This is a genomic window from Microlunatus antarcticus, from assembly GCF_014193425.1.
Classification (GTDB): domain Bacteria; phylum Actinomycetota; class Actinomycetes; order Propionibacteriales; family Propionibacteriaceae; genus Microlunatus; species Microlunatus antarcticus.
In genome coordinates this window covers 3,587,939-3,703,281 of the sequence record NZ_JACHZG010000001.1, presented here as the reverse complement: position 1 = coordinate 3,703,281, position 115,343 = coordinate 3,587,939, and the positions used below count along the sequence as shown (strand labels likewise).

The window sequence follows — 115,343 nt, the reverse complement described above, 5'->3', positions numbered from 1 at the left end:
GGCGACCTGGCGCCCGGCGCCTCGGTGTCGGTGCTGCTCTCCGGGACCGTCGCCGCCGGGGCCGACGGCGGCTTCGTCAACCTCGTCCGTGTCCAGAGCGAGACCGAGGACCCCGACCGGGGTAACGACAGCGACCGCCTCAAGGTGCCCGTCGCCACGCTCGCCGACCTGTCGCTCACGGCGACGGCCGACCCGGTGCCGGCCCGCGTCGGTGACGAGCTGACGTTCACCCTGACCACCCGCAACGACGGGCCCTCCGACGCCCGGGGGGTGGTGCTCACCGAGGTGATCCCGGACCGGTTCAAGTTCCTCGGCACCGCGGGCGGCGCGACGTGCGAACGGGCCGGCCAGGACGTCACGTGCGACCTCGGGACCGTGCCCGCCGGCGCCACGGTCGAGACCCGCGTCACCTTGGCGGTCCCGGACGTCGACGGGCTCGGCACGGTGGTCAACGTCGCCCGGCTGCGGAGCGACACCGACGACCCCGACAGCGACGACCTCGAGGCGCGGACCGAGCTCGGCACCCAACGTTCCGCGGACGTGTCGGTCACCACCTCCGGTCCGTCGACCCTCGTCGCCGGGACCCGGGGCACCTGGGACCTGACCATCGGCAACGACGGCCCGTCGACCGCCGAGGACCTCGAGCTGACCGACACGTTGCCCGAGGGTCTGGGCGACCTGCAGGTGGACGCCCCCGAGGACGTCCGCTGCACGGTCGACGGTGCACGGCTGCGCTGCGACCTCGACAAGCTCGGGCCGGACAGCACGCGCGTCGTCCGGTTCCGGGCGCTGCTGGACCGGGCGGCCACCGCGACGGTCCTCGTCGACAGCCCGAGCGTCACCGCGTCGACCCCCGACCCGACCGCGTCCAACGACACGGCGTCGACGAGCAGCGCCGTCACCGCCGTCTCCGACCTGACGCTGGGGGTCACGGGTCCCGCCCGCGTCACCGCCGGCGACCGGTCCACCTGGACGCTCGCCGTCCGGGCCGCCGGCCCCTCGAGGGCCTCGGACTCGCTGGTCAGGGTCGCCCTCCCGCCCGAGGCGGTGGACGTCACCGTGCCGAGCGGCTGCACCCTGACCCAGACCAGCCTGGTCTGCGACCTCGGCGCCCTCGACCCCGACGAGGACGCGGCCGTCGAGATCTCCGCGACGGTTCGCGGGGACGCTCCCGACCAGGCCTCGCTGACGCTGCAGGCCCTCGTGTCGTCGAGCGCGTCCGACCCCGAGCCGGGGGACAACACCGCCTCCGCCGCGACCGCGGTCTCCGGCACGGCCGACCTCGACGTCACCGCGGGCGTCGACCCCGCCTCGCTCGTGGCCGGCGCCGCCGCGACGTACCGGGTCGACGTGGAGAACCACGGTCCCTCGACCGCGGCGGGCGTCCAGCTGCGCCAGGAGCTGCCCGCCGGCCTCGAGGTCGAGGGCGTGCAGGGGCCGGGTGCGTGCACGGTCGCGGGCCAGGTCGTGACGTGCGACCTCGGTACCGTCCCGGCCGGCACCACCGCCCGGGTCCAGGTGTCGGTGCTGGTCCCCGAGAGTGCCACCGGACCGGTCACGAGCACGGCCGAGGTGACCTCCACCACCGACGACCGCGTCGCGGCCAACGACCAGGACAGCGTCACGAGCGACGTCCGTCAGGTGGCCGACCTCGGGGTGACCGCGGCGGCCGAGCCGCGCACGGTGGTCGCGGGCCAGGCCACGACCTACACCCTCGCCGCGGTGAACGCGGGCCCCTCACGCGCGGCGGACGTCGTCCTGACCGACGAGCTGCCCGCGGGCACCGAGGTCCTGGACGCCGGTGGCTGCGTGCTCGACGGGCGGACGTTGACCTGCCCCGTCGGGCCGCTCGAGCGCGGGGAGGACGCGACCGCGCGCGTCGTCGTGCTGTTCCCGGCAAACGCTCCCGCCCGTACGGTGCGCACCGAGGCGGCCGTGACCGGGTCGACCCCGGACCCCGACGCGTCCGACGACCGGTCGTCGGTGGACGTCGAGGTGGTGCAGCAGGCCGCGCTGCGGGTGGACAAGACCGCCACGCCAGGTGCGCTGGTGCCGGGGAACCGGGCGACCTACCACCTGCTGGTCGGCAGCGCGGGTCCGTCGACCGCTCGCGACGTCCGGGTGACCGACGCCGTGCCCGCCCCGCTCGACGTCGTGTCGGCGACCCGGTCGGACGGGACCGCCTGCGAGGTCGAGGGTCGCGACGTGAGCTGCGCCCTCGGCGACCTCGGCCTGGTGCAGGACGTGGTCACGGTCGTCGCCACCCTGCCGGCCGACTACGTGGGTGACGACCTGGTGAACACGGCCGAGGTCGCCTCGGCCACCGACGACCCCGACCGCTCCGACGACCGTGCCCGCGTGTCGACGCCGGTCGTCCCGGAGGCCGACCTGGGCGTCGTGGCGAGGCAGGAACCGACCGAGCCGGTCCCGGGGACCCAGGTGCGCCGGACCCTGACGAGCACCAACCGGGGTCCGTCCGTGGCCCAGCAGGTCCGGATCGAGGAGCTGCTGCCGTACGCGCTGCTGCAGCCCGCGACGGACCCGGGCCCGGGTGGGCGCTGCACCATCGCACCGCAGCCCGACGACGCCGAGCTCGGACCGAACGCCGGTGTGCTCCTCTGCACGTGGGACGAGGTCGGGGTCGGGGAGTCGGTGAGCGTCGTCGTCACGGCCCGCGTCCGCCCCGAGGCGCTCGGCACGCTCGCGAGCACGGCCAGCACGGGCTCGCCCACGCCCGACCCCGAGACGGCCGACAACCGCGCCACCGTGTCGGGCGCGCTGCGGCCGTCGGCCGACCTCGCGGTGAGCAAGCGTGTCGTCGGTACGGCCACGGCGGGCTCGGACGTGAGCTGGGAGGTCGTGGTCGACGACCTCGGGCCGTCCAGCGCCCGGACGGTCGTCCTCGTCGACGACGTGCCCGCCCCCGTCTCCGCCGTCCGGGCGGTCGCGGCCGACGGGCTGCCCTGCGAGGTCGTCGGGCAGCAGGTCACCTGTCGCCGCGACCGCGTCGACCCGGGCAGCCCGCTGACCGTGACGGTGTCGGGCACCCTCGCGGCCGGTGCGACCGGCCCGCTGGTCAACCGCGCGTCCGTGTCCGCGGCGACGCCCGACCCGGAGGCCGGGAACGACGCGGGCTCGGCCGGGGCAGGCGTGCTGGCGGTCGCCGACCTCGGGCTGACGAAGACCATGACGCCGGCGGCGCCGGTGCCGGGGGAGCAGGTCGCGTTCACGCTGACCAGCCGTAACCGCGGTCCGTCGACCGCGACGGGCGTGCACGTCGACGACGTCCTGCCCGGGGTGCTGAAGGACGTCACGGCGGTGCCGTCCGGGGACGGGCGGTGCGTGACGACGCCGCGTGCCGGCAGCGCGGGAGAGCTGCGCTGCACCTGGCCCCAGCTCGCCGTGGGCGCCGCCGCCACCGTCGTCGTGACGGCGAGCGTGGCCCCGGAAGCGCTCGGGAGCCTGGAGAACACCGCCAGCACCGGGTCGGCCGCGACCGACCCGGGCCCGGACGACGACGAGGCCACGGTCTCCGGGACGCTCGTGCCGTCGGCGGGTGCGTCGGTGACCAAGCGCCTCGTCGGCCCGGCCGACCCCGGGGGCCGCGTGACCTGGGCGATCGTGGTCGACGACGCCGGGCCCTCGAGCGCGCGGTCCGTGGTCGTGGTCGACGACGTCCCGGCGACGGTGTCGGACCTCGACGCCACGACGGCCGACCCGACGGCCTGCACGGTCGTGGGGCAGCGCCTGTCCTGCCGGTGGGACCGGGTCGACCCGGGCGCACCCCGGACCGTGACGCTGACCGGCCGGCTGGACGCCACGGCGACGGGCGAGCTGACCAACGCGGCCTCGGTGAGCACCGCCACGGCCGACCCCGACCACGACGACGACACGAGCGTGAGCGTGGCCGAGATCGGGCGCCGCGCCGACCTGCTCGCGAGCGGCGTGCTGTCGCCCGCGGTCCCGGTGCCGGGGCAGCCCGTCACCCTGACCCTGCGGAGCCTGAACCGCGGGCCCTCGGCCGCGCGTGCCGTCGTCGTCGAGGACGTGCTGCCGGTGTCCCTTCTGGGCGCCGTGGCCGCGCCCGGCCCCGGGGGTGACTGCGACCTCCTGCCGCGGGTCGGCACCGGCGGCGTCGTGAGCTGTACCTGGGCGGACCTCGCGGTGGGCGCGACCGCCGAGGTCACCGTCACCGGGAGGGTCGCCGTGGACGCCCTCGGCACGCTGAGCACCGTCGTGACCACCCGCGCGCAGACGCCCGACCCCGTGGTCGCGGACAACGCGGCCGACGTCGCGTCGGAGCTGGTCGCCGCGACCGACGTGTCGCTCGCCAAGCGGCTCGTGGGCGTCGCCGTGGCCGGGCAGCAGGTGACCTGGGAGCTGGTCGTCGACGCCGCTGGGCCGTCGAGCGCCCGTGCGGTGGAGCTGGTCGACGACGTGCCGGACGCCGTGACGGGCGTCCGGGCCTCCACCGCCAGCGGCGAGCCGTGCACCGTCACGGGGCAGCGCGTCCGGTGCGCCTGGGACCGGCTGGACCCCGGTACCACCACCACCGTGACCGTGGTCGGCACCCTGGACGTCGACGCCACGGGCACCCTGAGCAACACGGCCTCGGTCTCCACGGCGACCGCGGACGCCACGGCGGCCGACGACACCAGCGTGGCCTCGGCGGTGGTCGCCGCCGCCCCGGGCACCGGCGCTGGGGACGGCGGGACCTCCGACCCCGACCCGTCGGACGGCACGGACGGCTCGGACGGCCCGGGCCTGGCCGCCACGGGGGCCGAGGTGGGCCTCGGGCTGCTGGTGCTCACCACCGGCCTGCTGGTCGGCGGGGCCGCTCTGCTGCGTGCGGGGCGCGCCGGCGCTGCGGGCGTGGCCCGTCCCCGTCCGGGGAGGCGGTGGCCCCGCGTCCGTCGCTGACCCTGCTCGGTCGAACCGCGACGGCGCGCCGCCGTCGTCAGGTGCCGACGGGGATGATCGGGACGTGCCGAACCGACTGTCGAACGCCACCAGCCCCTACCTGCTGCAGCACGCCGACAACCCCGTCGACTGGCGGGAGTGGGGCGACGAGGCGTTCGCCGAGGCGGAGCGGACCGGTCGGCCGGTCCTCCTCAGCGTCGGCTACGCCGCGTGCCACTGGTGCCACGTCATGGCGCACGAGTCGTTCGAGGACGAGGCGACGGCCGCCCGGATGAACGAACGTTTCGTCAACGTCAAGGTCGACCGCGAGGAACGTCCCGACGTCGACACCGTCTACATGGCGGCGACGCAGGCGCTGACGGGGCAGGGCGGGTGGCCCATGACCGTGTTCCTGACCCCGGACCGGCGGCCGTTCTACGCCGGCACCTACTTCCCGCCCACGGCCCGCCAGGGGATGCCCGCGTTCAGCCAGGTGCTCGACGCCGTGTCGGCGGCCTGGACCGACCGGCGGGAGGAGGTCGTCTCGAGCGCGGCCGGCATCGCGGCCCAGCTCGCCGAGCAGCGGCTGGTCGCCGCGCCCGGAACGGTCACCCCGGCCGACCTCGAGGCCGCCCGGACGACGCTGGCGCGCGACTTCGACCCCACGTACGGGGGCTTCGGCCGGGCGCCCAAGTTCCCGCCGTCGATGGTGCTGGAGGCGCTGCTGCGCGACGGCAGCGAGCAGGCGCTGGAGATGGCCGGGCGCACGTGCACGGCGATGGCGCGCGGTGGGATCTACGACCAGCTCGTGGGCGGTTTCGCGCGCTACAGCGTCGACGCGCACTGGGTGGTGCCGCACTTCGAGAAGATGCTCTACGACAACGCCCTGCTGCTCGGGGTCTACACGCACCTGTGGCGGCGTACGGGTGACCCGCTGGCCCGCCGGGTGGTCGAGGAGACGGTCGCGTGGCTGCTGGCCGAGCTCCGGACGCCGCAGGGCGCGTTCGCCGCGAGCCTCGACGCCGACTCGCTCGACGCCACCGGGCACCTGCACGAGGGCGCCTTCTACGCCTGGACACCGGAGCACCTGAGCGAGGTGCTCGGGCCCGAGGACGGGGCGTGGGCGGCGCGGGTCTTCACCGTGACCACGGCCGGGACCTTCGAGCACGGTGCCTCGACGCTGCAGCGCCCGGGCGTGGGGGAGGACGTTCCCGCACGGCTCGCGGACGTCCGGGCCCGACTCGCCGCGGCGCGGGAGCAGCGGTCGCGCCCCGGCCTGGACGACAAGGTCGTCGCCGCCTGGAACGGCTGGCTGGTCGACTCCCTCGTCGAGGCGGCCCTGGTCCTGGGCCGGTCCGAGTGGCTCGTGGCCGCGCGGACCGCGGCCGACCTGCTGTGGCAGCTCCACTGGCGCGCCGACGAGCAGCGGCTGCTGCGGACCTCCCGGGGCGGCCGGGCCGGTACCGCGGCCGGCATCCTCGAGGACTACAGCGCGGTGGCCGCAGCCTTCGTCCGGCTGGCCGGCGCGACCGGCGACGCGGTCTGGGTGGAGCGCGCCCGCACGCTGCTGGGCGTCGTGGAGGAGCAGTTCGCGGACGGCCGGGGCGGCTGGTTCGACACGGCCGCCGACGCGGAGGAGCTCTACACGCGCCCGCAGGACGTGACCGACAACGCCACCCCGTCCGGGCTCAGCGCGACCCTGCGGGCGCTTGGGCTGATCGCCCGGCTCACGGGGGAGGACGCGTACGCGCGCCGCGCCGCCGAGGGGGCCGCGACGGTCGGGGCCCTGGTCGCGAAGGCGCCGCGCTTCGCCGGCTGGCTGTGGGCCGAGGCGGCGAGCGAGGCGTCGCCGGCGGCGGCGCCGGTCGAGGTGGCCGTGGTCGGACCGGCGGGTCAGGAGCGCGACGCCCTCGTCCGGCTCGCCTGGTCCGAGGCGCCGGCGGGGTCGGTCGTGGTGGTCGGCGACGGCACGTCGGCCGCGGGCTTCGCCCTGCTCGAGGACCGGACGGTGCGCGACGGGCGGGCGACCGCGTACGTCTGCCGGGGGTTCGTGTGCCGCCTCCCGGTCACCGACCTCGACGGGCTGCGCGCTCAGCTGGCGGCGTAGGTGACCAGCGAGATCGCGGTGTAGTGGCAGACGAAGCCGCCGACCGTGCAGGCGTGGAAGATCTCGTGGAAGCCGAACCAGCGCGGTGACGGGTCGGGCCGCTTGCGCCCGTAGACCACCGCGCCGCCGATGTAGAAGACGCCGCCGGCGAGGATCAGCGCCACCACGGCCGGGCCGCCCGTGGAGTAGAAGGCGCCGATCCAGCCGAGCGCCGAGCAGCCCATCAGCAGGTACATGGCGGTGTAGAGCCAGCGGGGTGCGGACAGCCAGAGCGTGCGGAAGAGCAGCCCGCCGAGCGCGGCGGTCCAGACCATCACCAGCAGCGCCACGCGCGAGCCGCCGCTCAGGAGCAGCAGCGCCAGCGGGGTGTACGTCGCGGCGATGAAGACGTAGATGTTCGCGTGGTCGAGCCGGCGCAGGACGGCTTCGGCGCGAGGACCCCAGTAGAAGCGGTGGTAGAGCCCGCTGGTGCCGAAGAGCAGCACCGACGCCGCCAGGAACACGGCCCCGCCGACGACGCCCCGCTCGGTGGGGGCGAGCACGACGAGCACGATGCCGGCGGCGAGCGCCAGCGGCGCCATCGCCGCGTGCAACCAGCCCCGCAGGCGGGGCTTGACCTCACGGGCGACGTCCGCCTGGACCTCGTCGAGAACGCTGGGCACCGCCGGCCTCCTGAGTCGTGCTGCTGCGATCCGAGCCAGGTTAGCCAGGCCCGGCTATACGCTGCGGAGCATGCCCTCCGCAGACCGGTGGCGGGAGTACCTCGACCGCCTCCATCCCTCGGGGCTGCTCTACGCGACCTACGAGCACCGGCTGATCGCCGAGCTCGACCCCGATCGGCTGCCCCGCCACGTCGCCGTGCTCGCCGACGGCAACCGACGCTGGGCACGGACCAACGCCCCCGGCAAGCCGCTGAGCGCGGGCTACCAGGCCGGGGCGCGGCGGCTGCGCGACTTCGTGGAGTGGTGCGACGAGATCGGCATCCCGGTCGTCACCCTGTGGGTCCTGTCGACCGACAACTACAGCCGGGCGAGCGCCGAGGAGATCGGCCCTCTGCTCGAGGTGATCGAGGGCCTCGTCGACGAGCTCGCCGGGACGGGACGCTGGCACGTCCACCCGGTGGGCGCGCTCGACCTGCTGCCGCCCGAGACCGCCGACCACCTGCGCACCGTCGACGTCGACACCTCGCAGATCGACGGGATGATGGTGAACATCGCCGTCTCGTACGGCGGGCGGCACGAGCTGCGCGACGCGGTCCGGTCGCTCCTGGCCGAGGAGGCCCGGCTGGGCACCCCGATCGAGGACCTGGCGAAGAACCTCGACATCGAGCACATCGCTGAGCACCTCTACACGCGCGGCCAGCCCGACCCCGACCTGATCATCCGGACCTCGGGGGAGCAGCGGCTCTCCGGCTTCCTCATGTGGCAGTCCGCGCACAGCGAGTTCTACTTCTGCGAGGCCCTGTGGCCCGACTTCCGCAAGGTCGACTTCATCCGCGCGCTCCGGGCGTACGGGCAGCGCGAGCGTCGCTTCGGGCAGTAGGACGACGCCGGGGGCGTCCGGGACAACAGGGCTGACAACACCGTTGTGACGTCCTGGAGGCATGAGGCTCTCCGACGAGGTCCGTGCCCTGGTCCAGCGCGACGGGGTGGTGGCGCGACGGGACCGTCCGGAGCTGGCCGGCGCGATGGCGCGGCTGGTGCGGGACGGCGAGCTCGTCGCCGTGCTGCCCGGCGTCTACGCGACCGCGGCGACCAGCGGCGAACGGGCGGCGCGCCTCGCCGCCCTCGCGAGGTGGGCGCCGGACGCGGTGCTGGTCGGGCGCACGGCTGCGCAGGTCACGTTCTGGCCGCAGCTTCCCGGGGCGTCGGTGGAGTGCGCCCTGCCGTGGGCGCGGGACCCGCAGCCGGGGTTCACCTTCTCGAAGCGCCGTGTTCCCCCCGAGCTGCTGCTCGAGCGGCAGGGGCTCCGCGCGACGTGCCCGGACCTCACGGCTCTGGACCTGTCCACGGAGCTCGGCGGAGACGCGATCGACCGGCTCCTGCTGACCCGCGCGGGCACGCTGCCGGGTCTGCACGAGGCGCTCCGGCTCTGCCCCTCCCGGGCGGGCAACGTGGACCGACGTGCGGTCCTGCTCGACTCGCGTGACGAGCCGTGGTCAGCCGCCGAGCGACTCTGCCATCGCCTGCTGAGGGGTGCGGGCATCACCGGCTGGAAGGCCAACCTGCCCGTCCACCTCCGTGGGCACCACTACTTCCTCGACGTCGGCTTCCCGGCGCTGAGGCTGGTGATCGAGATCGACGGCCGCCTCCACCAGACCGACCCGGAGCTGTTCGAGAGCGACCGATGGCGCCAGAACGACCTCGTCCTCGAGGGCTGGATGGTGCTGCGCGTCACCTGGCGGATGCTCGAGGACCATCCAGACGTGGTCGTGAAGCTGGTCGAGGAGGCCATCTGCTCAATCCGTAGCCCGAGGTGGCGCTGAGGCATCGGTCGCACGCTCGGACAGCGAGGCGCCCCTCGATCTCGGTGCACGAATTGAGCAGACCTCGTCAGCCTCCTGCCGGGAGGAACCCGGCCAGCGCGGCCGCCAGCTCCCCGGGCGCCTCCTCGGCGACGTGGTGGCCGGCGTCGAGGCCGTGACCGGACACGTCGTCGGCCCAGGCCCGCCAGATCAGCCGCGGGTCGCCGTGCAGGTCCTCGAGGTCGTCGCGCAGCGACCACAGCACGAGGAGCGGCTGCGTGACGCGGAGCCCGGCGGACCGGGCGGCCCGTTCCTCGTCGGCGTCGACGGTCAGCCCGGCGCGGTAGTCCTCGAGCATCCCGCGCACGACGGCCGGGTCCTGCACCGCCGCCCGGCACTCAGCCGCGTTCGCGGCGCCCATCCGGGCCTCGTCGAACGCGTACCAGGCGAGCGGGTCGGCGTTGATCACCCGCTCCGGCTCGTCCGGCTGAGCGAAGAAGAACCAGTGCCACCACGCGGTGGCGAAGCGGGCGTCGCAGCGTTCCAGGTGCTCGACGACCGGGATGCAGTCCAGGAGCGCGACCCGGGTGACGGTGTCGGGGTGGTCGAGGGCCAGCCGGAACGCGACGTAGCTGCCCCGGTCGTGACCGACGACGGCGAAGCGGTCGACGCCGAGGCCGTGCATCGCCGCGCGCAGCCGGCGTGCGTGCGCGGTCTTCGCGTGCGGGGCGTGGTCGGCGGTCGGCGTCGGCTTGCCCGAGCGGCCGTAGCCGGGGAGGTCGGCGCAGACCACCGACAGCCCCGCCTCGACCAGGAGCGGGGCGACGCGGTGCCAGGTCGCCGAGGTACGCGGGTGGCCGTGCACGAGCAGCACGACCGGACGGCCCGGCAGCAGGCGGTGGCGGACGAGGACCGGCACCCCGTCGCCGTCGACCAGCTCCTCGGTGAACCCCTCGAACACGCCCGCCATCCTTCCGCCGCCGTCCGGGTTACGGGGGGAGGTCGATCGGATGAAGGACCGGCGTGGCGGGTCCTGAGCGCTCCCTGAGCGACGTAGCGTCCGAGGTGCGGGCCGTGGGGAAGCGGACCGCCTGGGAGGCGATGCATGCTCCGTCTGCTGACGGGCACGAACCTCGGACCGTACGCGGTCCGCCATCGGTCCCGGCCGACCACGTGACCTGTGGGGCCGGGCGCGGATGGCGTGCGGCCCCCTCGAAGGGAAGACCTGTGTCTCTCGCTTCTGCTCCCGCCCCTGCCGCGGCGGAGCCCGACGGCCGCCTCACGTACGTCATCGACACCTCCGTCCTGCTGAGCGACCCGCACGCCCTGCGCCGCTTCGCCGAGCACGACGTCGTGCTCCCGCTGGTGGTGGTCACCGAGCTCGAGGGGAAGCGCGACCACCCCGAGCTCGGCTTCTTCGCCCGGACGGCCCTGCGTCACCTCGACGACCTGCGGGTCCGCCACGGGCGCCTCGACGCCCCCGTCCCCGCGAACGACGAGGGCGGCACGCTCCACGTCGAGCTCAACCACACCGACCCGCGGGCGCTGCCCGAGGGGTTCCGGCTGGGCGACAACGACTCGCGGATCCTCGCCGTGGCGCTGAACTACTCCGTCGAGGGACGCGACGTCACCCTCGTGTCCAAGGACCTGCCGATGCGGGTCAAGGCGGCGTCGGTCGGGCTGCGGGCCGAGGAGTACCGTGCCGAGCTCGCGGTCAGCTCGGGCTGGACCGGCATGGTCGAGCTGGACGCGACCAGCGCCGAGCTCGACACCCTGTACGAGAGCGGGACGCTCGACCTCGAGGCCGGTCGGGACCTGCCCTGCCACACCGGCGTCGTGCTGCTCGGCGCCAGCTCGACGGCGCTCGCCCGGGTCACGCCGAGCAAGGAGCTCCGCCTGATCAAGGACCGCGACGCCTTCGGGGTTCACGGCCGGTCCGCCGAGCAGCGCGTGGCGCTCGACCTCCTGCTGGACCCGTCGGTCGGCATCGTCTCCCTCGGCGGCCGGGCCGGGACGGGCAAGTCGGCCCTCGCGCTGTGCGCCGGCCTGGAGGCCGTGCTCGAACGGCGCCAGCACTCCAAGGTCGTCGTGTTCCGTCCCCTGTACGCGGTGGGCGGCCAGGAGCTCGGCTACCTGCCGGGCTCCGAGGGCGAGAAGATGGCGCCCTGGGCGCAGGCGGTGTTCGACACCCTCGGCTCGGTGACCTCGAAGGTCGTCATCGAGGAGGTCATGGAACGGGGCCTCCTCGAGGTCCTGCCGCTGACCCACATCCGCGGACGGTCGCTGCACGACGCGTTCGTGATCGTCGACGAGGCCCAGTCGCTCGAGCGCAACGTCCTGCTCACCGTGCTCAGCCGCATCGGGCAGGACTCCCGCGTCGTGCTCACCCACGACGTCGCCCAGCGCGACAACCTCCGCGTCGGTCGCCACGACGGCGTCGCCGCGGTCGTCGAGAAGCTGAAGGGCCACCCGCTCTTCGCCCACGTCACGCTGCACCGTTCCGAGCGGTCGCCCATCGCGGCCCTCGTCACGGACATGCTGGAGGACATCGGCATCTGAGCGTCGCCGCGCCCGCCCGGCCCTCGCCGGGCGGGACGTGCGGCGCTCCCGCCCGTGACCGTGCCGTCACCCTCGCGCGGTGAAGATTTCGTTTTGATAACGGCGCTGTGGCATGGTTCCCCGGTGCGTCGTCTCGTCCGTCATGGTCTCGCTGGAGCAGGGGCCGCCACGTTCGCGGTGGTCGCCGGGGTGACCGCGCTGGCCGGGCCGGCGACGACGACGCTGGCGGCCCCGGCCGTCACGACGGTCCCGCAGTCGGTGGTCGCGCCCCAGGACCCGGCGGTCGACGCGCAGCGCGGCGCCGCCGCCGAGCGCGAGAACCGCGACGCCGAGCGCACCCGCATCGCGACCGCGGTGGTCGCCGCCGCGGAGCAGCGGGAGACCAACCTCGACACCCAGAGCACCGCCATCGACCAGTCGTCGAAGGCGATCAAGAAGGCGAAAGCCAAGGCCGCCGCCGAGGCCAAGGCGAAGGCCGCGGCCGCGGAGAAGAAGCGGCGGGCCGCCATCAAGGCGCAGGGGTACGAGGTCGGCGTCACCGACCCGCGCGAGATGGCCCGGCAGATCCTCGACAACAAGTTCGGCTACGGCTCCGACCAGTTCTCCTGCTTCGACTGGATCATCAAGCACGAGAGCGGCTGGAACGTCCACGCGGAGAACGCGAGCTCCGGGGCGTACGGGCTCCCGCAGTCGCTGCCCGGGTCGAAGATGGCCAGCGTGGCCTCCGACTGGCGCGACAACCCGGCGACCCAGATCATCTGGGGCGCGCAGTACATGAAGAGCCGCTACGGCAGCCCCTGCGGCGCCAAGTCGCACTGGGAGAGTGCCGGCAACTACTGAGGGTCACGGCCGCGCGAGACGTTCGGTCCCTCACGCTCCCAGCCTCAAGCCTCCGCAAGCGGCCCCACGTTCTGGCCGCTGTGGCATCGTTGAAGGATGCGTCGTCTCGTCCGTCACGGCCTCGCCGGGCTCGGAGCGGCGACGTTCGCGGTGGTGGCCGGCGTGACCGCGCTCGGGGCCTCGACGACGCCCACCGTGGCCGCCCCTCCGGTCGCCGCTGCCGCGACCGGTGAGTTCGTGCCGGTCCAGTTCGTGCCCGCGGACCCGGTCGCCGACGCGGAACGTGCGGCGACCGCGGAGCGCGACACCCGCGAGGCCGACCGCGCCCGCATCGCGGCCACCACGGCCCAGGCGGCGTACCAGCGGGCCGTCGGTCTCGGGACCCAGGGTCGGGCGATCGACGAGCGGTCGAGCGAGATCAAGGCCGAGATCAAGGCAGCGAAGGCGAAGGCCGAGGCGGCCGAGGCCGCGGCCGAGGCGGCGGAGAAGAAGGCTCGCGACGCCGCGATCGCGAACGAGGGCTACACCCCGGGCACCACCGACGTCCGCGAGATCGCCCGGCAGATCCTGATGAACAAGTTCAGCTACGGCGAGGACCAGTACGCCTGCTTCAGCTGGATCATCGAGCGCGAGAGCAACTGGGACGTCCACGCGCAGAACGCGAGCTCGGGGGCGTACGGTCTCCCGCAGTCGCTCCCCGGCTCGAAGATGGCGAGCGTTGCGCCCGACTGGCGCGACAACCCCGCGACCCAGATCGTCTGGGGCGCGCAGTACATGAAGAGCCGCTACGGCAGCCCGTGCGACGCCAAGTCGCACTGGGAGAGTGCCGGCAACTACTAAATTGCCTCCGCTTCGCTCCGGCGCTCCGGACGCTCTGACCCTCCGCCTTCCTCCCTCGTTCGCACGACGGAAAAGCGTTGTCGTGCTCTCTCGGTCGTCCAGGCGGAGGCGCGTCCGTCGGCGGGGGCTGGGTCAAGCACTCTGACGCTGCGCGTCAGGCGGGAGACCTCGTCATCGACAGGACGTCGAGGGCCGCGTCGAGCTGCTCCTCGGTGAGCTTGCCGTCGGTGACGAAGCCGCGGTCGATCACGACCTCGCGGATCGTGCGGCCCTCCTTCAGGGCCTGCTTGGCCACCGCGGCAGCGTTCTCGTACCCGATGTAGCGGTTGAGCGGGGTCACGATCGAGGGGCTCGACTCGGCCAGGAAGCGGCAGTGCTCGACGTTGGCGGTGATGCCGTCGACGCAGCGGTCGGCGAAGACGCGGCTGATGTTGGCCAGCAGCCGGATCGACTCGAGGACGTTCCGGGCCATCACGGGGAGCATGACGTTCAGCTCGAAGGCCCCCGCCGCGCCGGAGAACGCGACGGCCGCGTCGTTCCCGATCACCTGGGCGCTGACCTGGGTCATCGCCTCGCAGAGCACCGGGTTGACCTTGCCCGGCATGATCGAGCTGCCCGGCTGCAGGTCCGGCAGGGCGATCTCGCCGAGGCCGGCGCGCGGGCCCGACCCCATCCAGCGGATGTCGTTGGCGATCTTGTTCAGGCTGACCGCGATGGTGCGCAGCACCCCGGACGCCTCGACGAGCGCGTCGCGCGCGCCCTGGGCCTCGAAGTGGTTGCGGGCCTCCGTGAAGGGCAGGCCGGTCTGCTCGGCGACGATCCCGATCACGGCGGTGGCGAACCCGGGAGGCATGTTGATCCCGGTCCCGACGGCCGTGCCGCCCAGGGGCAGCTCGGCGACGCGGGGGACCGCGGCCTCGACCCGCTCGATGCCGTAGCGGACCTGCGCGGCGTAGCCGCCGAACTCCTGCCCGAGCGTCACCGGGGTCGCGTCCATCAGGTGCGTGCGCCCGCTCTTGACCACCTCGGCGAACTCGGCCGACTTGGCCTCGAGCGACGCAGCCAGGTGGGCCAGCGCCGGGACGAGCGTCTGCACGAGGCCCTGCGTCGTGGCGATGTGGATCGCGCTCGGGAACACGTCGTTGCTGGACTGCGACATGTTCACGTCGTCGTTGGGGTGGACGTCCGCGCCCAGCGCCGTGCTCGAGAGCGAGGCGATGACCTCGTTGGCGTTCATGTTGCTCGAGGTGCCCGACCCGGTCTGGAACACGTCGATCGGGAACTCGGCGTCGTGCGTGCCCGACGCGACCTGCGCGGCCGCCGCGGCGATGGCGTCGGCGCGTTCCTGGGGCATGCGTCCGAGCCGTGCGTTCGTCTGTGCCGCAGCGCCCTTGATCATCCCGAGGGCGGCGACCAGCGCCGGCTCGATGGGGGTGCCCGAGATCGGGAAGTTCTCGACGGCCCGCTGGGTCTGCGCCTTCCACAGGGCGTCCCGCGGCACCTGGACCTCGCCCATCGTGTCGTGCTCGGTCCGGAACGGGGTCTGGGCGTCGTCGCTGGCCATGGCGGACATTGTGGCCCACGACCCCGACCTCGTCAGGCGCGTGGGCGGCGGACGGTCTCGACGGCGTAGGTGAAGGTCCGTCCCTCGCGCTGCACCTCGTGCCGTCTCTCCCGCGCCGAGGGGTCGATGCGCGCCAGCGCGGCGAGCAGGGGAGGCGAGGGGGCCTGGCACCAGATCGCGAGGACACCGCCGGGGGCGACGCGGGCGTACGCGTCCCGCAGCCCGGGCTCGGCGTAGAGCGCGTCGTTGGCCGCGTGGATGAGGAAGTCGGGCCCGTTGTCGACGTCCAGCAGGATCGCGTCCCACGGTCCGGGCAGGTCCTTCCGCCGCCCGGCCAGGACGGTCGCGACGTCACCGCTGAACAGGCGTACGCGGGGGTCGGTGGCTGCGCGGGCCAGGGTGGGCGTCCGGCCCTCGTGCGCCCAGGCGACCAGGTCCGCCTCGAGCTCGACGACGTCCACCGCCACCGCGTACGCGCCCCGGTCGGCCTCGTCGAGCACGGCGGCGACGGTGTAGCCGAGCCCGAGACCGCCCACGAGCACGCGTCCGGCACCCCGGGCGAGCCGCCCGAGCTCGCGCTCGCTGCTCGTCTCGGTGCTGTCCATGGCGAACGTCCCGTTGACCACGAGCTCCTCGACGGAGCCCCTCTGACGGAGCACGACCTCGCCCCGTGGGGTGCTCGAACGGGCGAGGGTGGCGAGGTCCTGCACCCCCACATCCTGCCTGAGCGGATTGTCGTCCGAGCGGGTGACAGGCAGTTTCCTGAAGGTGATTCTTAGGTTTCTGCGGTGACAACGATGTTTTCTCGCGGTGCCAGAAGAATTGCTTCTCGCTCCTTCTGTCGACACGCAGAAGAATTTGGTAGATGCCTCAACTGATCGGCCGCAGGCCGGTCCCCGATGCCATCGTTCGGCTCTCTCGGGGGAGATCCCTCGGCGTCCGCAGACGCCGGGTCGCTCACGATCGAAGGCATCCAGATGCGTCGGCTGCTCGCCCCCCTCCTCGCTGTCGCCATGATGGTCGGACTGCTGTCCGCCGCACCGCTGACGGCATCAGCCGCACCGCCCACCGCGGCGTGGTCGGGCTCCGCCGGCGGCGACGTGCTCGGCCTCGGGGTCAACGTCCTCGGTGGGCTGAACCTGGCGGACGCGCGGCTGGCCGTGAGCCAGGTCGACAGCGGCTCGGGCCTCAACCCGCGCTCGGACTCCCGGTCGAGCAACATCGCGGCCGCCGTCGCCGGGCTCGGCCTTGGGGTCGCGTCCAACCGGGTGACCGCGCCGCCGGACCGCGGTCCCGAGACCGGGACCCTCGTCGGCGTGAACTCCGCGGTGGCCAGCGTGGGGGCGATCTCCACGGTGAACGAGGCCCACTGGTCGGGTGACAACAGCTGCGTGACCGACGGGGTCCTCGCGGACGCCCAGGTCCGGACGGCCGGTGTCTCGGTCGACCTCCTCAACCTCCTGGACACGGGCGTGTCCTCCACCCGCGGGCAGACGCGTCTGGTCTCCACCGGCGGCAACGGGCTCAACCGGGGCGTGCAGAGCACCGCCACCGGCAACATCACCGGCGTCTCCGTCCTGAACGGAGGCCTCACCGTCGCCGTGGCCGGCGACTCGACGCTCCGTGCGACGGCCAGCGGCAGCGCCGGCGGGTCCGCCATAACCTACGACCCGGCGACCATCAAGGTGACGACCGGCGGCCGCACCACGACGATCGAACCCGGCGCCTCGATCCCCTTCAGCGTCGGCCTCGCCTCGGTCACGGTGCGCGCCAACACCCCCACCGCCGCGACGAACGCGAACGGTCAGAGCGCGAGCGCCGCGGTGTCGGTCGTCAGCATCGAGATCCGGATCCCGGCCGTGGCGACGGCGACGCTCAACCTGCTCCCGCTGCGCGCCGAGGCCAAGGCGCCGGCCGGCGGGATCGATTGCCCGGCCCCGAAGCCCGCCACGCCCGCCGTCACCGCTCCGGGCGACGGTGCCGTGACGAACGACAGCACCCCGACCTACCGCGGCACCGGCACCCCTGGCGCCACCGTCAACCTCAGCGTCGACAGCGGGACGGCCGTGAACGCCGGGACCGTCGACAACGACGGCAGCTGGAGCTTCACGCAGCCCGCCGCGCTCGCGGAGGGAAGTCACACGGTCTCGATCACACAGACCTTGCTCGGCACGACCTCGGACCGCTCGAACGTGAACACCTTCACGGTCGACTCCGTGGCGCCCGCCGCTCCCGTGCTCGTCGACCCGGCTGACGGGCTGCTGACCCGCGACGACACCCCGACCTTCACCGGGACGGCCGAGGGCGGGTCGACCGTCCGGGTCCTCGTCGACGGCACCTCGATCGGCACGACCACCGCGACCGCCGGCGGCGCCTTCAGCTTCACGCCGAACACCTCGATCCCTGACGGCCCGCACGCCGCGTACGTCCAGGCGACCGACGCCGCGGGCAACACCTCGGTGCGCTCGAACACCAACGCGTTCACGATCGACAGCACGGCTCCCGCCGCGCCCGTCGTCGTCAGCCCGGCCGACGGCAGCATCACCACCGACCCGACGCCGACGATCACCGGCACCGCGGTGCCCGGCGCCGAGGTCGAGATCTTCGTCGACGGCGACTCGATCGGCACGGTCACCGCCAGCAGCTCGGGCGCGTTCAGCAAGGTGGCCCCTGCAGCCCTCGACGACGACGAGCACACCGTCTACGCCACGGCGACCGACGCGGCAGGCAACACCTCTGTCCGGTCGAACACCAACACCTTCACGGTCGACACCGACGCGCCCGACGCTCCCGTGATCGTCGCGCCGGCGGACGGGTCCAGCACCACCGACCCCACGCCCACGATCAGCGGCACCGGTGAGCCCACGGCTCGGGTGCAGGTGAGCATCGACGGCGCCCTGCTGGGCACGGTGACGGTGACGAACGCCGGCAGCTGGACCATCCCGGTCACGACGCCGCTCGCCGAGGGCCTGCACGCCGTGAGCGCGATCCAGACCGACACGGCGGGCAACGTCTCGCCCCCCGACGTGAACAGGTTCACGGTCGACACCGCTGCCCCGCAGGCACCGGTGATCACCGGCCCGGCGGAAGGCGCGACCCTCACGGGCCCGGACGTGACCGTCTCCGGCACCGGTGAAGCGGGTGCACGCGTGGTGGTCACCGACCAGACCGGGAAGACGTACGGTCCGGTCACGGTGACGCCCAGCGGCACCTTCTCGGTCGTGCTGCCCAACCTCGCCGACGGCCCGTACGCGGTCTCGGCGGTGCAGACCGACCCGGCCGGCAACGCCTCCCCGGTGTCGAACACCCGCACCTTCTCCGTCGACTCGTCCGCGCCCGCCGCGCCGGTGATCCAGCAGCCCACGAACGGGTCGGTCACCAAGGTCAGCACGGTCGAGATCTCCGGTACCGGCGAGACGGGCTCGGCCGTCACCGTCACCACGACCGGCGGCCAGACCTTCGGCCCCGTCCCGGTCACGGGCGGCACGTGGACGGTCACCACCCCGGTCCTGCCGGACGGCACCTACACGGTGTCCGCCGTCCAGACCGACGGCGGGGGCAACCCCTCCTCGCAGTCGAACGCGGTCACCTTCACCATCGACACCGCCGCCCCTGCTCCGCCGGCGATCCTCACCCCGGCGAACAACTCGACCACGGGTGACACCACGCCCGACGTCTCCGGCACCGGAGAGATCGGGGCCACGGTGGCGGTCACGATCGACGACACCCCGATCGGCACGGCGGTCGTGAGCGCCGCCGGTACCTGGACCGTCCCCGTGACCGACGCGCTGGGCGGGGGCCCGCACACCGCGGTGGCCGTCCAGACCGACCCGGCCGGCAACGTCTCCGGCCCGGCGTCGTCCCTCTTCACCGTCGACACCGTTGCTCCGGACGCACCCGTGATCACGACACCGGTCGACGGCAGCTCGACGAAGGACACCACGCCGACCATCGCCGGTACCGGCGACGCCGGCTTCACCGTCACGGTCAGCATCGACGGAACCGTCGTCGGGACCGCGCTGGTCGACGGGATCGGGAACTGGACCCTGGAAGCGCCGACCGCGCTCACGCCCCGGTTGCACACCGCCTCCGCGACCCAGACCGACCTGGGTGGCAACGTGTCGCCGGCCGACGACACCACGTTCCGGGTCGACACCGGCGTCCCGGACGCCCCCGTGATCACCGATCCCGGCGAGGGCGACGTCACCAGCAGCACCACGCCGACGATCCTCGGTACGGGTGAGCCGGGTGCCACGGTCAACGTCTCGATCGACGGCGAACCGTTGGGCACCGCTCCGGTCGGCGACAACGGCAGCTGGACCTTCACGCCGTCGACCCCGCTGAGCGAGGAGGAGCACACGGTCTCGGCCACGCAGACCGACCCGGCCGGCAACGTCTCCGTGGCCGACGACGTCACCTTCACGGTCGACGCCACCGCACCGACGGGGACGGTCATCAACACCCCGTTCGAAGGCGCCCGGGTGGACGACGACACCCCGACGATCGCCGGGACCGCAGAGCCGGGAGCTCTCGTCACGGTCTTCGTCGACGGTCAGTCGATCGGCACCGCGCCGGCGGCCGCCGTCGGCGGTGGCTGGACCATCGACGTACCGACCGCTCTGGCTCAGGGGCCGCACTACGCCGCGGCAACCGCGACCGACGTGGCCGGGAACACCTCTGCGCCCACCGCGGACCGCAACTTCGTCGTCGACAGCCGGGCCCCGCTCGCGCCGGTCGTCACCGCTCCGACGGAGGGCCAGCACACCAACCCGACGCCCACGATCCGCGGCACCGCCGAGCGGCTCAGCGAGGTCACGGTCCTGATCGACGGCGGCTCGGTCGGCACCACCACGGCCGGGCCCGACGGCGTCTTTACGCTGCCGCTGACGACGCCGCTGACCTCGGGCAACCGCACGGTCACCGCCACCTCCGCCGATGTCGCCGGCAACGTCTCGCCGTTGAGCGCCCAGGTCCGGTTCGTGGTCGACGTGACCGCGCCGGCAGCTCCGGTGGTCATCCAGCCGGCCAACGGCTCGAGCACCTCCGACACGACTCCAGCCCTGGTCGGCACGGCCGAGGGCAACGCGTCCGTGCAGGTCTTCGTCGACGACGCCCCAGTGGGCATCACCACCGCGGGCGCCGGCGGCGGCTGGTCCGTCACCTCGCCGGTCCTCGGCGACGGCCCCCACACCGTCTACGCGGTGGCGACCGACGAAGCCGGGAACGTCTCGCTCCCGTCCGCCACGAACACCTTCACCGTCGACACGGGGACCCCGGTGACGCCTGTCGTCACGGCCCCGACCGAGGGCCAGACCGTGGCCGACTCCACGCCGACCATCACCGGCACCGGGGAGGTGGGCGACACCGTCACCGTGAGCCTCGACGGGGCCGTCCTGGGCACGGTGCTGATCGCAGGACCGGCCAACACGTGGACCTTCACCCCGACCACCCCGATCCCCGACGGCCCGCACACGGTCGACGCCTTCCAGACCGACCCGGCCGGCAACACCTCTGCTGCGGACTCGGTCGGCTTCACGATCGACACGACCGTTCCGGCCGCACCGGTGATCACTGCGCCCACCCAGGGCGCCACCGTCACCGGGCCGGACGTCACGGTCTCGGGCACCGGTGAGCCCGGCGCCGACGTGCTGGTGACCGACGAGGACGGGACGACGTACGGCCCGGTGAGGGTCGGTCAGAACCGAATCTGGTCGGTGCAGCTGCCGGGCCTCGAGGACGGTGCCCACACGGTGACCGCGATCCAGACCGACCCGGCCGGGAACGTCTCCGGCGCGAGCGCGCCGCGTGACTTCACGGTCGACCCGTCGGCTCCGCTGGCTCCGGTGATCCTGCTGCCCGCGAACGGTTCGACGACCGGCGACGACACCCCGGTGGTCTCGGGCACCGGTGAGGCTGCCGCCACGCTGACCGTCACGATCGACGACGACGAGGTCGGGACGGTGCTCGTCGCCCCGAACGGGACCTGGTCGTTGCCGCTGGTGGACGCGCTGGACGACGGGCCGCACACGGCGACCGCGGTGCAGGTCGACGTGGACGGACAGGCCTCGGCCCAGTCCAACCCGACGACCTTCACCGTGGACACCGGTGCTCCGGCCGCTCCGGTGATCATCGCTCCCGCGAACGGCAGCACGACGAATGACCCGACCCCGACGGTCTCCGGCACCGGCGAAGCGGGCGCGACCGTGACGGTTCGCGTCGACGGCGGCGCCCCGGTCACGACCACCGTGGCCGGGAACCGCGGTTGGAGCGTCGAGATCCCGGCTCCCGGCCTCGGCAACGGCCCGCACACCGCGAGGGCGACACAGACCGACGCTGCGGGCAACGTCTTCGACGCCGCCAGCACGACCTTCACGGTGGACACCGCCGCCGCTCCGCCGGTCATCAGCTCGCCGGTCCAGGGGTCGACCACAGCTGACTCGAGGCCGGTCATCACGGGGACCGGTGAGCCGGGCGCGACCGTCACGGTCAGCCTGGACGGCCTGGTCGCCGGCTCGGCGACGGTTGCCGGCAACGGGAGCTGGACCTACACCCCGGTCTTCCCGCTGTCGGACGGTCCCCACACGGTGAGTGCCGTCCAGACCGACGTGTCCGGGAACGTCTCGGCGCCGAGCACCCCGGTGACCTTCACGGTGAACACCGCCGTGGCGCCGGTACCGGCTCCGGTCGTGACCCAGCCGGCCAACGGGTCGGTCGTCGCCGACCGCACGCCGACCCTGGCGGGCACCACGCAGGGCGGGAACAGCGTCCGGCTGTTCGTGGACGGGGTCTCGGTCGGTACGACGACGGCGGCGCCCAACGGCGCGTTCTCCCTCGTCTCGCCCGAGCTCGTCGACGGCAACCACACGGTGTTCGCCGTGGCGACCAACGCCGCCGGCACGATCTCGCCCGCCTCGAACACCAACACCTTCCGGGTGGACGGCACGATCCCGGTCGCCCCGGTGATCACGGCGCCCACCCAGAACCAGGTGGTCAACGACCCGACGCCGACGATCGCGGGCACCGGTGAGGAGGGGGCCACGATCACGCTCACGATCGGCGGTGCCCCGTTCGGCACGGCGACGGTTGCTGCGGGCGGGGGCTGGACCTTCATCCCGTCCAACGGGCTCGCCGACGGCACGTACACCGTCGCGGCCGTGCAGACCGACGCCGCCGGCAACGCCTCCGGCGCCGACGACGTCACGTTCACCGTCGACACGGCCGCTCCGGCCGCGCCGGTGATCACCGCTCCGACGCAGGGCGCCACCGTCACCGGTCCGAGCGTGACCGTGGCCGGCACCGGTGTCCCGGGCGCGACGGTCGTCGTGACCGACGAGGACGGAGCCACTTACGGTCCCGTCACCGTCGCTCCGGGTGGCGGCTGGACCGTGGTCCTGCCGGGCCTGGAGGACGGCGACCACACGGCCACCGCGGTCCAGACCGACCCGGCCGGCAACGCGTCCGGCCCGAGCACGCCGCGCGACTTCACGGTGGACTCGACCGCTCCGTCCGCGCCGGTGATCCTGCTGCCGGCGAACGGCACGACGACCGGGGACAGCACCCCGGTCGTGTCGGGGACCGGAGAGGCGGGCGACACGCTGACCCTCACGATCGACGACAAGGAGGTCGGAGCCGTGCTCGTGGCGCCGGGTGGGACCTGGTCGCTGCCGCTGACCGTCGCGCTGAAGGACGGTCCGCACACCGCCACCGCCATCCAGGTCGACGTCGACGGGCAGCCGTCGGCGCAGTCGAACCCGACGACCTTCACCGTCGACACGACGGTCGGAGCTCCGGTCATCACGGCTCCCACGGACGGCGGCACGGTCAACACGGCCACGCCGACGATCACGGGCCAGGGCGAGCCGGGTGCGACCGTGACGGTCACCATCGCCGGGCTGCCCCCGTTCACCGCGGTCGTCGGTCCGAACGGCAAGTGGACCGTGACCGGCCCGGCCCTCGGGGACGGGACGTTCACGGTCACGGCGACCCAGACCGACACGCTCGGCAACGTCTCGACGCCCAGCGCCCCGGTGAACTTCACCGTGGACACCTCCGCTGCCGCGCCGGTCATCGTCGCGCCGGCCCAGGGGTCGACCACGTCCGACCGCACGCCGCCCGTCTCGGGTACGGGTGAGCCCGGGGCGACCGTCGCCGTCACGATCGACGGCACGTTCCGCGGCTCGGCCAAGGTCGGGACGAACGGGACGTGGACGTTCACGCCGACGGCTGAGCTGGTCGACGGGCCGCACACGGCGACCGCCACGCAGACCGACGCGGCGGGCAACGTCTCGCAGGTCACCCCGACCCGGAACTTCGTCGTCGACGCCACCGCGCCGACGGTGACGATCACGGTCCCGACGGACAGGCAGCGGTTCCGCGACACCACCCCGACGTTCACGGGGACGGCGACCGTGGGGTCGACGGTGACCCTGTTCCTCGACGGGGACGAGCTCGCCGACGACGTGGCGGTCGACGACGGAGAGATGTGGGCGTACACCCCGACGACCCCGTTGAGCGGTGGAACGCACATGCTCCGCGCGCTGGCCACCGACGTCGCGGGCAACGAGTCGGAGCAGACCGACGAGGTCGACTTCGTGATCGTCGCGCCCCCGGTGATCGTGCAGCCAACGGAGCTGGAGGTGGTCGACCCGACGCCGACCATCAGCGGTACGGGCGTCCCCGGGGCGAACATCCGGGTGACGGCGGTCGAGGACGGGCCGACGACCGACCGCGCGGTCGCGGCCGGTGACCTGATCGGGACCGCGGTGGTGGACGTGAACGGCAACTGGACGTTCGACGTCCCGCCGGCGGAGGCGCTGGACTACGGCACGTACCGCGTGCAGGCCCAGCAGTTCTTCTCCGACGAGGCCCCTGGTGACCCCGACCCGTCGCTCGACCTGTCCAACGTCCGAGCCTTCGTCGTCGCGCCGGCACCGCCAGTGATCACGACTCCGGTGGGCGGCGAGACGGTGGACACGCCGACCGACATCTGCGGGACGGGTCAGGCCGGTTCGACGGTCGTCCTCCGCGACGAGGACGGGACGGTGCTGGGTCAGGCCACGGTCGACCAGGACGGCGAGTTCTGCATCACGGTCACGCTGCCCGACGGTGACCACACCGTCACCGCCACGCAGAGCACGCCGGACCAGCCGGACCAGGTGTCCGACCCGGTCGACTTCACGGTCGACGTGGGCTCGGGCGACGGGAACGGCAACGGCAACGGCAACAACGGCGGGAACGGCAACAACGGGAACGGCAACAACGGCAATGGCAACAACGGGAACGGCAACGGCAACGGGCTCGCCAACACCGGTGGACCGTCCCTGCTGATCGGGCTGGCCGCGCTGCTGCTGCTCGGAGCCGGGTCCGCCACCGTGGTGGTCTCGCGGCGTCGCCGCCGGGGCTGAGCCGCTAGAACCTCCCGGTCGGACGAACCGCCTCGTCCGACCGGGACCGGCCCGGTGACCGAGCTCCCTGCGGAGGGCTCGGTCACCGGGTCACTTGGTCTCGTACGGGAGCATGGTCACGTGGCACGTCCCAAGAAGCCCCAGACGATGGGCGACCTCATCCGGTCGCTCCTCGTCATCATCGTGCCGCTGCTGCTCATCACGGCCTTCTTCACCCGCGACGTCGGCGACCACCCCGTCAAGGAGGTGGACTGGCGCCCGGCCGTCGCCCTGGCCCGGTCCCAGTCGCCGTACCCCGTGCTCGCGCCGGTGAACCTCCCGCCGGGGTGGCGGTCCACCCAGGCGATCTGGGTGAAGGCGGGGGACACCTACCTCAACGGCGAGCCGTCCGCGCGCAACCTGTGGAAGCTCGGCTTCCTCACCAGCGACGACGTCTTCATCGGCCTCAGCCAGGGCGACCTGCAGCCGCAGACCTTCATCGCCGACGAGACCCGCAAGGGCGTGGCCGACGGCCAGAGCGTCGTCGGCGACGATACGTGGGAGCGCCGGGTCAGCCCGGACGGGCGTACGCGCTCGCTGGTCGAGACGACGCCCGAGGTCACCACGATCGTCAGCGGCGACCTGCCCTACGAGGCGCTCGACACCTACGCGGGGATCCTCTCCAGCTCCGGCTAGTCCTGCGGGGCTGGCGCGTCCGTCCGCGCCCGACGTGCGGCGTCGACCCGGGCCCGCGCTCCGTCCAGCCAGCGCTGGCAGATCGCGGCGAGCTCCTCGCCGCGCTCCCACAGCTTGAGCGACTCGTCGAGCGGCACCCCGCCCGACTCGAGGCGTTGCACCACGTTGACGAGCTCGTCGCGGGCCTGCTCGTACGAGAGCTCGGGCTCCGTGGCCTGACCTCCTGGGCTCATGCGGCACTCCTTCCGGGTCGGACGTCGCGCACCTCGACGGCCAGCTGGCCGTCGGCGAGGTACGCCAGCAGGTCGTCGCCCGGGTCGGTGTCGTCCACCGACGTCAGCGCGTGGCCCTCGGGCCCGACGACGATGGCGTAGCCGCGCTCGAGCGTGGCCTTGGGCGACATGGCGCGGACGCGGGCGAGGTGGTGGGCGACGGCGACGGACTCCCGCTCGACCAGCACGCTGACAGCCCGCAGCGCACGGGCCCGGGCGCTGGTCAGCTGGTCCTCGTTCACCGTGAACGTGGCCGTCGGGTCGACCAGCACCGGACGGGACCGCAGCGCGCGCAGCGACTCCTGCTGCCGGGCGATCAGGGCGTCGACGAGGTGGTCCAGCCGGGCGGAGACCTGCGTGATGCGGGTGCGTTCCTCGGCGACGTCGGGGACCACGCGCTTGGCCGCGTCGGTCGGCGTCGAGGCGCGCACGTCGGCGACCAGGTCGAGGATCGGGTTGTCGCTCTCGTGGCCGATGGCGCTGACGACGGGCGTCCGCGCCTTCGCGACCGCGCGGACGAGCCCCTCGTCGGAGAAGGCGAGGAGGTCTTCCAGCGATCCACCGCCGCGGGCGATGACGATCACCTCGACCTCGGGCAGGTCGTCGAGCCGGTCGAGCGCGGCCATGACCTGCTCGGCCGCCTGCGGGCCCTGCACCAGGGTGTGCCGGACCTCGATCCGGACGCCGGGCCAGCGGCGCCGTGCGTTCTCGACCACGTCACGTTCCGCGGCGCTGTCGGCGCCGGTGATGAGCCCGATCGCGCGGGGGAGGAACGGCAGCCGCTTCTTGCGCGCCGCGTCGAACAGGCCCTCGGCCTGGAGCAGCCGCTTGGTCTGCTCGAGCCGGGCGAGGAGCCGGCCCTCGCCGACCGGGGTCAGGGCGTCGCAGTAGAAGGAGAAGCGTCCGGAGGCCTCGTAGTAGGACGGCTTGAGCCGGGCGACCACCGTCGAGCCCTCCGTCAGCGGCCCGGCGGCGTCGAAGGTCGTCGGGGAGACCGAGACCGACACCGAGACCTCCGCCAGCTTGTCGCGCAGGGTCAGGAAGATCGTCCGACCGCTCCGCCGGCTCACCTCGATGAGCTGGGCCTCCACCCAGACCGGGCCGAGCCGCTCGATCCAGCCCTTGACCAGGTGCGCCACGCGCCGCAGGGGCTGCGGGTTCTCGGGGGACGACTCCAGGGCCACGCGCGCAGCCTAACGAGACGCACCGACGAAACCCGGTCCCCGACGCGTGGTCCGGCGACGGGCTGAGCGGCTGCGGCCCGCTCAGTAGACTCGGAGCATGGTTGAGACCCCCGGAGCGAACCCGAGCGCGACCCTCGACCTGCCGCCCGCCGCGCCTGCGCCGGCCGGGGCGAAGCAGGTCGTCGTCGCCGCACCGCGGGGCTACTGCGCCGGAGTCGACCGCGCCGTCGTCACCGTCGAGAAGGCGCTCGAGGCGTACGGGGCCCCGGTCTACGTCCGCAAGCAGATCGTCCACAACCGGCACGTCGTCGAGAACCTGGCCGCTCGCGGCGCGATCTTCGTCGAGGAGCTCGACGAGGTCCCGCCCGGTTCCACCGTCGTGTTCAGCGCCCACGGGGTGTCGCCCGCGGTCAAGGCCGAGGCGGTCGAGCGTGGCCTGCAGGCCATCGACGCGACCTGCCCGCTCGTCACCAAGGTGCACCACGAGGCGCTCCGCTTCGCCCGCGAGGACCGCGAGATCCTCCTCATCGGCCACGCCGGTCACGAGGAGGTCGAGGGCACGACGGGCGAGGCACCTGACCGCATCACCCTCGTCCAGTCGCCCGGCGAGGTCGACGCCCTCGAGGTGCGCGACCCGAGCAAGCTCGCCTGGCTGAGCCAGACCACGTTGAGCGTGGACGAGACGCTCGAGACGGTCGCGCGGCTGAAGGAGAAGTTCCCGCTCCTGCAGGACCCGCCCAGCGACGACATCTGCTACGCCACGACCAACCGTCAGGCGGCGGTCAAGCAGATCGCGGCCCACTCCGACCTCGTGATCGTCGTCGGCTCGGCCAACTCGTCGAACTCGGTCCGCCTCGTCGAGGTCGCGCTCGAGGCGGGCGCGAAGACCTCCTACCGCGTCGACAACGCCTCCGAGGTCGACCTCGCCTGGTTCGACGGCGTGTCCTCGGTCGGCGTCACCAGCGGCGCGTCCGTTCCCGACGACCTCGTCCAGGGCGTCCTGGAGCTGCTCGTCGAGCAGGGCTACCCGGCGGCCCGCGAGGAGCGGCTCACCGAGGAGTCGCTGACCTTCGCGCTCCCGCCCGAGCTGCGCCGCGGCCTCAAGCGCAAGGTCCAGGGCGACTGACCCTCGGGGTGGTTCAGGAACGCTGACCTCTTCGAGGCCTCCTTCGACGGGCTCAGGACACCGCTTCGACAGGCTCAGGGAGCGTTCCTAGGGCTCGTCAGGACGAGCGCGCCTTGCGCTCGTCCTCGACGGCGGCGTCGTCGCCCACCAGCTCCCACAGGTCGGGCTCGGGGCGGACGAGCTCCTCGGCCTCCGGAACGTTCGCGGTGAGCGCCGAGGCCGCGCGGCTCCGCCGCTTGCTCGTCCGGCCGATGAGCGGCTCGACCTGGGTCGCGTCCTCGACGAGCTCCGGGGCCTGGATCTGCCGGGTCGTCGCCTCGAGCTGGGTGAGCCCGGTGAGCTCGGCCTCGGTGACCTTGAGGTCCGAGAACCGGCGAGCCTGGACCAGCACCCGGCTCTCGACCGTCGCGACCGTCTCGTTGTAGGCCTTCACCGAGCCCTGCAGCGCACGGCCCAGCTTGTCGAGGCGGCTGCCCATGACGCCGAGCCGTTCGTGCAGCTCGCGGCCCAGCCGGAACACCTCAGCGGCGCTCTCGGCGAGCGCGGCCTGGCGCCACCCGTACGCGACCGCCCGGAGCAGCCCGATCAGCGTGGTCGGCGTGGCCAGCACCACGTTCCGCTTCGCCGCGTAGTCGTAGAGGTCGGGGACCTGCTCGAGCGCCGCGGCGAAGAAGGCCTCGCTGGGCAGGAACAGCACGACGAACTCGGGCGTCTCGCCGCCCTTCCAGTACTGCTTGGTCGACAGCTGGTCGACGTGGGTCCGGACGTGACGCCCGTAGCGGACCAGGGCCTCCGTACGACGCGCGTCGTCCTCCGCCGACTCGGCCTCGGCCGCCTCGAGGAACGCCGACAGCGGCACCTTCGAGTCGACGAAGACGTGCTTGCCCTCAGCCAGGTTGACCCGCATGTCGGGCCGGAACGTCTTGTCGTCGGTCGTCATCGTGTGCTGCAGCTCGAAGTCGCAGCGGTCGAGCATGCCGGCGATCTCGGCCACCCGCTTGAGCTGCGTCTCGCCCCACGAACCGCGGATCTGCGGCTTGCGCAGCGCGGTCACCAGCGCGGAGGTCTCGCGGCGCAGGGTCTCGCCGGTCTGCCGCACGGTCTGGACCTGCGCGCGCAGGTCGACCGACATCTCGACCCGCTCCTTCTCCACCTCGATCAGCCGACTGCTGAGCAGGCCGAGCTGCTCGCGCACGGGGGCCATCAGCTCGGCCGTGGCCTTGAGCCGGCCCTCGTGGGCCACGTCCGCCGTCGCGCCCTGGCGCGCCAGCGTCTCGTTGCTGACGACCTTGAAGTGGTTGAGCAGCGCCTCGCGGTCGGCCGCGACCTCCTTCGCGCGGGCCACGGCCGCGTCGCGCTGGGCCACCGCGCCCGCCATCTCCGCGGCGACCATCGCCGCCTCGGCCTGGGCGGCCGACGCCTCGCTGCGTGCGTCGGAGACCCCGGCGCGAGCCTCGGCGACGCCGGCCTTGGCCTCGGCCACGTCGGCGCGGGCCTGGCCCAGCTCGGCGCGGGCGTGGGCCGCCTCCGTACGCGCGGTCGCGGCCTCGGTCCGGGCGTGGGCCGCCCCGGCCTGGGCCTCGGACACCTCGGCACGTGCGGCGGCCAGCGCCGCCGCGGCCCGGGCGTCGGTCGTGTCGCGGTCGGCACCGGCCAGACGGCGGCCGACCAGCACCCCGGCCACGACGCCCACGAGCAGCGCCACGACCAGCAGCAAGAGCGAGATCCCGTCCATGGCCACGAGCATGCAGGGGCCCACTGACACAACGCCCACGCCACTCCGTCGGGTGCCCGGGAGCGACCGGTGTCACGTCGGCGGACGCCCGTCTACCGTGGGCGCGTGCCCGAGCCCCGAGACCCCGCCACCGCTCCAGCCGCCGTCCACGTGGCCGACCTGGCCGCCTTCGTCCAGGCCTCGCCGACCTCGTACCACGCGGCGGCGGAGGGGGCCCGCCGGCTGGCGGCGGCCGGGTGGACGCAGCAGGACGAGGCCGAGGCCTGGGACGCGAGCCCGGGCGGGCACTACCTGGTCCGCGACGGGGCGCTCGTGGCCTGGCGCGTGCCCGCCGGCGCCGGACCGCTGACGCCGTTCCGGGTCGTCGGCTCGCACACCGACTCCCCGACGTTCCGGCTCAAGCCCTCTCCGGACCTGTCCGCGTACGGCTGGCACCAGCTCGGCTGGGAGATCTACGGCGGCCCGCTGCTCAACTCCTGGCTCGACCGCGAGCTCGGCCTGGCCGGCCGGCTGGTGCTGCGCGACGGGAGCACGCCGCTGATGCGGACCGGTCCCGTCGTCCGCATCCCGCAGCTGGCCATCCACCTCGACCGCGGGATCGGGGAGAACGGGCTCAAGCTCGACCGGCAGCACCACACCGCACCGGTCTGGGGCGTCGGGACGGCCGGGCCGGGGGTCCTCGACCACGTCGCCGCGCTCGTCGGGGCGCGCGCGGCCGACGTCGAGGCGTTCGACCTCTTCGCCTTCGACACGGCGACGCCGAGCGTGTTCGGCCCGGCGGGGGAGTTCTTCGCCTCCGCCCGGCTCGACAACCTCGCGTCCGTGCACGCGAGCCTGACCGCCCTGCTCGCGGCGGGGGAGAGCGACGAGATCGCGGTCCTGGCCGCCTTCGACCACGAGGAGCTCGGCAGCGAGAGCCGTACGGGGGCCTCCGGGCCGCTGCTCGCCGACGTCCTCGTCCGGACCGGCGCGGCGCTCGGGGCCGGGACCGACGAGCAGCACCGCGCCTGGGCGCGCTCGTTCTGCGTGTCGTCCGACGCGGGCCACGCCGTGCATCCGAACTACCCCGAGCGGCACGACCCGGCCAACCGGCCGCTGCTCAACGGTGGACCGCTGCTCAAGATCAACGCCAACCAGCGCTACGCCAGCGAGGGCGTCGGCATGGCCCGCTGGCGCGCCGCGTGCCGGACGGCGGGGGTCGGGGTGCAGACCTTCGTCTCGAACAACGCCATGCCCTGCGGCTCGACGATCGGCCCGCTCACCGCGACCCGGCTCGGCCTCGCGGTCGTCGACGTCGGCATCCCCACGCTGTCGATGCACTCCGCCCGCGAGCTCACCGGCTCGCGCGACCCGCACGACCTCGCGCGGGCGCTCACCGCGTTCTGGTCGGAGTAGGGCGCCCCGGCCCCGGCGAGCGTCCCTCGTCGGGCGTCCGCGCGCCCCTACGGTGGTCGTTCACGGCCCGCACCCGGGCCACGACCCTCGGAGGACCGACGGTGTCCAGCTCCTACACCCCGCCGACCCGGCCTGACGGGTACTCGACGAGCCCCTCGGGCTCGACCGGCTCGCTCAGCACGAACAACCGCGACGACGACCGCTCCGACCTCGACCGCGACGTCAAGCCCGTCCGGCCCCGCAGTCACGTCCGCGCCGACCTCGGCCTGCTGATCCTGCGGCTCGGCCTCGCGGCGATCATGCTCGCCCACGGCTACCAGAAGCTCTTCCTGCAGGGCGGCGGCAGCTTCACCGCGACGCAGTCCGGTTTCACCCAGATGGGCGTGCCGCTGCCGCAGGTGGCCGGCATCGTGATCATCATCCTCGAGCTGGCCGGCGGTCTCGCCATGGTCTTCGGGCTGCTCACGGTGATCATCGGCATCTGCTACGCGGCGGCCATGGCGGTCGCCATCTGGTTCGTCCACCTGCCCAACGGCTTCTTCGTCTCCGACGGCGGGTACGAGTTCGCCGGGCTCACCGGGATCGTCGCCCTCGTCCTCGCCATCTCGGGCGCCGGCCGGATCTCCCTCGACCGCGCGATCTTCGGGGCCAAGCGCCGCCGTCGCATCCGCGAGGCGCGCGAGGCCGGGGTCGCCTGACCCAGCCGTCCTGAGGCCGCTGACCTACCGACAGCCGCGCACCTCCGACACAACCGCCCAGTCCGCAACCTGGGCGGCTGTGAGGAAGGTGCGCGGCTGTCGTCAGCGGAGGGGGAGGTCGACCCCGCGCTCGCTCTCGGGACGCGGGCCGAAGATCCGCCGGTCGGCCTCCGCGATGGCCAGGTCGTTGATGCTCGCCTCGCGGCGGCGCATCAGCCCGTGCTCGTCGAACTCCCAGTTCTCGTTGCCGTAGCTGCGCCACCACTGCCCGGCGTCGTCACGGCACTCGTAGGCGAAGCGCACCGCGATCCGGTTCCCCGCGTACGCCCACAGCGACTTGCGCAGCGCGTAGTCGTGCTCGCGCTCCCACTTGGCCGTGAGGAACGCGACGATCTCGGCCCGCCCGGAGACGAACTGGTCGCGGTTGCGCCACTGCGAGTCCTCCGTGTACGCCAGCGAGACGCGCTCGGCGTCGCGGCTGTTCCACGCGTCCTCGGCGGCCTGGACCTTCACGGCGGCGGTCTCGGCGTCGAACGGGGGCAGCGGTGGTCGGTCGGCCATGTCTTCGGACCCTAGTCCCAGGGGAGCGTTCCTCGACCCCCGGCCGGCTTCCACGCGGCGCTGGCGCCCGCGGAACCGTATGCTCGTCCGACGTGGCTCTCACCATCGGCATCGTCGGACTGCCCAACGCCGGCAAGTCCACCCTCTTCAACGCGCTGACCCGCAACGACGTCCTCGCCGCGAACTACCCGTTCGCGACGATCGAGCCCAACGTCGGCGTCGTCGGGGTCCCGGACCCCCGCCTCGGGGTGCTGAGCGACCTCTTCTCCTCCGAGCGCACGGTCCCGGCCACGGTCAGCTTCGTCGACATCGCCGGCATCGTCCGCGGCGCCAGCCAGGGCGAGGGGATGGGCAACGCGTTCCTGTCCCACATCCGCGAGGCGGACGCGATCTGCCAGGTGACGCGGGTGTTCGTCGACCCCGACGTCACCCACGTCGAGGGCAAGGTGGAGCCGGACAACGACATCTCCACCATCGACACCGAGCTGATCCTGGCCGACCTCCAGACCATCGAGCGGGCGCTGCCGCGGCTGGAGAAGGAGGCCCGCACCAACAAGGACAAGCTGGCCGTCATCGCCGCGGCCAAGGAGGCGCAGGAGGTCCTCGACTCCGGCCGTACGGTCTTCGCCGCCGGGCTGGACCGCGAGCCGCTGCGCGAGCTGTTCCTGCTGACGGCCAAGCCGTTCCTCTACGTCTTCAACTGCGACTCCGACGAGCTTGCCGACGCCGCGCTGCTGGACCGGCTGCGCGCGATCGTCGCGCCGGCGGAGGCGATCTTCCTCGACGCCAAGATCGAGTCCGAGCTGGTCGAGATGGAGCCGGACGAGGCGCGCGAGCTCCTCGCCGAGATGGGCATGGACGAGCCCGGCCTCGACCACCTCGCCCGCGTCGCGTTCGACACCCTCGGCCTGCAGACCTACCTGACCGCGGGCCCCAAGGAGTCGCGCGCCTGGACGATCGCGAAGGGCGCCACCGCCCCCGAGGCCGCCGGCGTGATCCACACGGACTTCCAGAAGGGCTTCATCAAGGCCGAGATCGTCTCGTACGACGACCTCGTGGCCGCCGGGACGGTCAACAACGCCCGGTCCAAGGGCCAGGTCCGCCTCGAGGGCAAGGACTACGTGATGGTCGACGGCGACGTCGTCGAGTTCCGCTTCAACAACTGATCCTGCCGAACCCACGACACGTAGAGGAGTACAAGGTGTCCCTGGAGTCCGAGGCCCTGTTCCGAGGCCAGGTCTACCGCGTGACCGGCCAGCCGGTCGTCGCGAACCTGGAGTCGAACGCCAGCACGGCGCGCGAGCTCCACCTCGCCGGCTGCCGCACGCTGCGGAAGTACCCGGCGGACGCGCCCGCCCTCGTCCCGCTGACCGACGCCGAGGTGGATGCGGCCTGGATCCGCGCGATCGACGAGGACACGTCCACCGAGACCCTCGCGACCGAGTGGCCGTTCAGCGCCGAGACCGGGTGGTGCCCGATCTGCCTCGTCAAGGTCGTGCCGAGGACCAGCGACGGCGGCTACAAGCATCCCGCTGCCCGCTCGCCGAAGTGGCGTCCGGGAGTCCCGCTGGCCTGCCGGTTCCCCACGGCGCACGGCTCGTACTGCGGGTGCAGCGACGTCTCGACCGACGTCAGGTCGTGACCGACCCGATCGTCAGCCCGCTGGGGTACTCGCACGTCCGTCTGACGGTGACCGACATCCACCGGAGCAAGGCGTTCTACAGCCGGCTCTTCGGGATGCCGCCCGGTCGCGACTTCAGCGACCAGGTCGACGACCCGACCGTCCGGACGGACCCGTGGCGGACGTACGGGGGCTGCTCCTTCACCTTTCACGGGCAGACGCTCGGCCTGCGCCCGGTGGCGTCGCCGGGGGACACCTTCGACCCCGACCGCGTCGGGCTCGACCACCTCAGCCTGCGGGTCGGGTCGGTCGACGAGCTGCACGCCGCCGCCGAGCGGCTGACGGAGGCCGGTATCCCGCACGGGGACGTGACCGACCTGCCCCCGTTCGGGCTCGTGATCCTGTCGCTGCAGGACCCGGACGGCATCAACTTGGAGCTCGCCGCCCCGCGCCCCTGACCCTCAGCACGGCTGGTGCGGGACTACTTCTTCTTGCCCTTCTTCGCCTTGGCGCCCTTCTTGCCCAGCTCGGCCTGGGCGGCGGAGGACTTCCGCGGGTTCTTCTTGCCCTCCTCGGCCGCCTTCGCGTTCGCCTTCTTGGCGGTGTCGCTGCCCTTGCCCTTCTTGTCGGCCACGTCGGCCTCCCTTCGTCACTGCCCTTTACCCGGTCGCCGCCGCTGCGGCGGTTCAGACCCCAGGAACGTCGACGAGACGCGTGCTCGTGGCACCGTGGATCGCGCGGGCGTCTGCCCGCGCATCGTCGCCATCCGAGGTGGAAGACCGCCCATGACCGAAGCGCTTGAAGTCACCGTCCTCCGACCGGCCCCCGGCCTGACCACCGCCGACTTCGTGGCGGCGAACGCCGACATCGACGAGTACCTGAGGCGCCAGCCGGGCTTCGAGTGGCGACGGATCACCGAGACCGAGGACGGGACGGTCGTCGACATCGTCGCGTACGAGTCGAGGGAGCTCGCCCTGGCGGGCGCCGCAGGGATCAGCGGCGAGATGGCGGGGTCAGCCGTGCACGCGGCGATCGACCACGCGACCGTCGAGTGGCGCGTCGTCGACGTCACCCACGTCGTCCGCTGAGGGCTCAGAAGTAGTCGAGGACCCCGCGCACGCGGCCGGCGACGAGGGCGTCCCAGTCCGCGTCCTGTCCGGGGTCGCCGCCCGTGAGCAGGCCGAGCGTGCGCAGGTCGCGGCAGGGCGCCGCGCCGGTCACCAGCAGCGCCAGGGCACGTGGGTCGAGCGTCCGGTCGTCGACCGCGGGGGCGCGGAAGCAGCGGACCGACCCGCCCTCGGCGACCACGGCGTAGCTGCCGTCGACCGTGCCCAGGACGTCGTCGGTGACGGTGAAGCCGGACCGCAGCGCGAGGCCCGGCGCGCAACGAGCCCCGGTGAACGCCGCCTCGACGTCCAGGACCTTGAGCATGTAGAGGTTCTCGTGCCGAGGGGTCCAGTCCGCGGTCGGGATCATCAGCCGCAGCAGGTCGTCGCCGGTGGTCCGCAGCCGCACCGTCGCCGCGACGCTGGCAAAGCTCCCGAGCATGCGGAGCAGAGCCGCGTACGCGTCGCCCCGGACGGCCACCAGGTCGCGCACGAGGAGGTCGGGCTCCCCGACCTTCCCCGAGCCCCGCACCCACGACGCGTAGCCGAGGGGGTTCCCGGCCGCGTCCGAAGCGAGGGTGGTGCCGGTGGTGGCGCCCACGAGCTCCGCGTCGGTCGCGGGGAAGGAGACGCCCGTCCGGGTCAGCGGCCCGTCCAGCCCGGACGCCCAGCCGGCGTAGAGCGCGCGGAGCCGCTCGACGTCCTCGGCCCCGGCCCGTCGCAGCTCCACCACGGGGGCCGGCGGGAGCGCGCTGAGCGCGGAGCTGGGCACGTCGACCCAGCGCATCGTGGCGACGGTCTCGTAGCCCGCGCGGCGGTAGATCCGCGGCGCGGTGGGGAAGAGGGTCGACACGACGGCACCGCGGTCGCGGGCGCCCTCGAGCATCGCCCTCAGCAGCGGTCCGAGCACTCCGGCGCCGCGGGCCTCGGCCGCGACGGTGACGTCGGCGACCCCGGCGAGGGGCAGCACCCGCCCGCCGAACCAGGCGTCGTACTCCCGGTCCGCGGCCTGCGCGACGAGCCGGCCCTCACGGAACACGCCCCACCCGCGCCAGCCCGGCTGCTCCGCCTCGGGCGGCTCGGGGTCGCCCGACGGCACGCCGAACGCCTCCCACCCGAGGCGTTGCGACGCCGTGGCGTCCTCCGGTCCCAGCCGACGCACCTCTTCGCTCACCGGCCCATCCTCCCTACGCTGACCCCGTGGACGACCACCGCATCGGCATCGGGTGGGACATCCACCGCCTCGTGACGGGCCGTCGGCTCGTGCTCGGCGGCGTCGAGGTCCCCGCGCCGGCCGGCTTCGACACCCACTCCGACGGGGACGTGCTGAGCCACGCGGTCGTCGACGCCCTGGCCGGGGCCATGGCGGACGGCGACCTCGGAGTGCACTTCCCCGAGGACGACCCAGACGCCGAGGAGGCGCGCAGCCTCGACTTCGTGGTCGCGTACGCGGCCCGGACCCGGGAGCGGGGCTTCGAGGTCGGCTCGCTCGACAGCTTCGTCGTGCTGGGGACCGTACGGCTCCGGCCGCACGTCGACGCGATGCGGACGAACCTCGCCGGTGCGCTCGGGGTGCCGATCGACCGCGTCTCGGTCAAGGCCCGGTCGGCGGACGGGCTCGGGCCCGAGGGCCGGGGCGAGGCGGCCAGCGCGTCGGTCAGCCTGCTGCTGCGTCCCGTCGTCGGTCGGCCCGAGGGCGGTTGACAGACTGACGCCATGACGAGCTCCGAGACCGGGACCGACCCCGCGCCCGCCCTGCAGGTCCACGGCGAGCTGCTGCCGCGCTTCGAGGAGATCCTGACCCCGGAAGCCCTCGGCTTCGTCGCCACGCTCGCGGAACGCTTCGGCAGCCGTCGCGACGAGCTGCTCCAGGCCCGCGTGGATCGCTACGCCGCCGGACGCCCGGGCGACCACCTCGCCTTCCGCGAGGACACCGCGGCGGTCCGTGACGACCCCGCGTGGCGCGTCGCCCCGCCGGCGCCGGGGCTCGAGGACCGGCGTGCGGAGATGACCGGCCCGACCACGCGCAAGATGGTGGTCAACGCCCTCAACTCGGGCGCGCGGGCCTGGATGGCCGACTTCGAGGACGCCACCGCGCCGACCTGGTTCAACGTCGTCGACGGCCAGCTGAACCTCTACGACGCCATCCGTGGCCAGGTCGACTTCACCGACGAGCGCGGCAAGCGCTACGAGGTCGGCGCCGAGACCCCGACGATCATGGTCCGCCCCCGCGGCTGGCACCTCGACGAGGCGCACCTGACGCTTCGACAGGCTCAGGGAACGGAACGGGCCGTCCCCGGCTCGCTGGTCGACTTCGGCCTCTACCTCTTCCACAACGCGGCCGCCCTGATCGCGAAGGGCGCGGGGCCGTACTTCTACCTCCCCAAGCTGGAGAGCCACCTCGAGGCGCGGCTGTGGAACGACGTCTTCACCGCGGCACAGGAGCTCCTGGGGATCCCGTACGGCACCATCCGCGCCACCTGCCTGATCGAGACCACCCCGGCGGCCTTCGAGATGGAGGAGATCCTCTACGAGCTGCGCGACCACTCGTCCGGGCTCAACGCCGGGCGCTGGGACTACATCTTCTCGATGATCAAGAACTTCGCCGAGGACGCCGACCACGTGCTGCCGGACCGGTCGCAGGTCACCATGACCAGCCCGTTCATGGCCGCGTACGCGGACCTGCTCGTGAAGACCTGCCACGCCCGCGGCGCGCACGCGATCGGCGGCATGGCGGCCTTCGTCCCGAGCCGCAGCAACCCCGACGCGACCACGGCGGCGCTGGCGAAGACGACGGCGGACAAGTCCCGGGAGGCCGGACTCGGCTTCGACGGTTCCTGGGTCGCGCACCCGGCGCTCGTGCAGACCTGCCTGGACGCGTTCGTCGCCGTCCTCGGCGACCGGCCGAACCAGCTCGAGCGTCAGCGTCCGGGCGTCTCGGTGACCCGCAAGGACCTCGTTGACGTCTCGACCACGGGGGGCGAGGTCACGGTCGACGGGCTGCGGACCAACGTCCGGATCAGCCTCGAGTACCTCTCCGCCTGGGTCGGGGGCGCCGGGGCGGTCGCGATCGACAACCTGATGGAGGACGCGGCCACCGTCGAGATCTCCCGGATGCAGGTCTGGCACTGGCTGCACCACCGCGTGCGCACCGCCGACGGGACCGTCGTCACCGAGGAGCTCGTCCGCCGGATCCTGGCCGAGGTCGTCGACACCCTGGCCGCGGACGCCGACGAGCCCGCCCGCGGACGGCTGGACGCCGCCCGGGAGGTGTTCGAGCAGACCTGCCTGGTCGAGGAGTGGCCGCAGTTCTTCACCGGCTACGCCTACGGGCACTTCTTGGTCGAGCAGAGCTTGATCGAGCAGGGTCTGGCCGAGCAGGGCCGCGCGTGAGCGCCGGTGCCGACGGTCGCGCGAGCCTCACCCGCGTCGAGGCCGAGGTCCGCGCCGCGGTCGTGCGGGTGGACGACGTCGAGGTCACGCTCGACCTGACCGACCCGGCCCTGGCGACCTTCACCTCGCGCACCGTGATCCGGTTCGGCAGCAGCGTGGACTCGACGTTCGTCGACTTCGCCGGCGAGGAGCTGGTGTCGGTGGTCCTCAACGGGACGCCGGTCGACCCCACGACCTGGCGGCGCGCCCGGATCCCGTTGCACGGGCTGGAGACCGAGAACGTGCTCGAGGTCGAGGGGGTGATGGCCTACTCCAGCGACGGGGAGGGCCTGCACCGCCACGTCGACCCGGCGGACGGGCGCACGTACCTCTACGCGATGTCGTTCCTGGACGCGGCGCCGCGCTGGTTCGCCTGCTTCGACCAGCCCGACCTCAAGGCCCGCCACACCTTCGTGATCAGCGCGCCGGAGGACTGGACCGTCCTCGGCAACGGCCCCGCGGTCGTGGAGGAGCCGGGCCGCTGGCGGATCGCTCCGCCCCACCCGCTCTCGACCTACTTCACGACCCTGGTGGCGGGGCCGTACGCCTCGGTCCGGGGCGAGCACGACGGCATCCCGCTCGGCCTCCACATCCGCGAGTCGCTGCGCGCCGAGCTCGAGGCGGAGGCGCCCGACATGCTGGCCGTCACCGCCGCGTCCTTCGACTACTTCCACGAGCTCTTCGGCGTCCGCTACCCCTTCGGGGAGTACCACCAGGCCTTCGTCCCCGACTTCAACGCCGGCGCCATGGAGAACCCGGGGTGCGTGACGTTCCGCGATGCGTACGTGCCGCGCGGGCGCGTCACCCGCACCGAGCGCGGCGGGCGTGCGGGGACGATCGCGCACGAGATGGCCCACCAGTGGTTCGGCGACCTCGTGACCATGCGCTGGTGGGACGACCTCTGGCTCAACGAGTCCTTCGCCGAGTACCTCGCGCACCGCTGCGTCAGCGACGCGACCGACTACGCGCTGTGGCCCGAGTTCGGGATCATCCGCAAGGACTGGGGCTCGGTCGCCGACCAGTCGCCGTCGACGCACCCGGTGGCCGGGAACGCGGCGCCGGACGCCGCCGCGGCGCTGCAGAACTTCGACGGCATCTCCTACGCCAAGGGCGCCTCGGTGCTCCGCCAGCTCGCCGCGCACGTCGGCGACGAGGTGTTCCTGAACGGCCTGCGCGACTACATCGGGCGGCACGCGTACGGCAACGCGACGTTCGCGGACCTGCTCGAGGCCTGGACCCGGGCCGGCGCGCATGACCTCCCGGCGTGGGCGGGTGCCTGGCTCAGCACGACCGGGATGGACACCCTCGACGTCGAGCACGACGACGCCGGGGTCCGGGTCGTGGCCTCCGCGCCGGCGGGGGAGCCCTTCGACGGGCTCAGGGAACGTCGTCCGCACACGGTCCAGGTCGGCCTGGTCGACGAGACCGGCGCGCTGACCGTGCTCGACCCGGTCGACGTCGGGGCGGAGCCCTCGGTGGTGGTCCCGGTCGCCGCCCCGGCCGTGCTCGTGACGCCCGACGCGACCGACCTCGCCTGGGCCAAGCTGCGCTTCGGGCCGGACGGCTGGCGGCGCGTGCTGACCGCCCTGCCCGGGCTCGCCGACGACACGGCCGCCGTGCCCGTCTGGAACGCGGTGCGCGACGCCGTCCGGGACGCGTCGCTCGACCCCGCGTACGCGCTGGAGATCGTCGAGGCGGCCCTGCCGTCCGCGCCCGCGGACATCGTCGTGTTCTCGGTGCTCGGCTTCGCGCTCGACCAGCTCGCCGGCGCGTACGCCCCCGTGGCCGAGCGCGCGGACCGCGCGGCCCGGGTCCGTCGGGTGGCCTGGTCGGTTGTGGACGCGGCCGGCCCGGGGACGGACCGGCAGCTGGTCGCCTTCCGTCAGGCGGTCCGTGCCGAGCCCGACGCCGACCGGCTGCGGGCCTGGTACGCCGGGCGCGACCTGCCCGCGGGCGTCGACATGGACGCCGAGCTCGTCTGGTCGGTCGTCGAGCGGTGGAGTGCGCTGCAGACCGGGAACGACCTCCTCGAGGACGCCCTGGCCCGGGACCCCTCCGCCTCCGGGAGGGTGCACGCCGCCAGGGCGCGGGCCCGACGACCCGATCCGGCGGCCAAGGAGGCGGCGTGGCGCCTGCTCGTCGCTCCCTCGTCGCTGGGCGCGTACGAGCTCTACGCGACCGGCGAGGGCTTCTGGGACGCGGGTCAGAGCGAGCTGACGGCCCCGTACGTCGCGCGCTACTTCGCCGAGATCGGGGGGACGGCCGCGTTCCGGGAGGGCTGGGCGCTCGGCCAGGTCGCGACGCAGGCCTTCCCGCGGACGGCGGCGACGCCCGACGCGCTGGTCGCGGCGGACACGGCGCTCGCCGGCGAGCTGGCGGCGCAGGTCCGGCGGGCTGTGACCGACGGCACCGACAAGCTCCGCCGGGCCGTCGAATCTCTTCGGCGCTGGACCTAATCCGCTCGCCGGTTCGGGCGCATCTGGCCTGGTCAGGCGGCAGTTCGGCGAAGGTGCGCCACGCCAAGCGGATAGCCGGGAAAAGCAACCGCAGGAGGTCACAATCATGTTGCTTATCGGCGCGCTGTGTGTCGCTGGCTTGTGCAGGACTTGTCCGCTGGCCTACAAAGGGTGAGTTCGTGCGCGGGGAGTCTCGACGTGCCTTCGCGCTGATCGCGTCGATCGACGCAGATTTTCCTGAGGAGGAAGTAGATGCGAGCAAGAACTCGCTTGCTGGCGGGCGCTGCGGTGACCTCGCTGGCGCTCTTGGCCAGCGCGTGCGGCGGCGGCAACGGCGCAACCACGCCCGGCACGTCCAACAACGCCGGGACGCCCGTCAAGGGCGGCGTCCTGAACATGCTCGGCGTCGGTGACGTCGACTACATGGACCCGAACGTCTCGTACTACTCGGGCGGCTACACGATCCTGCGCCTGTGGAACCGGCAGCTGTTCACGTACCCGGCCGAGGCCGACAAGACCACGACCTCGGCGCCCGACCTGGCCGACGGTCCGGTCTCGACGAGCGCGGACGGCCTCACGGTCACCGTCAAGCTCCGTGACGGCGCGCAGTGGAACACCACCCCGGCGCGTGCGGTCGTGGCGGCCGACGAGATCACCGGTGTCAAGCGCACCTGCAACCCGGTGCAGCCCTTCGGCGGCATCCCGGACTTCAACGACCTGATCGTCGGCTACGCCGACTTCTGCTCGGGGTTCGCCAAGGTCAAGCCGACCGTGGCGGCCATGAAGGAGTACGTCCAGAAGACCGACCTGCCCGGCGTGACGGCTCCCGACGACAAGACGATCGTCTTCAAGCTGACCCACCCGGCGTCGTACTTCCAGGACATGCTGACGCTGCCGGCCCTGAGCCCCGCGCCCGTCGAGTGGCTCGACGCCACGCCGGGCACCGAGTTCGGCAACGACCTCAAGAACCTGATCTCGAACGGTCCGTACTACATCGACGAGTACACGCCGACCAAGACGATCGACCTCAAGCGGAACCCCGCCTGGACCGAGGCGAGCGACCCGATCCGGAAGGCGTACGTCGACCAGGTCAAGGTCACCGAGACCGGGACGCAGGAGAGCATCCAGCAGCAGCTGGAGACGGCGACCGACTCGGCCGACATGGCGTTCGACACCTTCCCGCCGGCCACGCAGGTCCCCGGCCTGGTGGCGCGCAAGGACCCGAACCTCAACATCGGTCCGGGCTCCTCGTCGAACCCGTACCTGGTCTACAACACGGTGTCCGCGAGCAACAACGGTGCGCTCAAGGACGTGGCGTTCCGCCAGGCCCTGTCGACCGGTATCAACCGCGCCAACCTGATCCAGGTGCTCGGCGGGCCGAACCTCAACACGACGCTCACCAACGTGCTCCCGGCCGACATCGTCGGTGGCGAGCAGGGCTTCGACCCCTACCCGTACGACCAGGCCAAGGCGAAGCAGATGATCACGGCCTCCGGTCACGAGGGCGCCACGGTCAAGATCCTCTACCGCAACGCGTCGCAGGGCTCGACCAAGGTGTTCCAGAGCGTGCAGCAGCAGCTGACCGAGCTGGGCCTCAAGGTGGAGGGCGTCGCGGCGCCGAACGCGGACTTCTACACCAAGTACCTGCAGCAGCCGTCGGTGGCCAAGCGGGGCGTGTGGGACATCGCGATCGCGGGCTGGGGTGCTGACTGGTACGGCAACGCCGCCCTGTCGTTCTTCGCCCCGCTGTGGAGCGGGGAGCCGTCGTTCCCGCCGATCGGCAGTAACTACGGCTTCTACGCCAACGACAAGACCAACGCGCTGATCAAGCAGGCCACCGAGGCCAAGACCCAGGACGAGGCGGCGGCCCTGTGGGCGCAGGCCGACCAGCAGGTCATGGCCGACGCGGCGTTCTTCCCGATCACCAACCCGAACACGGCGAACTACAAGGCGACGCAGGTCAACAACGCCGTGTACCTGCCGGCGCTCCAGCAGTTCGACCCGGCCAACGTGTGGCTGTCGTCGGGCAAGCAGGGCGGCTAGTCCTCACCGAGCACCAGATCGACCACCGCTCCCGTCCGGGTCCCCGGGCGGGAGCGGTGCGGTGAGTAGGTTCGCAGGGCCTGACCGCAAGACCAGCACGACCGGCACGGACAGATCGACCGACGGGACGGAGAAGGAGCTATGGCGCTGCTCGAGGTGGAGGACCTCCACGTCTCGTTCAACACCGCGGACGGGGTGGTCAAGGCCGTACGCGGTCTGACGTTCTCGGTCGACAAGGGGCAGACGGTCGGCATCGTCGGCGAGTCCGGCTCCGGCAAGAGCGTGTCGACCCAGACGATCATGGGCCTCACCGCCGGGGCCCGGGTGAGCGGCGAGGCCCGCTTCGAGGGCCGTGACCTGCTGACCATGAACGACCGCGACCTGCGGGCGGTGCGCGGGGCGAAGGTCGGGATGATCTTCCAGGACCCGCTGTCGAGCCTCCACCCGTACTACAAGGTCGGCTGGCAGATCGTCGAGATGGTCCAGGCGCACACGAACGTGTCGAAGGCCGCGGCCAAGAATCGCGCCATCGACCTCCTCCGGCTGGTGGGCATCCCCAAGCCGGAGGCCCGCGTCGACGAGTACCCGCACCAGTTCTCCGGCGGCATGCGCCAGCGCGCGATGATCGCGATGGCGATGGCCCTCAACCCGATCCTGCTCATCGCCGACGAGCCCACCACGGCGCTCGACGTCACCGTGCAGGCCCAGGTGCTCGAGGTCATGGGCCGCCTGCAGGCCGAGTTCGGCACGGCGATCGTCATGATCACCCACGACATGGGCGTGATCGCCGACGTCGCGGACGACGTGGTCGTGATGTATGCGGGCACGGCGATGGAGAAGGCCGAGCGGCGCGAGCTCTTCTACCACAACCACCACCCGTACACCGAGGGCCTGCTGGCCTCGATCCCGCACCCGGGTGACGACCGGCACAAGCGGCTGCTGCCGATCCACGGCACCCCGCCGAGCCTGATCCAGCTGCCGACCGGCTGCCCCTTCAACCCGCGCTGCCCGTACGCCTTCGACCGGTGCCGCACCGAGACGCCGCCGCTGGCGAGCGTGCACGGCCGGCCCGACCACCTCTCCGCCTGCTGGCTCTCCTCCGACGAGTCGGAGCGCCAGGCCGAGCGCGAGCGGGTCCAGGCGGTGCTCGCCGAGCAGACCGAGATCAGCGAGGACGTCGCCCGGAACCTCGCGGGGGTGACCGCGTGAGCACCGTGGCGGCGGCGCCGGACCGCACCACCGGTGGCTCGTCCGACGTCCTGCTCCGCGTCGAGAACGTGGTCAAGGAGTTCCCGGTCGCGTCGAACAAGCTCTTCGGCGGCAGCAAGGAGGCCGTGCACGCGGTCGACGGCGTCAGCTTCGAGCTGCGCAAGGGCGAGACGCTGGGGCTGGTGGGGGAGACGGGCTGTGGCAAGTCCACCCTGGCCCGCTGCATCACCCGGCTCTACTCGATCACCGACGGCACCGTGAACTTCAACGGCCGCGACATCAGCAAGCTCGAGGGCAACCAGCTGCGCGAGGTGCGCCGCGAGGTCCAGATGATCTTCCAGGACCCGTACGGCTCCCTCAACCCGCGCCGCCGCGTCGGCTCGATCATCTCCGACCCGTTCGTCATCCACGGCACGCTCGACGGCGCAGCCCGCAAGAAGCGCGTGCAGGAGCTGATGGAGCTCGTGGGCCTCAACCCCGAGCACTACAACCGCTTCCCGAACGAGTTCTCCGGCGGCCAGCGGCAGCGCATCGGCGTCGCCCGGGCCCTGGCCCTGCAGCCCAAGCTCATCGTCTGCGACGAGCCGGTCTCCGCCCTCGACGTGTCGATCCAGGCGCAGATCATCAACCTGCTGGCCGACCTGCAGGCCGAGCTGGGCCTGACCTACCTCTTCATCGCCCACGACCTCTCGGTCGTGCAGCACGTCAGCGACCGCGTCGCCGTCATGTACCTCGGCAAGATCGCCGAGCTCGCCGACGTCGACGACCTCTACGGCCACCCGAGGCACCCGTACAGCAACGCGCTGCTCTCCGCCGTCCCGGTCGCCGACCCGAACGCGGCGTCGAAGCGCGAGCGGATCGTGCTCATCGGCGACGTCCCGTCCCCGATCAACCCGCCGTCGGGCTGCCACTTCCACACCCGGTGCCCGAAGGCGCAGGAGCTGTGCGTGGCGCAGGACCCGGCGCTCGAGACCAAGTTCGCCGACGCGGCGAGCCACGTGACGGCCTGCCACTTCCCGGTCGCCGACGGGGAGGACCTGACCAAGGCCGAGGCGACGATCGAGCAGGAGGACGCCGCGGACGTCGAGGTCGGGGCGGTGCTCGCCGGCCTCGTCGACGCCCCCGGCTTCAGCAGCCCCGTACGGGAGGAGGAGCGATGAGCGAGGAAACCCTCCGGACGACGGAGGCCGCCGAGGGCCGGCTGGCCGAGTCGGTCGACCGCGGTGCGGTGGCGCTGGACGGGCGGGGCGGCGCAGAAGAGGGCCCCACCCGTATCCAGGGTCGCAGCCCCTGGCAGCTGGCCTGGGAACGTCTGCGTCGCGACAAGATCGCCATGGTCTCGCTCGCGTTCATCGTGCTGATCGTCCTGTTCGCGGTGTTCGCCCCGCTGATAGCGGTGCTCACCGGACACGGGGCCAATCAGCAGTTCAACGACGTCGGGCTCACCCCGGACGGTTTGCCGAGGCCCCCGAGCGGCACGTTCTGGTTCGGCACCGACGACCTGGGGCGCGACATCCTCGTCCGGTGCGCCTACGGGGCGCGGATCTCGTTGCTCGTGGGCGTGGTCGCCACCGCCTTCACCATCGCGGTCGGAGTGGTGCTCGGTCTGATCGCCGGGTACTACGGCAAGATCGCGGACACGATCATCTCGCGGATCATCGACGTCGTCCTGGCGTTCCCGTTCCTGCTCTTCGCCATCGCGCTGGTGTCGATCATCGGGGCGAGCCTGGGTGTCACGATCTTCGTGATCGCGATGTTCAGCTGGGCGTCGGTCGCCCGCATCGTCCGCGGCCAGGTGCTGTCCATCCGCGAGCGGGAGTACATCGAGGCCGCGCGGTCCCTGGGGGCCGGCAGCACCCGGATCATGTTCGTCGATGCGCTGCCCAACGTGCTGGCGCCGATCATCGTCTACGCGACGCTGCTGATCCCGTCGGTGATCGTCACCGAGGCCACGCTGTCCTTCCTGGGCCTCGGTGTCCCGGCCCCGACGGCGACGTGGGGCAACATGATCTCCGAGGCGCAGGCCGGCGGTCTCTACCAGATCGCGCCCTGGTTCCTGGCCTTCCCCAGCCTGCTGCTGCTCCTGCTCACCCTCGCCTTCAACCTGCTCGGCGACGGTGTCCGCGATGCCTTCGACCCGCGGGGCGACCGCATGCTGCAGAAGTAAAGGGAGGAGAAGACCCATGGCCCGCTTCCTCGTCCGCCGCGTTCTGCTCGGCGTTCTCGTTCTTTTTCTGGTTGTCACGCTCGTGTTCGCGTTGTTCTACGTCTACCCCTCGGACGTCGCACGGAACCTCGCCGGACGCCAGGCGACGCCGGAGACGATCGCGCTGATCAAGGCCCGGCTCGGGCTCGACCAGCCGATCTACGTCCAGTACGGCCGCTACATCGTGAACCTGCTGCACGGCAACCTCGGCTACGACTACTACCACAGCGTCCCGGTGACCCAGATCATCGCAACAGCCCTGCCCAAGACGCTCTCGATCGCGCTCGGCGCCTCGGTGATCTGGCTGGTGCTCGGCGTCCTGAACGGGGTGGTGTCCGCCGTCCGGCCGCGTTCCGTGGCGGACCGGACGCTGACGGTGTTCTCGCTGTTCTTCTACTCGCTGCCGACCTTCGTCCTCGGTCTCACGCTGCTGTACTTCTTCTACTTCAAGCTCACGCTGGCGGGCATCACGTTCTTCCCGCCCGGCGGCTACGTCGCCCTCGCCGACGACCCGTTCACCTGGTTCCGGTCGCTGATCCTGCCCTGGCTGACGCTGGCGCTCGTCCAGGCGGCGCTCTACACACGGCTCACGCGCGGCTCGTTGCTCGACGTGCTGGGCGAGGACTACATCCGGACGGCGCGGTCCAAGGGCCTCGGCGAGCGGCGCGTGGTCTACCGTCACGGCCTCCGCAGCGCGCTCACGCCGATCGTCACCCAGTTCGGCATCGACCTCGGTGTCCTGGTCGGCGGCGTCGTGGTGACCGAGTCGGTCTTCGGCATCGACGGGATGGGCTACGAGGCCGTCCGGGCGATCAACGACCAGAACTCCCCGGTGATCATCGGCGTCGTGATCGTCGCCGCCGGCGCGGTCGTCGTCGCGAACATCGTCGTCGACATGCTCTACGCCGTCCTCGACCCCCGCGTCCGCCTCAACTAGCGCCATACGGGCTCCGCCCCTGTCACTCGAGTCACAGGTCTTTCACGTTCACGTGAAAAACTGCCGCCGACCACAGCAGATACGCCGTGGTCAGCGGCAGTTTCTCGTGGTCAGCAGGTGGACCCGGTCCAGGTTCGTGGCGCTCGTGCTGTCGCCCGCGTACGCCGTGCCCGCCTAAGGTGTCCGGCGTGATTCCTCCGCACGACCGCCGCCTGATGCTCGTCCACGCCCACCCCGACGACGAGACGATCGGCAACGGCGTCACGATGGCCCGCACCGTCGCCGACGGCGGCCGCGTCACCCTCGTCACCTGCACCCTGGGCGAGGAGGGCGAGGTGCTGATCCCCGAGCTCGTCCACCTCGACGCCGAGCACGAGGACGCCCTCGCGCCGCAGCGGCTGAAGGAGCTGACCGAGGCGATGAGTCACCTCGGCGTGACCGACTTCGTCCGGCTCGGCGGCGACGGCCGCTTCCGCGACTCCGGGATGGCGTACGACGACCAGGGCCGCGCGATCGCCCGCGACGTGCTGCGCGACGGGATCTTCTGGACCGCCGACCTGCTCGAGGCCTCGAACGAGGTCGTCGCGCTGATCCGCGACCGTCGGCCGCAGGTGCTGGTCGCGTACAACGAGATAGGCGGCTACGGCCACCCTGACCACGTGCAGGCGCACCGCGTCGCCATGTACGGGTACCTCCTCGCCGGCGTGCCCGGCTACCGCCCCGACCTGGGTGAGCCGTGGACCGTCGCCCGCGTCCTGTGGAGCACCATGAGCGCCTCCCGGATGAGCGCGATGATCAAGCAGCTGCGCGAGGCGGGGGACACCGAGACGTTCGCGGGCTGGGACGACGCCGGCGACCTGCCGATGGTGTCGTCCGACGCCGACATCGCGGCCGTGGTCGACGGGACCGCGTACGTCGCGCAGAAGCTCGACGCCATGCGCGCCCACGCCACCCAGATCCGCCCGGACGGGACGTTCTTCGCCGGCGGCAAGATGTCGGTCGACAGCATGTGGTCGCACGAGTTCTACCGTTTCGCCGCGGGGACCCCGTTCCCGGCCAAGCCCGACGGCGCCGACGGCGGCGTGTGGGCCGACGACCTGTTCGCCGGTCTGGGCTGATCCCGACTCCCCGGGGCCGACTCGGTCGGCGGGGTCAGGGCGCGAGGTAGTGGTAGCGGTGGTGGTGCACGAAGCCCAGCGCCGCGTACGCCCCGTGCGCGGGTCCGTTCGCGGTCTCGACCTGCAGGTAGCACCAGCGGGCGCCGCGCCGGGCCGCCCAGCCCGCGAGAGCCAGCACCACCGCGGTGCCCAACCCCTGGCGCCGGTGCTCGGGCCGCGTCCAGACCCCGGCGACGCCGAGCCAGCCCCCGGACAGGTGCCCACGCGCGACGGCGACCACCTCGCCGTCCACCTCGACCCGCGCGAACGCCCGGGGCCGCCGACCGTCGAGCAGCCGCGTCACCACCGCGGGGTCGACGTCGCTGCTGCGGTAGGCGTCGAACGCCGCCCGCCACGCGTCGGTGAGCTCCTCGTCCACGCCGACGCGCGGGTCGGCCGGTCGGTCGCCGAGGAGGTCGGCGAGCCGGGTCGCGAGGACGTCGGTCGCGACGTACGTCTCCGCCCACCCGGCCGCCCGCAGGGCCGCGTCCTCGTCGGAGCCGGTGACGACCTGGGCCATCGGCGCGATGCCGTGCGCCGCCGCGTACGCCTCGATCGCCGCGGCCGCCTCGGGCACGGGGAGGCCGGGGTCGCCCACGGCGAGGCAGGAGTTGGCCCGTCCGGTGAAGCCGGAGGCCGCACGCAGCGTCCAGTCGCCGAGGGGCTCGAGCTCGACGGCCCAGGCCTCGACCCCGAGCCGCTCGAGCACGTCGGGAGGCGTCCGGCCGACGTCCGGCCCCCCGCGGGCTGCGGGCGCACGACGGGCGACGACCACGTCGGTCAGGGGGACGCGCCACCTCGGCGCCTCGTCCCCGGCCACCGCGGGGTCGACCGCACCGTCCACGACCGCGACCTCCTCGCCGGCCCCGTCGGACCCGTCGTTCCGGTCGATCCCGACCAGCCAGCCGACCAGGTCTGAGGCCGAGCCGTCGGTCTGCCGGACGCGGAGCACCCAGCGTTCTCCGGGCCCGGCCGTCCGCAGGCCCTCGGTGCCGTTCGCAGGCTGCATGGCGAGTCTCACCCTCCCGCTGGCTGACCGGTCCCGCCCCGTCGGGCGGTCAGGCGCGATACTAGGAGCCAGAACCTGCCAGCAACGCCCCTGCCCGACGCCGACCCGATGACCGGGTCGACGGGCACCGCCTCATCGAGGAGCCTTTTCGTGACGTACGTCATCGCCCAGCCCTGCGTCGACCTCAAGGACCGCGCCTGCGTCGAGGAGTGCCCGGTCGACTGCATCTACGAGGGCAAGCGGATGCTCTACATCCACCCCGACGAGTGCGTCGACTGCGGTGCCTGCGAGCCGGTCTGCCCCGTCGAGGCGATCTTCTACGAGGACGACACGCCCGAGGAGTGGAAGGGCTACTACGACGCGAACGTCCAGTTCTTCTCCGAGATCGGCTCGCCGGGCGGCGCCGCCAAGATGGGCGTCATCGACGCCGACCACCCGCTCGTCGCCGCCCTCCCGCCGCAGGAGCACGCCGAGTAGATGAGCTCGACCACCTCAGCGCGTCGCGGCCTCGGCGCGGGGCTGCCGGACTTCCCCTGGGACACGCTCGCCACCGCGCGGGCGACGGCGTTCGCGTACCCGGGCGGGGTCGTCGACCTCTCCATCGGGACCCCGGTCGACCCGACGCCCGAGGTGGCGCAGCGGGCGCTGTCCGCCGGCGCCGACAGCCCGGGCTACCCGCTCACCTCCGGCACGCCGGCGCTGCGGCAGGCCTTCTCGGACTACCTCGACCGGCGGTGGGGCGCCACCGTGCTCCCCGAGGCGACGCTGCCGCTGATCGGGAGCAAGGAGCTGGTCGCCTGGCTCCCGACGCTGCTCGGGCTGGGTCCCGACGACGTCGTCGTCTACCCGGAGGCCGCCTACCCGACGTACGAAGCCGGCGTGCAGGTCTCCGGCGCGCGCGGCGTGGCCTGCGACGACCTGACCCGGCTCGACGCCGAGGGCGTCCGCCCGGCGCTGGTCTGGCTCAACTCGCCCTCCAATCCGACGGGCGAGGTGCTCGCGCCGTCGGTGCTCGCGGAACGCGTCGCCTGGGCCCGCGCGCACGGCGCCATCGTGGCGTCGGACGAGTGCTACGGCGAGTTCGGCTGGGAGGCCGACCCCGTCTCGGTGCTCCACCCGGACGTCGCGGGGGACAGCCACGACGGTCTGCTCGCCCTGTTCTCGCTCTCCAAGCGGTCCAACCTGGCCGGCTACCGCGCCGGCTTCGTGGCCGGGGACCCAGCGCTGGTCGGTGAGCTGCTCGAGGTCCGCAAGCACCTGGGGATGCTCGTGCCGCGGCCCGTGCAGGACGTCATGGTCGCCGTGCTCGCCGACACCGCGCACGTCGAGGTGCAGCGCGAGCGGTACGCCGACCGCCGGGCCCGGCTGCGGCCGGCGCTCGAGGCCGCCGGGTTCCGGATCGACCACTCCGAGGCCGGCCTCTACCTCTGGGCCACGCGCGGTGAGGACAGCCGGACAACGCTCGCCTGGCTCGCCGAACGGGGCATCCTCGTCGCCCCCGGCGACTTCTACGGGGCGGCGGCACGCCAGCACGTGCGGTTCGCGCTCACCGCGACCGACGAGCGCGTCGACGCCGCGGTGCACCGGCTGACCTGAGTCGGGCTCGGCCCGTTGACGGCGGGTCCGGGCGGGCGCAGGATGAACCGACTACGTAGCCCGGCGTGGTTCTTCTCCTGGGACGGCTGCCGTGACCCGATGGCTGCGTTGGATGCTCGCGTGGGCCGCGGCCCTCCTGCTGTGCGGCGCGGGGGCGGTCCTCGCTCCAGTCCCCGATGCTCGGGCCGACACGCCTTCGGCCGGGCTGGGTCGCGTGATCGCCGACCTCGGGGTCGTCGTCCCGGCCGAGGGGAAGTCGGGCTTCAGCTTCGACGGTCGCTACTACGGCTACCTCGTACGTCTCCCCGACGGCGGGTGCGCCGTCCACGTGTACGACCTGCAGGCGCGGGCGCAGGTCCCCCTGACGCACACGCTGGACGCGTGCTTCCTCCCCCGTTGGGCCGCGCACGCCGACACCTTGTGGTGGCAGGTGGGCATCGCTCGCCCCGACCTCACGGCCTGGGCGTGGGACGCCGCTTCCGCGCAGGTGTCCCAGCTGGCAACCGACGCCCAGGTGCAGGTCGCACTGAACCTGTCTGCCGACGGCCGCTACCTGGCCTTCGCCGGCAGCTCGGACAGCCACCCTTCCCCCGTCGCGGGTGACTACGGCCTGAACTGGTACGTGTTCGACCGGACGACCGGGGTCAGCCTGCCGCTGTCGCACGCCGGCCTCTCCGTCACGTTCCGGTCGTGGGCGCCGGTAGGACATCACTTCGTGGCCTCGACGCACGTCCCCGCCAGCAGCGGGTTCGGGTCCTGCTTCGGTTCGGGAAGCTCCTGCGGCGCCGTGAGCCCCGACTCCCACGGCTGGTCGTGGTCCGGCGACGGGACGGCCCTGCTGGGCGGTGCGGGGACGGTGGCCTTCAGCGTGGTGTACGACTACACCGACGACGCGCTGACCCCGATACCCCGGGGGACGGGCAACATCTCGTACGCCTACTTCCTCGGCTCCACCGCCGACCGGCTGCTCGCCCAGACGAAGGTGGGCGGCGTGCTGTGGGACCGCCGGACCGGCAGCCTCCACACGATCGCGTCCACGGAGCCCCCTCGCCCGTCCCCGGACGGGAGGTTCGTCCTCTACCAGGACACGGCGCCGGACGCCTACCGCTCCTACGACGTCACGACCGGCCGGTCGCAACCGGCCACGTTCCGCAGCTCGCACGACCAGCGCCTCAGCGGCAACGCCTGGACCGCCGACAGCGCCTCCTACCTCGCGACGGGGCCGGGCGGGTGCTCCTCGCTGCGGCAGTGGTCGCCGATCACCAACACGGTGAGCCTGTACGGCCCGCCGGGGCTCCAGAGCTGTTACCTCGCCTTGGCACCGGAGCTCGGTCCCTCCTCCTCGTCCTCGGGCCGGTTCAAGAACGTCTACGTGACGCACCCCCACCAGCTGAGCCTGGGCGACCCCTACCTCGTCGACCTGCGGCGGCACGTCCTGGTACCGATGACCGGCGAGCCGCTCGAGTGGGCGCCCGCCGGGCCGGACGTGCTCGCGGTCCGCACGGACGACACGGGGACCTCCGAGCGGGTGCTGCTCGTCGACCCGACCCCGGTGCCCGACGTCGACGACCAGCCGCGCTGGAGCGCGGCGACCCCGGCGAACGGGTCGACCTTCCGCGTGGTGCCCGGTCAACGAGCACAGCTGCAGATCGGCGCCTCCGATCTGCAGGGGACCCCGGTGAACCTGTACTTCCGCTGGCGCACGGCCGCGGGCGTGCCGGTGAGGTCGGCGGCGGTGGGCTGGACCTGCGACCGGCAGCGGCTCGCCGCCGGTGCCACGCAGGCAAGGTGCACCTACGCGCCGACCTCGCCCCGCACCGAGGTGCGCGACGTGGACGTGTGGGCCGTCAACTACTTGACAGGTGCGCAGAGCGACACCCGCAGCTACCGGGTCGAGGTCGGGACGTAGCCGACCGGAGCCGGGCGTTCTGCTGGCCGTCCGACTCCCACGGGAGTGACAGACCAGCCCGACCCGTTGACGGCCCTCCGGCCTGAGAGCACGATGAGAGCACCGCGTCCCCGCGCGCGTCCAGACTCTCCCCGAGGACGACCGACCATGACGAGATGGTGGCGCTGGACGGTGGCCCTGGTGCTCTGCGGCCCGGCGGTGTGGCTCGGCCTCACCCCGACCGCGGCGGCCGCCCCGGCCCCGGAGGTGGGTGTCGGCCGGGTCGTCGCCGACCTGGGCCTAGCGGTGGCCGACGGGCGCCCGGGCTTCAGCCCCGGCGGTGGGTACTACGCCTATCTCGCTCACGCCGGTGACCGCTGCGACCTCCGGCTGTACGACGTGGCCGGGCACCGGCCGGTGGACCTGCAGCACGCCCGGGTCGTCTGCGACGCGGCCCTGCCCCGCTGGGCGGACGCTGCCGACACGATCTCCTGGCAGGTGAACGCAGCCGCCGGGGACATCACCGTGTACGCGTGGGACGCGGGCACGGGCCAGGTGACCGTCCTGGCCCCCGACGCCCACGTGTTCGGCCGGTCCGCCTACGAGATCGCCCCCGCGCTCTCCGCGGACGGACAGCTCCTGGCCTTCACCGGACGCTCGGACAGCCGTCCGGCCCCGCCCGTCGACCGAGCGCGGACCGCCGGCTACGTCTACGACCGCAGGACCGGGGTCAGCCTCCCGCTGTCCAGGACCGACGTGCACGTCGACTTCCAGACGTGGGCGCCGAAGGGGCAGAACTTCACGGCCCGCGCGGGTGGCTGGAACTGGGACACCGGCACTGGAGCATGCTTCGGCTCGGGGACCTCGTGCCGGGTCGTGCCGGACCTGTACATCGACTTCGGGGCGCAGTGGTCCCGGGACGGCGTGGCGGTGATCGCGAACCCCGGGCCGGGGCAGGTGTACGACTTCAGCACGGGGACGTTCGACGCGCTGCCGGCCGAGGCGGGCCGGCCCGCTTACATGCTGTTCCTCGGCCGCGACTCCCGGCGGGTGCTCGGCTACAAAGACGGCGGTGGCGGGCTCCTCTGGGACCGCAGGACCGACCAGGTCACCCAGATCACGTCGGTCAACGCCCCGCACGCCTCGAAGGACGGGCGCTGGGTGCTGTTCCAGAGCGCGGCGGCGCAGACCTACCGCTATCTGGACGTGTCCAACGGCGCGGTCGCGACGGCCACCTACCGCGACACGAGCAACCGCTTCGTGCGAGGTGGCGCGTGGGTGGACGACAGCACGGCCTACGTGGGCGTCGGGCCCGGCGGGTGCTCGTCGCTGCGGCAGTGGTCGCCGGCGACCAACACGGTCAGCCTGTTCGGCCCGCCCCCTCCGCGCGGCTGCTACTCGGGGCCGGGCGACGAGGGCTCCGGACGCAACTCCTCGGCGTCGGGCCGCTTCACCGGCGCCGCGATCTGCTACCCCTTCGGCCGGGGGTGCGAGTCGTACCTCGTCGACCTGCGCCGCCACGTCCTGCTGGGACCCCTCGTCCTCGGGCAGGGCTCGCAGTGGGCTCCCGTGGGGTCCGACCTGCTCGTCGCCCGGCAGAGCCTCGGCTTCGACACCGCGCGGGTGCTGCTCGTCGACCCCACCCCGACGCCGGACGTGGACGACAAGCCGCGGTGGAGCGTGGCGACGCCGGCGAGCGGATCACGGGTCGAGGCGACTGTGGGGGAGCAGGTGACCCTGCAGCCGGGGGCATGGGACCTGCAGGGCACCCCCGTCAACCTGTACTTCCGCTGGCGCGACGCGAACGGCGTCCCGATCGCGTCGGCGCCGAAGGGCTGGTCGTGCGAGCGGCGGCGGCTGGCCGGGGGAGGGACGGTGGCGGACTGCACGTTCGCGCCCCCGAGAGACCCCACGGCGACCCGTTTCGTCGACGTGTGGTCGGTCAACTACGTGACGGGCGCGCAGAGCGACACCCGCAGCTACCGCGTCGGCGTCAGGACCTAGGAGCAGAGATGACACGACGACGGCGCTGGACCCTGGCCCTGCTGCTGTGCGGCGTCGGGGCCGGGATCCTGCCGGTGCCCGCGGCCGTGGCCGCCCCGGCCGTGGACGCGGGGGTCGGTTCGGTCGTCGCCGACCTCGGGACCGTCCCGTACGGCACCACCCGGCCGGGGTTCAGCGTCGACGGGGCCTACTACGCCTCGCTCGTCGTGTCGGGAGACCGGTGCGACGTGCACGTCTACGACCTCGCGAGGAAGGTGCAGGTCGGCCTGACCCACGCGCACGTCGCGTGCGGTTCCGGGGTCCGCTGGGCGGCGGACGCCGACACCCTGGTCTGGTCGGTCAACGCCGCCGGCGGCGACGTGACCGTCTACGCGTGGGACGCCGACCCCGGGCAGGTCACGGTGCTGGCCCCGGACGCTCACGTCTACACGGTGACCGGCGTGTCGGGCGACGGGCGGTACCTGTCCTTCACCGGTCGTTCCGACGCGCACCCGGCCCCCGCGGTGGACGCCCCGCGCGAGGCCGGCTTCGTCTACGACCGGGCCGGCGGCGTCAGCCTGCCGCTCTCGGGTCCCGACCGGCACGTCCAGCTCCTCGAGTGGGCTCCGAGGGACCACCGCTTCACCGGGTGGACCGGCGGCCGGACCTCGTACGACCAGAAGACCGGGTCCTGCTTCGGCACGGGCACCGCGTGCGACGTCCTCGACCCCCACGTCTTCTTCGGCGACGACTGGTCCCGCGACGGCACGGCGGTGGTCGGCGAGGACGTGCTCGGGGGCGGGTCGAACGTGATGCTGGTCCACGACTTCACCGACGGCTCGTCCACCGCCTTCCCGACCCGCGCGGGGTACGTCGACTTCGCGCGGTTCGTCGGCCCCGGAGCCGACAAGGTGCTGGGCAACCTCCGCCGAGGCACGGCCCTGTGGGACCGCACCCGCGGCACGGTGGTCCGGACCTCGGACGGCAGCGCGGTCGCGTCCCCGACCGGGCAGTACCTGCTCGTCGGCGACGACCGCCCGGACGCCTACCGGTACCGCGACCTGAGCAGCGGCGCGTCGGCTCCCGCCACGTACCGCGGTACCGGCGGCTACTGGACCCGGGACGGGTCCTCGTACGTCGGGGCGGGCCCGGGCGGCTGCTCGTCGCTGCGGCAGTGGTCTCCGGCCACGAACACGGTGAGCCTCTTCGGCCCGCCGGGACTGTCGACCTGCTACCGCGTCTACGCCTCCTCCGATCCCGGCCACGTCTCCTCGGCGTCGGGCCGCTTCGCGATCGTCCAGAAGGAACCCACCGGCGGGACCCTCCAGCCGTTCGTCGCCGACCTGCGTCGGCACACCCTGGCCGGACCCCTGACCGGGTGGGTCGACTCCTTCGCCCCGGCCGGCGCCGACGTGCTCCCGGTCCACCAACGGCTCGACGCGGGCACCGAGCGGCTGCTGCTCGTCGACCTGACCCCCGTGCCCGACGTGGACGACAAGCCACGCTGGAGCGCGGCGACGCCGGCGACGGGCGCGTCGGTCGAGGTCGCGGTGGGCGGGCAGGTCCGCGTCCAGCTCGGTGCCTCGGACCTCCAGCAGACCCCGGTGAACCTCTCCTTCCGCTGGCGGACGGACGACGGCACGCCGGTGGCCTCGGCCCCGAAGGGCTGGTCGTGCGAACGGCGCCGGCTCGCGGCGGGCGCGACGGTGGCGGACTGCACGTTCGCGCCGCCGAAGGACTTCACGGCGGTGCGCTACCTCGACGTCAGCGCGACGAACGTCGCGACCGGCGCGCAGAGCGACACCCGCAGCTACCGGGTGGGGGTGGGCCCGACGTGATCCGACGTTCTGACGCCGCACCCCCCGTGGTGGGTCTGCGGCGTCAGGAGCTCAGCGGACCGTGACGCGCACGGTCCGACCGGCGTCGCCCTGCTTGACCCAGGTGGGCAGCGAGAACTGGTCGGTCGTCCAGACCCGGTCGTCCACCTCGACGGTGACCACGCCGTGGCGGCCCGCGTTGGCGACGGCGTACTGCGCGTACGCCCAGGCCAGCCGCTGGGTCTTCGCCTTGACGGTCACGACCTTGTCCGTCGTCGTCGTGCCCACACGGAACGTCTCCTCCAGCGACTCCGCGAGCCCGTCGGCGTCGCCGTCGACCTCGTCGTGGACGAGGCAGGTGACGGCCCGTGCCGTCTGGCCGGTGAGCGCGCTGGCCAGCACGCGCGCGTCCGGCTCGTGGTCGCGGTAGGCGTCCGGGTAGGCGCTGCGCTGCACGGCCTGGGCGACCTTGGTGATGTCCCGGCTCTCCCAGTCGCGCACGCGGACGAGCGCGTTGTAGAACTTCGTCGTGGCGTAGTACGGGTCCATCAGCTGCTTCTCGGTGCCCCAGCCCTGCGACGGGCGCTGCTGGAAGAGACCGACCGAGTCGCGGTCTCCGTAGTCCAGGTTCCGGATGCCGGTCTCCTGGTAGACCGTCGCCATCGCGATCGAGCCCGCCCGCGGGGCGAGCTCGCGGCGTACGGACAGCCCGACGACGATCGAGGTGTAGTGCGCCTGGTCGAGGTCGAGCACCACGTCCCGGTCGCCGACGGTCGCGACGCACCGTTCCTCGCCGGGGAGCGGCGCGACGACGCCCCGGTCGCGCAGCCAGCCGCGCACGCCGAGCGCGGCGACGACCACGAGCACGGCGACCACGCCGAAAGCGACGAGCGTGACGAAGCGGCGGCGGGCGTACGGCGGCCGGCCGCGGGCGCGCGACCGCCCGGACGCAGGTGCTCGACCAGGCATCGGGTCCACGCCTACTGGTGGCTGTGCAGCGCCGCGTTCAGCTCGACGGACGCTCCGGCGCGGCGGCGCACCTCGATGGCTCCGCTGACGGAGTTGCGCAGGAAGAGCAGGCCCGGCTCGCCCGAGAGCGTGGTCGCCTTGACGACCTGCCCGTCGGGGAGGGTGACCTTGGTGCCGGCGGTGACGTAGAGGCCGGCCTCGACCACGCAGTCGTCGCCGAGGGAGACGCCGATGCCGGCGTTCGCGCCGACGAGGCACCGCTCGCCGATCGAGATCCGCTCGGTGCCGCCGCCGGAGAGCGTGCCCATCACCGAGGCGCCGCCGCCGATGTCGGAGTCGCTCCCCACGACCACGCCGGCCGAGATGCGTCCCTCGACCATCGACGTGCCGAGCGTGCCGGCGTTGAAGTTCACGAAGCCCTCGTGCATCACGGTCGTCCCCGCGGCCAGGTGGGCGCCGAGCCGGACACGGTCGGCGTCGGCGATCCGGACGCCGCCCGGCAGGACGTAGTCGACCATCCGGGGGAACTTGTCGACCCCGTGCACGGTGACGTGGCCGTACGCCGCGCGCAGCCGCCACCGTGTGGTCTCGAAGTCGGCCACGGCGCACGGGCCGGCGCTCGTCCAGGCGACGTTCGGCAGGACGCCGAAGATCCCGTCCAGGTCGATCGAGCGCGGCGCGACGAGCCGGTGGCTCAGCAGGTGCAGGCGGAGGTACGCGTCCGAGACGTCGGCCGGCGGTACGTCGAGGTCGATCTCGACCCGGCGCAGCTCGACACGGACGTCGCGGACGTCGTCGGTGCGCTGCGCCTCCTCCCACAGGGCCGTCGGCGGCTCGTCGGAGGCGGCGCCCAGCCGCGGGTCCGGGAAGGAGGTGTCGAGCACGCCGCTCGCGTGCACCGTGGCGAGGCCCCACCCCCAGGCGAGCCGTCGCCCGGCGTCGGTGGCAGCGTCAGACCTGTCCCCGGGAGTCATGCACCCAAGGTTAGGGGGACCGTACGTCGGTAGGGTCGCGCTCATGCCCGCGTCGCCCCCGGAGTCCCTGCCCGCGCTCGACCTCACCGGTGACCTCACGGAGCTGCTGGTGGCCCTGGTCGACACCGAGTCGGTGAGCGGTGACGAGGCCCGCATCGCAGACGCGATCCAGGCAGCGCTCGAGCCGCTCGACCACCTCGAGCTGATCCGCGACGGCGACGTCCTCGTGGCGCGCACGCAGCTGGGTCGCGCCGAGCGCGTGGTGCTGGCCGGGCACACCGACACCGTGCCGATCGCCGGGAACGTGCCGTCGACGACCACGGGCAAGGGTGACGACCGCGTCGTGCACGGCCGCGGCAGCTGCGACATGAAGGGCGGCGTCGCCGTCCAGCTCGCGGTCGCCGCCGCGCTGCGCGAGCCGGCCCGCGACCTCACCTTCATCTTCTACGACCACGAGGAGGTCGAGGCCAGCCTCAACGGCCTCGCCCGGATCGGCCGCGAGCGCCCCGACCTGCTGGCGGCCTCGTTCGCGGTGCTCCTCGAGCCCACGAACGCCCGCGTCGAGGGTGGCTGCCAGGGCACGATGCGCGCCGAGGTGACGCTGACCGGCGTCGCCGCGCACTCCGCCCGCTCCTGGATGGGGAGCAACGCGATCCACGCCGCCGGCCCCCTGCTCGAGCGCCTGGCCGCCCACACCTCCGCCCAGGTCGAGGTCGAGGGCCTCGTCTACCGCGAGGGCATGAACGCCGTCCGCATCGCCGGCGGGATCGCCGGGAACGTCATCCCCGACCGCTGCGTGGTCGAGGTCAACTACCGCTTCGCGCCGGACAAGGACGACGCGCAGGCCGAGGCGTACGTCCGCGAGGTCCTCGACGGCTTCGACCTCGAGATCACCGACGTCGCGACCGGCGCCCGGCCCGGCCTCGACCGGCCCATTGCCGCGGACTTCCTGGCCGCCGTCGGCGGCGAGGCGCACCCCAAGTTCGGCTGGACCGACGTCGCCCGGTTCTCGGCCCTCGACATCCCCGCCGTGAACTTCGGCCCGGGCGACCCGAGCAAGGCCCACGCCGACGACGAGTTCTGCCCGACGGCCGACCTGCACACCTGCCGCGACGCGCTCCTGCGCTGGCTGGGCTAGCCGCTAGCGCAGCTCCTGGTCCGTCGGCTCGCCCCGTCCGCGCGCGGACCAGGCCGGGTCCACCCACTCGCCGAGGAGGTTCGCCGCGATCAGCGTCGGGCCCGCGGGGTCCCACAGCAGCACGACGCCCGGAGCCTGGGTGAGGGCCAGGAGCGGCGCCATCTGGACGGCGGGCACCTGGAGGGTGTGGCGCGCCTCGTCCTCGGTCACCACCAGCAGCTCGAAGGCGACGCCGTCGTGGCGACCCACCGTCCAGTTCGCGTTGACGTAGACCACCCGCTGCGTGTCCGTGCTCGCTCCCGCCATCGCCCGAGCATGGCACCGGGTGGTCGCCGGAACCGGCGCGGCTCGACCTCCGCGATTAGGGTCCCGTCTGTGACGGAACCGACCCAGAGCAAGCGCTTCGTCCAGGGCGCGGTCGTCCGGGGCAGCACCCAGCACCCCGGGACGACCACCGACCAGCGGCTGCTGGAGTCGCGCGGCCCGACCGACTGGGTGCACACCGACCCGTGGCGGGTGCTGCGCATCCAGGCCGAGTTCGTCGACGGCTTCGGCACCCTGGCCGAGCTGGGCCCGGCGACCGCGGTCTTCGGGTCCGCCCGGACGAAGGCCGACCACCCGTTCTACGCCGCCGCCGAGCAGATCGCGGCACGGCTGGCGCAGGCGGGCCAGGCCGTCATCACGGGTGGCGGCCCGGGGATCATGGAGGCGGCGAACAAGGGCGCGGCCGAGGCCGGCGGCGTGTCCGTCGGGCTGGGGATCGAGCTGCCGTTCGAGACCGGGCTCAACCCGTACGTGAACCTCGGCATCAACTTCCGCTACTTCTTCGCCCGCAAGACGATGTTCGTGAAGTACTCCCAGGGCTTCGTCGTGCTGCCGGGCGGGTTCGGCACCCTCGACGAGCTCTTCGAGGCGCTGACGCTGGTGCAGACACGCAAGGTGACCTCGTTCCCGGTGGTGCTCTTCGGTACTGCCTACTGGTCCGGGCTCCTCGGCTGGCTGCGCGAGACCGCGCTAGAGCAGGGGACGATCTCGGGGCCCGACCTGGAGATGTTCGTCGTGACCGACGACGTCGACGAGGCGGTCGCCGCCGTGGTCGCCTCGCCCGGGCCCGTCGCGGCCGAGCGCCCGGAGTAGCCCGCCGCCGCTGCCCGGCGTGGCACGATCGTGGCCATGGAGTGGTTCATCGCCGCGGTCGCCGTCGTGGCGCTCGGCGTGGCGGCGGTGGTGGCCGCGGGAGGCGGAGGATCGATGGCGCGGGAACCGGTGCGTGACACGTTCGACGCGACGTTGCCGGACGGCCGGTTCGACGGGGACGCCGTACGGCAGCTCCGGTTCGGCGTGGCGCTCCGCGGCTACGCGATGGACCAGGTGGACGCCGTGCTCGACCGGCTCGCCGGCGACCTCGAGGCCCGCGACGTCCGGATCGCCCAGCTCGAGGCGCAGCTCGGTGCGCCCGGCGGGGTGGCCACCGAAGCGACCGGGGGACCGCTCGAGAGCGCGCCGGCCACGTGGGAGCAGCCGCGATGACCCTGCGTCTGGAGGTGTCCCGCGCGCTGGCCGCGAGCCCGGAGCGGGTCTGGGACGAGCTCGTGGACTGGCCGGGCCAGGACCGGTGGATCCCGCTCACCCACGTCCGGGTCACGGGCGGACCGGCGCGAGGCCTGGGCACCCGTGTGTCGGCGCTGAGCGGCTTCCGCCTGGGCGGCCTGCCCGTCGGCCTGCTCGACCGGTTCGTCGTCACCGGCTGGACGCCGCCCGGCACCCAGGTGGGCGACCCGCCGGGCGAGCTCGCCGTGCTGCACCTCGGCCCTTACTTCACCGGCGAGGGGTCGTTCAAGGTCCTGCCCGACCCGGTCGGGGCGCGCCTCGTCGCCACCGAGGTCTTCTCGGTGCCCGGTGGCGCTCCCGTCGAGGCGCTCCTGCGGCTCGCCCTGCCCGTCATGCGGCGCGGGTTCGCGGCCAGCCTCGACACCTTCGCGGGTCTCGTCGAAGCGCCCCGTGCCTCCTGATCCCGACGACGTCCGCGGTCCCGACGGGCTGGTGCGATGCCCGTGGTCGCTGTCGGCGCCGGAGTACGTCGCCTACCACGACACCGAGTGGGGGTGGCCGGTCCACAGCGTGGCCGGGCTCTACGAGCGCCTGACGCTGGAGGCGTTCCAGTCCGGGCTCTCCTGGATCACGATCCTGCGCAAGCGCGAGAACTTCCGGCGCGCGTTCGCCGGCTTCGGGCCCGAGGTCGTCGCCGGCTTCGACGAGGACGACCGGGCCCGGCTGCTCGCGGACGCCGGCATCGTGCGGAACGTCGCGAAGATCGACGCCGCGATCGCCAACGCCCGGGCTGTCGCCGAGCTGGGGGAGGGGTTCGTCGACCTGGTCTGGTCGTTCCGGACGCCGTCGCCGCGTCCGGGGCCCGACGAGTTCCGCGCCGTCACCCCCGAGTCGACCGCGCTGGCCAAGGCGCTGAAGGCTGTGGGGATCCGCTTCGTGGGGCCCACGACGGCGTATGCGCTCATGCAGGCGACGGGTCTGGTGGACGACCACCGCAGCGACTGCGAGGTCCCCCAGGAGGCCGTCCTGCACGCCGCGGTGGAGGCTGTCGTCGCCCACCGTGCGAGAACGTAGGGCCGTACGCGATAATTGCGGAGTTCCACGATCCCTAGCAGATGAGGATGCACGATGGCAGCGATGAAGCCGCGTACCGGTGACGGACCGATGGAGGTCACCAAAGAGGGTCGCGGGATCGTCATGCGCGTTCCGCTCGAGGGTGGCGGTCGTCTCGTCGTCGAGCTGAACGCCACCGAGGCCACCGACCTCGCCGAGGCGCTCAAGGGCGTCATCGGCTGAGGCGACCCGCTCCAGATACCGCCACAGGCCCCGCGCACCAGCGCGGGGCCTGTGGTGTACCCGGACGGTTCCGGAACGCGCTGACGCGTTGGCTCGAACCCGTCAGCGACCCGCGTGGTACGCGATGGCCGCGCGGTAGACCTCGACGGTCTGGGCGGCGATCTTGCCCCAGCTGAACTCGTCCACGCAGCGCTGGCGCCCCGCGAGGCCGAAGGCCTTCGCCTTCTCCTGGTCGGCGGTCAGCGCGTTCACGCGGGCGGCGAACTCGGCCTCGAACGCGGCCACGAAGTCCGCGTCGCCGGCGCGCGCCGGGTCGTACGGCACGAGGTAGCCGGTCTCGCCGTCGACGACCACCTCGGGGATGCCCCCGACCGCGCTGGCGACGACCGCGGTCTCGCAGGCCATGGCCTCGAGGTTGACGATGCCGAGCGGCTCGTAGACCGAGGGGCAGGCGAAGACCGTCGCGTGCGAGAGGATCTGGCGCACGCTGGCCCGGGGGAGCATCTCCTCGATCCAGATGACGTTCCCGCGGCTCGCCTGGAGGTGGGAGAAGGCGTCGCCGATCTCGCGGGCGATCTCCGGGGTGTCCGGGGCGCCGGCGAGCAGGACGAGCTGGGTGTCGGGGTGGAACTGCTCCGCCGCGCGGACGAGGTGGATCAGCCCCTTCTGCCGGGTGATCCGGCCGACGAAGACGACGGTCGGCTTGTCCAGCGCCATCCCGATCGACTCGACGACGTCGGTGCCCAGGTCGGGCGCGAACTCGTCGGTGTCGATGCCGTTCTTGACCACGTGCAGCCGGGCGGGGTCGAGGTTCGTGTACGACTCGAGGATCCCGGTCTTCATGCCCTCGCTGACCGCGATGACGGCGTCGGCCGCCTCGAACGCGGTGCGCTCGGCCCATGAGGAGAGGCGGTAGCCCCCGGCCAGCTGCTCGGCCTTCCACGGCCGGTGCGGCTCGAGCGAGTGCGCGGTCACGACGTGCGGGACGTCCTGGAACAGGCCCGTCAGCAGGCCGCCCAGGTTCGCGTACCAGGTGTGCGAGTGCACGACGTCGACCTCGGGCACCGCGGCGACCATGCCGAGGTCGGCCCCGAAGACCCGGATGGCGGCGTTCGCCCCGGCGGGGTAGTTCTCGGGGTGCGCGGTCGCGCCCTCCCTGGGTTCGCCCATGCACTGCACGTCGACGTCGACCAGCGCGCGCAGCTGGGGCACCAGCTGCGCGACGTGGACCCCGGCGCCGCCGTAGATCGAGGGCGGGTACTCCCGGGTCAGGATCGACACCGAGAGCCTCCCGTCGGGGGCTGCGGGACCGCCGGTCGCGGTGAGGGTGTCGGCGTCCTGGACGTCGTCGGCAGGGCTCATGGAGGTGAATATCCCACGGGCCCCCCGAGCGCGCACCACCCCGGGTGGCGGGCATCACAGCAGGACCCCTAGGTTTTGCTCATGGCCGTACCACCGAAGGTTCTGTCCATCGTCCTCGCCGGGGGCGAGGGCAAGCGTCTGATGCCCCTGACCGCGGACCGGGCCAAGCCGGCCGTCCCGTTCGGCGGCACGTACCGCCTCATCGACTTCGTCCTGTCCAACCTCGCGAACGCCGGCATGCGCCAGATCGCCGTGCTCACGCAGTACAAGTCCCACTCGCTCGACCGCCACATCTCGCTGACGTGGCGGATGTCGACGATGCTCGGGAACTACGTGACGCCCGTCCCGGCGCAGCAGCGGCTCGGCCCGCACTGGTACCAGGGCAGCGCCGACGCGATCTTCCAGTCGATGAACCTGATCATGGACGAGAAGCCCGACTACGTCGTCGTCTTCGGCGCCGACAACATCTACCGCATGGACGTCTCGCAGATGCTCGAGGCGCACATCGACGGCGGCAAGGGCCTGACCGTCGCGGCGATCCGCGTCCCGCGCAACCAGGCGTCGGCGTTCGGCGTGATCGACGCGGCGCCCGACAACAAGATCACCGAGTTCCTGGAGAAGCCGGCCGACCCGCCGGGCCTGGCCGACGACCCGGACTCGTCGTTCGCCTCGATGGGCAACTACATCTTCACCACCGACGCGCTGATCGAGTGCCTCAACACCGACGCCGAGGACGCGGAGTCGCGCCACGACATGGGCGGCGACATCGTGCCCAGCTTCGTCAACCGCGGCGACGCCCAGGTCTACGACTTCACGGCCAACAACGTGCCCGGATCGACCGACCGCGACAAGGCCTACTGGCGCGACGTGGGGACGATCGACGCCTACCACGAGGCGCACATGGACCTGGTCTCGATTGACCCCGTCTTCAACCTCTACAACGCGGGCTGGCCGATCTGGACCTACCCGGTGCAGCAGCCGGCGGCGAAGTTCACGCTGCGCGGTCTCGCGCTCGACTCGCTGGTGAGCCCGGGCTGCATCATCTCGGGCGGCTCGATCGAGAGCTCGGTGCTCTCGCCGAACGTCCGGGTCGACGAGGGCTCCAAGGTGGACCACTCCGTGCTCCTCCAGGGTGTCCGCATCGGGCACAAGGCCGTCGTCCGCAGCGCGATCCTCGACAAGAACGTCGTCGTCCTCGACGGCGCCCAGATCGGCGTGAGCAAGGCCGACGACCTCGCCCGCGGCTTCACGGTCTCCGACAGCGGCATCACCGTCGTCGGCAAGAACATCACGGTGAAGTAGACGCCCGACCGCTCGACTCCGAGAACAGCCGCGTACCTCCGCAACAGCCGCCCAGGTCACGAACAGCCGCACAGGCCGCGACCTGTGCGGCTGTTCCGATCTTGAGCGGCTGTCGTGGTCTGGGCGTCTGAACAGGGCCCTGATCAGGGCAGATGCGGTGAGGGCAGCCTGCCCTACGCCTTCTGAGGGGAGCCTGCGCTTGCTGGCGGGGCGCCTGGAACCGGTCTAGTTTCGGTCTCGTACCCGATCCTGATCGACGCCCAGGAGGCTCCCCATGACCGATGTTCTCGAGATGCCCGCCGTCCACGACTGCTCCGCGACGAGCTGCGCCTACAACGACGACGGCTGCCACGCCTTCGCGATCAGCATGAACGCCGACGCCGCCTGCGCGACGTTCCTGTCCCTCAACGACAAGGGCGGCCTCGACGTCGTCGCCCAGGTCGGTGCCTGCCAGCGGGCCGACTGCGTGAACAACGAGGCGCTCGAGTGCCGCGCCCCGTTCGTGAGCGTCGGGTCTGCCGCCTCGGGCGCTGACTGCCTCTCCTACGTCAAGGCCTGAGGCACTCTCTCGTGAGGGGGGCGACCCCCACACCCCCGCGTGGGTTCCACTCGCTGGCGCTCGCGCAACCCTGACCCGAGCCAGAACGGGGATGGTTCGGCACCGCTACGGTGCCGAACCATCCCCGTTCTGCATCTGCCGGGTGCTGAGGACTCCGCTCAGCGCTTGACCGCCACCAGCAGGCCGTCGCCGACGGGGAGCAGGCTGGCGACGAGGTCCTCGTTCTCCGTGACCGCCTCCAGCGCGCTGCGGACGGAGAGGGTCTCGTCGTCGTCGTTCGCCGGGTCTGCGACGGTGTCGTGCCACAGGACGTGGGTCATGACGAGCAGACCACCGTGGCGCAGGAGCCGCAGGCCCTGGGCGACGTAGTCGGCGTACTCGAGGGTGTCGCCCGCGACGAGGACGAGGTCGTACGCGCCGTCGCTCAGCTTGGGCAGGACGGTGAGCGCGTCGCCCGCGATCAGGCGGAACCGCTGGCTCGCGATGCCCAGCGAGCTGAACGCCTTCCGCGCCTGGCGCTGGTGGTCGGCCTCGAGGTCGACGCTGGTCAGGATGCCGTCGCGCTGCATGCCGGCGAAGAGGGCGAGCCCGGACTGGCCGGTCCCCGTGCCGATCTCGACCACCGCGCGGGCCTGCACGGCCTGCGCGAGGAAGGTCAGCGTGCTGACCGTGCCCCGGCTCAGCGGCTCGACCCCGAGCGGCCCGGTCTCGACGCGCGCCTGTGCCGCCGCATCGCCCTCGGCCGCGAAGTCCTCGGCGAAGGCCCAGGAGACCGGCTTCGGCGCCGCGGCGGGCGAGGTCGGCACGCCGGGGCCGGCGGTGGGGCTGGTGGCAGCAGACGAGGGGCTCACGCCCGCAGCCTATCGGTGCGACGTCGTCCGACCAGCCCTCGGAACAGTGCCTGCGGAGCGGTGCGCGCGACCGGGGCGGCCGGGACTCACTAGAGTGCGCTCCATGAGCCACACCGTCGTCGCCGAGCTCGTCGCGGCCGTGATGAAGGTCGAGGTCGAGGTGGGGCAGCGGGTCGCCTCCGACGACGCGGTGGTCATCCTCGAGTCGATGAAGATGGAGATCCCGGTGCTCGCCGAGGTCGCCGGCTCCGTGGTCGAGATCGTGGTCGAGGACGGGGACGTCGTCAACGACGGCGACCCGCTGGTCGTCATCGACCCGTCCTGAGGGGCTCTGTCCTGAGGGGGGACGACCCCCCACACCCCCCGACTGGGTTCACGTCGCTGGCGCTCCGCGAACCCGTTCCCGATCCCGCTCCGTAGGATGACCCGCATGGCTGCCAAGGCTGACCCGCCGTTCGGGCGGTTGCTCACCGCGATGGTGACGCCCTTCCGTGTGGACGGCTCGGTCGACCTCGACGCCGCCGCAGCCCTCGCGACGTATCTGGTCGACGAGCAGGCGCACGACGGCCTCGTGATCAACGGGACGGGCGGCGAGGCCCCGACCACCACGGACGCGGAGAAGGCCGACCTGGTCCGCACGGTCGTCGACGCGGTGGGCGACCGGGCGCACGTGGTCGCCGGGGTGGGCACGAACGACACCGCCCACACCCTCGAGCTCGCGGCCGCCGCGGAGAAGGCCGGCGCGGACGGCCTGCTGGCGGTGACGCCGTACTACTCCCGCCCCCCGCAGGCCGGGCTCGTCGAGCACTTCCGCACCCTCGCCGATGCGACCGGGCTGCCGGTGATGCTGTACGACATCCCGCACCGGGCCGGGACGGCTCTCGCCAGCGAGACGCTGCTGCGTCTGGCCGAGCACCCGCGCGTCGTCGCGGTCAAGGACGCGAAGAGCGACCTCGTGGCCTCGGCCGGCGTGATGGCGGCCTCCGACCTCGCCTACTACTCCGGCGACGACGCCCTCACCCTGCCGCTGCTGTCGATCGGCGCGGTCGGCGTGATCGGCACCTCGACCCACTTCTGCGGCCCGCAGGCGCGGGCGCTCGTGGAGGCCGCGATCACGGGCGACCCGGCGGAGGCGCTGCGCCTGCACCGCCGGCTGCTGCCGATCTTCGTGGGAATCTTCGCGACCCAGGGCGCGATCCTGGTCAAGGCCGGGCTCGAGCTGCAGGGGCGGGGCGTGGGCGGCGTACGGCTGCCGCTGGTGCCCGCGACGGCCGAGCAGCGTGAGGCGCTGGCCGGCGCGCTGGACGCCGCCGGGCTCCCGTCCGGTCCGGGGTCGGGCGCGGCCTGACCGTCCGACCTCGACGGCCCGGGGAACGTTGCCGCGGGCTGCCTCGTTCGAGGGGCGTACGGATCGTGCTCGCGTCGTGGGGAGGAGGTGCACAGGTTGCTGACAGGTTTCGTCAAGGGGCTGGACAGGTCGCTCCGTCATGGTGAGAGCCCGGTCGCGGCCGTTCCGGCTGCCCCCGCGCTGCAGGAGGCTCTCGCCGTGCGTACCACCACTGGCTCCACCCCCGTCGTCGACGACGCTCCCGCGGTCGCCTGGGAGCCGCCGAGCTGGGAAGAGATCGTGCGTGACCACAGCGCGCGCGTCTACCGGCTCTCCTACCGCCTGACCGGCAACGCGCACGACGCCGAGGACCTCACCCAGGACGTGTTCGTCCGGGTGTTCCGCTCGCTGCACCGCTTCCAGCCCGGCACCTTCGAGGGCTGGCTGCACCGCATCACCACCAACCTCTTCCTCGACGGGGCCCGGCGCCGCCAGAAGATCCGGTTCGACGGGCTCGCCGAGGGCAGCGACGACCGCCTCGCGAGCTCGTGGCCCAACCCTTCGCAGCAGCTCGACGACGCCGATCTCGACCACGACGTGGCCGCCGCCCTCAACGCTCTCGCGCCGACCTTCCGCGCCGCCGTCGTGCTCTGCGACATCGAGGGTCTGACCTACGAGGAGATCAGCGAGGTCCTCGACCTCAAGATCGGCACGGTCCGCAGCCGCATCCACCGCGGTCGCGCCCAGCTCCGCGCCGCCCTCGCGCACCGCCGCCCGACCCTCGAGCACACGCGCTACCTCGGCGTCGACGCCGAGCCGGGACGTTCCACCACCGACGACGACGCAGGAGTCGGCGGACGGGTGCACGCGGTCGCCCCGTGAGCGTCACGTGAGCAGCGCCTGCGACGGCCTGGCCGAGCTCCGCTCCGGCTTCGTCGACGGCGCGCTGTCCCCCCAGGACAGCGAGCGCGTGGCCACGCACCTGGTCGGCTGCGCGGGGTGCCGTGCCGACGTCGCCGAGCTGCGTGCGGTCCGTGACCTCCTCGGCCGGAGCGCCGGCCGCACCGCCCCGGCCCCCCTCTCGGACCGTCTCGTCTCGATCGCCGGCGACGCCTCGGCCCGTCCGTGGACCAAGGCCTTCGACTCCTCCGGCGGGCTCTCCCTGCCCTCCGAGCGCCGCCGGGCCCGCGTCCGGGCCCTGCTCGGGACGCTCGCCGTCGGCGCCGTCCTGACCGCGATCGGGCTGACCGGCTGGTTCGCCGCCCCGACCTCCAACCTGGCCGCGGTCGCCGACCCCGCCGACGAGGCGCAGGCCGAGTTCGGGGCCGCGGCCGCCGAGCTGTCGGTGACCGGCGCGTCGCTCAGCGCCCTGATGCTGCTCGACTCGCTGCCCGAGGCGGCGACGAGCGACGCCGGGATCGTCCGTCCCTCACCGAAGGGCCGCCACTCCGACGACGAGGCCGAGGCGGAACGGATGCTCGACCGCGCGCTCGCCGCGGGACGGACCACGACGGTCAACGGCCAGCAGGCGGTCCTGGCCCAGACGCAGCATCGCCTGCTCGGTGCCCGGGTGCGGATGGACACCCGCAGCACCCAGGGCACGCTCGTCAGCGTCCTCGCCCCGGACGGTTCCACGCTGGCCAGCTCGCTGGCCCCGGCCCAGGTCACCACCGACGAGGGCACCTCTCCGGTCGACCTGATCGCCCACGCGTACGCCCTCAGCTACGACTCGGGCGTGAGCGTCGCGGGGCAGCGGGCCAGCGTCGTCACGGCCAGCGACCAGCACGGCTCTCCGGCCAAGCGCTGGTGGGTCGACGACGACACGGGCGTCCTCCTGTGGCAGGAGAGCTACGACGGCGACCGCCTGAGCACGGCCGCGGGCTTCACCGAGGTCGACGTCGTGCCGTACGCCCGGGTCGGGCAGACCCGGGTCGCCGCCCGCGTCGCCGGCTCCGGCTCGAGCGCCGACGCCGACGCGGACGCCGCCCACCTGGCCAGCTCGGGGTGGTCCTGCGCCGACGAGATGGCGGGGCTCGACCTGCTCGAGGTCAGCACCGACACCCCCACCGACCCGCGGTCGCTGCACGCCGTCTACGGGGACGGGGTGAGCACCGTCAGCGTGCTGCAGCGGCACGGCCGCCTGAGCGGGATCCCGTCCGGCGCACGCTGGGACGACGCACTCGGCGCCTGGCGCCACGACGGCGCGGTGCGGTGGTCGACGTGGCAGTCCGGCGACACCGTCTACACCGTCACGACCGACGGGACCGCCTCGCTGCTGCGTCAGGCGGTCGCCACCTTCCCGCACGCGGGGCCGGTCGAGACGACTACCCTGGGCCGCGTGCGTGAGGGCTGGTCGAGGATCCTCGCCGATCTGAAGGGCTGACATGTCGGACGGCTCGGCCCCGCACCGTACGGGCTCGTCGGACCCGACCCGCTCGGCCTTCGGGGACGACGCTCCCTCCTACCACTGGCCCTTCGGCGAGGCGGTCACGACCGCGCCGGCCCGGCGCTCGCGGCCCCGTACGGGTGGTGTTCTCGCCGGCGCGGCCCTCGTCGCGCTGCTGGTCGGCTCGGGTGCGGGCTTCGGCGCCGCGCGCCTGAGCGCCGACCGCGGGACCAGCGCCCCGTCCGACCCCGTCAGCAGCACCGACCCCGTGCCGGCCCCGCTGCCGCCGGGGGAGACGACCAGCACCGTCGAGGTGGCCCGGCGGGTCCTGCCCGGCACCGTGATGATCGAGGTCGGCTCCGGCAACGGCACGGGCACCGGGTCCGGCTTCGTGCTCGACCGTCAGGGCCACGTGATGACCAACAACCACGTCGTCGCGGGGGCCGCGAGCGGCAGCCGCATCCGGGTCGTCTTCTCCGACGGGCGGCAGACGTCGGCCACCCTGGTCGGGCGCAGCCCCTCCTACGACCTCGCCGTCATCAAGGTGAAGGCGGACGACGCGCTGACCCCCGTCGAGCTCGGCGACTCGCGGTCCGCGCGGGTCGGTGCTCCGGTGGTCGCGGTCGGGTCGCCGCTCGGTCTGCCCGGCACGGTCACGCAGGGCATCGTCTCGGCGCTCGACCGGCCGGTCACCGTGAACGAGTCCGGCAGCGCCGACGCGCCGACGGCCTACATCGACGGCATCCAGACCGACGCGTCGATCAACCCGGGCAACTCGGGCGGGCCGCTGGTCGACGCCGGTGCCCGGGTCATCGGCGTCAACTCCGCCATCCTCACGCTCTCCGCGGGCCAGGGGCAGTCCGGCAACATCGGGATCGGCTTCGCCATCCCCATCAACCAGGCCCGCACCATCGGCGACCTCCTGATCGCCGACGGCAAGGCCACGTACCCCGTGGTCGGCGCCCAGCTGCAGGAGACGGCGAGCGGGGTCGAGCTGCTCAGCGTGGACTCCGGTGGGGCGGCCCGCAAGGCGGGTCTGAGGGCGGGCGACCGCGTGTCGAGCGTCGACGGCCGAGAGGTCGAGACGCGGGAGGAGCTGGTCGTCATCATCCGCACGCACCGACCGGGGGACAAGGTGACCGTCGGCTACACCCGGGGGACCGACGAGGCCGAGGCCGAGCTCACGCTCGGTGGACGGGTGGGCTGACGTGACGCCGCTGCTGCTCGACATCAACGGGCCGGAGTTCGCGCTGCTCCTGGTCCTCGCCGTCATCCTCTTCGGGCCGGAGCGGTTGCCGGACCTGGCCCGCAAAGCCGCCCGGCTGATCAACTTCCTGCGCAGCACGGCCAACAACGCCCAGCAGCAGCTCACCTCGCAGCTGGGCCCCGAGTTCGAGAACCTCGACTTCCGGGACCTCAACCCGCGCTCGTTCATCCAGAAGAACCTGCTCGACAACTCGGTCGTCGCGGACGTCAAGGCCGAGATCGCCGGCGTGGGCGACACCCTCGGCGAGAGCCGTGAGTCCGTCCGCTCCTCGATCGAGGGCGCCAAGGACGTCACCCCGGGCGGCCCCGCCGACGCCATGCGCGCCGCGACCCCGCAGCACACCCCGTACGACGCGGAAGCGACGTAACTTCTGTCCTCGCTCCGCTCGGACGCGGCCCGCGCTCTGGTCCGACGCTTTCGTCGTCTCAGGTGACGACGGAGAAGCGTGTCGTCACCTGCTCCTCCTCAACGCGTCGGCGCACGGACCTGCGGGGGTAGAGCTGACTCGAGGAGGTAGAGCGGACGACGTCGACGGCGTCCCTCAGACCGGCGAGAGTCCCAGCTGACGGCCCAGGAGGTTGCGGCCGCGCGCGGCGAGGCCGTCGGCGAGGTCGATGAGCGCCTTGGCGGCCGGGGTCTCGGGCGCCTCGACGACGATGGGGGAGCCCAGGTCGCCGTTGGCACGGACGGCCGGGTCGAGGGGTACGCGCGCGAGCACGGGCACGTCGTAGCCGAGGCGGATCGTGAGGCCCTGGGCGACCGCGTCACCGCCGCCGGAGCCGAAGACCTCGTGACGCTGCTCCTCCCCGCAGTGCGGGCAGGTCACGGCGAGGTAGGACATGTTCTCGACGACCCCGATGACGCGCTGGTTCATCATCGACGCCATCGTCCCGGCGCGCTCGGCGACCTCGGCGGCCGCCTGCTGCGGGGTGGTGACGACGAGGACCTCGGCGTTCGGGAGCTTCTGCCCGAGCGAGATCGCCACGTCGCCGGTGCCCGGCGGGAGGTCGAGCAGCAGGTAGTCGAGGTCGCCCCAGTAGACGTCGGCCAGCATCTGGGTCAGGGCCCGGTCGAGGATCGGGCCGCGCCAGGCGACGACCTGGTCGCGCTTGGGCTTGAGCATGCCGATGGAGATGACCTTGAGACCCTGGGTCGGGACCGGCATGATCATGTCCTCGACCGCGGTCGGCCGGGAGTCGGCGACCCCGAGCATCGCGGGCACCGAGTGGCCGTAGATGTCGGCGTCCAGCACCCCGACGAGGTGACCCTTGCGGGCCAGCGCGAGCGCCAGGTTGACCGTGACCGAGGACTTGCCGACCCCGCCCTTGCCGGAGGCGACGGCGATGACCTTGGTCAGGGAGCCGGGCTGGGCGAAGGGGATCTCGCGGTCAGGCGTCCCGCCCTTGAGCACGTCGCGCAGGGCGCCGCGCTGCTCGTCGCTCATCACCCCGAGGTCGACGTCGACCCCGCTGATGCCCTCGACGGCCAGGGCGGCGGCGGTGACGTCGCGCGTCAGCGTCTCCTTCATCGGGCACCCGGAGACGGTGAGCAGGATCCGGACGCGGGCGCGCCCGGAGGCGTCGACGTCGAGGGTGTCGACCATCCCGAGCTCGGTGATCGGGCGGCGGATCTCGGGGTCGTTGACCCCGTGCAGCGCGGCGCGGACGCGGGGGACGAGCGGGTGCTCAGCCGTGGTGGTGCTCATGACGCCCAAGCCTAGGTCGGCGTGCGGCGTGCCTGGTCAGCGCGACCGAGCACCGTCGGTGCGCCGACCGGTGTCGCGGGCGAGGCTCTCGCGGCGGTTCCCGTTGCTGCCGCGCCGGTCGGGGCGGTTCAGCTGGTCGGCGCCGTCGTCGTCCTCGTCGGCGTCGAGCTCGTCGATGATCGCCCGGAGCTCGTTGCGCAGCTCGCCGCGCAGGAAGTCGCGGGTCGCCAGCTCACCGACCGACATCCGCAGGCCGGCGATCTCGCGGGCGAGGAAGTCCATGTCCGCCCGGCTCTGCGCCGTCTGCTCGCGGTCGGCCTCCAGGGCGACGCGGTCGCGGGCCTCGGTGCGGTTCTGAGCGAGCAGGATCAGCGGTGCGGCGTACGAGGCCTGCAGGGACAGCATCAGGGTCAGGAAGATGAAGGGGTACTCGTCGAAGCGCGGCCGGTCGGGGCCGAAGGGCACGTTCCACAGGACCCACAGGATGATGATGACGGTCATCCCGATGAGGAACTTCGCCGTCCCCATGAAGCGCGCGAAGCTCTCCGCGAACTTGCCGAACGCGTCGCGGTCCCAGCGCACCGTCGGCAGGACCGAGCGCGTCACCCGGCCCGGGGTGTTCAGGCGCTGCTGCTCGCGGCTGGTGCCGCGGTCGCCGTCGCGCTCAGCCCTGGCCACGCGTCACCGCCCGCCCGGCCCGGGGCGCGGTGGCGCGCTGGTCGTCGTGCGTCGCCTCCTGCGACGGCGCGTCCAGCTGGTTGCCCCGCCAGTCGGCCGGGAGCGCGTGGTCGAGCACGTCGTCGACGGTGATGGCGCCGATGAGGCGGTGGTCGCCGTCGACCACGGGGGCGTTCACCAGGTTGTACGTGGCGAAGTAGCGGCTCACGGCGTGCAGGCCGGCGTTGACGCTGACCGGCTCGATGTCGGTGTCGACGATCGCCGAGACCAGCGTCGAGGGCGGCTCGCGCAGCAGGCGCTGGAAGTGCACCGCGCCGATGTAGCGACCGGTCGGCGTCTCCAGGGGCGAGCGGCAGACGAAGGCCATGCAGGCCAGGGCGGGCGTCAGGTTCGGCTCGCGGATCCGCGCCAGCGCGTCGGCCACGGTGGCGTCGGGGGGCAGCACGACCGGCTCGGGCGTCATCATGCCGCCCGCGGTGAACTCGCTGTAGCTGAGCAGCCGGCGGACGTCGCGCGCCTCGTCCGGCTCCATCCGCTGGAGCAGCACCTCGGCCATGTCGGGGGTCAGCTCGTTGATCAGGTCCGCGGCGTCGTCGGGGTCCATCTCCTCGAGGACGTCGGCGGCCCGGTCGGCGTCGAGGGAGGAGATCAGGGAGACCTGCTCGTCCTCCGGCAGCTCCTCGAGCGCGTCGGCGAGCTTGGTGTCGTCGAGCGCGGAGGCCACCTCGTTGCGCCGCTCCGGCGTCATCTCGTGCAGCTCGCGCGCGACGTCGGCGGCCTTCATGTCCTCGAGCTGGGCGAGCAGCTGCTCGGTGCCCTGCCCGCTCGCGGTCCCCGGCAGGCGGATGTCGCGCCAGTCGACGATCGTCACGTTCCCCGGGCGCCCGAAGCGGCGGGCGACCCCGACGTCGCGCAGCGCGACCTGGGAGAGCTCCCAGTCGTGGCTGCGGACGGGCTGGATCGCGACGTCGAAGATCACGGCCTTGCCGACGTGGTCGAGGCGGTCGACGGTGAGGTCGAAGAGGTCGTCGATCACCAGCGTCTCCGAGTCGCGCCGCTCGAAGCGCCGGGTGTTGACCACACCGGTGATGACGACCTGGAGGGCGTCGATGCTCGACGTGCGGACCATCGGGATGAAGATGCGGTGCCGGGCGAAGAGCTCGACGACCAGCCCCTTGACCCGGGGCGCGAGCATCCCGGCCCGACGCTGCACGAGGACGTCGCGCAGCCGCCCGACCTGGTCGCCCGACGCGTCGAGGACCGGCAGGCCACGGATGCGTGAGACGAAGATCGTGCTCGAGTTCGCGGACGCCACGCGCCGATTATCGTCCTCGCCGGGAGATCTGCCGCCCGACGACCATGCGGACCCCCGCGCGGGACCGGGTCGACGTCCTGCTGATCATGAAAGGTGTTGATCATCGTGCCGGAGACCCGGGGTCGTACGGAGTCGGCTCGCGTCGCGTACAAGGACCTCTGCGTGGACGTGACCGACCTGGACGCGGCGGCGACGTTCCTGGGGCCGCTGCTCGGCCTGCGCGAGGAGGAACGGCGCGAACGGGTGCTCCGGCTCGGCGACGGCGACCCGCAGCACGCTGTCTGGCTCAACCTCGTGCCCGAGGAGCGCACCGTCAAGAACCGGGTGCACCTCGACGTGCACGTGGCCTCGGTCGAGGACGTGGTCGCGGCGGGCGCCCGGGTCGTCGACGACCGCCAGCCCTGGACGGTGCTGGAGCACGACCAGGCGGGGGAGCTCTGCGCCTTCGTCCGACCGCCCGAGCGCCTGCGGCCGTACCGGCTGTACGAGCTGGTGGTCGACTGCTCCGACCACGAGCGGGTGGCGGCGTGGTGGGCCGACCGGTTCGGGGTCGAGGTGCAGGACGACGGCGAGAACGTCTGGCTCGAGGGCGGCGACGGACCTCCCTGGGAGATCGTCTTCACCCCCGTGCCCGAGCGTCGACGGGTCAAGAACCGCGTGCACTGGGACGTGGTCGGCTCCACGTCCGAGCTGCTGGCGGCCGGGGCCACCCTGCTGCGGGCGCGCGACGACGAGATCGCATGGGACGTGCTGGCCGACGTCGAGGGCAACGTGTTCTGCGTCTTCGCCAACGAGGACGAGTCTCGAGTGTGACTTCAGAGGCGAGAGTGACCTCTGGGCAGCGACCCTGAGAGCGGCTTAAGGTGCTCGGGCTCGGGGACCCACTGCTGCGGAGGCGACCATGCCCGTGTCCACGACCGTCCACCCGCGTCCGCGCGCCGTACGCCGCGCCACGCTTGCGGCGGTGGCCGCCCTGGCGCTCGCCGCCCCGGTCGCGCTGGGTCACCCGGCGCAGGCCGCACCGGTCGTCACGGCCCCGGCCGCCGACGTCGCGACGGACGCGGGCGCAGCGGCGAGGGCGAGCCTCAGCAGCACGCTGTCCTCGATCCTGAACGACTCCCGCAGCAAGACGGAGACCGACGTCTCGGTGCTCGACGCCGAGACCGGGGCCGCCGTCTACAGCCGCCGCTCGACCAGCGCGAGCATGCCGGCCTCCAACACCAAGATCCTGACCGCGGTCGCGGCCATGCACGAGCTCGGCCCGGACTACCGCTTCACCACCGACGTCGTCCGCCGCGGCACCGTGACCGACGGCGTGCTGGACGGCTCGCTCTACCTCGTCGGCCACGGCGACCCGACCAGCCGGCAGTCCGACTACAAGGCCCTGGCGGCGAAGGTCCGGGCCGCGGGCATCACGCGGATCACGGGCAAGATCGTGGCGGACGGCAGCTTCTTCGACGACCAGCGCTACAACCCGGGCTGGTTCACCTCGTACGCCTCGTCCTACTACGCCGCGCAGACGGCCGCGCTGACGGTCGCGCCGAACGCCGACTACGACAGCGGCACGGTGATCGTCAAGGTCAAGGGCGGCAGCCGCGGGAGCAAGCCCAAGCTCAGCACCACGCCGGGGATCGCCAAGAAGTACGTGAGCCTGGTCAACAGCGCCTCGACCACCGGCTCGACGAGCGTGTCGCTCTCCCGCAAGCTCGGCGGGAACGCGATCACCGTCCGCGGGCACGTGCGGGCGGGCGCGACGTGGTCGGGCCTGGTCACGGTGGACAAGCCCGAGCTGTACGCGGCGGCGGTCTTCCGCGAGGAGCTGAAGCGGCAGAAGATCGACATCGCGGGCGGGACGAAGCTCGGCACGACGCCGGCGACGAAGCGCACCCGGGTCGCGCGCGACACCTCGATGACCCTGTCCGACCTGCTGGTCCCGTTCCTCAAGCTGTCGAACAACCTGCACGCCGAGGCGCTCACCAAGACGATGGGCACCCTCGGCGGCAAGCCGGGCAGCTGGCCGGCCGGGCTCGCGCGGACGACGGCGTACATGAAGAAGCTCGGTGCGCCGATGAAGGGCGTCACGCTCACGGACGGTTCCGGGGTGAGCCGGCGCGACCGCATCACGCCGATCGCCTTCACCACGGTGCTGACGAAGGTGCGCGACGAGCCCTGGTGGCCGGCCTTCGACCGCGGGCTCCCGGTCGCCGGCGTCGACAGCCACCTGGGCGGCGGCACCCTCCGGCACCGGATGAACGGCACCCGGGCGGCGAACAACGCGCACGCCAAGACGGGGTCGCTCACCGGGGTGACAGCCCTGAGCGGCTACGTCACGGGGCGCGACGGTCGTCGGTACGCGTTCTCGCTGCTCAGCAACTACGCCGGCGCGACCCCGCGACCGGTGGAGAACGAGGTCGTCGTCGCTCTGGCCAACCGGCGGTAGGACCGCGAGGCGCACAGGAGACGCATGGTCGACGGACAGCGAACACCGGTAGATTTGGCGCTCACACCCGAGGAGATCACGTCATGTCGTTCGCGCGTCCGCAGCCCAGCTCGCTCTTCGAGCTCCAGTTCCCGCAATCGGTCGGGATCTACAACACCTACGACGAGGCGCAGCGCGCCGTCGACTACCTCTCCGACGAGAAGTTCGAGGTGCAGAACCTCGCGATCGTCGGCACCGAGCTCAAGAGCGTCGAGCGGGTGCTCGGACGGCGCACGTGGAGCACGGTCGTCGCGCAGGGCGTGCAGTCGGGCCTCTCGACGGGTCTGCTCGTCGCGCTGGTGCTGCTGATCTTCCTGCCCCAGAACGGCAGCTTCCTCGCCCTGTTCCTGGTCGCGCTGGGCATCGGCATCGTGCTGGGGATCGGCTTCGCCGCCCTCGGCTACGCCCTCAGCCGCGGCCGCCGCGACTTCACGTCCGTCACGCAGACCGTCGCCACCAAGTACGAGGTCCTCTGCGAGCACAAGGTCGCGGCCCAGGCCCGCGAGATGCTGCTCAAGCTCCCGGGCGCCCGCGCCGCCGCCTTCGAGTAGGCGCTCGGCCCGCGCCACGCCGAGCCGCACACCCCAGAGCCAGCCGCACAGGTCCCGACCTGAGCGGCTGGCTCGTTCTCGTACGGCTGCGCCCTGGCGCGCGACCTACAGCCAGCGGTTCCGCTTGAAGCCGGCGTAGAGGGCGATCATGATCACGGTGATCAGGCCCAGGAACATGTAGTAGCCGTAGTGCCAGTGCAGCTCGGGCATGTTGTCGAAGTTCATGCCGTAGATGCCGGCGGCCATGGTCGGCACCGCGATGATCGCGACCCAGGCCGAGATCTTGCGCATGTCCTCGTTGTCGGCGACGGACGCGCGGGCCAGCCCGGCTTGGAGGATCGAGCTCAGCACCTCGTCGAAGGACGCGACCGCCTCCCGCACCTGGGTGTGGTGGTCAGCCAGCTCGCGGAAGTACGCCCGTGACTGCGGCGGGACGACCGGCAGCTCGCGGGTGGCCAGCCGCATCAGCGGCGCGCCCAGCGGCAGGACGCACCGCTTGAACTCGATCAGCTCGCGCTTGAGCTGGTAGACGCGGTCGACCTCGTGCGAGCCGCCGCGGGCGAAGACCGCGCTCTCGACCTCGTCGACGTCCTTCTCGATCTCGTCGACGACCTCCATGTAGTCGTCGATGATCTTGTCGGTGATCGCGTAGAGCACCTCGGACGGACCTCGGGACAGCCGCTCCGGATCAGCCTCCAGGGCCCGGCGCAGCGCGCTCAGCTGCGCGTGCTCGCCGCGGCGGACCGTGATCACGAAGTGGTCGCCGAGGAAGATCATCACCTGGCCGGTCGTGACGACCTCCGCGTTCTCGGTCATCTCCTCGTGGTCGACGTACGCGACCGTCGAGACGACCATGAAGAGGTCGTCGCCGAACGTCTCCAGCTTGGAGCGGTCGTGGCCGTTGACCGCGTCCTCGATCGCCAGCGGGTGCAGCGCGAACTGCGAGGAGAGCGCCTCCAGGTCGTCGTTGCCCGGGTCCTTGAGCCCGAGCCAGACGAAGCCCTCCCCGTCCTGCGCGCTCCGCGCGGCCTGGGTGAGGCTCTCGGCCGGGCGACGGACGCCGTCGACGTACCAGGCCCAGGCGACGATCGAGCTGGCCTCCTCCTCGACCAGGGGAGCCCGCTTGCGCTCGGCCGTACGGCGGTTGAGGCCCGGGATCGCGGGCAGCGACGTGATGCCCGGCAGGTAGCGGCGCTGGGGGATCGTGGTCATCGCGCGCTCACCGCCCGTTCTCGTCCGGCTGCTCACCCGACTTCGCCAGGGCCACGGCCTGCCGGTGCCACACGTCGGCCATCCACGCCTCGACGTCGGCGACCGTGCGCGGGAGCAGGTCCGACAGGTTCTCGTTGCCGTCGTCGGTGATGAGGATGTCGTCCTCGATCCGGACGCCGATGCCCCGCAGCTCGGCGGGGGCCAGCTCGTCGTCGGACTTGAAGTACAGGCCCGGCTCCACGGTGATGACCATGCCGGGGGCCAGGACGCCCTCGCGGTAGTTCTCGCGCCGCGCCTCGGCGCAGTCGTGCACGTCGATGCCGAGGTGGTGCGACGTGCCGTGCGGCATCCAGCGGCGGTGCTGGCCGCCCTCCTCCGAGAGCGCCTCCTCCAGCGGCACGGGCAGCAGGCCCCAGGCGTCGAGGTGCTCGGCGATGACGCGGATCGACGCGCGGTGCACCTCGGCGAACGTGGCGCCCGGCTGTGCGGCGGCGATGCCGGCCTCCTGCGCCGCGAGGACCGCCTCGTACACCCGGCGCTGCGGCTCGCTGAACGTCCCCGACACGGGCAGCGTCCGCGTCACGTCGGCGGTGTAGAGGGAGTCGAGCTCCACGCCGGCGTCGAGCAGCAGCAGGTCGCCCATCCGCAGGTCCCCGTCGTTACGGATCCAGTGCAGCGTGCAGGCGTGGTCGCCGGCGGCGGCGATGGTGTCGTAGCCGACCGCGTTGCCGACGTGGCGCGCGTGCAGGCCGAACACCCCCTCGACCCAGCGCTCGCCCCGACCGGCGGCGGCGGCGCGCGGCAGGTCGGCCACGACGGCCTCGAAGCCGGCACCGGTGAGCGTGCACGCCTCGCGCATCTCGTCGGCCTCGTACGCGTCCTTCACCAGGCGCAGCTCGCTCAGCGCCGTCATCAGCTCGGCGTCGCGGGTCTTCGCCTCGACCTTGGCCTGGTCCGTGACCTCGGCCTCGCCGTCCGCCACGGCCGCGGGGGCGGCCAGCGGAGCCACCTCGGCCAGCACCGCCTGCAGCTCCGTCGTCAGGTCTGCCCGGTTGGCCCGGACGCCGATCGTGTCGGCGTCCTTGCGCAGGTGCGCCTCGAGCTCGTCGACGGGCGCGGTGCGCAGGCCGGTCAACGCGGACATCTCCTCGAGCGAGGGCCGGACGCCCACCCACATCTCGCCGTAGCGCGCGTCGGCGTAGAACTCCGACGAGTCGCGCGGCGCACGCGGCTTGAAGTAGAGCGTCGCGTCGTGGCTGCCGCGGGTCCCGCCGTCGCTCCCGGTGCCGCCGGCCTGCGGGTCGGTGGGCTCGAGCACGAGCACCGCGTCCGGCTCGCGGTCGGTGCCGAGGCCGGTGAGGTGGGCGAAGGCCGAGTGCGGTCGGAAGCGGTAGTCGGTGTCGTTCGACCGCACCTCGGGCCCGCCGGCGCCGATCACCAGCCGCTCGCCCGGGAACTGCGCCCCCAGGGCCTCGCGGCGGGCGGCGGTCGAGGCGGTGGCGGGCAGCGGCTCGGGCAGCTCCGCGGGGTACGGGGCCCAGCCCTGGGCTATGAACGACTTGAAGGCCTCCGAGAAGGGCACGGCCCGGTTCGGCAGGACCGGTGGCTCCTCGCTCGTGATCGCGCTCGTGACGTCCTCGCTCATGCTCGCTCCCCTTCGTGGTGACCCGTTGGGCATTGTCGCACCGCCGGGCAACCGGACGGTGACGTCGCGGCGACGCGCGTACGAAGCCTGGCTATGGGGCTCGTCCCGTCGTGCCGGCCTGGTCGGGGGGTCCACTAGGTTGACCGCCATGACCGAGCTCTTCCTCGTCCGGCACGGCCAGACCGAGTGGAGCCGCGACGGCCGGCACACGTCGGTCACCGACCTCCCGCTGACCGAGCACGGCCGGGAGCAGGCGCTCCGCCTCTACGGCCGCCTCGACCCGGGTGCGTTCGGGCTGGCGCTGACCAGCCCGCGGCACCGCGCCCAGATCACGGCCGAGCTGGCCGGCTTCGTCGGGCCCCACGCGCCCGAGGTGGACGAGGACCTCGTCGAGTGGTTCTACGGCGACTACGAGGGGCTGACGAGCGCGCAGATCCACAAGGACGCACCGGGCTGGACGGTCTTCACCGCCCCGCCGGCCGGCGGGGAGACCGCCGAGCAGGTGGGCGCGCGGCTCGACCGGGTCGTCGACCGGGTCCGCTCGAGCGGCGTCGAGCGGGCGATCGTCTTCAGCCACGGGCACGCGCTCCGCTCGCTCATGCTGCGTTGGCTCGGGCTCGACCTCTCGATCGGTGACCGCTTCCCGCTGGACACCAGCACCGTCTCGATCCTCGGCGAGGCCAAGGGTCGCGGAGCGCTGCGGCAGTGGAACGCGCCGCCGGAGTGATCCGCCGGTCCCGCGCTCAGTAGGCTGGGCCGCTGGGCACCGACGGTGTCCGCGGACCGTCAGGACGACGAGTGGGCGGTCCAGGAGAGGGTGAGTGCGATCAGAGCCGACGTCACCGCGCAGCTGCGGCTGCTCGACCTCCAGGCGGTCGACTCCGCGCTGGCCCAGCTCGTGCAGCGACGCCGCACCCTGCCCGAGCAGGCGGCGCTCGACCGGCTGACCGCCACGTTCGAGGACGTGTCCTCCGACCTGGTCGGCGCCCAGACCCGGGTGTCGGACCTGGAGCTCGCCACCGGCCGCGCCGAGGCCGACCTCGCGCCCGTGCAGCAGCGGCTGGTCCGCAACGAGAAGCGCATCGCCGACGGCACCGTCGACGCCAAGTCGCTCGGTTCCCTGGTCGAGGAGGTCGCGCACCTGCGCCGCCGCATCGGCGCCCTCGAGGACCTCGAGCTCGAGTCGATGGAGGCGTTGGAGCAGGCGCAGGCCGAGCGCGACGTGCTCCAGGCCAAGGTGGACGGGCTGGCCGAGGAGATCGCCACGGCGACCGCCGCCCGCGACGCCGCCGTCGCCAAGCTCACGAACGAGGCCAACTACCAGCGCACCGAGCGCGAGCGGCTGCTGCCCGACCTGCCGGCCGACCTCGTCACCCTCTACACGCGCATCGGCACGAGCAAGAACGGGGTCGGCGCCGCCGCGCTGATCCACCGCCGCTGCACCGGGTGCCAGCTCGAGGTCAACGCCAACGAGCTGCGGGAGTACGCCACCACCGCGCCGGAGGAGGTGCTGCGCTGCGAGGAGTGCGGCCGCATCCTCGTCCGGACCGCCGAGTCGGGACTCTGAGGGTCGACGCGTGCCCGCGACGAAGTTCGGCCTGCCGGCCGCGTTCCTGCAGGCGTCGGCGACCGCCGACGTCACCCACGGCCTGGACCGGATCCGGACCGAGCTCCAGGTCCCCGACTCCTTCCCGCCCGAGGTGCTGGCCGCGGCCGAGCGGGCGGCGGCCGCACCCCGGCTGCCGGACCTCGACCGGACCGACCTCGAGCTGCTGACGATCGACCCGCCCGGCTCGAAGGACCTCGACCAGGCGCTGCACATCGCCGCCCGGCCCGACGGCGGCTTCACGGTCTCGTACGCCATCGCCGACGTCGCCGCGTTCGTGAGCCCGGGCGACCCGGTCGACCTCGAGGCGCACCGCCGGGGGGAGACGTTCTACGGCCCCGACGCCCGCAGCCCGCTCCACCCGCCCGTGCTGTCGGAGGGCGCGGCCAGCCTGCTGCCCGGCCAGGAGCGTCCGGCGCTGCTGTGGACGGTGCAGCTGGACGCGCGCGGGCGGACCACCGACGCGGAGGTCGTCCGGGCCCGGGTCCGCAGCCGCGAGCAGCTGACGTACGAGCAGGCGCAGGACGACATCGACCACCCCGGAGCGGGTGGGACCCGGCCGACGCTGGCTCTGCTCGCCGTCGTCGGGCCCCTGCGCGAGCAGCGCGAGCGCGAGCGCGGCGGAGTGAGCCTGCAGATCCCCGAGCAGGAGGTCGTCCCGGCGGCGACCGGCGGCTACGACCTGACCTACCGCGCCCTGCTGCCGGTCGAGGGCTGGAACGCGCAGATCTCCCTGCTCACCGGCATGGCGGCGGCGCACCTGATGATCTACGCGCGGGTGGGCATCGTCCGCACCATGCCGCCGGCGACGAACGCGTCCCTGCGGAGGCTGCACGTGGTCGCGCGCGCCCTGGGGATCCGGTGGCCGGCCGAGCTCGACTACCCGGAGTTCGTCCGCAGCCTCGACGCCTCCCGGCCCGCCGAGGCCGCCATGCTCAACGCCTGCACGGTCCTGTTCCGCGGGGCGGGCTACGCGGCCTTCGACGGCAGCGTCCCCGAGGACGCGGAGCACGCGGCGATCGCCAGCGACTACAGCCACGTCACGGCCCCGCTGCGCCGGCTGGTCGACCGCTACGCCGGGGAGGTGTGCGTCGCGCTGTGCGCCGGGACGCCCGTACCGGCGTGGGTGCGCGAGGCGCTGCCCGGCCTGCCCGCCGAGATGGCCCGCGCCGACCAGGCCGCGCACCGCTACGAGCGCGCGGTCGTCGACTGGGTCGAGGCCTGCGTCCTCGAGCGCCGGGTGGGGGAGACGTTCACCGGGACGGTCGTCGAGGTCGAGCCCGAGAAGCACCGCGGCACCGTCGTGATCAAGGACCCCGCCGTCGAGGCCCGCGTCCAGGGCGACGGCCTCCCGCTCGGCCACGAGGTCCAGGTCCGCCTCACCTCGGCCGACCCCGAGGCCGGCAAGGTCACCTTCGAAGCGGTCGTCTGAGCGTCCGTCTTCTTCGGCGCGCTCGTCACTCGTGCCTCAGGTTTTTCACGTTCACGTGAAAAACTCGCGCTGACCACGGCAGATCTGCCGGGTTCAGGTGCAGTTTTTCACGTGAACGTGAAAAACCAGAGGCTCGTGGGACGACCCGGCCTTCAGCGGGAGAGCGGGACGAGGGCCACGTCGGTCAGGTCTGGTCTTTCGGGCACCACCACGTCGTCCGCCCGCCGACGGTGGCGCGGGTCATCTCGGTGCCGCAGCGGGGGCAGTGCGCACCGGCCTTGCGGAACGGGATGATCTCCCCGGTGTGGACGCCGCCGTGGGCGATGGCCTCCTTGGTCGCGTGCTGCAACGCGTCGTGCAGGTCGCGCAGCTCCGCGGCGCTGAGCTCGTCCACGGGGCGCTGCGGCGAGAGCCCGGCCTCCCACAGGGTCTCGTCGGCGAGCAGGTTGCCGACGCCGGCGACCACGGACTGGTCGAGGAGCCGCGCCTTCACCGGGGAACGGCCCCGGCCGACCCGCGCGGCGAAGTCGTCGACGTCGATCCGCTCGGCGTCCGGACCCAGCCGGTCGAGGTCGGGGTCGAGCCGGACGCGCCCGAGGCGCCGCTTGTCGAACAGGCGCAGCGTGCCGCCGTCCTCGAACGTCAGCGTGAACCGGTCCCACACCGGGTTGCGGTCGGACTGCTCGGCACCGGTGCCGTAGCGCCCGCCGAGCCAGTCCCCGCCCTCGGTCAGCGCGCCGTCGCCGTCGGTGACGAGGATCCGGCCGCTCATGCCGAGGTGCAGGCCCAGCGTCGGGCCCGGCGTACGGGAGCGGCCGACGCCCGACGTGTCGCACCACATGCTCTTGCCCCGGCGGTGCGCGGCGGTCAGCGAGCGGCCCAGCAGCGCCGCCCTGATCTCCCCGGGCGGGTGGGGCCGGCACTCGTACGTGTCGGTGTCGTCCACCTCGGTGATCCGGCGGTGCAGCGCCGCGGCCTCGATGGTCGCGCGGGCGCTCTCGACCTCGGGCAGCTCGGGCACGCCGGACAGTGTGCCCGAGCGCTGCGAAGCCCGGTCTCAGCGGTAGAAGTCGGAGTCCGCGTACGTGTCGCGCTCGAAGAACGCGGAGACGCTGGCGGAGACGCCCAGCGCGAACGCGGTGCCGCCGGCGAGCGCCAGCACGGTGCTCACCGCCGGCGGACCGAGCCGGACGGCGTCGAGGCCCAGGGCGAGGGCGACCACGCCGACGCCGATCGCGACGAGGACGGTCGGCCAGCTCGGCCGCCGCGGCCGGAGCAGCGCGACGAGGTAGGCCATGCCTCCACGGTAGGTCGCGCGCGACGTCCGCGGAACCGTTCCGGCGAGACCGGCGAGGAGGCTCCCGCTCAGGACGCCGACTGCTCGGCCAGCATCGTGGCCAGCCGCTGCACGGCGAAGGCGTAGCCCTGCACCCCGGCGCCGACGATCACGGCGCTGGCGAGCGGGGCGAGGTAGGAGTGGTGCCGGAACGTCTCCCGCGCGTGCACGTTGCTCACGTGGACCTCGACGAAGGGCAGGGCCACGGCGGCGAGGGCGTCGCGGAGCGCGATCGACGTGTGGGTGTAGGCCCCCGCGTTCACCACGAGGCCGTCGCAGTCCTCGCGCGCGGCCTGGACCGCGTCGACGAGGGCGCCCTCGGAGTTGCTCTGCACCGTCCGCAGCTCGAGCCCGACCGCCTCGGCGGTCGTCCGGGCGAGGTCCTCGACGTCGGCGAGGGTCGCGGAACCGTAGACGTCCGGCTCGCGCGTGCCGAGCAGGTTGAGGTTGGGTCCGTTCAGGAGCAGCAGCCGGGGCACGGGCCCACGCTAGCGACTCGCGCCCGGTCGGGCCGCCGCCGTGGTGCTTCGTGCCCCCGTCACCCCTACGGGTGACAGCTGCTCACCATTCCTCCGGGCGGGACCGGCGTTGGCCATGCTGGCGCCATGACCCGGGGGACGACGAAGCGACGTGCACGAGGACGACCCGGGGTGGTGGCCGCGCTCGCCGCGCTGGTCGTCGGCCTGACGGCAGGGGTGCCCGGGCCGGGGACCGACGTGGCCTGGGCCGCCCCCACCCCCACGGCCGTCGCGCCGAAGCCGCCCGCCCTGCTGGACCTGCCCGCGCAGCCGCGGGTCCTGATCGTGGGCGACTCGTACACCGAGGGCTGGGGTGCCGACCCGGAGACCGAGGGCTTCGCCTTCAAGGTCGCCGCGCCGCTGGGGTGGCGGCTGACCCGCGACGGCATCGGCGCGACGGGCTACCGAAAGCCTGGGGCCCACCAGGAAGGCACGTACGCGCAGCGGCTCTGGAGACATCCGGCGGACGCCTACGACCTCGTCGTCCTGCAGGGTGGGTCGAACGACGAGAAGTATGCGGAGGCCGACATCAGCGCGGCTGTCGAGCTCACGTTGCGGACGGTTCGTCAGCGCTACCCGAGCGCGCGTCTCGTCGTCATGGAGCCCATCGCGCTCTACGGCTCGGTGTACCCCAACCGGGCCAAGCTGATGCGCGTCCTGGCAACGAGCACCAGCCAGCACTCCCTGCTGGTCATCGACCCGGTGGCGGAGGAGTGGTTCGTGAAGGGCGGCGACCCGGCGCTCGTCAACCATGCGAAAGGACACCCCAGCAACGCGGGGTACGCCCGGATCGCCGACCTCTTCGTCCGCGACGTCCGCGCGCTGAGCGTCGTGCGACCCGCGCGCTGAGCGCGCTTGAGGGGACGAGTCGGTCGATAAGCAGGATTTGGCTACTTAGCGCGATTCTCGACGCCGTGACCGTCTCTTGACCGTGCTGGGGGCTGGAAGTCGGACGGCCAGTCCTCTCAGTGGCCGGGCGGCCTGACGCGGAAAGCGAAGAAGAGCTTGTGGTCGAAGGATCCGAAGCGGTGGTACTTCGCCTCGTGAGCCTCCAGGTAGACGGCGACGCCGACGTTCTCGTTTATGTCTTTGTCTTGGACAGTCCAGGTGAGCTGGGCTTCCGTCCCCGAGGGAGCGACGATGCTGTCTTGTCCACCCGCTGAGCCGCCGAACCTCCACAGCAAGTCACGGCCTTGCGGGTCCGAGCCGACGCAGGTGAAGGTGACAACTTCTCCGGGGCGCAGGACAATGACGGAATTGTTCACCGCTCCCGTCGGCATCTGAGAATCAGCGATCGCGGAGCCGGACCTGCGCCCGAACGAGTCGGTCACCTTCTCGATGCGCGGGTAGATCTCCCCGGTAGGGGCTTCGGAGCTCATGTGGATCGTGACCTGGTTCCTGATCTGGCCAGCGATACCGGACAGCAGATCTTCCTCAAACGGCAGGAGGGAGCGGCTGTGCCCGACAGGATTCCTCAGACGCTCTGCTCGCCGGAGGAGGGGCAGGACGTCCGCCTTCTTCCCAAGAGCCTCGGCGAGAGGCTCCCAGTGGCGGTCCGCAAAGGCGACGAGGTCGTACAGGTTCGCGTACGCGAGGCCGATGTTGGGGACTTCGACTACACCACGCGCCCCGCGGGTTTTCACTTCTTCGGTTGCCCGGTCCGCCCAGGTAGCGATCTTCTCTGCCCCCGCGACCTTCTCCAGCCAGCCAGCGCCGTAGGTCTTCGAGTACGCGTGAGCCATCAGGTCGCGGAGAGCCGTCTCGCAGGCCTGTAGAGCTGTACCGGTGTCGAGGTGCGCCATGGTTGCCATGGTTCCAGGTGATGTTCCGGCGACCCTGGGACAGGGTCGCCGAGACGAAGGCCCGACCGTCAGCGAACTACCTTCCGTGCGTGCTGCGCATCATCCTCAAGGGCGGCCGGAGCGACACCCAGCGCCTGGAGCTCGACGTCGACAGCGCGCCCGAGCACCTCGAGCAGGACGGCGAGCGGTACGAGCCGGTGCTCAGCCACTACGACGAGCACCTCGCGACATCGCCGGGCGCTGGCGGTACCGGCTGATCTCGCCCTACCGGGCGATGCCGCGAGGGTACGAAGCGCCCCGGGGCAAGCCCTGACACCACCCCTCCGGGGGTAGTCCAGCGGTCCGTCTGCGGATGAGGCCCGGATGCCTCATCCTGTCCAGATGATCCGGGGGGGCTCTCGTCGTCGTTGCCGTTGTTGCCGTCTCTGGCTGCGGGGTAACGCCGCGACCAGGCGGCGCAAGCACAAGCCCCGCGCCCACGGCCTCGGCTACCTCGGAGGCGCCGGTGGAGAGTTCGAGCCCTACGCCGTCAGCGGCCACGACGACCAGCGAGCCCACCCCCGATACCGCAAACTCGAAAGGCTTCAGCGAGGGGAGCAAGTACGTGTGGTCGGACGACGTTGAGGTGTCCATCGTCAAGGTTAAGTTCTCCAAGATGACCAAGGCGGACGTCGAGGACGTCGACCCCGACGGCAAGGTCGGTCAGGACCTCGTCCGGTTCTACATGCGGGTCAGAAATGGGTCGACCGCGCCGCTGGACGACGTCGCGGGCGAGGTCACGGTCAGCTACGGCGCCGACGGTGAACAGGCGGAGCAAAGATTCACCAAGGACCAGGAGTTCGAAGAGTTCGGCACGATCCGTGCTGGCCGCGCGAAGACGATCTCGGAGACCTATGCCATCCCCCGGAAGGCGCAGGGAGACGTCACGCTGGACTTCGACCTAGATCTGGGCACGCACGAGGTGGCGACCTTTAGTGGCCCCGTCAGGTAGAACGCAGAACAGCGCCCCTCTGCCGTGATGGCGGAGGGGCGCTGACGACGTCCAATGTGGCCTCTACCATTCTCTGAATGGCGAAGAAGGGCCGGTGTCCGCTGTGCGGTGCACGGCGCGAGATGACCAAAGAGCACGTGTACACGCAGTGGGCTCGAACTGTGCTGAAGAGGAGCTTTCCCCCAACGGAGACGAACTTGCCAGCGAACCCGTGGAGGTACATCTGCGGTCCATGCAACTCAGGGCTGAACCTGGCCTTCGAGGAGCCAGGAAGGCCGGTCATGGAACGCCTGATTGCGGGAGACCGATTTTTGCTGTCCGATCGTGATCAGTTCTTAGCAGTGCGATGGATGGTGAAGACCGGACTGGTCCTCCGCTTGACCGGCGATGCTGAGCGCCGCGCGATCGGTGGCGCTACATCGGAGATTGACGACGTGCTCAGATTGGTCTTGCAGCAGATGCTGCTAGACCGAGACTTGATGCCGCGGGCGAGCGTCCGGGCAGGGTTGTTCGCCCCCTTCAAGGACAAGCCTCTGGTCTCGCGGTTTGCGCCTGTTCCTGCTCGTTTGGGCCGCGCTCGGCACAAGCAAGTCACACAGTTGGGGTTAGTGATCTGGGAACTTGTCATCCCATTTGACGTCAGGGGGTCGAGGGAGACCGTCAGCCTTGACGCAGCGGGGCTCTCCAGCCCGGCGACGGTTGCCTTTGAGCTTCCGCAGACCGACAAGCGCCTCGTCCAGCTTTGGCCGTCTACGCAGTCGGCTGTGATGTGGCCGCCACGACGAGGGGTGTACGCGCGTGAGGCACAAGCTTTACGGCAGTCCTGGGACCATCCGCCTGAAGCGTTTGAAGGACACGAGTGGCGCACTGATCTCAAAGCACTCCGCAGACGCCGCGGCTGGATGCGTCAGGTGCTAAGTGCCGTCCGCTTCCGTCGTTCTTGAGCTCGCGGGGCGAGGTCACGAACCTCGCCGACGCGGTAGGTCCAGACCTCGTTCTTCTGGACGTGGCCGTGGATCCAGCGGGTGCGGGCGCGCTTCTCGTGGGGGAGACCTTCGCGGTCGGCCCAGTCCTTGATCTGGTCGCGTGTGACGGGGACGCCGCCGTTGGTGAGGGCGCCGACGAGCTCGGTGAGGGTGAGCCAGGTGCCTTCGCGGAGAGCGAGCTGGGTGACCTGGTGATCGGCGACGGTGGCCTGGTAGTCGCAGTCGGCCTGGCGGCAGCGGACGAGCGTGCTGTGGTCGTCGGCGTGGATCCGCTCCTGGACGATCTGCACGCCGCACGGGGGGCTAGGCCCGTACGCGTAGAGGTCGGCGGGTCGGTCGATGACGCGGTGAGCGCGGGAGGCCGCGGCGGTGACGTCCTGGGCGATGCGGCGCATGGCGGGTTCGTCGGCGAGCTGGGTGAGCCGGCGCAGCAGCTGCAGATCGTTGACCGTGTGGTGACCGTCAGGTGCATGTGACCGTAAGCATCCCCGCGGAGACGACCGGAGTTGACCGAACGGAAGTGCACGCAGGTGCACATAAATCCACGCATGCGATAGGTTCAATGCCTAGTCAGAGCGCGTTCTGCGCTCAATCTGCCGGGTGGGGGACGAGTCGGTCGATAAGCCGGATTCTGTCCCCCCGCCGGAGCGGAGGGGGCGATCATCCATCTGCGACCGCTGTTGCCAGCGGCCTGGTGCGACCTACCCGGGAGCTCGGGCGAGCAGCCCTCGAACGCTCCCGCGGCGTCCTCCTCTGCAGGAGGGCGCCTTCTTGGTCTTGCTCCCGGTGGGGTTTGCCTAGCCACCCCCGTCACCGGGGGTGCTGGTGGTCTCTTGCACCACCGTTTCACCCTTACCCACGCCGCCGAGGCGGGTGGGCGGTCTGCTTTCTGTGGCACTGTCCCGCGGGTCACCCCGGGTGGGCGTTACCCACCACCGTGCTCTTCGGAGTCCGGACTTTCCTCGACGCACGCCTCTGAGAGCACGTACGCCGCGACCGCCTGACCGACTCGTCCCGGGCAGCAGGCTAGCCCGGTGCCGACGGTCGCGGCGAATCTCCGGCTGCAGCCGCGTACCTCCGGTGCAGCCGCGGAAGACGCGGACAGCCGCACAGGTCGCGACCTGTGCGGCTGTCTCGGACGTGTGCGGCTGTCTCGTACGTGTTCGGCCGCAGCGGTCGTGCGGGGGACTACTTCGCCAGGAAGGCGATCAGGCTCTCGTTGAACTCGCCGGCGTGGCTGACGTTGAAGCCGTGCGGGCCGCCCTCGACGACGACGAGCTCGGAGCCCGCGATCGCCGCGTGCGTGCGCTGGCCCGAGCCCTCGAAGGGGACGACGCCGTCGGAGTCGCCGTGGATGACCAGGGTCGGGACGGAGATGTTCTTCAGGTCGTCACGGAAGTCCGTGGTGCCGAAGGCGTTGAGGCAGCCGAGCTCGGCGCGGTGGTCGGCCTGGGCCTCCAGCGCGAGGGCCTGCTGACGCTGGTCCTCGGTGACGACCAGCACCCCGTTGGCGGAGAAGAACTGCGTCGCGAACTGGTCGAAGAACGTCTCGCGGCTGTTCTTGACCCCGGCCTCGAAGATCTCGGCGGTCTCGGCATCGAGCGGGCCGTCCGGGTTGTCGTCGGACTTGGCCATGAACGGCGGGACGGCGCCGGCGAAGACGACGCTGTGCACGCGCTCGTTGTCGTACTTGGTGGCGTAGCGGGCCACCTCGCCGCCGCCCATCGAGAAGCCGACGAGGGTGACGTCGTTCAAGTCGAGCTCGGTGAGGACGCCGTGCAGGTCCTCGGCGAGGGTGTCGTAGTCGTAGCCCGACGTGCCGAGGCCCTTCGGCTTGTCGCTGCTGCCGAAGCCGCGGCGGTCGTACGTGACGACGCGGTAGCCGGCCTCGGCGAGCGGGCCGGTCTGCTCGCTCCAGGACTCGCCGGAGAGGGGCCAGCCGTGGATCAGGACGACCGGGCGGCCGGTGCCGCCGCTGTCTTCGACGTGGAGGTTGATGCTGGTCAGGAGGCCGTTCTTGACGGTCACTTCGGTCATGGACCCATTGTGACTCTGTCGCGCGCGACCTATCTCCCCGGGGGCGGAAGCACAGCCGCTCCGCAGCCGCCTCTCAGGGCAGCGTCAGCACCTCGGCGCCGGTGTCGGTGACGACCAGCGTGTGCTCGAACTGCGCGCAGCGGCTGCCGTCGACGGTGACGACCGTCCAGTCGTCGTCCCACACCGACGAGTCGCCGCTGCCGAGGGTGATCATCGGCTCGATGGTGAAGGTCATCCCGGGCTCGATCACGGTGTCGTAGTGGGGCTCGTCGTAGTGCGGGATCACCAGCCCGGAGTGGAACGCGGTGTGCACCCCGTGGCCCGTGTAGTCCTTCACGACGCCGTAGCCGAAGCGCTTCGCGTACGTCTCGATCACCCGGCCGAGCACGTTCACCTGGCGCCCCGGCCGCACGGCCTTGATCGCCCGGTCCAGCGCGGCCCGGGTGCGTTCGGTGAGGAGCCGCGACTCCTCGTCGACGTCGCCGCAGAAGTAGGTCGCGCAGTTGTCGCCGTGCACGCCGTCCTTGTACGCGGTCACGTCGATCTTGACCAGGTCGCCGTCCTCGAGGGGGCGGGCGTCCGGGATGCCGTGGCAGATGACCTCGTTGACCGACGTGCAGGACGACTTCGGGAAGCCGCGGTAGCCCAGCGTCGAGGGGTACGCCCCGTGGTCGAGCATGAACTCGTGGGCCACGCGGTCGAGCTCGTCGGTCGTGACGCCGGGCGCGATGGCCTCCGACGCCGCCCGCATGGCCTGGGCCGCGATGCGGGCGGCGACCCGCATGCGCTCGATCGTCTCGGGTGTCTGCACGTCCGGGCCGTCGTAGGGGGTGGGGCCCGGGTGGCCGACGTACTCGGGCCTCGGGATCGACCCGGGGACGCTCCGGACGGCGGACACGGGAGCGGGCTGCACGGCGGTCGGCACGGCGTCGATGCTACGTGCGGAGCCCGGACGGGCGGGCGGTAGCGTGCGCCGGGAGAGGCGGCGCCCGGCCGCCGGACGGAGGGTCTGACATGGCCGACGGCGACTGGTGGTTCGACCTGAGCACCAAGCAGGTGGTGCAGGACGACAAGGCGGGCAAGGCGGCCGACCGGCTCGGCCCCTACCCCTCCCGCGAGGAGGCGGAGCACGCGCTGGAGACGGTGCAGCAGCGCAACGAGTCCGCCGACAAGTGGGACGACGACTGAGAGGCACCACCGCGACATCGGTGCGGATCTGACCGGGCAGACGCGGTCGGATTCGCGCCGATCCTGACGGACGAGCTCAGAGCCACCGGATCCCGGCGCCGTGCTGGTGGGTGAGTGCGACGGCCTGGCCGTCGACACCGAGCACGAACGAGAGCCAGTCGTCCGGCTGCTCCGTCGCCGTGGCCGTCACGCTCGGCAGGATGTCCTGCTGCTCGTTGCTGACCCAGCGGCACGCCCCGGCACGCACCAGGTCGAGCATCGTCTCGACGAACGTCTCCCGCTGCGGGCGGGAGAGGTAGAGGGCGACCGCGGTGTGGAAGACGACGACCGGCCCGCGCCCCGCGGCGGCCAAGACCTGGTCGTGCACGAGGTCGAAGAGGTCGCCGGGCACGAGGTGCGGCGGATCGGTGCGGGCGATCGCGACCGCCGTACGCAGCCGCGCGCGCCGTTCCTCCTGCTCCGGCCACACGCACGTCTCCAGCCAGGCGACCGCCCGGTCGTCGAAGACGTCGACGGGGGCGAGGTCGATGCCGCCGCGCCACGCCACCTCGACGGGCCGTCCGGGCACCGGCAGCGGCCCGGCCGCCGAGGCCGTCAGCACGGGTCCGCCGCTGCCGGAGAGTGCCCCGAGCGGCGGCCAGGCGTAGTCGTAGCGGTCCGGGTAGAGGCACAGGCCGGCGCTGGCACCCACCTCGAGCAGGGCCAGCGGTCGCCCCGCCTCCTCCTGCAGCAGCGCGAGCACCGGGGCCAGGGTCGCGAGCCGGCCGACCTCGTTCGTCTGCGTGGACCGGGTCAGGATGGTTCCGCGGATCGCGCCGTCGTCGCCGAGCAGCGCGTCGCGCAACGCCGCGTACGGTCCGGGCGCGGGTACGCCGTGCCACCGGGCCGCGGCGAAGACGAGGTTCGGCTGCTGCTTCTCGCGGGGGAGATCGACGAGCCAGGCCAGCATGGCTGGGTCGTCGGCCACGCCGCGCGACCACGCCTCGAAGCAGGCGGACTGGCCCCGGGTCGCGACCGCGAAGCCCCGGTAGCGACGGGCGACGACCTCCACGTCGGGGCTCGCTGAGGTCATCGGGACCTGTCCACGGTTGTCGTCGCCTCGCTCATCGGGGCGTGCGGTCGATCGTCAGCTCGTGGCCGTCGGCGTCGAAGGCCCGGTCCTCGACCCTCAGGTCGCTGTCGATCCTCGAGCCGGGGACGGCGGTGTCGACGCGGGCGCTGCTCCACGCGAGGTCGCCTGACCGGCTGGCCTCGAACCACGCACCGGGTCGGCCGCGGACCACCAGACGCATCTGCAGGCTCGCCACCTCCGGCGCGACGCTGTAGGCCGTACCGGCCGAGGTGTAGTCCCGACCTGCGCCGGTGCTGGCGAGCGGGTCGGGAGGGAACAGCCGCACGACGGGCCGGCCGGTGCTGGCGCGGGGCAGCGGGTGGCGCTCAGAGCTCGTGGACGAGATCTGGGCGAGCGCGCTGTCCGTGCAGAGAGTGGTCCGCCCACCTCGGCCAGTCCAGATCATCACGTTCCCGTCGATCGACGTACGGCGAGCGAACAGGACCTCGGCAACGGCGAGGTCGCCGGCACTCTCGGCGCAACGCGCGGCCACCTGCTGACGCGTGGAGGCGTCGAGCGTGCCGCGGTCGATCGGGGTGGCGGACGGGATCGCCAGTGCCGGTCCGGTGCCCCGGGTCGGGCCGTCGGCGGTGCTCGGCGGCGAGGCGGGTACGGCGACGCCCGAGGACCACGGTCGGGTGAGGCCGAACCCGAGGACGAGGACGAGGACGGCCAGAGGCACCACCACCGCGAGGATCCGGACCCGGAGCCGGCGGCGCGGTGGAAGCGTGGTCTGCAGCAGCTGGCTGCGGATGACCAGCCGGCGACCGGCGGGAAGATCCCGCTCGGGCGGCAGGTCCAGGCGGATGCTCATCGTTCCTCCTCCGGTTGGTCCAGCTGGAGCCCCAGCCGGGTCCTTGCCCGCGACAACCTCGACTTGACCGTGCCCTCGGCGACCCCGAGCGCGGCAGCGGCCTCCTTCGTGGTCAGGTGCGACCAGACGACGAGCTCCACCACGATCCGCTGGTGGGTCGGAAGAACGCTGACCGCTCGCCGCACGGCCGCCATCCGACGCTCGTCGTCGAGCCGGTCGGTGACCGCTTCCGCCGGGTCCTCCGAGGTGTGGTCGTGGACCCCTTCGAGCCTGACCTGGAGGCGTCGACGCCGCATCAGGCTGCGGTAGATCCCGCGGTGCTCGTGGTCCGCCACACCCAACAGCCAGGGCAGGGCGGTCAGATGCTCCAGCTCGGGCAGATCACCCGCCGCCGCCCGTCGCCAGAGCGTGAGGAACGTGGCCTGCGTGATGTCTTCGGCGTTGGACCAGGACGCGGTGCGGCGGAAGGCGAAGTTGTAGACCGCTCGCGCGTGGCGGTCGAACAGCGCCGTCAGCGCGTCGGCATCGGCCGAGCGGACCTGCGACCAGAGCGCGAGGTCGTGCTCTTCCTCGGCTGCGGTGTGCGCCGCGGCCGGCAGCGGCCCTGGTTGACCCATGCCCCGTAGTGTCCGGCAGAGGGCCTGTGGTTCCCGTCCTTCGGACCTCAGCGAGCGGGAGCCGCCAGGTCGTCCTCGGCGGCGAGCGGGACCTGCCCGGTGATGGCCACGCGCGAGGCGCCCGGGACCGGGAGGATCCACACGTCGCTGCCCTCGGCGAGGGCCTTGCGGGCCGCGTCGGCCCGCGTCAGCGTGACGAGGACGGGGACCGGTTCGCCGGCGACGGAGACGTCGAGGCGGACCTCGAAGCCGATGCGGGTGAGGCGCTCGACGTGGCCGGCGACGGCGGCCCCGAAGGGGTGCGTCTCGACCTCCAGGTCGTGCGGCCGGACGAGGTGGCCCTGCAGCGTCGTGACCGGGCCCAGGAAGCCCATGACGAACTCGCCCGCGGGCTCGTCGTAGAGCTGGTCCGGCGTCCCCTCCTGCTCGACCCGCCCGTTGTTGATCACGACGATCCGGTCGGCGACCTCGAGGGCCTCCTCCTGGTCGTGCGTGACGAACACGGTCGTCACGCTGACCTCGTCGTGCAGGCGCCTGAGCCAGTCCCGCAGCTCCTTGCGCACCTTGGCGTCGAGGGCCCCGAAGGGCTCGTCGAGCAGCAGCACGGTCGGCTCGATGGCCAGGGCGCGGGCGAGCGCCATCCGCTGCCGCTGCCCGCCGGAGAGCTGGGCCGGCAGCCGGTCGGCGAACTGCGCGAGGTGCACCAGCTCCAGCATCTCCTGCGTGCGGGCGGCGATCTCGGCCTTGGGACGCTTGCGGATCCGGAGCCCGAAGCCGACGTTGTCGGCGACGCTCATGTGGCGGAAGGCGGCGTAGTGCTGGAAGACGAAGCCGACGTTGCGCTTGCGGGCGGGCAGCCGCGTTGCGTCGACGCCCTCGATCTCCACGGTGCCGGTGTCGCCGAGCTCGAGGCCGGCGATGATCCGGAGCAGGGTCGACTTGCCGCCGCCGCTCGGGCCGAGCAGCGCGGTGAGCTGCCCGCTGGGCAGGTCGAGGTCGATGTCGGTGAGCGCCGCGAAGTCGCCGAACGACTTGTTGACGCCGCTGATCCTGATGCTCACGGGTTCCTCATGACGTACCTCGGGACGGGGTTCACCGGTCGTGCTCGGCGGGGCGCAGGCTGGACACGACGACCAGCGCGACGACGGCGAGGAGGGCCAGGACGAAGGCGGCCGCGTATGCCGCGGTCTCGTTGTCCGCGCCGAACTGGGAGTAGCGCTCCTCGACGAGCAGCGTCGCGGTCTGGGTGCGCAGGGCGACGCCGCCCGAGACGACCTTGACCGCGCCGTACTCGCCGAGCGAGCGGGCGAGGCTCAGGACGACGCCGTAGAGGAGGGCCCAGCGGATCGCGGGCAGCGTGATCCGCAGGAACGTCTGCAGCGGGGTGGCGCCGAGGCTGCTCGCCGCCTGCTCCTGCTCGATCCCGATCTCGTGGAGCACCGGGACGACCTCGCGGATGACCAGCGGCAGGCTGACGAACGCGGTGGCCATGATCATCCCCGGCTGGGCGTAGATCACCTGCAGCCCGAGCGACTCCAGGGTCGGCCCGAACCAGCCCGTGCGTCCGGAGTAGACGAGCAGCAGCGCGAGGCCGACGACGACCGGCGAGACCGAGAGGGGGAGGTCGACCAGCGCCGACAGCGCGCGCCGGCCGGGGAACTGGTAGCGGACCAGGAGCAGCGAGACGCCGACGCCGAAGACCGTGTTGATCAGCACCGCCCAGAAGGCGTTCGCCACGGTCAGCTCGAAGGCGAAGAGCACCTCGGGCTGGCCGAGGGCGTCCAGCACCGGGCCCAGCCCGCGCTCGAACGTCTTGGCCGCGACGATCCCGACCGGCCAGATGACCAGCAGCGCGAGGTAGACGACGACCGCGATCCGCAACGGCCAGCGCAGCCGCGAGGGGGACCGGACGGTCCGGACACGAGTGCCGGGTGTACGCGGGGCGAGGTCAGCCATGCCGCGCCACCCGGCGGGAGACGATCTCGAGCCCGACGATCACGACCAGGGCGACGACCAGCAGCAGCGAGGCCACGGCCGCGGCGGCCGTGAGCTGGTCGCCCTCGATGAAGGACAGGATGCGGACGCTCGCGACCTCGGTGGAGTACGGCAGGTTGCCCGACAGCAGCACGAGGGAGCCGTACTCGCTGATCGCCCGGGCGAAGGCCAGCGCCGCGCCTGACGTGATGGCGGGCACGAGGCTCGGCAGGATCACGAGCCGGAACACGGTGAAGCGGCTCGCCCCGAGCGAGGCCGCGGCCTCCTCGACCTCGGGCTCGATCTCCATCAGCACCGGCTGGACCGTGCGGACGACGAACGGCAGCGTGACGAACAGGAAGGCCAGCGTCACCGCGTGGGAGGTGTTGGCCCAGTGCAGGCCGAGGGGGGAGCTCGCGCCGTACAGGCTCAGCAGCACCAGGCCCGCGACGATGGTCGGGAGCGCGAAGGGGATGTCGATGACGACCTCGAGGGCGCGCTTGCCCGGGAACGAGTCCCGGACCAGGACCCAGGCGATGGCCGTGCCCATGACGATGTCGACGAGGGTCACCAGGACGGCGTGGCCGACGGTGAGCCCGAGCGCGGCGACCGTCTGCGGACTGGTGATCGCGGCCGCGTACGCCGCCCAGCCTCCGCTCGCGGCCTGGACGACGACGGCGATCAGCGGGATCAGGACCAGGAGGCTGAACCAGATCATCGCGACGCCGAGGCCGATCCCCGCGCCCCGCGTCAGGGTGCTGCGTCGGCGTCGGCCCGACGGGGCCCGACCGGGGGTGGGGGCGTCCTCCGACGCCGCCGGGCCCGCCAGCGCGGAGGTGGCGGCGGTGGTCACCGCGCGACCTTCGCGACCGGCTCGGCGGTCACTGGCTCTTGCCGGTGGCCTGCTGCACCTGCGAGACGATCCCGGTCTTGTCGGTGAAGAACTTCTCGTTCACCGCGTCCCAGCCGCCGAGGTCGGCGATCGTCGTCAGCTTGGCCGGCGTGGGGAAGGGGTTCGCGGGGTCGTTCGCGCCCTGGACGTCGGTCGTCGGGGTGCCGGCGACGACGGGTCGGAAGCCCTTGGCCACGAAGCCCGCCTGGCCGTCGGCCGACAGGACGTAGTCGAGGTAGTCCTTCGCCTTGGGCGTGGCCTTGGTGGTGATGGCCGCCGGGTTCTCGATGAGGATCGTCTCGTCCGGCACGACGTAGTCGAAGTCCTCGCCGGACTGGCGGGCCAGGATGGCCTCGTTCTCGTAGCTGATCAGCGCGTCGGCGTCGCCGCTGATGAACGCGTTGGTGGCGTCGCGGCCGCTGCCGGGCAGCGACTGCACGTGGGTGAAGAACTGGGTCAGGTAGTCCTTCGCCTGCGCCTCGGTGCCGCCGTCGGAGATCGTGTGCTCGTACGCGGCGAGCGTGTTCCAGCGGGCGGAGCCCGACGAGGCCGGGTTCGGGGTGATGATCTTGATGCCGGGCTTGATCAGGTCGTCCCAGCCCTTGATCCCCTTGGGGTTGCCCTTGCGCACGGCGATGACGACGACCGAGTCGGCGACCATGCCCTTGGTGGCCCCGGCGTTCCAGCTCGTGTCGACGAGCCCGGCCTTGACCAGGCGGGTCACGTCGGGCTCGAGCGAGAAGCTCACGTAGTCGGCCGCGAGGCCGTTCACCACGGCGCGGCTCTGGTCGCCCGACGGCCCGTACGCCTCCTCGAAGGTCACGCCCTGGCCGGCCGGCGTCGCCTGGAACTTCTTCTCGATGGCGCCGTTCGCCTCCTTCGGCACGGAGTAGCCGACGAGGTGGATCACGGACGACGCGGAGCCGGAGCTCCCGGAACCGGCGTCGCCGGAGCCGGTGGCCGACCCGCCGACGCACCCGGCCAGCAGCAGGGACGACGCGGCGGCGGTGGCGACGAGCGCGATCCCGCGGACGTGCAGACGGTCGAGGAGAGTGACCACGGTCAAGCCTGTTCTGTGGAGGAGCGGCCAATGCCTACTGGCCGACTAGAGAATGCAGGCTTCATGGGCTCGCATGAGACGCGTGTCTGAATCCTGAGACGGCGAGACGCTCAGGAGCGTCGTCTCAGGGGCGGAGCAGCCGGGTCAGCGGGGCCCGGGTGAGCGGCCCGTACGCGGCGACGACGAGGGCGGGGCCCTCCAGCACGAGGCCCGCCCGGGTCCCGTCCGGGGTCGCCGCCAGGTCGTGGTGCAGCGTCAGCGAGACCGGTCCGAGGCGGGCGATCCAGCTCCAGGCGAGCCGTCGCTCGTCGACCGCCGTGACCACGAACGGCACCCGGAGGCCGCCGACCACGTGCACGGTCCCGGTCCGTCCCCGGGCGAGGCGGGGCCCGTCGGCCTCGACCCGACGGATCTGCGGGGCCCAGGTCGGCCAGGCGCCGAGGTCGGCGTAGCGGTCCCAGGCCACGGCCGGGTCGGCCGGTCCGGTGACTTCGACGCGTCGTACGGAACCGCTCATCGCCCCTGCCTCCTCCCCGGCCCCGGCCGCTGCGCGGGAGCACCTGCGTTACCGCCACGTTTCGGGCCTGGGCTGCCCTGAGCGTCGTCCGGAGTTCACCGTAGAGTTCCGCCGAACCCGCTTCACGGCGGCCCTGGACAGCGACGGAACGAGGAGCAGATGAAGCTGAAGACAGTGCTGGTGGCCGCGGTGGCGGGCAGCGTCGGCTACGTCCTGGGCACGCGTGCGGGTCGCGAGAAGTTCGAGGAGCTCAAGACGCGCGCGAACGACCTCGCGCACAGCCAGCAGGCGCAGGACGCCGCGGCTCGGCTCGCCTCCGAGGTGAAGAAGAACACCGGGTCGCTCCCCGACCCCATCGCGAACGTCGTCAACACCGCCGCGGACGCGGTCGCCGAGGCACCGAAGCCCGACGCCACGCCCGGTTCGACCTCCTCCAGCGTTTCGTGACCCCGGGGGCCCCGGGGACCCGCGAGGTCCGGATCGGTTGCGAGTTCGTCCACTCGTCGGCGTACGACGTGCCGGCGGTCTTCCAGGTCGAGCCCGCGCCCGACCAGCAGGTGACGGTGCACGACGAGTCGTGGACCTTCGTCCCCGAGCAGTCGACGCGGACCTACCACGACCTCTACGACAACCTGTGCCGCCGGCTGACCATCCCGGCTGGGCAGTCGACGCTGACGTACTCGGCGCTGGTGACCGTGCCGGACGCGACCGAGGAGGTCGACGAGAGCGCGGAGGAGCTCGCGCCCGAGGACCTGCCGGACGACGTCCTGATCTTCACCCTGCCGAGCCGCTACTGCCTGCCCGACGTCCTCGGGGCCGAGGCGTGGAACCGCTTCGGCCAGCTGCCGCGGGGCTACACCCGCGTCCAGGCGATCTGCGACTACGTGAACTCGCACCTGAAGTTCCAGTACGGCAGCAGCAACGCGCGCAGCACCGCGGCCGACGTGCACGCGGCCGGCTACGGGGTCTGCCGCGACTTCACCCACCTGGCCGTCTCGCTGTGCCGGGCGCTCAACATCCCGGCGCGCTACGTCTTCGGCTACCTGCCCGAGATCGACGTCGCCGTCTCGCCCAGCCCGATGGACTTCGCCGCGTGGATGGAGGTCTACCTCGGGGGCCGCTGGTTCACCTTCGACCCGCGCAACAACATGCAGCGCAAGGGTCGGGTGCTGATCGGCCGCGGCCGTGACGCCGGCGACGTGGCCATGGCGACCACCTACGGCGCGCCCTGGCTGCAGCGGATGACGGTGTTCGCCGAGGAGGCCGGGATCCCGCGGCCGTCGGTCCCCGCCTGAGCCTCTCGACCTGAGCGGTCTTCAGCCGACGCTGAGCTGCTGCGCCACCTGGTCGAGCCGGTCGGTGAAGGCCGGGTCGCCGATCGGCGCACAGCCCCAGAAGAAGGACAGCGCCTCGCCCGACCCCTGGTCGACGACGGTGATCTGGACGGTGTCGCCCTCGGAGGTCGTGCGGTCGTCCGCGACGCGGATCTCCGAGCGCAGCGTCCAGGCCGGGTAGCCGTCCACGGTCGTCTCCTCGTTCACGAGGTCGGTCCGGCTGGTCACGTCGCGATAGAGGGCGGAGCCGACGCTGCAGCGCATGGCCAGCTCGGCCGCGCTGCGCGGGTCCTCGAAGCCGTCGGCCACCGACACCGCGCCGACCGCGTACGAGGCGTACCACTGCGGCTCGACCCGGACGTCGGTCTCGCCCACGTCGTACGCCCAGGTGAAGGAGCTGACCTGCTCGCCCGGCTCCTCCCAGCCGGACTGGCGGGGGAACGACAGCCCGCCGCCGTGCACGCGGCCGTCCCGGGCGTAGTCCTGGCGCGCGAACGGGTTGCCCACCGGGCAGGCCTCGGCGCTCGGCGACGGGCTCGGGGTGGGGCTCTCGGGGCTCGGGCTGCTCGGGATCGGCGTGGGCGCGAGCGACGGGGTCTCGGCGGGGGAGATGTCTCCGCCGCCAGTTGTGGTCGACGGGGCGGGACCGTGGTCGACGATGGTGCGGTTCCCGTTGCGCACCACGAGGGCGCCCACCACCGCCAGCACGACGAGCAGCACGGCACCCACGAGCAGCCAGCGACCGACGGGGCGTCGCGGACCCCGGGGCGGCGGGCCGGACGGACCGCCGGGGGCGGTCGGCGCGGGGTTCGCGGTGGTGGTCGGCGCCCAGGTCTGCCCGTCCCAGAAGCGGAAGTGGCCGCTCCGGCCTCCGGGGTCGGGGTACCAGCCGGGGGTCGACACCCCCGAACGCTAGCCGCGGGCGGGGGTCGGCAGCGCACCGACGCGCACGCGGCGACCGTCTCGCCGGGTCTGCCCCGCCGAGCTCAGCCTCGCCGGCTCAGCGCGGGACGTTCCGGTCGAGCTCGGCCAGCCAGGCGCGGGCGTTGCCGTCGGAGGGTGCCCGCCACTCCCCGCGCGGGGACAGTGCGCCGCCCGCGACGACCTTCGGGCCGTTGGGGATGGCCGACCGCTTGAACTGGCTCGTGGCGAAGAACCGCTGGCAGAAGACCTCGAGCCAGTGCCGGATCGTGACCAGGTCGTACGCCGTCCGCACCCCGTCGAAGCCGGGCGGCCAGGCGCCGACGTCCGGGTCGGACCAGGCGTGCTGGGCGAGGAAGGCGATGCGGCTGGGCGGGAAGCCGTAGCGCAGCACGTGGAAGAGCGTGAAGTCCTGCAGCGCGTACGGGCCGATCTTGGCCTCGGTGCTCTGCGGCCGCTCGCCCTCGGCGACGGGCACGAGCTCGGGGCTGATCTCCTGCGCCAGGATCGTGCTCAGGACCCCGTTCGTGTCGGCGTCGAACTCGCCGTTGCCGATCGCCCAGCGGATCAGGTGCTGGATGAGCGTCTTGGGCACGCCGGCGTTGACCGCGTAGTGCGACATCTGGTCGCCGACCCCGTACGTGCACCAGCCCAGGGCGAGCTCGGACAGGTCGCCGGTGCCCAGCACGATGCCGTTGCGCTGGTTGGCCAGGCGGAAGAGGTAGTCGGTGCGCAGGCCGGCCTGGACGTTCTCGAAGGTGACGTCGTAGACGGGGTGCCCGTCGGCGAACGGGTGACCCATGTCGGTCAGCATCTTCTCCGCCGCCGGGCGGACGTCGATCTCGGCGAACGTCGCCCCCAGGGCCAGCGAGAGCCGCGTCGCGCTGTCCTTGGTGGCCGCGCTCGTCGCGAAGCCCGGCAGCGTGAAGGCGAGGATGTCGGTGCGCGGGCGGCCGAGGCGGTCCATCGCCTTGGCCGCGACCATCAGCGCGTGGGTCGAGTCGAGCCCGCCCGAGACGCCGATGACGATCTGGGGGTTGCCGATGGCGACGAGGCGCTGGGCGAGCGCGGTGACCTGGATGTTGTACGCCTCGTAGCAGTCGAGCGCGAGGCGGTCGACGTCGTCGGGCACGAAGGGGAAGCGGTCCAGGCTGCGCCGCAGTCCGAGGTCGCCACGCGGGGGGTCGAGTGTGAAGGTGACCGTGCGGAACTCCCGCCCACCCCGGGCGTCGAGGGTGCGGCGGTTGTCGTCGAACGTGCCCTGTCGGAGACGTTCCTGGCGCAGCCGCAGGAGGTCGACGTCGGCGACGGCCCGCCGCGGTCCGTCGGGGAAGCGGTCCGTCTCGGCCAGCAGCTGGCCGAGCTCGTAGACCATCGTCTGGCCGTCCCAGGACAGGTCCGTGCTGGACTCGCCCGGCCCGGCGGCGGTGTAGACGTACGCCGCCAGGCAGCGCGCGGACTGCGAGCGGACGAGGAGCCGGCGGTCCTCCGCGCGGCCGACGGTGATCGGGCTGCCGGAGAGGTTGAGCAGCAGGTTCGCGCCGGCCAGCGCGGCCTCGGCGCTCGGGGCCACCGGCACCCACAGGTCCTCGCAGACCTCGACGTGGAAGGTCAGGCCGGGCACGTCGGTCGCGGTGAAGAGGAGGTCCGGGCCGAGCGGGACGGTCTGGCCGCCGAGGGTGATGGACCCACCCCGGCGGTCGTCGCCGGGGGCGAAGTGGCGACGTTCGTAGAACTCGCGGTACGTCGGCAGGTACGACTTCGGCGCCACCCCGAGGACCGCGCCGCGGTGGATCACGACGGCGCAGTTCAGCAGGCGGTTCCCGTGCCGCAGCGGGGCGCCCACGACGCAGACGGTCGCGAGGCCGGCCGACGCGGCGACGAGCTCGCCGACCGCGACCTCCACCTCGTCGAGCACGGTCTCCTGCAGCAGGAGGTCCTCGATCGAGTAGCCCGTGAGCGCCAGCTCGGGGAAGACCGCGACCCCGACGCCCTCGTCCGCGCTGGCCCGCAGCAGCTCGGCGACCGCGGCCGCGTTGGTCCGCGGGTCGGCGAGGGCGACGGTGGGCACGCACGCGGCGACGCGGACGTAGCCCTGGTCGTAGACCGAGGCGAAGTTCACGGCGTCAGTCTCTCAGCCCCCGCTCGGGCGTCCGGCTCACCCGGGTCGACGCCCGCGGGCACCTGGCGGGCGATGATGGGTCATGTCGCCCTCGAGCAGCCCGACGGTCAGCAGCGCCCCGCGCACGCGGAGCTCGTGGCTCCACCGTCTGGACGGGCCGGGCCTCCGGGGTCGGCTGCTGCTGTTCCCGCTGGCGTCCGCGGCCTTCGTCGTCGGCGAGATGGTCTACCTCGGCATCGTCAACCTCGACCCGGGCGCCACAAGGGCCCAGGTCCTCGGTGACCTCCCGTACACGCTGGTCAGCACCGCGTGGAACCTCATGGCTCCCGCGGCGCTCGCCGTCCTCGTCCTGCTGGCCGCCCGGTTCTGGCCCCGAGGGATGCCCGTCGTCGCGGTCACCTGCGTGCTCTTCACCGTGACCCTCGTCCTGTCGCTGATCGGCATGAACGTCGACGAGAGCTCGACCGCGGTCCTGCTCCTGCTCTTCCTGCCCGTCTACCTGACGGCCCTGCTCCTGCCGTTCCTCGGCCTGACGGCCCTGGTCCACCGGCTGCGGCGCGGGCAGGGGACTGGACAGCTCTCCTGAGAGAACTGGTCGGCCCGGGTCCTCTGCGGGCCGCACAGCGAGCGCGCACCGACCACTTCCCTGCGAGGTAGAGGTCTCAGCCGCTCCCGTCACCCCTGTAATCAGAGTGTTACGCCGGGGCAGGCACACTGACCCGGTGGACAAGCAGACGGAGTTCGTGCTCCGCGCGATCGAAGAGCGGGACGTCCGGTTCGTACGGATGTGGTTCACCGACGTCCTCGGTTTCCTGAAGTCGGTCGCGATCGCGCCGGCCGAGCTCGAGGGGGCCTTCGCCGAGGGGATGGGCTTCGACGGCTCGGCGGTCGAGGGTTTCGCCCGGGTCTACGAGTCGGACATGATCGCCCACCCCGACCCGGCGACGTTCCAGATCCTGCCGTGGCGCGACTCCAAGCCGGCGACGGCGCGGATGTTCTGCGACATCTCGATGCCGGACGGCTCCCCGAGCTACGCCGACCCGCGCTACGTCCTCAAGCGGGCACTGGGCAAGGCGGCCGACCTCGGCTTCACCTTCTACACCCACCCCGAGGTCGAGTTCTACCTCTTCAAGGACCCGCTGCTGCCCGGCGTCACGCCCGAGCCGGTGGACCACTCGGGCTACTTCGACCACACCCCGCAGAGCACCGGCAGCGACTTCCGCCGCAAGGCCATCACGATGCTCGAGCAGATGGGCATCTCGGTCGAGTTCTCCCACCACGAGGCGGGCCCGGGCCAGCAGGAGATCGATCTGCGCTACGCCGACGCGCTGTCGACGGCGGACAACATCATGACCTTCCGGGTCGTGGTGAAGGAGGTCGCGCTCAGCCAGGGCATCCACGCCTCGTTCATGCCCAAGCCGGCGACCGACTGGCCCGGCTCGGCGATGCACACGCACATGTCGCTCTTCGAGGGCGACAACAACGCCTTCTACGACGCGAGCGCCGAGAACCACCTGTCCAAGGTCGCACGGCACTTCATCGCCGGCCTGCTGCGGCACGCGTCGGAGATCAGCGCCGTCACCAACCAGTACGTGAACTCGTACAAGCGGATGGCGGGTGGCGGCGAGGCGCCGAGCTACGTCTGCTGGGGCCGCAACAACCGGTCCGCGCTCGTCCGGGTGCCGATGTACAAGCCGAACAAGGCGTCGTCGGCGCGCGTCGAGCTGCGCTCGATCGACTCCGCGGCCAACCCGTACCTGGCGTTCGCCGTCACCCTCGCCGCCGGGCTGGCCGGCATCGAGGGCGAGTACGAGCTCCCCGACGGGGCCGAGGACGACGTCTGGTCGCTCACCGAGCGTGAGCGCCAGGCGCTCGGCATCGCCCCGCTCCCGCGCAACCTCGACGAGGCGATCCGCGCGATGGAGAGCTCCGAGCTCGTCGCCGAGACGCTGGGCGACCACGTCTTCGACTTCTTCCTGCGCAACAAGCGCGCTGAGTTCGCCGAGTACCGCCGACAGGTCACTCCGCAGGAGCTCGAGCGGCTGTTACCTGTGTTGTGAGCACCTGCGACGGGTGGGCCGATCGCCGGCTCTTCGTCGCTCCCGGTCAAGGGCGGCTCGCGCCGGTCGTACGTATGGCCTCCTTCACCGTCCGCTCTGAGCCCGTCCGCTCCGACGTCCCGCTCGCTCGGGCGCCGACGAGCATGACCGCTCACGCCAGCAGCGGCACCATCTCGGACAGGTCCGCGCGCAGGCCCGAGGCGGCGATCACGCCGGACCTGAGCGCGTCGTCCCACGCCGTGCGCCCGGTGCAGAGCCGGAAGAACGTGACCGCGTCGGTCTCCACGACGTTGGGCGGGGTCCCTCGGGTGTGGGTGGGACCGGGGTCGAGCACGCCGTCGCGGACGGCCGAGCACTGCACCGCCGCGTACGGGGGCACGCGGACCTCCACGGAACGCCCCGGGAAGCGGTCGGCGAGGATGCCCGCCAGCGCCCGGGAGGCGACGCCGAGCGCGGGGCGCAGCAGGGGTACGGGTTCGTGCTCGGCGAGGCTGCGGGACAGGTCGTCCGCGTGGACCACCAGCTCGACGACGCGCGTGGCGACGAGGTCGTCGGCGCTGACCGGTCCCTCGGCCGAGGCGACCGTGGCCGGCAGCCCGGCGCCGGGTGCGAGCCTCGACTCGGCCTGGCCGAGCGCCGACGCGAGCAGCCCGAGCAGCTGCGACGCGTCGTGCTGCGTCGCGAGGGCGACCTCGCGCGCCTCGATCCGCGCGGCCCCCGCGGCGTAGCGGGAGACCAGCACCTCGTTCGTCAGCGGCGTCAGCCCGCTGGGCCGGCCGAGGTCGTCGAGCAGCCCCTGGACGATCTGGACGAGGTGCGCCAGCAGTGCGTGGACGTCCCAGCCCTCCAGCACGGTTGGGCGGGCGAACGCCTCCGGCTCCAGCCCGTCGAGCCAGTCGTGGAGGGCCCAGCTCTGCTCGACCAGGGCCTCGCCCGGTGTCTTCCGCGTCCGCACCACGACCCTCTTCCCCAGCTCCGACCCTTCGACAGGCCCACGGAACGTACCCGGGTCTGGCCGCCGTGCGTGTCGCACGTCCGTAACATCGCAGCGTGATGAGGATCGAGACGGCGCAGGGCGCGCTGGCGCGGCGGGGTTTCTCCGACGCGGCCGGCGCCGAACGCCGACTCGCCCCCTGGTCGCTGCACCAGCTCGAGCTGCTGGGCACGATCGGGCAGGCGGCCGACCCGGACCTCGCGCTGGCGACCCTCGACCGCCTGAACGACGCCGACCCGGCGCTGCTCGACCGCCTGGTCGCCGACCGGCAGCTCTGCTCCCACCTCGTCGCCGTCGTCGGCGCGAGCCTGGCGCTCGGCCAGCACCTCGTCGCGCACCCCGAGCTGGTCGAGGCCCTGACCGGTCGGCTGACCCGGACGTCGGCCGCCGACCTCCGTGCGGAGCTGCTGCGCGCGGTGGGCGCGGACCCGGAGGCGTCGGTGCCGGTGGCCACCGACCTGGTCGGCGACGCGATGCGGCTGGCCTACCGCGCCGCGCTGCTGAGGATCGCCGCGCGCGACCTCTGCGCCCCGGAGCCGATCGAGGCGGTCGACGGCGTCGCCGACGAGCTCTCCGATCTGGCCGACGCGACCCTGGTGGCGGCGCTCTCGATCGCGCGGGCCAAGGTCGGGCCCGAGGCGCTGCTCACCCGGCTCGCCGTGGTGGCGCTCGGCAAGACCGGGGCCCAGGAGCTGAACTACCTCAGCGACGTCGACGTCCTCTTCGTCGCCGAGCCCGTGCGTGACGCCGACGGCGAGCCGCTGATCCCCACCGACCGCGCGGTCAGCCTGACCACGCGGATGGCCGCGGAGATGACCCGGATCTGCTCCGCCCACACCGCCGCCGGGACCATCTGGGAGGTCGACGCCGCCCTGCGCCCGGAGGGCAAGGCCGGCCAGCTGGTCCGCACCCTGTCGAGCCACGCGAAGTACTACTCCACCTGGGCCAAGACCTGGGAGTTCCAGGCGATGCTCAAGGCCCGTCCCGCGGCGGGCGACCTCGCGCTCGGGGCCGAGTTCGTCGAGGTCGTCACGCCGTACGTCTGGCGCGCGGCGGAGCGGGAGGGCTTCGTCCACGACACCCAGGCGATGCGGCGCCGGGTCGTCGCCCACATCCCCGCGCGCGACGCGGGCCGCGAGCTCAAGCTGGGGGAGGGCGGTCTGCGCGACGTCGAGTTCTCGGTGCAGATGCTGCAGCTCGTGCACGGCCGGGTCGACGAGTCCCTGCGCGTCCGGGCCACCCTGCCCGCGCTCAAGCTGCTCGTCGAGGGCGGGTACGTCGGCCGCGAGGACGGCAAGACGCTGGCGCTGTCGTACCGCTTCCTCCGCGTGCTCGAGCACCGGATCCAGCTCTACCGCCTCCGTCGTACGCACGTGCTGCCCGAGGCCGAGGAGGACCTGCGGCGGATCGGGCGCTCGCTCGGCTACCCCGAGCCCGTCGCCGAGCTGCTGTCGACGTGGCGGCACGTGGCCGCAGGCGTCCGGCGCCTGCACGAGCGGCTCTACTACTCCCCGCTCCTCGAGGCGGTCGCCCGCATCCCGACCAGCGAGCTGCGCCTCACCACGCGGTCGGCCGAGGACCGGCTGCAGGCGCTCGGCTACGACGACCCCGCGGCCGCGCTGCGCCACATCGCGGCGCTCAGCCAGGGCGTCAGCCGGCAGGCCGGCATCCAGCGCCAGCTCCTCCCGGCCATGCTCGGCTGGTTCGCCGAGGCGCCCAACCCCGACGCCGGGCTGTTCGCCTTCCGGCAGGTGTCCGAGGCGCTCGGCTCGACGCCCTGGTACCTCCGCGCCCTGCGCGACGAGGGCGCCATGGCGGAACGTCTCGCCCGGATCCTCGCGAGCAGCCGGTACGCGGTCTCGCTCCTGACCCGAGCCCCCCAGACCGTCCAGATGCTCGCGTCGGAGTCGCGGTTGCAGCCCCGGCCCCTGGCCGAGATCCGCAGCGAGATGCTCTCGGCGGCGCGGCGCCAGTCGGGCAGCGCGGCGGCGGTCGAGGCCGTACGGGCCATCCGCCGGCGCGAGCTCTTCCGCGTCGCGGCCGCCGACGTGCTCGGCGAGATCGACGTGCTCGAGGTCGGCGAGGCCCTGAGCGACGTCACGTCGGCGACGATCGACGCGGCGCTCGAGACCGTCCGGGCCGACGCCGACGGGGCGGTCCCGCGGATCGCGGTCGTGGCGATGGGTCGCTGGGGCGGGCGCGAGCTCTCGTACGCCTCCGACGCGGACGCGATGTTCGTCATGGCGGACCCCCGCGACGGTGAGCCCTCGGCGGAGGACCCGACCAAGGCGGCGGCGGCCGTCATCGCCCAGCTCCGCAAGCTCCTGAGCCGGCCCGGTGCCGACCCGGCGCTGGCGGTGGACGCGGACCTGCGGCCCGAGGGCAAGGGCGGGGCGCTCATCCGCTCGCTCGCGGCCTACCGGAACTACTACCAGCGCTGGTCCTCGACCTGGGAGCTGCAGGCGCTGGTCCGCGCGGACGCCCTGGCCGGCGACCCCGAGGTCGGGGCCGGGCTGATGGCCGAGATCGACCGCCGCCGGTGGCCCGAGGACGGTCTGACCGACGGCCAGCTCGTCGAGATCCGCAAGCTCAAGGCCCGGGTCGAGGCGGAGCGGCTGCCGCGCGGCGCCGACCCGGAACGGCACACCAAGCTCGGCCCGGGCGGGCTGGCCGACGTCGAGTGGACGGTGCAGACGCTGCAGCTGCAGCACGCGCACCGGCTGCCCGCGCTGCGGTCGACCCAGACGATCGTGGCGCTGCGGGCGCTGCGCGACGCCGGCCTCGTCGACCCCCTCGACGCCGGGCAGCTCGAGGAGGCCTGGCTCCTGGCCAGCCGGATCCGGAACTCGATCATGCTGATGCGCGGCCGCGCGTCGGACTCGATCCCCGGCGACACCCGGGACCTGGCCTCCCTGGCCGAGCTCCTCGGCTACGGGCCGGGGGAGTCGTCCCACCTGCTCGCCGACTACCGGCGGGTCACGCGTCGGGCGCGTGCGGTGGTGGACCGGGTCTTCTGGGGTCTCGGCTGAGGCCGGTCCGGCCCGCGGCCCGGGCGGGCGCCGCATAGCCCGCCCAACGATGTACCCGCGTCCAGGAGTAACTTCTCCGCCGACATGAAGAGCCGAGGGCTCTCTCGCGGGCGAAGGGAAGGTGCCGACGATGTCATCACCAGCACAGACCGAGGACCGGCCCGTCCGGAGCCTGATCCCCGTCCGCATGGACAAGATGCCCTGGTCGAAGTTCCACTGGATGGTCATCTTCGGCCTGGGGACGGCCTGGATCCTCGACGGTCTGGAGATCCAGATCGTCGCCTCGGCCGGCTACGCCAAGGACCTGGGGATGTCGGACGCCCAGGTCGGGGCGACGGCCACGGTCTACCTGGTCGGGCAGGTCGTCGGCGCCCTGTTCTTCGGCCGGCTGACCGACAAGCTGGGCCGCAAGCGGCTCTTCATCATCACGCTGCTCGTCTACCTGATCGGGTCCGGCCTGGCCGGCTTCTCGCCCAACGTCGGGTTCTTGTGGTTCTTCCGCTTCGTGGCCGGCATGGGCATCGGCGGCGAGTACTCCGCGATCAACTCCGCCATCGACGAGCTCATGCCGGGCAAGTACCGCGGGCGCGTCGACCTGGCGATCAACGGCACCTACTGGGCCGGCGCCGTGCTCGGGTCGCTCGGCAGCTTCTACCTGCTCGACACCGACCGCTTCGCCGAGAACATCGGCTGGCGCATCGCCTTCTTCATCGGCCCGGTCCTCGGCCTGATCATCATCTTCCTGCGCCGCCACATCCCGGAGAGCCCCCGCTGGCTGGTCACGCACGGCCGCGGCGAGGAGGCGGAACGCATCGTCGACGGCATCGAGCAGTCCGTCCGCGCCAACGGGCAGGAGACGCCGCACCTCGACGAGTCCCAGGGCTGGTGGATCAAGGCGCACGAGGGCGTCACGTTCAAGCAGCTGCGCTACGTGTTCTTCAAGCTGTACCCCACGCGGACGCTGCTGGGCCTGACCCTGATGATCACGCAGTCGTTCCTCTACAACGCGATCTTCTTCACCTCGTCGCTGGTGCTGCAGAACTTCTACGGCAAGACGTCCTCGAGCGCCGCGCTGTACTTCTTCCCCTTCGCCATCGGCAACCTGCTCGGGCCGCTGCTGCTCGGCCGGTTCTTCGACACCGTCGGTCGGCGCAAGATGATCGGCGGCTCGTACTCGATCGCCGCGGCGGTGCTCTTCGTCTCCGCCCTGCTCTTCAAGGCCGACCTGCTCTCGGCCGGCACGCACACCGCGCTCTGGTGCCTGTCGTTCTTCTTCGCCTCCGCGGGCGCCTCGGCCGGCTACCTGACGGTGTCGGAGATCTTCCCGCTCGAGGTGCGCGGGCAGGCCATCTCGTACTTCTTCTCCATCGCCCAGCTCTTCGGCGCCGTCGGCCCGCTGATCTTCGGCGCGCTGATCGGCGGCGGGGTCGAGCGCGGCCCGCTGTTCTGGGGTTACGTCGGCGCCTCGGTGATCATGCTCATCGGCGGTCTGGTGGCGTTCAAGTTCGGCGTCGACGCCGAGGGCAAGGCGCTGGAGGACATCGCCCCGCCGCTCAGCACGTACGACGAGCAGGGCAACCAGCTGACCAAGCTGCCGGTCTAGGTCCCGAGGGAGGAGCAGCGAGATGGCCGATCGTCCGTACACCGTCGTCGTCGGCGTCAGCGCGACGTCGAAGTCCCCGACCGCGCTCGACTGGGCCCGCGCGCAGGCCGGGAGCCACGGCCGCGTCGTCGCGGTCCGGGCCTGGCGCCTGCCCAACCCCCAGGCGACGCCGTCCGGCACGCCCGCCGGCCGGATCTCCCAGGCAGGTGACGTGGAGGAGGAGGCGCGCGCACGGCTCGAGCGCGACGTCGCCGCCACCCTTGGCGAGGACCACGGCGCCGAGGTGCGCCTGGTCCGCGGCAGCAAGTTCGGGGTGCTGCTGAAGGCGGCCGAGGAGGCCGACCTGCTCGTGGTCGACGCCCCGCGCCAGCTGCTGGCGGGCCCGATGTTCGCGCACCGGCTGATCTACGCCGCGTCCTGCCCGGTCGTGGTCATGCCGCCGCACCTCTCGGGCGAGCCGCCGACCGTGCTCAGCCGCGTGGCGGGAGCGGTCGGCCGGAACGTCCTCGCCGCCGCCGGCACCGCCGGGCGACCCGGGTACCAGCGACCCGTGAGCCGCTGACGCGCGACTACCTGCCGCGCTCGAACCAGGCGCCGGTCATGAAGGCCTGCCTGCGGGCGGCCTTCAGCGCGTCGCCGTAGGCCTCGAGCGTGGCGGCGGCGGTCGTGGACCAGCTGAAGCGGGAGGCGTGGGCGGCCGCGTTGGCGCCCAGGCGGGCGCGCTCGGCCGGGTGGTCGAGCAGCTCGGCGAGCGCGTCGGCCCAGGCGTCGGTGTCATGGCCGTCGACGAGACGACCCGTGTGGCCGTCGTGCACCGCGTGGCGCAGACCGCCGGCGTCGGTAGCGACGACCGGGCGCCCGCAGGCCTGGGCCTCGAGCGCCACCAGGCCGAACGACTCGCTGTACGAGGGGACGCCGACCACGTCGGACACGCAGTAGTAGCGGAAGAGCTCGGAGCGCTCGGCGGCCGGCCGGAGCTCGACGAGGTCGGCGACGCCCAGCCCGGCGGCGAGCGGGGCGAGCGTCCCCGACCAGCCCGCGTCGGGCCCGCTGGCGCTGCCGATGACGATCAGGCGGAGGTGCTCGCGGCGCCGTGGCTCGCGCTCGACCAGGCGTGCCACCGCGCGGATCAGGACGTCGGGCGCCTTGAGCGGCTGGATCCGGCCGACGAAGAGCACGACCTGCGCCTCGGGGTCGACGCCCAGCAGCTCGCGGGACTGCTGCTGGTCGCACGGGTGGAAGGTGTGCAGGTCGACCCCCGGCGGGACCACGGCGATCTTGTCCGGGCGGGCCCCGTATGCGCGGACCAGGTCGGCGGCCTCGTCGGTCGTGTTGGCCGTCAGGACCTCGGCGCCGGAGACGATCTGCGTCTCGCCCAGCCCGCGCAGGTCGGGCTCGGTGGGTCCGGCCGCGGGGCGGCTGACGTTCTTGACCCGGGCCATCGTGTGCATGGTGTGGACCAGCGGGAGGCCGTGGCGGCGGCGCAGGGCGAGCCCGACCATCCCCGACAACCAGTAGTGGCTGTGCACGAGGTCGTACGCCGAGCCCCGCGCCTCGAGCCGGTCGGCGAACTCCGGCACGAGGTCGGGCAGGTCCTCCTTGGCCACCGGCCCCCGCGGCCCGGCGGGGACGTGGACGACCCGGAGGTTGTCGGTGACCTCGACGACCTCGGCCGGCGCGGAACCGTCGTCGCGGGTGAAGACGTCGACCTGCAGCCCGCGCTCGCCGAGGCGTCGGGCGACCTCGGCGACGTACACGTTGAGCCCGCCGGCGTCACCGACGCCGGGCACGGCGAGCGGGGAGGTGTGGAGGCTGATCATCGCGACGCGCCGGGGGTAGTCCACCGACACGTCCACGCCGCCGCCCGTCTCCCTGCCGGTGCTGGACCGGGTGCTCGCGGCCACGCCGCCTGACCGGCCCAGCGTAGTGCCGCGCGGCGTCCGCCTAGGGCCGGCTCACGAGCAGCAGGGCGGCCAGGGCCAGCACCAGGCCGACGACCTGCAGCGGGCGCAGCCGCTCACGGTCGACGACCACCGCGAGCAGCACGGTGGTCACCGGGTAGAGCGCGGCGAGCGGCGCCACCAGGCTGAGGTCGCCGTAGCGGGTCGCCACCAGGAACAGCGCGTTCGCGGACATGTCGAGGGGGCCGGCGACCGCGCTCCAGGCCAGCGAGCGGCCGCCCGGCCACAGGCGCGTCCCGGGGCCCGACGAGCGCCTGGAGCGCGACACCAGGACGAGCGTGCCGGTCAGGACGAGGGCGGCGAGCTGCGCGCTCGCGATGGGCCAGAGCCCGGCGTCGCCGCCGGCGGCCACGTTGGCGCGGGCGAGGAAGACGAAGAAGAGCGCGAAGCCGACGCCGGACACGACGGCCTGGCCGACGAGCCGACCGGTGACGACCGAGACGACCCCCGGCCGCGGGGGAGCGAGGCTGACCAGCGCGATCGCCACCAGCGCGCACGTGACGCCGGTCAGCGCCACGGGGCCGGGACGTTCGCCGGAGGCGAGGCCGACCACGACGGGGATCGCCGCCGACGTGACGGAGGCGACCGGTGCGACCACCGTCATCGCCCCGGCCGACAGCGCACGGTAGAAGACGACCACGCCCACCGCCCCGAAGACCCCGGCCAGGGCGCCCCAGGCGAGGCCGCCGGGGTCGGGGCGGGTGGGGAGCAGGACCAGGTAGAGCGCCAGGAGCGGCAGGCTGAAGAGCTTGGACAGCCACACGACCGGGAGCGCGCCCGCCCGCTGCGTCGCCTTGCCGCCCGCGAAGTCCCCGACGCCCCAGACGAGGCCCGATACACCCGCAAGGACGACGAAGAGCACGGCGTCAGGGTAGGGGGGCGGCGCTCGACGAAATCTTCTTGCCACATCCACGGTGACATGTAAACGTTTGGGTCGATTCTTTACATGTCTGCTGCACGACGAAGGAGATCTTCCGTGAACTGGGACCCCGAGGTGCCCTACGACGACCTCCCGCTGCTGCCCCCCACGGGGGAGCAGGAGACCCGTGCTGTCCTGAAGGCGACGATCGCGGCGCGGGCAGCTCTGG

The 115,343-nt window shown here is 72.6% G+C and carries 103 protein-coding genes and 1 other RNA gene (2 of these 104 running past the window's edge); 62 read left to right on the top strand and 42 right to left on the bottom strand.

From position 1 onward, the window contains the following. Both FHX39_RS17335 and FHX39_RS17330 read left to right on the top strand, forming a co-directional pair. Positions 1–4,920: the 3' portion of a DUF11 domain-containing protein gene (locus FHX39_RS17335; RefSeq protein WP_183340460.1), read on the top strand. Its footprint begins 2,487 nt before the window's first position; the window shows 4,920 of its 7,407 coding nt (coding positions 2,488–7,407); its start codon lies beyond the left edge, outside the window; the stop codon is at positions 4,918–4,920. Between the two features lie 64 nt (positions 4,921–4,984). After that, on the top strand, positions 4,985–7,006 hold the full coding sequence (locus tag FHX39_RS17330) for a thioredoxin domain-containing protein (protein ID WP_183340457.1): 2,022 nt from the start codon (positions 4,985–4,987) through the stop codon (positions 7,004–7,006). Here FHX39_RS17330 and trhA read toward each other — a convergent pair. Beyond that, on the bottom strand, positions 6,991–7,668 hold the full coding sequence (trhA, locus tag FHX39_RS17325) for a PAQR family membrane homeostasis protein TrhA (RefSeq protein WP_332836903.1): 678 nt from the start codon (positions 7,666–7,668) through the stop codon (positions 6,991–6,993). The genes FHX39_RS17330 and trhA overlap by 16 nt on opposite strands. Positions 7,669–7,738: 70 nt before the next feature. On the opposite strand from trhA, the gene FHX39_RS17320 reads away from it, so the two are divergent. Together FHX39_RS17320 and FHX39_RS17315 are read left to right on the top strand one after the other, a co-directional pair. After that, positions 7,739–8,548: an isoprenyl transferase gene (locus FHX39_RS17320; RefSeq protein WP_183340455.1), complete on the top strand. Its 810-nt coding sequence runs from the start codon at positions 7,739–7,741 to the stop codon at positions 8,546–8,548. 61 nt (positions 8,549–8,609) lie between these two features. Then, positions 8,610–9,491 (top strand): endonuclease domain-containing protein, encoded by an 882-nt coding sequence (locus tag FHX39_RS17315; protein WP_183340453.1) that lies wholly within the window; start codon positions 8,610–8,612, stop codon positions 9,489–9,491. A gap of 67 nt (positions 9,492–9,558) precedes the next feature. Here FHX39_RS17315 and FHX39_RS17310 read toward each other — a convergent pair whose 3' ends face one another. Further along, complete coding sequence (locus FHX39_RS17310; protein WP_332836902.1) at positions 9,559–10,431, bottom strand: alpha/beta fold hydrolase; 873 nt, start codon at positions 10,429–10,431, stop codon at positions 9,559–9,561. Positions 10,432–10,697: 266 nt separating this feature from the next. Between FHX39_RS17310 and FHX39_RS17305 the strand changes: the two genes are divergently transcribed. The 3 genes from FHX39_RS17305 to FHX39_RS17295 all read left to right on the top strand — a co-directional run bounded on the left by FHX39_RS17305 (position 10,698) and on the right by FHX39_RS17295 (position 13,709). Then, positions 10,698–12,029, top strand: coding sequence for a PhoH family protein (locus tag FHX39_RS17305; protein WP_332836901.1), 1,332 nt, complete (start codon positions 10,698–10,700; stop codon positions 12,027–12,029). Positions 12,030–12,152: 123 nt separating this feature from the next. After that, positions 12,153–12,869: an aggregation-promoting factor C-terminal-like domain-containing protein gene (locus tag FHX39_RS22280; RefSeq protein ID WP_198423450.1), complete on the top strand. Its 717-nt coding sequence runs from the start codon at positions 12,153–12,155 to the stop codon at positions 12,867–12,869. Between the two features lie 96 nt (positions 12,870–12,965). Continuing rightward, complete coding sequence (locus FHX39_RS17295; protein ID WP_183340449.1) at positions 12,966–13,709, top strand: aggregation-promoting factor C-terminal-like domain-containing protein; 744 nt, start codon at positions 12,966–12,968, stop codon at positions 13,707–13,709. Positions 13,710–13,863: 154 nt separating this feature from the next. On the opposite strand, the gene FHX39_RS17290 is transcribed toward FHX39_RS17295, so the two are convergent. Further along, entirely contained in the window at positions 13,864–15,273 is a 1,410-nt protein-coding gene (locus FHX39_RS17290) for a class II fumarate hydratase (protein ID WP_183340446.1), read from the bottom strand. 32 nt (positions 15,274–15,305) lie between these two features. After that, positions 15,306–15,983 (bottom strand): spermidine synthase family protein, encoded by a 678-nt coding sequence (locus FHX39_RS17285; protein WP_183340444.1) that lies wholly within the window; start codon positions 15,981–15,983, stop codon positions 15,306–15,308. A gap of 267 nt (positions 15,984–16,250) precedes the next feature. Here FHX39_RS17285 and FHX39_RS17280 point away from each other — a divergent pair, with 267 nt between their 5' ends. Both FHX39_RS17280 and FHX39_RS17275 read left to right on the top strand, forming a co-directional pair. Then, entirely contained in the window at positions 16,251–24,677 is an 8,427-nt protein-coding gene (locus FHX39_RS17280) for an Ig-like domain-containing protein (protein WP_183340441.1), read from the top strand. Between the two features lie 120 nt (positions 24,678–24,797). Next, positions 24,798–25,352, top strand: coding sequence for a DUF4245 domain-containing protein (locus tag FHX39_RS17275; protein WP_183340439.1), 555 nt, complete (start codon positions 24,798–24,800; stop codon positions 25,350–25,352). On the opposite strand, the gene FHX39_RS17270 is transcribed toward FHX39_RS17275, so the two are convergent. Further along, complete coding sequence (locus FHX39_RS17270; RefSeq protein WP_183340437.1) at positions 25,349–25,585, bottom strand: exodeoxyribonuclease VII small subunit; 237 nt, start codon at positions 25,583–25,585, stop codon at positions 25,349–25,351. The two genes, FHX39_RS17275 and FHX39_RS17270, sit on opposite strands and share 4 nt — an antisense overlap. Continuing rightward, entirely contained in the window at positions 25,582–26,808 is a 1,227-nt protein-coding gene (xseA, locus tag FHX39_RS17265; protein WP_183340435.1) for an exodeoxyribonuclease VII large subunit, read from the bottom strand. Before xseA ends, FHX39_RS17270 begins: the two co-directional genes overlap by 4 nt. Before the next feature lie 97 nt (positions 26,809–26,905). Here xseA and FHX39_RS17260 point away from each other — a divergent pair, with 97 nt between their 5' ends. After that, positions 26,906–27,934 carry a 4-hydroxy-3-methylbut-2-enyl diphosphate reductase gene (locus FHX39_RS17260; RefSeq protein WP_183340433.1) on the top strand — a complete coding sequence of 343 codons (1,029 nt, stop codon included), beginning with the start codon at positions 26,906–26,908 and terminating at the stop codon, positions 27,932–27,934. A 97-nt stretch (positions 27,935–28,031) separates the two neighbouring features. Here the strand turns inward: FHX39_RS17260 and FHX39_RS17255 are convergent, their stop codons facing one another. Further along, positions 28,032–29,669: a DNA recombination protein RmuC gene (locus FHX39_RS17255; RefSeq protein ID WP_232530651.1), complete on the bottom strand. Its 1,638-nt coding sequence runs from the start codon at positions 29,667–29,669 to the stop codon at positions 28,032–28,034. A gap of 105 nt (positions 29,670–29,774) precedes the next feature. Between FHX39_RS17255 and FHX39_RS17250 the strand changes: the two genes are divergently transcribed. Together FHX39_RS17250 and FHX39_RS17245 are read left to right on the top strand one after the other, a co-directional pair. After that, complete coding sequence (locus tag FHX39_RS17250; RefSeq protein WP_183340432.1) at positions 29,775–31,064, top strand: M18 family aminopeptidase; 1,290 nt, start codon at positions 29,775–29,777, stop codon at positions 31,062–31,064. A 101-nt stretch (positions 31,065–31,165) separates the two neighbouring features. Beyond that, positions 31,166–31,762: a DoxX family protein gene (locus FHX39_RS17245; RefSeq protein ID WP_198423449.1), complete on the top strand. Its 597-nt coding sequence runs from the start codon at positions 31,166–31,168 to the stop codon at positions 31,760–31,762. Positions 31,763–31,864: 102 nt separating this feature from the next. Here the strand turns inward: FHX39_RS17245 and FHX39_RS17240 are convergent, their stop codons facing one another. Next, positions 31,865–32,323 carry a nuclear transport factor 2 family protein gene (locus tag FHX39_RS17240; RefSeq protein ID WP_183340430.1) on the bottom strand — a complete coding sequence of 153 codons (459 nt, stop codon included), beginning with the start codon at positions 32,321–32,323 and terminating at the stop codon, positions 31,865–31,867. A 92-nt stretch (positions 32,324–32,415) separates the two neighbouring features. Between FHX39_RS17240 and ychF the strand changes: the two genes are divergently transcribed. The 3 genes from ychF to FHX39_RS17225 are packed head-to-tail and all read left to right on the top strand — an operon-like array spanning position 32,416 to position 34,402. Beyond that, the gene (ychF, locus tag FHX39_RS17235) at positions 32,416–33,489 is read left to right on the top strand and encodes a redox-regulated ATPase YchF (RefSeq protein WP_183340427.1); all 1,074 of its coding nucleotides are present in this window, start codon (positions 32,416–32,418) and stop codon (positions 33,487–33,489) included. Between the two features lie 35 nt (positions 33,490–33,524). Next, positions 33,525–33,965 (top strand): hypothetical protein, encoded by a 441-nt coding sequence (locus tag FHX39_RS17230; RefSeq protein WP_183340425.1) that lies wholly within the window; start codon positions 33,525–33,527, stop codon positions 33,963–33,965. Further along, the gene (locus FHX39_RS17225; protein ID WP_183340423.1) at positions 33,962–34,402 is read left to right on the top strand and encodes a VOC family protein; all 441 of its coding nucleotides are present in this window, start codon (positions 33,962–33,964) and stop codon (positions 34,400–34,402) included. Before FHX39_RS17230 ends, FHX39_RS17225 begins: the two co-directional genes overlap by 4 nt. A gap of 23 nt (positions 34,403–34,425) precedes the next feature. Here the strand turns inward: FHX39_RS17225 and FHX39_RS17220 are convergent, their stop codons facing one another. Continuing rightward, a complete protein-coding gene (locus FHX39_RS17220) occupies positions 34,426–34,578 on the bottom strand; it encodes a hypothetical protein (RefSeq protein ID WP_183340421.1) in 153 nt (50 codons plus the stop codon). 151 nt (positions 34,579–34,729) lie between these two features. Between FHX39_RS17220 and FHX39_RS17215 the strand changes: the two genes are divergently transcribed. Further along, a complete protein-coding gene (locus FHX39_RS17215; protein WP_183340419.1) occupies positions 34,730–35,032 on the top strand; it encodes a hypothetical protein in 303 nt (100 codons plus the stop codon). Positions 35,033–35,036: 4 nt separating this feature from the next. Here FHX39_RS17215 and FHX39_RS17210 read toward each other — a convergent pair whose 3' ends face one another. Beyond that, positions 35,037–36,224 (bottom strand): GNAT family N-acetyltransferase, encoded by a 1,188-nt coding sequence (locus FHX39_RS17210; RefSeq protein WP_183340417.1) that lies wholly within the window; start codon positions 36,222–36,224, stop codon positions 35,037–35,039. A gap of 26 nt (positions 36,225–36,250) precedes the next feature. On the opposite strand from FHX39_RS17210, the gene ispF reads away from it, so the two are divergent. From ispF to mshB, 9 genes are all read left to right on the top strand, one after another. Then, the gene (gene ispF, locus FHX39_RS17205) at positions 36,251–36,754 is read left to right on the top strand and encodes a 2-C-methyl-D-erythritol 2,4-cyclodiphosphate synthase (RefSeq protein WP_183340415.1); all 504 of its coding nucleotides are present in this window, start codon (positions 36,251–36,253) and stop codon (positions 36,752–36,754) included. A gap of 12 nt (positions 36,755–36,766) precedes the next feature. Further along, complete coding sequence (aceB, locus tag FHX39_RS17200; RefSeq protein WP_183340413.1) at positions 36,767–38,443, top strand: malate synthase A; 1,677 nt, start codon at positions 36,767–36,769, stop codon at positions 38,441–38,443. Beyond that, positions 38,440–40,938, top strand: a complete 2,499-nt coding sequence (gene pepN, locus FHX39_RS17195; RefSeq protein WP_183340411.1) for an aminopeptidase N — start codon at positions 38,440–38,442, stop codon at positions 40,936–40,938. The genes aceB and pepN overlap by 4 nt, the downstream gene beginning before the upstream one ends. Before the next feature lie 252 nt (positions 40,939–41,190). Next, on the top strand, positions 41,191–42,981 hold the full coding sequence (locus tag FHX39_RS17190) for an ABC transporter substrate-binding protein (protein ID WP_183340410.1): 1,791 nt from the start codon (positions 41,191–41,193) through the stop codon (positions 42,979–42,981). Between the two features lie 141 nt (positions 42,982–43,122). Further along, positions 43,123–44,190 carry an ABC transporter ATP-binding protein gene (locus FHX39_RS17185; RefSeq protein ID WP_183340408.1) on the top strand — a complete coding sequence of 356 codons (1,068 nt, stop codon included), beginning with the start codon at positions 43,123–43,125 and terminating at the stop codon, positions 44,188–44,190. Continuing rightward, entirely contained in the window at positions 44,187–45,350 is a 1,164-nt protein-coding gene (locus FHX39_RS17180; RefSeq protein WP_332836900.1) for an ABC transporter ATP-binding protein, read from the top strand. Before FHX39_RS17185 ends, FHX39_RS17180 begins: the two co-directional genes overlap by 4 nt. Then, the gene (locus tag FHX39_RS17175) at positions 45,347–46,357 is read left to right on the top strand and encodes an ABC transporter permease (protein WP_183340406.1); all 1,011 of its coding nucleotides are present in this window, start codon (positions 45,347–45,349) and stop codon (positions 46,355–46,357) included. Before FHX39_RS17180 ends, FHX39_RS17175 begins: the two co-directional genes overlap by 4 nt. 16 nt (positions 46,358–46,373) lie before the next feature. Beyond that, positions 46,374–47,333: an ABC transporter permease gene (locus tag FHX39_RS17170; protein ID WP_183340404.1), complete on the top strand. Its 960-nt coding sequence runs from the start codon at positions 46,374–46,376 to the stop codon at positions 47,331–47,333. A 188-nt stretch (positions 47,334–47,521) separates the two neighbouring features. After that, positions 47,522–48,451, top strand: a complete 930-nt coding sequence (gene mshB / locus FHX39_RS17165; protein WP_332836899.1) for an N-acetyl-1-D-myo-inositol-2-amino-2-deoxy-alpha-D-glucopyranoside deacetylase — start codon at positions 47,522–47,524, stop codon at positions 48,449–48,451. A 34-nt stretch (positions 48,452–48,485) separates the two neighbouring features. Here the strand turns inward: mshB and FHX39_RS17160 are convergent, their stop codons facing one another. Continuing rightward, a complete protein-coding gene (locus FHX39_RS17160; protein WP_183340403.1) occupies positions 48,486–49,499 on the bottom strand; it encodes a GNAT family N-acetyltransferase in 1,014 nt (337 codons plus the stop codon). A gap of 150 nt (positions 49,500–49,649) precedes the next feature. Between FHX39_RS17160 and fdxA the strand changes: the two genes are divergently transcribed. From fdxA to FHX39_RS17135, 5 genes are all read left to right on the top strand, one after another. Further along, on the top strand, positions 49,650–49,976 hold the full coding sequence (gene fdxA, locus FHX39_RS17155) for a ferredoxin (RefSeq protein WP_183340400.1): 327 nt from the start codon (positions 49,650–49,652) through the stop codon (positions 49,974–49,976). Beyond that, complete coding sequence (dapC, locus tag FHX39_RS17150; RefSeq protein ID WP_183340398.1) at positions 49,977–51,095, top strand: succinyldiaminopimelate transaminase; 1,119 nt, start codon at positions 49,977–49,979, stop codon at positions 51,093–51,095. 91 nt (positions 51,096–51,186) lie between these two features. After that, positions 51,187–53,004 (top strand): TolB family protein, encoded by a 1,818-nt coding sequence (locus FHX39_RS17145; RefSeq protein ID WP_183340396.1) that lies wholly within the window; start codon positions 51,187–51,189, stop codon positions 53,002–53,004. A gap of 147 nt (positions 53,005–53,151) precedes the next feature. Further along, entirely contained in the window at positions 53,152–54,987 is a 1,836-nt protein-coding gene (locus FHX39_RS17140; protein ID WP_183340394.1) for a TolB-like translocation protein, read from the top strand. 8 nt (positions 54,988–54,995) lie between these two features. Continuing rightward, positions 54,996–56,804, top strand: coding sequence for a TolB-like translocation protein (locus tag FHX39_RS17135; protein WP_183340393.1), 1,809 nt, complete (start codon positions 54,996–54,998; stop codon positions 56,802–56,804). 51 nt (positions 56,805–56,855) lie between these two features. Here FHX39_RS17135 and FHX39_RS17130 read toward each other — a convergent pair whose 3' ends face one another. Further along, positions 56,856–57,752, bottom strand: coding sequence for a hypothetical protein (locus FHX39_RS17130; protein ID WP_183340391.1), 897 nt, complete (start codon positions 57,750–57,752; stop codon positions 56,856–56,858). 11 nt (positions 57,753–57,763) lie between these two features. Then, entirely contained in the window at positions 57,764–58,726 is a 963-nt protein-coding gene (dapD, locus tag FHX39_RS17125) for a 2,3,4,5-tetrahydropyridine-2,6-dicarboxylate N-succinyltransferase (RefSeq protein WP_183340389.1), read from the bottom strand. Positions 58,727–58,769: 43 nt separating this feature from the next. Between dapD and dapE the strand changes: the two genes are divergently transcribed. Next, a complete protein-coding gene (dapE, locus tag FHX39_RS17120) occupies positions 58,770–59,864 on the top strand; it encodes a succinyl-diaminopimelate desuccinylase (protein ID WP_183340387.1) in 1,095 nt (364 codons plus the stop codon). 3 nt (positions 59,865–59,867) lie between these two features. Here dapE and FHX39_RS17115 read toward each other — a convergent pair whose 3' ends face one another. Then, positions 59,868–60,170 (bottom strand): hypothetical protein, encoded by a 303-nt coding sequence (locus FHX39_RS17115; RefSeq protein WP_183340386.1) that lies wholly within the window; start codon positions 60,168–60,170, stop codon positions 59,868–59,870. A 69-nt stretch (positions 60,171–60,239) separates the two neighbouring features. On the opposite strand from FHX39_RS17115, the gene FHX39_RS17110 reads away from it, so the two are divergent. From FHX39_RS17110 to FHX39_RS17090, 5 genes are read left to right on the top strand one after another with little or no spacing between them, the layout of a single operon-like run. After that, positions 60,240–61,001 (top strand): LOG family protein, encoded by a 762-nt coding sequence (locus FHX39_RS17110; protein WP_408631493.1) that lies wholly within the window; start codon positions 60,240–60,242, stop codon positions 60,999–61,001. A 36-nt stretch (positions 61,002–61,037) separates the two neighbouring features. Continuing rightward, on the top strand, positions 61,038–61,394 hold the full coding sequence (locus FHX39_RS17105) for a DivIVA domain-containing protein (protein ID WP_183340384.1): 357 nt from the start codon (positions 61,038–61,040) through the stop codon (positions 61,392–61,394). Beyond that, complete coding sequence (locus FHX39_RS17100) at positions 61,391–61,876, top strand: SRPBCC family protein (RefSeq protein WP_183340383.1); 486 nt, start codon at positions 61,391–61,393, stop codon at positions 61,874–61,876. Before FHX39_RS17105 ends, FHX39_RS17100 begins: the two co-directional genes overlap by 4 nt. Continuing rightward, the gene (locus tag FHX39_RS17095; protein WP_332836898.1) at positions 61,866–62,489 is read left to right on the top strand and encodes a DNA-3-methyladenine glycosylase I; all 624 of its coding nucleotides are present in this window, start codon (positions 61,866–61,868) and stop codon (positions 62,487–62,489) included. Before FHX39_RS17100 ends, FHX39_RS17095 begins: the two co-directional genes overlap by 11 nt. A 54-nt stretch (positions 62,490–62,543) precedes the next feature. Continuing rightward, positions 62,544–62,711 (top strand): DUF3117 domain-containing protein, encoded by a 168-nt coding sequence (locus FHX39_RS17090; RefSeq protein ID WP_091075091.1) that lies wholly within the window; start codon positions 62,544–62,546, stop codon positions 62,709–62,711. Between the two features lie 102 nt (positions 62,712–62,813). Here the strand turns inward: FHX39_RS17090 and glgA are convergent, their stop codons facing one another. After that, a complete protein-coding gene (glgA, locus tag FHX39_RS17085; RefSeq protein ID WP_183340382.1) occupies positions 62,814–64,073 on the bottom strand; it encodes a glycogen synthase in 1,260 nt (419 codons plus the stop codon). 81 nt (positions 64,074–64,154) lie between these two features. On the opposite strand from glgA, the gene glgC reads away from it, so the two are divergent. Both glgC and FHX39_RS17075 read left to right on the top strand, forming a co-directional pair. Beyond that, positions 64,155–65,375, top strand: a complete 1,221-nt coding sequence (gene glgC / locus FHX39_RS17080; protein ID WP_183340381.1) for a glucose-1-phosphate adenylyltransferase — start codon at positions 64,155–64,157, stop codon at positions 65,373–65,375. Positions 65,376–65,649: 274 nt separating this feature from the next. After that, positions 65,650–65,934 (top strand): DUF1540 domain-containing protein, encoded by a 285-nt coding sequence (locus FHX39_RS17075; RefSeq protein ID WP_183340379.1) that lies wholly within the window; start codon positions 65,650–65,652, stop codon positions 65,932–65,934. A gap of 158 nt (positions 65,935–66,092) precedes the next feature. Here FHX39_RS17075 and FHX39_RS17070 read toward each other — a convergent pair whose 3' ends face one another. Beyond that, entirely contained in the window at positions 66,093–66,785 is a 693-nt protein-coding gene (locus FHX39_RS17070) for an O-methyltransferase (protein ID WP_332836897.1), read from the bottom strand. A 103-nt stretch (positions 66,786–66,888) separates the two neighbouring features. On the opposite strand from FHX39_RS17070, the gene FHX39_RS17065 reads away from it, so the two are divergent. The 6 genes from FHX39_RS17065 to FHX39_RS17040 all read left to right on the top strand — a co-directional run bounded on the left by FHX39_RS17065 (position 66,889) and on the right by FHX39_RS17040 (position 72,132). Further along, positions 66,889–67,110: a biotin/lipoyl-binding carrier protein gene (locus FHX39_RS17065; RefSeq protein WP_183340377.1), complete on the top strand. Its 222-nt coding sequence runs from the start codon at positions 66,889–66,891 to the stop codon at positions 67,108–67,110. A 105-nt stretch (positions 67,111–67,215) separates the two neighbouring features. Next, positions 67,216–68,133, top strand: a complete 918-nt coding sequence (gene dapA / locus FHX39_RS17060) for a 4-hydroxy-tetrahydrodipicolinate synthase (protein ID WP_232530650.1) — start codon at positions 67,216–67,218, stop codon at positions 68,131–68,133. Between the two features lie 198 nt (positions 68,134–68,331). After that, positions 68,332–68,994, top strand: coding sequence for an RNA polymerase sigma factor SigE (gene sigE / locus FHX39_RS17055; RefSeq protein ID WP_332836896.1), 663 nt, complete (start codon positions 68,332–68,334; stop codon positions 68,992–68,994). Between the two features lie 7 nt (positions 68,995–69,001). Next, the gene (locus FHX39_RS17050; RefSeq protein ID WP_183340372.1) at positions 69,002–70,495 is read left to right on the top strand and encodes an anti-sigma factor family protein; all 1,494 of its coding nucleotides are present in this window, start codon (positions 69,002–69,004) and stop codon (positions 70,493–70,495) included. 1 nt (position 70,496) lies between these two features. Further along, positions 70,497–71,705 (top strand): S1C family serine protease, encoded by a 1,209-nt coding sequence (locus FHX39_RS17045; protein ID WP_183340370.1) that lies wholly within the window; start codon positions 70,497–70,499, stop codon positions 71,703–71,705. A 1-nt stretch (position 71,706) separates the two neighbouring features. Further along, positions 71,707–72,132, top strand: a complete 426-nt coding sequence (locus FHX39_RS17040) for a twin-arginine translocase TatA/TatE family subunit (RefSeq protein WP_183340368.1) — start codon at positions 71,707–71,709, stop codon at positions 72,130–72,132. Positions 72,133–72,306: 174 nt separating this feature from the next. On the opposite strand, the gene FHX39_RS17035 is transcribed toward FHX39_RS17040, so the two are convergent. From FHX39_RS17035 to FHX39_RS17025, 3 genes are read right to left on the bottom strand one after another with little or no spacing between them, the layout of a single operon-like run. Then, complete coding sequence (locus FHX39_RS17035; RefSeq protein WP_183340366.1) at positions 72,307–73,470, bottom strand: Mrp/NBP35 family ATP-binding protein; 1,164 nt, start codon at positions 73,468–73,470, stop codon at positions 72,307–72,309. Positions 73,471–73,506: 36 nt separating this feature from the next. Beyond that, complete coding sequence (locus FHX39_RS17030; protein ID WP_183340364.1) at positions 73,507–74,148, bottom strand: DUF1003 domain-containing protein; 642 nt, start codon at positions 74,146–74,148, stop codon at positions 73,507–73,509. Then, complete coding sequence (locus FHX39_RS17025; RefSeq protein ID WP_183340362.1) at positions 74,135–75,463, bottom strand: magnesium transporter MgtE N-terminal domain-containing protein; 1,329 nt, start codon at positions 75,461–75,463, stop codon at positions 74,135–74,137. The genes FHX39_RS17030 and FHX39_RS17025 overlap by 14 nt, the downstream gene beginning before the upstream one ends. A gap of 93 nt (positions 75,464–75,556) precedes the next feature. On the opposite strand from FHX39_RS17025, the gene FHX39_RS17020 reads away from it, so the two are divergent. The 3 genes from FHX39_RS17020 to FHX39_RS17010 all read left to right on the top strand — a co-directional run bounded on the left by FHX39_RS17020 (position 75,557) and on the right by FHX39_RS17010 (position 78,493). Further along, entirely contained in the window at positions 75,557–76,276 is a 720-nt protein-coding gene (locus FHX39_RS17020; RefSeq protein WP_183340360.1) for a VOC family protein, read from the top strand. A gap of 88 nt (positions 76,277–76,364) precedes the next feature. Then, a complete protein-coding gene (gene dacB / locus FHX39_RS17015; protein ID WP_183340358.1) occupies positions 76,365–77,903 on the top strand; it encodes a D-alanyl-D-alanine carboxypeptidase/D-alanyl-D-alanine endopeptidase in 1,539 nt (512 codons plus the stop codon). Between the two features lie 83 nt (positions 77,904–77,986). Next, positions 77,987–78,493 (top strand): general stress protein, encoded by a 507-nt coding sequence (locus tag FHX39_RS17010; RefSeq protein WP_183340356.1) that lies wholly within the window; start codon positions 77,987–77,989, stop codon positions 78,491–78,493. A 105-nt stretch (positions 78,494–78,598) separates the two neighbouring features. On the opposite strand, the gene corA is transcribed toward FHX39_RS17010, so the two are convergent. Next, positions 78,599–79,705: a magnesium/cobalt transporter CorA gene (gene corA / locus FHX39_RS17005; protein WP_183340354.1), complete on the bottom strand. Its 1,107-nt coding sequence runs from the start codon at positions 79,703–79,705 to the stop codon at positions 78,599–78,601. Positions 79,706–79,712: 7 nt separating this feature from the next. After that, positions 79,713–81,350, bottom strand: a complete 1,638-nt coding sequence (locus FHX39_RS17000) for an aminopeptidase P family protein (RefSeq protein ID WP_183340351.1) — start codon at positions 81,348–81,350, stop codon at positions 79,713–79,715. 148 nt (positions 81,351–81,498) lie between these two features. Between FHX39_RS17000 and FHX39_RS16995 the strand changes: the two genes are divergently transcribed. The 3 genes from FHX39_RS16995 (at position 81,499) to FHX39_RS16985 (ending at position 84,388) form a co-directional block, all read left to right on the top strand. Further along, positions 81,499–82,077, top strand: a complete 579-nt coding sequence (locus tag FHX39_RS16995; RefSeq protein WP_183340350.1) for a histidine phosphatase family protein — start codon at positions 81,499–81,501, stop codon at positions 82,075–82,077. Between the two features lie 90 nt (positions 82,078–82,167). Beyond that, on the top strand, positions 82,168–82,917 hold the full coding sequence (locus FHX39_RS22275; protein ID WP_183340349.1) for a zinc ribbon domain-containing protein: 750 nt from the start codon (positions 82,168–82,170) through the stop codon (positions 82,915–82,917). Between the two features lie 10 nt (positions 82,918–82,927). Beyond that, positions 82,928–84,388 (top strand): RNB domain-containing ribonuclease, encoded by a 1,461-nt coding sequence (locus FHX39_RS16985; RefSeq protein WP_332836895.1) that lies wholly within the window; start codon positions 82,928–82,930, stop codon positions 84,386–84,388. A 184-nt stretch (positions 84,389–84,572) separates the two neighbouring features. Here FHX39_RS16985 and FHX39_RS16980 read toward each other — a convergent pair whose 3' ends face one another. From FHX39_RS16980 to aroQ, 3 genes are all read right to left on the bottom strand, one after another. Beyond that, the gene (locus FHX39_RS16980) at positions 84,573–85,409 is read right to left on the bottom strand and encodes an Fpg/Nei family DNA glycosylase (RefSeq protein ID WP_183340348.1); all 837 of its coding nucleotides are present in this window, start codon (positions 85,407–85,409) and stop codon (positions 84,573–84,575) included. A gap of 36 nt (positions 85,410–85,445) precedes the next feature. Then, entirely contained in the window at positions 85,446–85,685 is a 240-nt protein-coding gene (locus tag FHX39_RS16975) for a hypothetical protein (protein ID WP_183340347.1), read from the bottom strand. A 68-nt stretch (positions 85,686–85,753) separates the two neighbouring features. Continuing rightward, positions 85,754–86,203 carry a type II 3-dehydroquinate dehydratase gene (gene aroQ, locus FHX39_RS16970; RefSeq protein ID WP_332836894.1) on the bottom strand — a complete coding sequence of 150 codons (450 nt, stop codon included), beginning with the start codon at positions 86,201–86,203 and terminating at the stop codon, positions 85,754–85,756. A 126-nt stretch (positions 86,204–86,329) separates the two neighbouring features. On the opposite strand from aroQ, the gene FHX39_RS16965 reads away from it, so the two are divergent. Beyond that, the gene (locus FHX39_RS16965; RefSeq protein ID WP_183340346.1) at positions 86,330–87,091 is read left to right on the top strand and encodes an SGNH/GDSL hydrolase family protein; all 762 of its coding nucleotides are present in this window, start codon (positions 86,330–86,332) and stop codon (positions 87,089–87,091) included. 116 nt (positions 87,092–87,207) lie between these two features. Here FHX39_RS16965 and FHX39_RS16960 read toward each other — a convergent pair whose 3' ends face one another. Further along, the gene (locus tag FHX39_RS16960; RefSeq protein ID WP_183340345.1) at positions 87,208–88,044 is read right to left on the bottom strand and encodes a hypothetical protein; all 837 of its coding nucleotides are present in this window, start codon (positions 88,042–88,044) and stop codon (positions 87,208–87,210) included. 89 nt (positions 88,045–88,133) lie between these two features. Between FHX39_RS16960 and FHX39_RS16955 the strand changes: the two genes are divergently transcribed. After that, positions 88,134–88,301: a hypothetical protein gene (locus FHX39_RS16955; protein ID WP_183340343.1), complete on the top strand. Its 168-nt coding sequence runs from the start codon at positions 88,134–88,136 to the stop codon at positions 88,299–88,301. 248 nt (positions 88,302–88,549) lie between these two features. Continuing rightward, positions 88,550–89,035, top strand: coding sequence for a hypothetical protein (locus FHX39_RS16950; RefSeq protein WP_183340341.1), 486 nt, complete (start codon positions 88,550–88,552; stop codon positions 89,033–89,035). 907 nt (positions 89,036–89,942) lie between these two features. Here the strand turns inward: FHX39_RS16950 and FHX39_RS16945 are convergent. From FHX39_RS16945 to map, 4 genes are all read right to left on the bottom strand, one after another. Continuing rightward, complete coding sequence (locus FHX39_RS16945) at positions 89,943–90,416, bottom strand: hypothetical protein (RefSeq protein ID WP_183340339.1); 474 nt, start codon at positions 90,414–90,416, stop codon at positions 89,943–89,945. 209 nt (positions 90,417–90,625) lie between these two features. After that, positions 90,626–91,033, bottom strand: an RNA gene (rnpB, locus tag FHX39_RS16940) — RNase P RNA component class A. Between the two features lie 176 nt (positions 91,034–91,209). Further along, the gene (locus tag FHX39_RS16935; protein ID WP_183340338.1) at positions 91,210–92,058 is read right to left on the bottom strand and encodes an alpha/beta fold hydrolase; all 849 of its coding nucleotides are present in this window, start codon (positions 92,056–92,058) and stop codon (positions 91,210–91,212) included. A gap of 73 nt (positions 92,059–92,131) precedes the next feature. After that, on the bottom strand, positions 92,132–92,983 hold the full coding sequence (gene map / locus FHX39_RS16930; protein ID WP_332836893.1) for a type I methionyl aminopeptidase: 852 nt from the start codon (positions 92,981–92,983) through the stop codon (positions 92,132–92,134). Positions 92,984–93,072: 89 nt separating this feature from the next. On the opposite strand from map, the gene FHX39_RS16925 reads away from it, so the two are divergent. Beyond that, the gene (locus tag FHX39_RS16925) at positions 93,073–93,246 is read left to right on the top strand and encodes an SPOR domain-containing protein (protein WP_183341649.1); all 174 of its coding nucleotides are present in this window, start codon (positions 93,073–93,075) and stop codon (positions 93,244–93,246) included. Between the two features lie 76 nt (positions 93,247–93,322). Here FHX39_RS16925 and FHX39_RS16920 read toward each other — a convergent pair whose 3' ends face one another. The 8 genes from FHX39_RS16920 to FHX39_RS16885 all read right to left on the bottom strand — a co-directional run bounded on the left by FHX39_RS16920 (position 93,323) and on the right by FHX39_RS16885 (position 100,231). Next, positions 93,323–94,318 carry a DUF2332 domain-containing protein gene (locus FHX39_RS16920; protein WP_183340336.1) on the bottom strand — a complete coding sequence of 332 codons (996 nt, stop codon included), beginning with the start codon at positions 94,316–94,318 and terminating at the stop codon, positions 93,323–93,325. Between the two features lie 31 nt (positions 94,319–94,349). Continuing rightward, on the bottom strand, positions 94,350–95,171 hold the full coding sequence (locus tag FHX39_RS16915) for a hypothetical protein (protein WP_183340334.1): 822 nt from the start codon (positions 95,169–95,171) through the stop codon (positions 94,350–94,352). Further along, positions 95,168–95,788 carry an RNA polymerase sigma factor gene (locus FHX39_RS16910; protein WP_183340333.1) on the bottom strand — a complete coding sequence of 207 codons (621 nt, stop codon included), beginning with the start codon at positions 95,786–95,788 and terminating at the stop codon, positions 95,168–95,170. Before FHX39_RS16910 ends, FHX39_RS16915 begins: the two co-directional genes overlap by 4 nt. A 47-nt stretch (positions 95,789–95,835) precedes the next feature. Next, positions 95,836–96,849, bottom strand: coding sequence for a sulfate/molybdate ABC transporter ATP-binding protein (locus FHX39_RS16905; protein WP_183340330.1), 1,014 nt, complete (start codon positions 96,847–96,849; stop codon positions 95,836–95,838). 31 nt (positions 96,850–96,880) lie between these two features. Continuing rightward, positions 96,881–97,744, bottom strand: coding sequence for a sulfate ABC transporter permease subunit (locus FHX39_RS16900; protein ID WP_183340328.1), 864 nt, complete (start codon positions 97,742–97,744; stop codon positions 96,881–96,883). Then, the gene (cysT, locus tag FHX39_RS16895; RefSeq protein WP_332836892.1) at positions 97,737–98,615 is read right to left on the bottom strand and encodes a sulfate ABC transporter permease subunit CysT; all 879 of its coding nucleotides are present in this window, start codon (positions 98,613–98,615) and stop codon (positions 97,737–97,739) included. The genes FHX39_RS16900 and cysT overlap by 8 nt, the downstream gene beginning before the upstream one ends. Before the next feature lie 28 nt (positions 98,616–98,643). After that, the gene (locus FHX39_RS16890) at positions 98,644–99,714 is read right to left on the bottom strand and encodes a sulfate ABC transporter substrate-binding protein (RefSeq protein WP_183340326.1); all 1,071 of its coding nucleotides are present in this window, start codon (positions 99,712–99,714) and stop codon (positions 98,644–98,646) included. A gap of 124 nt (positions 99,715–99,838) precedes the next feature. Next, complete coding sequence (locus tag FHX39_RS16885) at positions 99,839–100,231, bottom strand: SRPBCC family protein (RefSeq protein ID WP_183340324.1); 393 nt, start codon at positions 100,229–100,231, stop codon at positions 99,839–99,841. 159 nt (positions 100,232–100,390) lie between these two features. Here FHX39_RS16885 and FHX39_RS16880 point away from each other — a divergent pair, with 159 nt between their 5' ends. Then, a complete protein-coding gene (locus FHX39_RS16880; protein WP_183340321.1) occupies positions 100,391–100,678 on the top strand; it encodes a hypothetical protein in 288 nt (95 codons plus the stop codon). Then, positions 100,675–101,526: a transglutaminase-like domain-containing protein gene (locus FHX39_RS22270; RefSeq protein WP_332836891.1), complete on the top strand. Its 852-nt coding sequence runs from the start codon at positions 100,675–100,677 to the stop codon at positions 101,524–101,526. The genes FHX39_RS16880 and FHX39_RS22270 overlap by 4 nt, the downstream gene beginning before the upstream one ends. Positions 101,527–101,547: 21 nt before the next feature. Here FHX39_RS22270 and FHX39_RS16870 read toward each other — a convergent pair whose 3' ends face one another. Both FHX39_RS16870 and FHX39_RS16865 read right to left on the bottom strand, forming a co-directional pair. Continuing rightward, positions 101,548–102,468, bottom strand: coding sequence for a DUF2510 domain-containing protein (locus tag FHX39_RS16870; protein WP_183340318.1), 921 nt, complete (start codon positions 102,466–102,468; stop codon positions 101,548–101,550). Positions 102,469–102,565: 97 nt separating this feature from the next. Further along, the gene (locus tag FHX39_RS16865) at positions 102,566–104,608 is read right to left on the bottom strand and encodes an NAD(+) synthase (protein WP_183340316.1); all 2,043 of its coding nucleotides are present in this window, start codon (positions 104,606–104,608) and stop codon (positions 102,566–102,568) included. 82 nt (positions 104,609–104,690) lie between these two features. Between FHX39_RS16865 and FHX39_RS16860 the strand changes: the two genes are divergently transcribed. Further along, entirely contained in the window at positions 104,691–105,194 is a 504-nt protein-coding gene (locus tag FHX39_RS16860; protein ID WP_183340315.1) for a hypothetical protein, read from the top strand. 136 nt (positions 105,195–105,330) lie between these two features. Further along, on the top strand, positions 105,331–106,668 hold the full coding sequence (locus FHX39_RS16855; RefSeq protein WP_183340314.1) for a glutamine synthetase family protein: 1,338 nt from the start codon (positions 105,331–105,333) through the stop codon (positions 106,666–106,668). Positions 106,669–106,819: 151 nt separating this feature from the next. Here FHX39_RS16855 and FHX39_RS16850 read toward each other — a convergent pair whose 3' ends face one another. Further along, positions 106,820–107,623, bottom strand: coding sequence for a sterol carrier family protein (locus tag FHX39_RS16850; protein ID WP_183340312.1), 804 nt, complete (start codon positions 107,621–107,623; stop codon positions 106,820–106,822). A gap of 98 nt (positions 107,624–107,721) precedes the next feature. On the opposite strand from FHX39_RS16850, the gene FHX39_RS16845 reads away from it, so the two are divergent. The 3 genes from FHX39_RS16845 to FHX39_RS16835 all read left to right on the top strand — a co-directional run bounded on the left by FHX39_RS16845 (position 107,722) and on the right by FHX39_RS16835 (position 112,856). Further along, the gene (locus tag FHX39_RS16845) at positions 107,722–110,691 is read left to right on the top strand and encodes a bifunctional [glutamine synthetase] adenylyltransferase/[glutamine synthetase]-adenylyl-L-tyrosine phosphorylase (protein WP_183341643.1); all 2,970 of its coding nucleotides are present in this window, start codon (positions 107,722–107,724) and stop codon (positions 110,689–110,691) included. A 130-nt stretch (positions 110,692–110,821) separates the two neighbouring features. Further along, complete coding sequence (locus FHX39_RS16840) at positions 110,822–112,294, top strand: MFS transporter (protein WP_232530649.1); 1,473 nt, start codon at positions 110,822–110,824, stop codon at positions 112,292–112,294. A gap of 22 nt (positions 112,295–112,316) precedes the next feature. Beyond that, positions 112,317–112,856, top strand: a complete 540-nt coding sequence (locus FHX39_RS16835; protein WP_183340310.1) for a universal stress protein — start codon at positions 112,317–112,319, stop codon at positions 112,854–112,856. 7 nt (positions 112,857–112,863) lie between these two features. Here the strand turns inward: FHX39_RS16835 and mshA are convergent, their stop codons facing one another. Both mshA and FHX39_RS21855 read right to left on the bottom strand, forming a co-directional pair. After that, positions 112,864–114,198 carry a D-inositol-3-phosphate glycosyltransferase gene (gene mshA, locus FHX39_RS16830; protein WP_332836890.1) on the bottom strand — a complete coding sequence of 445 codons (1,335 nt, stop codon included), beginning with the start codon at positions 114,196–114,198 and terminating at the stop codon, positions 112,864–112,866. A 40-nt stretch (positions 114,199–114,238) separates the two neighbouring features. Further along, entirely contained in the window at positions 114,239–115,117 is an 879-nt protein-coding gene (locus FHX39_RS21855; protein WP_183340308.1) for an EamA family transporter, read from the bottom strand. 114 nt (positions 115,118–115,231) lie between these two features. Here FHX39_RS21855 and FHX39_RS16820 point away from each other — a divergent pair, with 114 nt between their 5' ends. Continuing rightward, positions 115,232–115,343, top strand: partial view of a Fic family protein gene (locus tag FHX39_RS16820; RefSeq protein WP_332836889.1) — the 5' portion only. 992 nt of this gene lie beyond the right edge of the window; the window shows 112 of its 1,104 coding nt (coding positions 1–112); the start codon lies at positions 115,232–115,234; its stop codon lies beyond the right edge, outside the window.

Bases quoted from the DNA above. Each gene is read 5' to 3' on its own strand.
- FHX39_RS17065 (WP_183340377.1), top strand. From the start codon at position 66,889: ATGAGCCACACCGTCGTCGCCGAGCTCGTCGCGGCCGTGATGAAGGTC.
- FHX39_RS17320 (WP_183340455.1), top strand. From the start codon at position 7,739: ATGCCCTCCGCAGACCGGTGGCGGGAGTACCTCGACCGCCTCCATCCC.
- dapD (WP_183340389.1), bottom strand. From the start codon at position 58,726: ATGACTCCCGGGGACAGGTCTGACGCTGCCACCGACGCCGGGCGACGG.
- FHX39_RS17260 (WP_183340433.1), top strand. From the start codon at position 26,906: ATGGTTGAGACCCCCGGAGCGAACCCGAGCGCGACCCTCGACCTGCCG.
- FHX39_RS17010 (WP_183340356.1), top strand. From the start codon at position 77,987: ATGTCGTTCGCGCGTCCGCAGCCCAGCTCGCTCTTCGAGCTCCAGTTC.
- dapC (WP_183340398.1), top strand. From the start codon at position 49,977: ATGAGCTCGACCACCTCAGCGCGTCGCGGCCTCGGCGCGGGGCTGCCG.
- glgC (WP_183340381.1), top strand. From the start codon at position 64,155: ATGGCCGTACCACCGAAGGTTCTGTCCATCGTCCTCGCCGGGGGCGAG.
- FHX39_RS17045 (WP_183340370.1), top strand. From the start codon at position 70,497: ATGTCGGACGGCTCGGCCCCGCACCGTACGGGCTCGTCGGACCCGACC.
- FHX39_RS17280 (WP_183340441.1), top strand. From the start codon at position 16,251: ATGCGTCGGCTGCTCGCCCCCCTCCTCGCTGTCGCCATGATGGTCGGA.
- FHX39_RS17175 (WP_183340406.1), top strand. From the start codon at position 45,347: ATGAGCGAGGAAACCCTCCGGACGACGGAGGCCGCCGAGGGCCGGCTG.
- FHX39_RS16965 (WP_183340346.1), top strand. From the start codon at position 86,330: ATGACCCGGGGGACGACGAAGCGACGTGCACGAGGACGACCCGGGGTG.
- dapE (WP_183340387.1), top strand. From the start codon at position 58,770: ATGCCCGCGTCGCCCCCGGAGTCCCTGCCCGCGCTCGACCTCACCGGT.
- dacB (WP_183340358.1), top strand. From the start codon at position 76,365: ATGCCCGTGTCCACGACCGTCCACCCGCGTCCGCGCGCCGTACGCCGC.
- FHX39_RS17140 (WP_183340394.1), top strand. From the start codon at position 53,152: ATGACGAGATGGTGGCGCTGGACGGTGGCCCTGGTGCTCTGCGGCCCG.
- glgA (WP_183340382.1), bottom strand. From the start codon at position 64,073: ATGAGCCCTGCCGACGACGTCCAGGACGCCGACACCCTCACCGCGACC.
- FHX39_RS17240 (WP_183340430.1), bottom strand. From the start codon at position 32,323: ATGGCCGACCGACCACCGCTGCCCCCGTTCGACGCCGAGACCGCCGCC.
- FHX39_RS16885 (WP_183340324.1), bottom strand. From the start codon at position 100,231: ATGAGCGGTTCCGTACGACGCGTCGAAGTCACCGGACCGGCCGACCCG.
- FHX39_RS17190 (WP_183340410.1), top strand. From the start codon at position 41,191: ATGCGAGCAAGAACTCGCTTGCTGGCGGGCGCTGCGGTGACCTCGCTG.
- FHX39_RS16995 (WP_183340350.1), top strand. From the start codon at position 81,499: ATGACCGAGCTCTTCCTCGTCCGGCACGGCCAGACCGAGTGGAGCCGC.
- aceB (WP_183340413.1), top strand. From the start codon at position 36,767: ATGACGAGCTCCGAGACCGGGACCGACCCCGCGCCCGCCCTGCAGGTC.
- FHX39_RS16840 (WP_232530649.1), top strand. From the start codon at position 110,822: ATGTCATCACCAGCACAGACCGAGGACCGGCCCGTCCGGAGCCTGATC.
- FHX39_RS17170 (WP_183340404.1), top strand. From the start codon at position 46,374: ATGGCCCGCTTCCTCGTCCGCCGCGTTCTGCTCGGCGTTCTCGTTCTT.
- FHX39_RS17160 (WP_183340403.1), bottom strand. From the start codon at position 49,499: ATGCAGCCTGCGAACGGCACCGAGGGCCTGCGGACGGCCGGGCCCGGA.
- FHX39_RS17255 (WP_232530651.1), bottom strand. From the start codon at position 29,669: ATGGACGGGATCTCGCTCTTGCTGCTGGTCGTGGCGCTGCTCGTGGGC.
- FHX39_RS17100 (WP_183340383.1), top strand. From the start codon at position 61,391: ATGACCCTGCGTCTGGAGGTGTCCCGCGCGCTGGCCGCGAGCCCGGAG.
- FHX39_RS17185 (WP_183340408.1), top strand. From the start codon at position 43,123: ATGGCGCTGCTCGAGGTGGAGGACCTCCACGTCTCGTTCAACACCGCG.
- FHX39_RS16925 (WP_183341649.1), top strand. From the start codon at position 93,073: ATGGCCGACGGCGACTGGTGGTTCGACCTGAGCACCAAGCAGGTGGTG.
- FHX39_RS17090 (WP_091075091.1), top strand. From the start codon at position 62,544: ATGGCAGCGATGAAGCCGCGTACCGGTGACGGACCGATGGAGGTCACC.
- FHX39_RS17215 (WP_183340419.1), top strand. From the start codon at position 34,730: ATGACCGAAGCGCTTGAAGTCACCGTCCTCCGACCGGCCCCCGGCCTG.
- dapA (WP_232530650.1), top strand. From the start codon at position 67,216: ATGGCTGCCAAGGCTGACCCGCCGTTCGGGCGGTTGCTCACCGCGATG.
- FHX39_RS16910 (WP_183340333.1), bottom strand. From the start codon at position 95,788: ATGGGTCAACCAGGGCCGCTGCCGGCCGCGGCGCACACCGCAGCCGAG.
- FHX39_RS16935 (WP_183340338.1), bottom strand. From the start codon at position 92,058: ATGACCGAAGTGACCGTCAAGAACGGCCTCCTGACCAGCATCAACCTC.
- FHX39_RS16920 (WP_183340336.1), bottom strand. From the start codon at position 94,318: ATGACCTCAGCGAGCCCCGACGTGGAGGTCGTCGCCCGTCGCTACCGG.
- FHX39_RS17290 (WP_183340446.1), bottom strand. From the start codon at position 15,273: ATGGCCAGCGACGACGCCCAGACCCCGTTCCGGACCGAGCACGACACG.
- FHX39_RS16880 (WP_183340321.1), top strand. From the start codon at position 100,391: ATGAAGCTGAAGACAGTGCTGGTGGCCGCGGTGGCGGGCAGCGTCGGC.
- FHX39_RS17270 (WP_183340437.1), bottom strand. From the start codon at position 25,585: ATGAGCCCAGGAGGTCAGGCCACGGAGCCCGAGCTCTCGTACGAGCAG.
- FHX39_RS17115 (WP_183340386.1), bottom strand. From the start codon at position 60,170: ATGGCGGGAGCGAGCACGGACACGCAGCGGGTGGTCTACGTCAACGCG.
- FHX39_RS17295 (WP_183340449.1), top strand. From the start codon at position 12,966: ATGCGTCGTCTCGTCCGTCACGGCCTCGCCGGGCTCGGAGCGGCGACG.
- FHX39_RS16845 (WP_183341643.1), top strand. From the start codon at position 107,722: ATGAGGATCGAGACGGCGCAGGGCGCGCTGGCGCGGCGGGGTTTCTCC.
- FHX39_RS16835 (WP_183340310.1), top strand. From the start codon at position 112,317: ATGGCCGATCGTCCGTACACCGTCGTCGTCGGCGTCAGCGCGACGTCG.
- FHX39_RS17075 (WP_183340379.1), top strand. From the start codon at position 65,650: ATGACCGATGTTCTCGAGATGCCCGCCGTCCACGACTGCTCCGCGACG.
- FHX39_RS17105 (WP_183340384.1), top strand. From the start codon at position 61,038: ATGGAGTGGTTCATCGCCGCGGTCGCCGTCGTGGCGCTCGGCGTGGCG.
- FHX39_RS17130 (WP_183340391.1), bottom strand. From the start codon at position 57,752: ATGCCTGGTCGAGCACCTGCGTCCGGGCGGTCGCGCGCCCGCGGCCGG.
- FHX39_RS17035 (WP_183340366.1), bottom strand. From the start codon at position 73,470: ATGAGCACCACCACGGCTGAGCACCCGCTCGTCCCCCGCGTCCGCGCC.
- FHX39_RS17000 (WP_183340351.1), bottom strand. From the start codon at position 81,350: ATGAGCGAGGACGTCACGAGCGCGATCACGAGCGAGGAGCCACCGGTC.
- FHX39_RS16915 (WP_183340334.1), bottom strand. From the start codon at position 95,171: ATGAGCATCCGCCTGGACCTGCCGCCCGAGCGGGATCTTCCCGCCGGT.
- corA (WP_183340354.1), bottom strand. From the start codon at position 79,705: ATGACCACGATCCCCCAGCGCCGCTACCTGCCGGGCATCACGTCGCTG.
- FHX39_RS16900 (WP_183340328.1), bottom strand. From the start codon at position 97,744: ATGGCTGACCTCGCCCCGCGTACACCCGGCACTCGTGTCCGGACCGTC.
- FHX39_RS16960 (WP_183340345.1), bottom strand. From the start codon at position 88,044: ATGGCGCACCTCGACACCGGTACAGCTCTACAGGCCTGCGAGACGGCT.
- FHX39_RS16945 (WP_183340339.1), bottom strand. From the start codon at position 90,416: ATGCGCCGCATCGCCCAGGACGTCACCGCCGCGGCCTCCCGCGCTCAC.
- FHX39_RS17135 (WP_183340393.1), top strand. From the start codon at position 54,996: ATGACACGACGACGGCGCTGGACCCTGGCCCTGCTGCTGTGCGGCGTC.
- FHX39_RS17315 (WP_183340453.1), top strand. From the start codon at position 8,610: ATGAGGCTCTCCGACGAGGTCCGTGCCCTGGTCCAGCGCGACGGGGTG.
- FHX39_RS16860 (WP_183340315.1), top strand. From the start codon at position 104,691: ATGTCGCCCTCGAGCAGCCCGACGGTCAGCAGCGCCCCGCGCACGCGG.
- FHX39_RS16975 (WP_183340347.1), bottom strand. From the start codon at position 85,685: ATGGCCTACCTCGTCGCGCTGCTCCGGCCGCGGCGGCCGAGCTGGCCG.